This is a genomic window from Streptomyces sp. NPDC043952 (assembly GCF_056435325.1).
In genome coordinates this window covers 18,254-100,280 of record NZ_JBWKES010000021.1, presented here as the reverse complement: position 1 = coordinate 100,280, position 82,027 = coordinate 18,254, and the positions used below count along the sequence as shown (strand labels likewise).

At 73.5% G+C, this 82,027-nt stretch carries 79 protein-coding genes, 2 pseudogenes and 3 riboswitches; of the genes and pseudogenes, 37 read left to right on the top strand and 44 right to left on the bottom strand.

Going from position 1 to position 82,027, the window contains the following annotated elements:
• Positions 1-251 precede the first annotated feature (251 nt).
• Positions 252-995, bottom strand: coding sequence for an SDR family NAD(P)-dependent oxidoreductase (locus AC069R_RS23440; RefSeq protein ID WP_478768757.1), 744 nt, complete (start codon positions 993-995; stop codon positions 252-254).
• Between the two features lie 417 nt (positions 996-1,412).
• Between AC069R_RS23440 and AC069R_RS23435 the strand changes: the two are divergent.
• Positions 1,413-1,787: pseudogene (locus AC069R_RS23435) on the top strand (protein kinase domain-containing protein); the annotation flags it as partial.
• A gap of 183 nt (positions 1,788-1,970) precedes the next feature.
• On the top strand, positions 1,971-2,615 hold the full coding sequence (locus AC069R_RS23430) for an outer membrane protein assembly factor BamB family protein (RefSeq protein WP_478768764.1): 645 nt from the start codon (positions 1,971-1,973) through the stop codon (positions 2,613-2,615).
• A gap of 225 nt (positions 2,616-2,840) precedes the next feature.
• Here AC069R_RS23430 and eno read toward each other — a convergent pair.
• From eno to AC069R_RS23390, 8 genes and pseudogenes are all read right to left on the bottom strand, one after another.
• Positions 2,841-4,101: pseudogene (gene eno, locus AC069R_RS23425) on the bottom strand (phosphopyruvate hydratase).
• 3 nt (positions 4,102-4,104) lie between these two features.
• Positions 4,105-4,593, bottom strand: a complete 489-nt coding sequence (locus tag AC069R_RS23420; protein ID WP_478768756.1) for an inorganic diphosphatase — start codon at positions 4,591-4,593, stop codon at positions 4,105-4,107.
• Between the two features lie 371 nt (positions 4,594-4,964).
• Positions 4,965-6,173 (bottom strand): MFS transporter, encoded by a 1,209-nt coding sequence (locus AC069R_RS23415; protein WP_478768755.1) that lies wholly within the window; start codon positions 6,171-6,173, stop codon positions 4,965-4,967.
• On the bottom strand, positions 6,170-6,577 hold the full coding sequence (locus AC069R_RS23410; protein WP_478768754.1) for a hypothetical protein: 408 nt from the start codon (positions 6,575-6,577) through the stop codon (positions 6,170-6,172). Before AC069R_RS23410 ends, AC069R_RS23415 begins: the two co-directional genes overlap by 4 nt.
• A 23-nt stretch (positions 6,578-6,600) precedes the next feature.
• Positions 6,601-8,268, bottom strand: a complete 1,668-nt coding sequence (gene ettA, locus AC069R_RS23405) for an energy-dependent translational throttle protein EttA (protein WP_478768753.1) — start codon at positions 8,266-8,268, stop codon at positions 6,601-6,603.
• Positions 8,269-8,309: 41 nt separating this feature from the next.
• Positions 8,310-8,373, bottom strand: a riboswitch (Fluoride riboswitch).
• Positions 8,374-8,461: 88 nt separating this feature from the next.
• On the bottom strand, positions 8,462-9,013 hold the full coding sequence (locus AC069R_RS23400; protein WP_478768752.1) for a hypothetical protein: 552 nt from the start codon (positions 9,011-9,013) through the stop codon (positions 8,462-8,464).
• Complete coding sequence (locus tag AC069R_RS23395) at positions 9,010-9,294, bottom strand: DUF211 domain-containing protein (RefSeq protein WP_478768751.1); 285 nt, start codon at positions 9,292-9,294, stop codon at positions 9,010-9,012. Before AC069R_RS23395 ends, AC069R_RS23400 begins: the two co-directional genes overlap by 4 nt.
• Before the next feature lie 142 nt (positions 9,295-9,436).
• Positions 9,437-9,499: riboswitch (Fluoride riboswitch) on the bottom strand.
• Positions 9,500-9,599: 100 nt separating this feature from the next.
• Complete coding sequence (locus AC069R_RS23390) at positions 9,600-9,803, bottom strand: hypothetical protein (RefSeq protein ID WP_478768750.1); 204 nt, start codon at positions 9,801-9,803, stop codon at positions 9,600-9,602.
• Between the two features lie 514 nt (positions 9,804-10,317).
• On the opposite strand from AC069R_RS23390, the gene AC069R_RS23385 reads away from it, so the two are divergent.
• Complete coding sequence (locus AC069R_RS23385; RefSeq protein WP_478768749.1) at positions 10,318-11,619, top strand: PP2C family protein-serine/threonine phosphatase; 1,302 nt, start codon at positions 10,318-10,320, stop codon at positions 11,617-11,619.
• A gap of 9 nt (positions 11,620-11,628) precedes the next feature.
• Here AC069R_RS23385 and AC069R_RS23380 read toward each other — a convergent pair whose 3' ends face one another.
• The 3 genes from AC069R_RS23380 to AC069R_RS23370 form a co-directional block, all read right to left on the bottom strand.
• Complete coding sequence (locus AC069R_RS23380) at positions 11,629-11,781, bottom strand: hypothetical protein (protein ID WP_478768748.1); 153 nt, start codon at positions 11,779-11,781, stop codon at positions 11,629-11,631.
• Positions 11,782-11,808: 27 nt separating this feature from the next.
• The gene (locus AC069R_RS23375) at positions 11,809-12,033 is read right to left on the bottom strand and encodes a hypothetical protein (protein ID WP_478768747.1); all 225 of its coding nucleotides are present in this window, start codon (positions 12,031-12,033) and stop codon (positions 11,809-11,811) included.
• 196 nt (positions 12,034-12,229) lie between these two features.
• Positions 12,230-12,303: riboswitch (Fluoride riboswitch) on the top strand.
• Positions 12,304-12,840: 537 nt separating this feature from the next.
• Positions 12,841-14,817, bottom strand: coding sequence for a heavy metal translocating P-type ATPase (locus AC069R_RS23370; RefSeq protein ID WP_478768746.1), 1,977 nt, complete (start codon positions 14,815-14,817; stop codon positions 12,841-12,843).
• Positions 14,818-14,938: 121 nt separating this feature from the next.
• On the opposite strand from AC069R_RS23370, the gene AC069R_RS23365 reads away from it, so the two are divergent.
• Complete coding sequence (locus AC069R_RS23365; RefSeq protein WP_478768745.1) at positions 14,939-15,367, top strand: ArsR/SmtB family transcription factor; 429 nt, start codon at positions 14,939-14,941, stop codon at positions 15,365-15,367.
• 87 nt (positions 15,368-15,454) lie between these two features.
• Here the strand turns inward: AC069R_RS23365 and AC069R_RS23360 are convergent, their stop codons facing one another.
• Positions 15,455-15,889: a VOC family protein gene (locus tag AC069R_RS23360; protein WP_478768744.1), complete on the bottom strand. Its 435-nt coding sequence runs from the start codon at positions 15,887-15,889 to the stop codon at positions 15,455-15,457.
• Positions 15,890-16,171: 282 nt separating this feature from the next.
• Here AC069R_RS23360 and AC069R_RS23355 point away from each other — a divergent pair, with 282 nt between their 5' ends.
• On the top strand, positions 16,172-17,158 hold the full coding sequence (locus AC069R_RS23355; protein WP_478768743.1) for a TIGR01777 family oxidoreductase: 987 nt from the start codon (positions 16,172-16,174) through the stop codon (positions 17,156-17,158).
• A 349-nt stretch (positions 17,159-17,507) separates the two neighbouring features.
• A complete protein-coding gene (locus AC069R_RS23350; RefSeq protein ID WP_478768742.1) occupies positions 17,508-18,872 on the top strand; it encodes a beta-1,3-glucanase family protein in 1,365 nt (454 codons plus the stop codon).
• 117 nt (positions 18,873-18,989) lie between these two features.
• Here AC069R_RS23350 and AC069R_RS23345 read toward each other — a convergent pair whose 3' ends face one another.
• From AC069R_RS23345 to AC069R_RS23320, 6 genes are all read right to left on the bottom strand, one after another.
• Positions 18,990-19,955: a pirin family protein gene (locus AC069R_RS23345; RefSeq protein WP_478768741.1), complete on the bottom strand. Its 966-nt coding sequence runs from the start codon at positions 19,953-19,955 to the stop codon at positions 18,990-18,992.
• A gap of 145 nt (positions 19,956-20,100) precedes the next feature.
• Positions 20,101-20,454: a hypothetical protein gene (locus AC069R_RS23340; protein ID WP_478768740.1), complete on the bottom strand. Its 354-nt coding sequence runs from the start codon at positions 20,452-20,454 to the stop codon at positions 20,101-20,103.
• A complete protein-coding gene (locus AC069R_RS23335; RefSeq protein ID WP_478768739.1) occupies positions 20,451-21,104 on the bottom strand; it encodes a SigE family RNA polymerase sigma factor in 654 nt (217 codons plus the stop codon). Before AC069R_RS23335 ends, AC069R_RS23340 begins: the two co-directional genes overlap by 4 nt.
• A gap of 62 nt (positions 21,105-21,166) precedes the next feature.
• Positions 21,167-21,523, bottom strand: a complete 357-nt coding sequence (locus tag AC069R_RS23330; RefSeq protein ID WP_478768738.1) for a hypothetical protein — start codon at positions 21,521-21,523, stop codon at positions 21,167-21,169.
• 195 nt (positions 21,524-21,718) lie between these two features.
• Positions 21,719-23,071 (bottom strand): vWA domain-containing protein, encoded by a 1,353-nt coding sequence (locus AC069R_RS23325; protein WP_478768737.1) that lies wholly within the window; start codon positions 23,069-23,071, stop codon positions 21,719-21,721.
• On the bottom strand, positions 23,068-23,925 hold the full coding sequence (locus AC069R_RS23320; RefSeq protein WP_478768736.1) for an AAA family ATPase: 858 nt from the start codon (positions 23,923-23,925) through the stop codon (positions 23,068-23,070). The genes AC069R_RS23325 and AC069R_RS23320 overlap by 4 nt, the downstream gene beginning before the upstream one ends.
• A gap of 184 nt (positions 23,926-24,109) precedes the next feature.
• Here AC069R_RS23320 and AC069R_RS23315 point away from each other — a divergent pair, with 184 nt between their 5' ends.
• From AC069R_RS23315 to AC069R_RS23305, 3 genes are read left to right on the top strand one after another with little or no spacing between them, the layout of a single operon-like run.
• Positions 24,110-24,790 (top strand): ABC transporter permease, encoded by a 681-nt coding sequence (locus tag AC069R_RS23315; RefSeq protein WP_478768735.1) that lies wholly within the window; start codon positions 24,110-24,112, stop codon positions 24,788-24,790.
• A 28-nt stretch (positions 24,791-24,818) separates the two neighbouring features.
• Positions 24,819-25,490: an ABC transporter permease gene (locus AC069R_RS23310; protein WP_478768734.1), complete on the top strand. Its 672-nt coding sequence runs from the start codon at positions 24,819-24,821 to the stop codon at positions 25,488-25,490.
• Entirely contained in the window at positions 25,487-26,422 is a 936-nt protein-coding gene (locus tag AC069R_RS23305) for an ABC transporter substrate-binding protein (RefSeq protein WP_478768733.1), read from the top strand. The genes AC069R_RS23310 and AC069R_RS23305 overlap by 4 nt, the downstream gene beginning before the upstream one ends.
• A 70-nt stretch (positions 26,423-26,492) precedes the next feature.
• Here AC069R_RS23305 and AC069R_RS23300 read toward each other — a convergent pair whose 3' ends face one another.
• From AC069R_RS23300 to AC069R_RS23285, 4 genes are all read right to left on the bottom strand, one after another.
• Complete coding sequence (locus AC069R_RS23300) at positions 26,493-27,647, bottom strand: ATP-binding cassette domain-containing protein (RefSeq protein WP_478768732.1); 1,155 nt, start codon at positions 27,645-27,647, stop codon at positions 26,493-26,495.
• A gap of 63 nt (positions 27,648-27,710) precedes the next feature.
• Positions 27,711-28,355, bottom strand: coding sequence for a LutC/YkgG family protein (locus AC069R_RS23295; RefSeq protein WP_478768731.1), 645 nt, complete (start codon positions 28,353-28,355; stop codon positions 27,711-27,713).
• Entirely contained in the window at positions 28,352-29,827 is a 1,476-nt protein-coding gene (locus AC069R_RS23290) for a LutB/LldF family L-lactate oxidation iron-sulfur protein (RefSeq protein WP_478768730.1), read from the bottom strand. Before AC069R_RS23290 ends, AC069R_RS23295 begins: the two co-directional genes overlap by 4 nt.
• Complete coding sequence (locus AC069R_RS23285) at positions 29,824-30,579, bottom strand: (Fe-S)-binding protein (protein ID WP_478768729.1); 756 nt, start codon at positions 30,577-30,579, stop codon at positions 29,824-29,826. Before AC069R_RS23285 ends, AC069R_RS23290 begins: the two co-directional genes overlap by 4 nt.
• 246 nt (positions 30,580-30,825) lie before the next feature.
• Between AC069R_RS23285 and AC069R_RS23280 the strand changes: the two genes are divergently transcribed.
• Positions 30,826-32,127 (top strand): alpha/beta fold hydrolase, encoded by a 1,302-nt coding sequence (locus tag AC069R_RS23280; protein WP_478768728.1) that lies wholly within the window; start codon positions 30,826-30,828, stop codon positions 32,125-32,127.
• Between the two features lie 46 nt (positions 32,128-32,173).
• Here AC069R_RS23280 and AC069R_RS23275 read toward each other — a convergent pair whose 3' ends face one another.
• A complete protein-coding gene (locus AC069R_RS23275; RefSeq protein ID WP_478768763.1) occupies positions 32,174-33,328 on the bottom strand; it encodes a glutathione-independent formaldehyde dehydrogenase in 1,155 nt (384 codons plus the stop codon).
• 209 nt (positions 33,329-33,537) lie between these two features.
• On the opposite strand from AC069R_RS23275, the gene AC069R_RS23270 reads away from it, so the two are divergent.
• On the top strand, positions 33,538-34,398 hold the full coding sequence (locus AC069R_RS23270; protein WP_478768727.1) for a pentapeptide repeat-containing protein: 861 nt from the start codon (positions 33,538-33,540) through the stop codon (positions 34,396-34,398).
• Between the two features lie 28 nt (positions 34,399-34,426).
• Here AC069R_RS23270 and AC069R_RS23265 read toward each other — a convergent pair whose 3' ends face one another.
• On the bottom strand, positions 34,427-36,085 hold the full coding sequence (locus AC069R_RS23265; RefSeq protein ID WP_478768726.1) for a cytochrome P450: 1,659 nt from the start codon (positions 36,083-36,085) through the stop codon (positions 34,427-34,429).
• Between the two features lie 121 nt (positions 36,086-36,206).
• Here AC069R_RS23265 and AC069R_RS23260 point away from each other — a divergent pair, with 121 nt between their 5' ends.
• The gene (locus tag AC069R_RS23260) at positions 36,207-36,812 is read left to right on the top strand and encodes a TetR/AcrR family transcriptional regulator (RefSeq protein ID WP_478768725.1); all 606 of its coding nucleotides are present in this window, start codon (positions 36,207-36,209) and stop codon (positions 36,810-36,812) included.
• Between the two features lie 137 nt (positions 36,813-36,949).
• A complete protein-coding gene (locus AC069R_RS23255) occupies positions 36,950-37,675 on the top strand; it encodes a DUF2470 domain-containing protein (protein ID WP_478768724.1) in 726 nt (241 codons plus the stop codon).
• Here the strand turns inward: AC069R_RS23255 and AC069R_RS23250 are convergent.
• The 3 genes from AC069R_RS23250 to AC069R_RS23240 form a co-directional block, all read right to left on the bottom strand.
• Complete coding sequence (locus AC069R_RS23250; protein ID WP_478768723.1) at positions 37,643-38,824, bottom strand: lactonase family protein; 1,182 nt, start codon at positions 38,822-38,824, stop codon at positions 37,643-37,645. The genes AC069R_RS23255 and AC069R_RS23250 overlap by 33 nt on opposite strands.
• Before the next feature lie 88 nt (positions 38,825-38,912).
• A complete protein-coding gene (locus tag AC069R_RS23245; RefSeq protein WP_478768722.1) occupies positions 38,913-40,163 on the bottom strand; it encodes an FUSC family protein in 1,251 nt (416 codons plus the stop codon).
• Positions 40,164-40,252: 89 nt separating this feature from the next.
• Positions 40,253-40,747 carry an FBP domain-containing protein gene (locus AC069R_RS23240; protein WP_478768721.1) on the bottom strand — a complete coding sequence of 165 codons (495 nt, stop codon included), beginning with the start codon at positions 40,745-40,747 and terminating at the stop codon, positions 40,253-40,255.
• Positions 40,748-40,830: 83 nt separating this feature from the next.
• Between AC069R_RS23240 and AC069R_RS23235 the strand changes: the two genes are divergently transcribed.
• Both AC069R_RS23235 and AC069R_RS23230 read left to right on the top strand, forming a co-directional pair.
• The gene (locus AC069R_RS23235) at positions 40,831-41,739 is read left to right on the top strand and encodes a DUF3626 domain-containing protein (RefSeq protein ID WP_478768720.1); all 909 of its coding nucleotides are present in this window, start codon (positions 40,831-40,833) and stop codon (positions 41,737-41,739) included.
• A 117-nt stretch (positions 41,740-41,856) separates the two neighbouring features.
• Positions 41,857-43,149, top strand: coding sequence for an ROK family protein (locus tag AC069R_RS23230; protein ID WP_478768719.1), 1,293 nt, complete (start codon positions 41,857-41,859; stop codon positions 43,147-43,149).
• A 28-nt stretch (positions 43,150-43,177) separates the two neighbouring features.
• Here AC069R_RS23230 and AC069R_RS23225 read toward each other — a convergent pair whose 3' ends face one another.
• Complete coding sequence (locus tag AC069R_RS23225; protein WP_478768718.1) at positions 43,178-43,369, bottom strand: dienelactone hydrolase family protein; 192 nt, start codon at positions 43,367-43,369, stop codon at positions 43,178-43,180.
• Positions 43,370-43,599: 230 nt separating this feature from the next.
• Between AC069R_RS23225 and AC069R_RS23220 the strand changes: the two genes are divergently transcribed.
• The gene (locus AC069R_RS23220; RefSeq protein ID WP_478768717.1) at positions 43,600-44,493 is read left to right on the top strand and encodes an alpha/beta fold hydrolase; all 894 of its coding nucleotides are present in this window, start codon (positions 43,600-43,602) and stop codon (positions 44,491-44,493) included.
• A gap of 272 nt (positions 44,494-44,765) precedes the next feature.
• Here the strand turns inward: AC069R_RS23220 and AC069R_RS23215 are convergent, their stop codons facing one another.
• Together AC069R_RS23215 and AC069R_RS23210 are read right to left on the bottom strand one after the other, a co-directional pair.
• On the bottom strand, positions 44,766-45,425 hold the full coding sequence (locus AC069R_RS23215) for an HAD family hydrolase (RefSeq protein ID WP_478768716.1): 660 nt from the start codon (positions 45,423-45,425) through the stop codon (positions 44,766-44,768).
• Positions 45,426-45,469: 44 nt separating this feature from the next.
• Complete coding sequence (locus AC069R_RS23210) at positions 45,470-46,510, bottom strand: PHP domain-containing protein (RefSeq protein WP_478768715.1); 1,041 nt, start codon at positions 46,508-46,510, stop codon at positions 45,470-45,472.
• An 88-nt stretch (positions 46,511-46,598) separates the two neighbouring features.
• Here AC069R_RS23210 and AC069R_RS23205 point away from each other — a divergent pair, with 88 nt between their 5' ends.
• Complete coding sequence (locus AC069R_RS23205; RefSeq protein ID WP_478768714.1) at positions 46,599-46,844, top strand: hypothetical protein; 246 nt, start codon at positions 46,599-46,601, stop codon at positions 46,842-46,844.
• A 9-nt stretch (positions 46,845-46,853) separates the two neighbouring features.
• Here the strand turns inward: AC069R_RS23205 and AC069R_RS23200 are convergent, their stop codons facing one another.
• Positions 46,854-48,095: a ricin-type beta-trefoil lectin domain protein gene (locus AC069R_RS23200; protein WP_478768713.1), complete on the bottom strand. Its 1,242-nt coding sequence runs from the start codon at positions 48,093-48,095 to the stop codon at positions 46,854-46,856.
• A 334-nt stretch (positions 48,096-48,429) separates the two neighbouring features.
• Here AC069R_RS23200 and AC069R_RS23195 point away from each other — a divergent pair, with 334 nt between their 5' ends.
• The 8 genes from AC069R_RS23195 (at position 48,430) to AC069R_RS23160 (ending at position 55,699) form a co-directional block, all read left to right on the top strand.
• The gene (locus tag AC069R_RS23195) at positions 48,430-48,621 is read left to right on the top strand and encodes a hypothetical protein (RefSeq protein WP_478768712.1); all 192 of its coding nucleotides are present in this window, start codon (positions 48,430-48,432) and stop codon (positions 48,619-48,621) included.
• Positions 48,618-49,070: a monovalent cation/H+ antiporter complex subunit F gene (locus tag AC069R_RS23190; protein WP_478768711.1), complete on the top strand. Its 453-nt coding sequence runs from the start codon at positions 48,618-48,620 to the stop codon at positions 49,068-49,070. Before AC069R_RS23195 ends, AC069R_RS23190 begins: the two co-directional genes overlap by 4 nt.
• A 63-nt stretch (positions 49,071-49,133) precedes the next feature.
• Positions 49,134-49,394, top strand: coding sequence for a hydrogenase subunit MbhD domain-containing protein (locus tag AC069R_RS23185; RefSeq protein ID WP_478768710.1), 261 nt, complete (start codon positions 49,134-49,136; stop codon positions 49,392-49,394).
• Positions 49,391-50,131, top strand: a complete 741-nt coding sequence (locus tag AC069R_RS23180) for an MnhB domain-containing protein (RefSeq protein ID WP_478768709.1) — start codon at positions 49,391-49,393, stop codon at positions 50,129-50,131. The genes AC069R_RS23185 and AC069R_RS23180 overlap by 4 nt, the downstream gene beginning before the upstream one ends.
• 8 nt (positions 50,132-50,139) lie before the next feature.
• Complete coding sequence (locus AC069R_RS23175) at positions 50,140-50,487, top strand: sodium:proton antiporter (RefSeq protein ID WP_471057814.1); 348 nt, start codon at positions 50,140-50,142, stop codon at positions 50,485-50,487.
• The gene (locus AC069R_RS23170; RefSeq protein WP_478768708.1) at positions 50,487-52,256 is read left to right on the top strand and encodes a complex I subunit 5 family protein; all 1,770 of its coding nucleotides are present in this window, start codon (positions 50,487-50,489) and stop codon (positions 52,254-52,256) included. The genes AC069R_RS23175 and AC069R_RS23170 overlap by 1 nt, the downstream gene beginning before the upstream one ends.
• A gap of 170 nt (positions 52,257-52,426) precedes the next feature.
• Positions 52,427-54,712: a mannosyltransferase YkcB-related protein gene (locus tag AC069R_RS23165; protein WP_478768707.1), complete on the top strand. Its 2,286-nt coding sequence runs from the start codon at positions 52,427-52,429 to the stop codon at positions 54,710-54,712.
• Between the two features lie 42 nt (positions 54,713-54,754).
• Positions 54,755-55,699 carry a ribose-phosphate diphosphokinase gene (locus tag AC069R_RS23160; protein WP_478768706.1) on the top strand — a complete coding sequence of 315 codons (945 nt, stop codon included), beginning with the start codon at positions 54,755-54,757 and terminating at the stop codon, positions 55,697-55,699.
• 21 nt (positions 55,700-55,720) lie between these two features.
• Here the strand turns inward: AC069R_RS23160 and AC069R_RS23155 are convergent, their stop codons facing one another.
• Both AC069R_RS23155 and AC069R_RS23150 read right to left on the bottom strand, forming a co-directional pair.
• On the bottom strand, positions 55,721-56,101 hold the full coding sequence (locus tag AC069R_RS23155) for an anti-sigma factor antagonist (RefSeq protein WP_478768705.1): 381 nt from the start codon (positions 56,099-56,101) through the stop codon (positions 55,721-55,723).
• Positions 56,102-56,227: 126 nt separating this feature from the next.
• On the bottom strand, positions 56,228-57,160 hold the full coding sequence (locus tag AC069R_RS23150) for an NADP-dependent oxidoreductase (protein ID WP_478768762.1): 933 nt from the start codon (positions 57,158-57,160) through the stop codon (positions 56,228-56,230).
• Positions 57,161-57,382: 222 nt separating this feature from the next.
• Here AC069R_RS23150 and AC069R_RS23145 point away from each other — a divergent pair, with 222 nt between their 5' ends.
• Positions 57,383-57,847 (top strand): pyridoxamine 5'-phosphate oxidase family protein, encoded by a 465-nt coding sequence (locus tag AC069R_RS23145; protein ID WP_478768761.1) that lies wholly within the window; start codon positions 57,383-57,385, stop codon positions 57,845-57,847.
• 16 nt (positions 57,848-57,863) lie between these two features.
• On the opposite strand, the gene AC069R_RS23140 is transcribed toward AC069R_RS23145, so the two are convergent.
• Entirely contained in the window at positions 57,864-58,205 is a 342-nt protein-coding gene (locus AC069R_RS23140; RefSeq protein WP_478768704.1) for a DUF4235 domain-containing protein, read from the bottom strand.
• A 28-nt stretch (positions 58,206-58,233) separates the two neighbouring features.
• Positions 58,234-59,250, bottom strand: coding sequence for a glutathione S-transferase family protein (locus AC069R_RS23135; protein ID WP_478768703.1), 1,017 nt, complete (start codon positions 59,248-59,250; stop codon positions 58,234-58,236).
• Positions 59,251-59,385: 135 nt separating this feature from the next.
• Between AC069R_RS23135 and AC069R_RS23130 the strand changes: the two genes are divergently transcribed.
• Positions 59,386-60,441, top strand: a complete 1,056-nt coding sequence (locus tag AC069R_RS23130; RefSeq protein ID WP_478768702.1) for a cation diffusion facilitator family transporter — start codon at positions 59,386-59,388, stop codon at positions 60,439-60,441.
• Between the two features lie 79 nt (positions 60,442-60,520).
• Here AC069R_RS23130 and AC069R_RS23125 read toward each other — a convergent pair whose 3' ends face one another.
• The gene (locus AC069R_RS23125; protein WP_478768701.1) at positions 60,521-60,970 is read right to left on the bottom strand and encodes a nitroreductase family deazaflavin-dependent oxidoreductase; all 450 of its coding nucleotides are present in this window, start codon (positions 60,968-60,970) and stop codon (positions 60,521-60,523) included.
• 189 nt (positions 60,971-61,159) lie between these two features.
• On the opposite strand from AC069R_RS23125, the gene AC069R_RS23120 reads away from it, so the two are divergent.
• The 3 genes from AC069R_RS23120 to AC069R_RS23110 all read left to right on the top strand — a co-directional run bounded on the left by AC069R_RS23120 (position 61,160) and on the right by AC069R_RS23110 (position 63,240).
• Positions 61,160-61,618: a nuclear transport factor 2 family protein gene (locus AC069R_RS23120; protein ID WP_478768700.1), complete on the top strand. Its 459-nt coding sequence runs from the start codon at positions 61,160-61,162 to the stop codon at positions 61,616-61,618.
• 161 nt (positions 61,619-61,779) lie between these two features.
• Positions 61,780-63,009, top strand: a complete 1,230-nt coding sequence (locus tag AC069R_RS23115; RefSeq protein WP_478768699.1) for a cytochrome P450 — start codon at positions 61,780-61,782, stop codon at positions 63,007-63,009.
• Between the two features lie 12 nt (positions 63,010-63,021).
• Entirely contained in the window at positions 63,022-63,240 is a 219-nt protein-coding gene (locus AC069R_RS23110; protein ID WP_478768698.1) for a ferredoxin, read from the top strand.
• Positions 63,241-63,766: 526 nt separating this feature from the next.
• On the opposite strand, the gene AC069R_RS23105 is transcribed toward AC069R_RS23110, so the two are convergent.
• Together AC069R_RS23105 and AC069R_RS23100 are read right to left on the bottom strand one after the other, a co-directional pair.
• Positions 63,767-64,324, bottom strand: a complete 558-nt coding sequence (locus AC069R_RS23105) for a carboxymuconolactone decarboxylase family protein (protein ID WP_478768697.1) — start codon at positions 64,322-64,324, stop codon at positions 63,767-63,769.
• A 50-nt stretch (positions 64,325-64,374) separates the two neighbouring features.
• Positions 64,375-65,829: a CoA transferase gene (locus AC069R_RS23100; protein WP_478768696.1), complete on the bottom strand. Its 1,455-nt coding sequence runs from the start codon at positions 65,827-65,829 to the stop codon at positions 64,375-64,377.
• Between the two features lie 155 nt (positions 65,830-65,984).
• Between AC069R_RS23100 and AC069R_RS23095 the strand changes: the two genes are divergently transcribed.
• Genes AC069R_RS23095 through AC069R_RS23085 form a run of 3 tightly spaced genes read left to right on the top strand, consistent with a single transcriptional unit; the run spans position 65,985 to position 72,352 of the window.
• Entirely contained in the window at positions 65,985-66,248 is a 264-nt protein-coding gene (locus AC069R_RS23095; RefSeq protein WP_397982547.1) for an acyl carrier protein, read from the top strand.
• Positions 66,249-66,272: 24 nt separating this feature from the next.
• Positions 66,273-70,793, top strand: a complete 4,521-nt coding sequence (locus AC069R_RS23090) for a type I polyketide synthase (RefSeq protein ID WP_478768695.1) — start codon at positions 66,273-66,275, stop codon at positions 70,791-70,793.
• Positions 70,790-72,352 carry a long-chain-fatty-acid--CoA ligase gene (locus AC069R_RS23085; RefSeq protein ID WP_478768694.1) on the top strand — a complete coding sequence of 521 codons (1,563 nt, stop codon included), beginning with the start codon at positions 70,790-70,792 and terminating at the stop codon, positions 72,350-72,352. Before AC069R_RS23090 ends, AC069R_RS23085 begins: the two co-directional genes overlap by 4 nt.
• Before the next feature lie 61 nt (positions 72,353-72,413).
• On the opposite strand, the gene AC069R_RS23080 is transcribed toward AC069R_RS23085, so the two are convergent.
• The 3 genes from AC069R_RS23080 to AC069R_RS23070 form a co-directional block, all read right to left on the bottom strand.
• Positions 72,414-73,379 (bottom strand): alpha/beta hydrolase fold domain-containing protein, encoded by a 966-nt coding sequence (locus AC069R_RS23080; protein ID WP_478768693.1) that lies wholly within the window; start codon positions 73,377-73,379, stop codon positions 72,414-72,416.
• 211 nt (positions 73,380-73,590) lie between these two features.
• Positions 73,591-75,045, bottom strand: coding sequence for a flavin-containing monooxygenase (locus AC069R_RS23075; RefSeq protein WP_478768692.1), 1,455 nt, complete (start codon positions 75,043-75,045; stop codon positions 73,591-73,593).
• Between the two features lie 396 nt (positions 75,046-75,441).
• On the bottom strand, positions 75,442-76,311 hold the full coding sequence (locus AC069R_RS23070) for an AfsR/SARP family transcriptional regulator (RefSeq protein WP_478768691.1): 870 nt from the start codon (positions 76,309-76,311) through the stop codon (positions 75,442-75,444).
• 359 nt (positions 76,312-76,670) lie between these two features.
• On the opposite strand from AC069R_RS23070, the gene AC069R_RS23065 reads away from it, so the two are divergent.
• From AC069R_RS23065 to AC069R_RS23055, 3 genes are all read left to right on the top strand, one after another.
• On the top strand, positions 76,671-77,669 hold the full coding sequence (locus AC069R_RS23065; protein WP_478768690.1) for an LLM class flavin-dependent oxidoreductase: 999 nt from the start codon (positions 76,671-76,673) through the stop codon (positions 77,667-77,669).
• On the top strand, positions 77,666-78,442 hold the full coding sequence (locus AC069R_RS23060) for a thioesterase II family protein (RefSeq protein WP_478768689.1): 777 nt from the start codon (positions 77,666-77,668) through the stop codon (positions 78,440-78,442). The genes AC069R_RS23065 and AC069R_RS23060 overlap by 4 nt, the downstream gene beginning before the upstream one ends.
• A 66-nt stretch (positions 78,443-78,508) precedes the next feature.
• On the top strand, positions 78,509-79,051 hold the full coding sequence (locus AC069R_RS23055; RefSeq protein WP_478768688.1) for a flavoprotein: 543 nt from the start codon (positions 78,509-78,511) through the stop codon (positions 79,049-79,051).
• Here the strand turns inward: AC069R_RS23055 and AC069R_RS23050 are convergent.
• Together AC069R_RS23050 and AC069R_RS23045 are read right to left on the bottom strand one after the other, a co-directional pair.
• Positions 79,048-79,905, bottom strand: coding sequence for a hypothetical protein (locus AC069R_RS23050; protein ID WP_478768687.1), 858 nt, complete (start codon positions 79,903-79,905; stop codon positions 79,048-79,050). The genes AC069R_RS23055 and AC069R_RS23050 overlap by 4 nt on opposite strands.
• Positions 79,906-80,044: 139 nt before the next feature.
• Positions 80,045-80,851, bottom strand: a complete 807-nt coding sequence (locus AC069R_RS23045) for an endo alpha-1,4 polygalactosaminidase (RefSeq protein ID WP_478768686.1) — start codon at positions 80,849-80,851, stop codon at positions 80,045-80,047.
• A gap of 101 nt (positions 80,852-80,952) precedes the next feature.
• Here AC069R_RS23045 and AC069R_RS23040 point away from each other — a divergent pair, with 101 nt between their 5' ends.
• Positions 80,953-81,921: an aldo/keto reductase gene (locus tag AC069R_RS23040; protein WP_478768685.1), complete on the top strand. Its 969-nt coding sequence runs from the start codon at positions 80,953-80,955 to the stop codon at positions 81,919-81,921.
• Positions 81,922-82,027: the final 106 nt, after the last annotated feature.

The window sequence follows — 82,027 nt, the reverse complement described above, 5'->3', positions numbered from 1 at the left end:
TGGGGGGCAGGCGGCGGAGAGAGCAGGAAAACGGGCGCAAACGGGGGGGGGGAGGGAGCCAGGCGGAAACCGCAAAAAACGGAAGGCTTTTCCCCCGGCCGCGCCCCCCCCCCCCCCCGGGGGCCCCCCCCGCCGGGTACGGAGGACGGGCCGGCGCCGTCAGCCGTTCGGCACGCCCACCGGCACCCGTGCCACACTCTCCGACCTGCCGCCCGGCACACCGCCGAGGTCACGGAATGGGCCGGTGCGGCTCAGATCGCGGTCCGGCCGCCGTCGACGGCGATGGTGGTGCCGGTGACGTAACTGGCCTTCGGCGAGGCGAGGAAGGCCACCACCTCGGCGACCTCGGAGGGCTCGGCGGCGCGTTTCATCGCGGTGGTCGCGCCCAGCGCGTCGAACATATCGCGCGCCTCGGGCCGGGTGTAGACCGGTCCGGGAGCCACGTTGTTGAAGCGGACGCCGCGAGCGCTGTACTCGGCCGTCCAGCTCTGGGTCAGCGAGGCCAGGGCCGCCTTCGTGGCACCGTAGGCCGCGGCGCCGGTCAGGCCGATGCTTCCGGCAATGCTGCCGATGCTGATCACACTGCCCGCGCCCTTCGCGGCCATCGCGGGCGCGAAGGCGGCCACCAGGAAGAAGGGCGCGCGCACATTGCCGGCGAACATGGCGTCGTAGTCGGCCGGCGTCATCTCCTCGGTCGGGGCCCAGTGCGCGACCCCGGCGTTGTTGACCAGGACATCGACCTCGCCCACCTCGGCCGCCAGCCGGTCCGCCGCGTCCGGTTCGGTGAGATCGGCCGCGACGAACCGGGCCCGGCCCCCGGCCGCGGCGATCTCCGCCACGACCTCGGCACCGCGCTCGGCATTGCGGCCCACGACCACGACGGACAGCCCGTCCGCGGCCAGCCGCCGGGCGATCGCCCGGCCGATGCCGGAGGTGGCACCGGTGACCAGCGCGGACAGGGGACGGGACGCGGAGGCAGCGCTCTGTGCGGACATGCGGAACACCTTTCGAGGCTTACGAGGCCGAGCCGCCGGGCAGGTCCGTCCGGCGGCCCGAGGACACGTCCGGGAGGACGCCCTCCCCCCAGGGAACGCAGCGCGGCCGCACGGAGGCGGTACGACACCCCGCAGGGGCCCCTGATCGGCGCCTTCGACGGGAGAGTCGCCCGCCGCCACCGGCTCACCGGCCCGGCGGGTACGGTGCGCCTTCCTGCCCGGACTCGGCCCGCTGAGCCGGTGCCACACGGCACCTCCGCCCCCGTACTCCGCCCGGCCGCCGACGAGTTCGGAGTGCGTTCTCCGTGTGTGACGCTTTCGCGAAGGGCTGCCCGGTCCGCCCGCTGCCCGGCCGGCGGTGCCCGCGCGTTCCGTATTCTGGCGGCGGGAACTGCTGGGAGGCCAGGGGAGGGGCGCGTGCCGCTGCACAAGGACGACCCGAGATCCGCCGGCGGCTACAAGCTGACCGACCGGCTCGGCGCCGGCGGCATGGGCAGGGTCTACCGGGGCAGATCGCGCTCCGGGCGCGAGGTCGCCGTCAAGGGCGTGCACGCCGAATACGCCCAGAACCCCGTCTTCCGGGCCCGGTTCCGGCAGGAGATCGAGGCCGCCCGCCGGGTGAGCGGCGCCTTCACTGCGGCCGTGGTGGACGCCGACCCGGAGGCGGAGTCGCCCTGGATGGCCACCAAGTACGTGCCCGGCCAGTCCCTCGCCGCCCGCGTCCGCGACCAAGGCCCCCTGCGCGTCACCGAGTTGCGACCGCTGGCGCTGGGCCTGGTGGAGGCGTTGCGTGCGACGATGACCCTGCGGCTGCCCTCCGCGCGACCCGCTGCTCCGGCCCTCACCGGCGCCAAGACGTCGGAGGCGGGGCCGACCGTACGGGCGTCGGTGAACTGCTCCGGGGACATGAACGGCGGGGTGCCGATCACCTGCCCGGTCTCGGTGAGGGTGTGGCGGCTCTCCACGGCACGGGAGATGCCGAAGTCGACCGCCGCCGACGACCGCCCCTACGTGGAGTGCATCGCCCGCGCGGAGGGCTCGCACACCACGAAATTCCTCGTGGTCGACCCCGCCGACGGCCGGTGCCCTCTACTGCGGCGGCAGCGCCCGCCTGCCGGAACGGATCGACGCCGCCGGCCGACAACCCCGTGCCCGGCAGCCCCGACCTTATCTACACCCGCATCGTGCGGGTCGACCCGCGCACCGGCAGGCGGACTGCTGACACCGCTGCCCGAGCGCTACCGGGGCGGCGTCCCGGCCCTGGCCCGCGGCACGCTCTACTTCGCCACCTCCAGCGGCATGGTCACGGCCGTCTCGCCCGTGACCGGGGCCAGGCTGTGGCAGAGCCACACGACCCTGGAGACGCCGGGCCAGGTCTCGGTGGACCCGAGCGGACGCACCGTGTACCTGGCCGGCGGCAGCGGCCGGGTGGCCGCCCGCGACGCGGCCCGCGGCACCCTGCTGTGGGAGTCCCCGGCCCGCGCGGAGGTACTGGACAGCGGGCTGCTGCCCACCGTGTGGTTCGACAAGGGCGCCCTGGTCCTGGCGGCCTCCGACGGCACCCTCTTCACCCTCGACCCCTCCCGCCCCTCCCGCCCCGCCGTATCCGCCCCCGGCTGACCCGCACCGCGTGCGGGGGCCGGCCCCACCTCGAACTCGGGCGGCAGCTCCATGGAGTGGAGAAGCCGCGACGGGTTGACTGGGACGGGACAGGGGAGTGCCGGACCGTACACAGTGACCGTGCCGGTGGCCTCCCGCACCGCCCTCGCCGACGAGCACCGTCCCGACCGGGCGGCGCAGACCAGCTCTCCCGCCGGTCGTAGCCGTCCTCCGCGGCCCGTCCGGTCAGTCGTCCGCGAGCCCGAACGGCAGAGAGGGGTCGGCGTCGGAGATCTCGATCAGCCGGTTGTACTTGGCGACGCGCTCGCCCCGCGCCGGGGCCCCGGACTTGAGCTGGCCGCAGCCGACGCCCACGGCGAGGTCGGCGATGAAGGTGTCCTCGGTCTCGCCGGAGCGGTGGGAGATCATCTGGGGGTAGCCGGCCGCGCGGCAGATCCGCAGCGCGTCGAGCGTCTCGGCGACGGTGCCGATCTGGTTGACCTTGATCAGGGCGGAGTTGCCGATCTTCTTGCTGATCGCCTCCTGGATGATGGCGGGGTTGGTGACGAAGATGTCGTCGCCCATCACCTGCACCCGGTCGCCGAGGCGTTCGGTCAGGCGGACCCAGCCGGGCCAGTCGTCCTCCGCCAGACCGTCCTCGATCGACCAGACCGGGTAGCGGTCGGTGATCGCCTCGTAGCGGTCGATGAGGTCGTCACTGCTCAGTGCCTCGCCCGCGACCCGGTACCGGCCGTCCGGCAGCCGGAACTCGCCGGCCGCCGGGTCCAGGGCGATCGCGACCCCGTCGCGGCCGGGCGTGTACCCGGCGTCCGCGATCGCCTCGACGAGCAGGCGCAGGACGTCTTCGGGGCGGTCGACGGCGGGAGCGAAGCCGCCCTCGTCACCCAGACCTGTGGCATGGCCGCCGGCGGTCAGCCGGGCCTTGAGCCGGGCGTACACCTCGGCTCCGGCGCGGATGGCTTCGGGCAGGCCCGGCGCGCCGAGCGGCGCCAGCATGAACTCCTGGAAGTCGAGGTCGTTGGCGGCATGGGCGCCGCCGTTGACGACGTTGAAGTGCGGGACCGGCAGCCGCGGAGCGGTGCCTGCCACCGCGGCGAGATGCCGCCACAGCGGCCGCCTCGGCGCGCCAGGCGGCGAGGGAGACCCCGATGACGGCATTGGCGCCGAGCCGGGACTTGGTGTCGGTGCCGTCCAGTTCGATCAGTGCCCGGTCGACGTCGGCGGCGCAGGTGAAACCGCGTCCGGTCAGGGCGTGGACGATCTCGGCGTTGACATGCCCGACCGCCGTCGACACGCCCTGTCCGCCGTAGCGGGCCCGGTCGCCGTCGCGCAGTTCGACCGCCTCGCGGCTGCCGGTGGAGGCGCCGGAGGGGACACCGGCCCGGATGCGGCTGCCGTCGCCCGTGGTGAGGGTGACGGCGAGGGTGGGGCGGGCACGGGAGTCGAGGATCTCGACAGCGTGCAGTCCGGTGATCCGCAAGGACATGGGTCAGGCGCCCCTTCCCGCGGCGCGGGCACGGGAGGCGTCGATCTCCGCGTACGCCTGCTCGCGTCCCTCCCAGTGCGAACCCTCGACGGACTTGCCGGGCTCCAGGTCCTTGTAGACCTCGAAGAAATGGGTGATCTCCAGCCGGTCGAACTCCGAGATGTCGGTGATCTCCTGCACCGGGGCGTACCGCGGGTCGTGGGCGGGCACGCACAGGATCTTCTCGTCCGGGCCGTGCTCGTCCTTCATGACGAACATGCCGACGGCCCGGCACAGGATGGTGCAGCCCGGAAAGGTCGGCTCGCCCACCAGCACCAAGGCGTCCAGCGGGTCCCCGTCGCGGCCCAGGGTGCCCTCGACGTAGCCGTAGTCCGCCGGATACTTCGTGGAGGTGAACAGCAGCCGGTCCAGCCGGATGCGGTGCAGCTCATGGTCCATCTCGTACTTGTTGCGGGACCCCTGGGGAATCTCCACGGTCACGTCGAACTCCACTGTTCCTCCTGCAAAAGGGGAACCGCCGGGGGCGGCTCAGGCGGGCGGGGCCGGGGGCGTCGGGACGGGTGCCGGGTGCGTTCGCCCGGACACGGCGCAGCCGTACCGACAGGGGCGGCGCACGGCGGGAAACGGCCGCGCGGGCGTCCCGGAGGCCACCGGGTGGGGCGGGGGAGTGCGGCGCGGCGGGTGCGGGCATGGCTCCTCCTGGTCGTATCCGTTCGACCAGGGACCGTCAGCGGCATGGTGCCGCGGTTGCGGTGAGCCCCATCACCGGCGCGTTCCCATAGTGTGCCCCGAAGATCGCCGCCGCAAGGCGTCCGCAGTACGCCGAACGGGCTACGCTCGGAAAGTTCCCGCCAGGAAGGGTTTCACCGGGCCCGCCTGACCACGAGGAGCAGGGGGACCGCGGCCGTTTGCAGGGCCACCGAGAAGACCACCAGATCGGTGACCGAGCGGTCGTAGAGCGCCCCCAGGGCGAGGCTGCCGGCGAACCAGCAGACGCCGAAACCGGTGTCGAACAGACCGAAGGCGCCGGCCCGGCGCCGCGGTCCGGCCATGCCGGTCACCGCCGCCTTGACCACCGACTCCTGGACCGCCATGCCCAGCCCCCACAGCAGCACCCCGGCGACCGCCGCGCCCGCGCCGCCGAGAAAGACCAGCGGCGGGAAGCACGCGGTCAGCAGCGTCGCGGCCACGACGGTCCGCACACCCCACCGGTCGAACAACCGGCCGAGCGCGAGCGCGGACAGCGCCTCGGTGGCCATGGCACCCGCGTACAGGACCGGGATCCACGGCGTGGCGATGATGTGCACCGCCCCGAAGTGGTAGGCGATGAGCGGATAGTCGGCGTAGGCGGCGGCGATCAGCCCCATGCCGGCCAGGTAGATCCAGAAGGCCCCCGGCAGGCCGCGGCGGTCCGGGGCGTCCTCACCGATCTCCAGATCGGCGGGCCGGGGGTACTGCCGCCACGCCCCCGCCAGCACGACCAGGGTGAGGACGGCCGGCAGGGTGAGCACCGCGAAGCCGGCCCGGTAGCCGCCGCGCAGCACCAGCACACCGGCCACGATGAGCGGGCCGACCATCGCGCCCGCCGCGTCCAGGGCCTCGCGCACGCCGAAGACCCAGCCGCGGCCCAGCTCGGCGGTGGCATGCGCGAGCATCGCGTCCCGCGCGGGGTTGCGCAGGGCACGGCCGCAGCGCTCGGCGATGATCAGCACGGCGGCCGTCGGCCAGTGCCCGGCCAGCGCCAGCAGCGGCACCGCCACCATCTGCACCAGATAGCCGGCGGCCGTGATCGGCCAGTACGTGCCGGTGCGATCGGCGGCGTAACCGGACACGGAACGCAGCGCGTAGCCGAGCAGTTCACCGGTCCCGGCGACCAGGGCGACGACGAGGCCGCTCGCGCCGAGCGAGCCGAGGAAAGGGCCGGTGATCCCCCGAGCGCCCTCGTGCGTCATGTCCGAGAACATGCTCACGACACCGATGAGCAGCACGAACCGCAAGGCCGCACCCCTGGCCGGGGCGGCCGAGCCGTCCGGCGCCGCCGAGGTCCGCGCACGCCGGCCGGGCGCGGTCATGAGCGCCTCCGTCGGGCCGCCGAGGCGACATGGGCGCGCGGCGGCGTCGGCACCTCGCCGGGGCAGTCGGTCACCCGGTGGTGGCCGTGGCCGAAGTGGCGGGACAGGGCGCGGGCGGCGCCGTGCAGGGTGCGGTAGGCACCGGCTTCGCGTGCGGTGTGCGCGGGTACGGCGATCCAGCGGGCGCGGTGGCCGTCGTGGTGGAGCCGGGCCCGGCCGAGGACCCGTCCGTCGTAGGCGACGACCTGGATGACCGGATGTCCGGGAAAAAGCGGGGTACAGGCCAGGCCCCGTACCCGCGCGAGTCGTCCGATGGCCTGTTCCTCGCGGAGGCGCCACTTGGCGTAGACGACGAGCCGGGCCGCGCGCAGGACCGCCACCGCCTCCTGATCGACGTATGTCATGGCACTGCGCTCCTGTCGGGCGGTCAGCCGCGAACCAGCCGGCGGTGGGTGATCCGGCGCGGGCGGGCCGCCTCCGCGCCCAGCCGGTCGAGCTTGTTGGCCTCGTAGTCGGCGGAGTTGCCCTCGAACCAGAACCAGTCGGCGCCGCCCTCCCAGGACAGGATGTGGGTGGCGACACGGTCCAGGAACCACCGGTCGTGCGCGGTGATGACCGCGCAGCCGGGAAAGCCGAGCAGCGCATTCTCCAGCGACGCCAGCGTCTCCACGTCGAGATCGTTGGTCGGCTCGTCCAGCAGCAGCAGGTTGCCGCCCTGCCTGAGCGTCAGGGCGAGGTTGAGCCGGTTGCGTTCGCCCCCCGACATCACGCCCACCGGCTTCTGCTGGTCGGCGCCCTTGAAAGCGAACGTGGCGACATAGGCGCGCGAGGGCATCTCCACGTCCCCGACGCGGATGTGGTCCATCCCGCCGGACACCGCCTGCCACACCGACAGGTCCGGGTCCAGTCCCGCGCGGTTCTGGTCCACGTAGGAAATCCGCACCGTGTCGCCGAGCCGCAGGGTGCCCGCGTCGGGCCGCTCCTCGCCGGCGATCACCCTGAACAGGGTGGTCTTTCCGACCCCGTTGGGCCCGAGTACCCCGACGAGGCCGCCGCGCGGCAGGGAGAACGACAGCTCCTCCATGAGCAGCCGGTCGCCGAACCCCTTGCTGAGGCGGTCGGCCTCCAGCACCAGGCTGCCCAGCCGCGGACCGGGCGGGATCTGGATCTCCTCGAAGTCCGGCTTCCGCGCCGAAGCCGCCTCGCTCGCCAACTGCTCGTAGCGCTGCACCCGTGCCCTGGACGCCGCCCGGCGCGCCTTGCCGCCGGAGCGCACCCAGGCCAGCTCCTCGGCCAGCCGCTTGCGCCGTTTGGCGTCCTTGCGGCCTTCGACCTGGAGCCGGGCCGCCTTGGTCTGGAGGTAGGTGGAGTAATTGCCCTCGTAGGGGTAGGCGTGGCCCCGGTCGATCTCCAGGATCCACTGGGCGACGTTGTCCAGGAAGTACCGGTCGTGGGTGACGGCGACGACGGTGCCGGGGTAGTCCGCCAGATGCCGCTCCAGCCAGGCCACCGACTCCGCGTCGAGGTGGTTGGTGGGCTCGTCCAGCAGCAGCAGGTCCGGCTGGGACAGCAGCAGCCGGCACAGCGCCACCCGCCGCCGCTCACCGCCCGACAGTTCCACGACCGGTGTGCCGGGCGGCGGGCAGCGCAGCGCGTCCATGGCCTGCTCCAGCCGGGAGTCGAGATCCCAGGCTCCGGCGTCGTCCAACCGCTCCTGGAGCAAGCCGAGTTCGTCCAGAAGCGGCTGTGTCTGCGCGCCGCCGGCCTCCTCGAGACGGGTGGTGACCTCCTCGTACCGGCGCAGCGCGGCACGGGTCTGCGTGACGCCGTCCTCGACGTTGCCGAGGACGGTCGCCGTGTCGTCGAGCCGGGGCTCCTGTTCCAGGATGCCGACGCTGACGCCGGGCGCCGGGGCGGCGTCGCCGGCGGTGGGCCGCTCCCGTCCCGCCATGATCCGCAGGACGGTGGACTTGCCCGTGCCGTTCGGTCCCACGACACCGATCCTGGCGCCGGGCAGGAACGAGAGGGTGACGTCGTCGAGGATCACCTTGCCGCCGCGGGCCATACGGGCCTTGCGCATCGAGTACACGTACATCCGCGATGCCTCCGGAAGCCGGGCGTCGGAATCGGCGGCTGGTGCTCGCAGAGGCCATCAGCACGGAACGTGCGCTCAAGGGCGAGCCTCATCGCCCGTCTCCGTCCATGGTGCGCCCGCCCGGCCGGCCCGCGCCAGCCGGCCAGGCCACCGGGGCCACCGCCCTGAGCACGCGGGCGCCCCGCGCACCCGTTCAGGCGATGTGCAACCACACGCCGATCCATGTCACGGCCACGCCGCCGCAACCGAGCACAGCCGCCCACCGCACGGGACCGCCCGCGAAGAGGCGCCCCAGGACCGCTCCCAGCACGGTGAGGGCGACGACGGCCAGCACCACCACGATCCACGACAGGTGCGGCGCCGCCGCTCCGGCCAGCAGCGGCAGCGTCGCCCCGGTGAAGCTCGCGGTGCAGGCGATCACCGTGGCGGTGAGCGCGCGCGTCAGCGCGAGCCGGCCGAGCCGGGTCGTGGCCAGTTGTCCCCGCCGCGTGAGGTTCAGCTGCCGCGAGGCGCGGATCAGATAGGCGCGGCGGTCCGCGTAGTCGGCCACGAACACCGCGAAGGCCGCCGTCGTCAACGCCACCAGCCCCACCCGCAGCGCCAGCGAGACGCCGACCGGCGCACCCGAACCCACCAGCGACGCGGCGGCGAGCGTCAGCGCGTTGAGCAGGCCGTCCACCAGGCCCAGGACCAGCGGGAGCATGGACCGCGCGGCCAGGACCCGCAGACCGCGGGCCGGGGTCATCGCGAACGCGGCTTGTTGTCCAGCAGGTAGGCGCCGGCCACGACCTCGTCGACGCTGTGGACGACGGCACCGGTGTGCTGGATCGCCTCGGTCAGCGCGCCGACGTCGATGTCGTCGCCCTCCACGGTGACGTTCGTGCCGACGGTCTCGATGTCGATCTCGGTCACCGCGATGTTGACCGCCTTCACTCCGGACACGGCCTCGATCACCGACGCGAGGTGGATCAGATCGGGTTCCTCGACCGTCTTGTCGACGTCCAGGACCAGCCGTCGTACGGGCATGTCCGACTCCTTCCGCCGGAGCCGAGGAGGTGGGCGCGGCGCGATCGCGGACGACCTCGGGCCGGCGCGCTCGGGAGCGGCAAGGCGACGGCACCTCCTGGCTCGTGACCGTCGGCGGGCAGCCGCGGCGGCTGCCCGACCGGGAGAGGTAGAGGCCATCAGCACGGATGTGCGGTCAAGGGCGAGCCTCATCGCCCTCTCCATGGTGCGCCATCCCGCCCGCGTCCCGCCAGGACCGCCGCGCCGACAGCCACTCCGCCGGCCGCACCTGAGGGGCCGTGAGCCGTCGCCGTCGGGGCGCCGGGTCACTCGGACGGGGGTCGTCGGCGCTCCACGACGGGAGCCCTGAAGACCAGGACGGCCCAGCCGCCGTATGCGGGGCGGAAGACGGCGCGCGCCGCCACGCCCCGCGCCCACAGCCGGTCGGCCTCCCCGGCGGCGGCCCGGCGGGCGGCGGGCCCGGTCCCGTAGCGCAGGACCCGGGCGACCGGATCGCCGAGACCGCTCATGGGCCGCCTCCGGACCACCGCGGCGACCGGCCCTCCGGTGTGCCTACGACTACCCCGGCTGACGGACCGTCCTCGCGCCCCCGGCCTTCGCCCATCCGGATCACCACCCTCGTCGGGCAGGGACCGTCGGCGGCGGTGTGCCGCGGTTGGCGGTGGGCCCCTCCACCGTCCGTCTCACCTGCACGGTACGACACGGCCGGCCGGATTGCCGCCTCGCCCGGCGGCCGGTGGCCAGGGCGCGGGGGCGGATTGCGCGCCGCGTCGGCGGGGCATCGGTGCGTAGGGCGGTGACGAGGCGCGCCGTCGGCCCCCGGCCCGCGCCGCGCTGACGGCCCCCACCGTGAGGGGAAGACGCGGTCACGGTGTGCGATCATCCGGCTCAGGGAGCCCTGCCGGGTGCGGACCGGCCCGCACCCGCTCGGACGGGAGCCGCACCCGCACGGACGGGAGCCGAGGTCGCCCGCCCCCTGCCGGCCGGGCGGCCCGCCGCCCCAGGGACGCCGGGAGGAGCGTCATGAGACGAGAGCCGACGCCGGCTGCGGCAGCGTCGTCCGAAGCGCTGCCGCCCGAGGTCGCCGCGGCCCGGCTGCGGCTGCTCGCCGACGTGAGCCGCGCGCTGGCCTCCGGGCTGGACGCGAAGGAGTCGCTGGGCAGACTCGCCCGGCTGGTCGTGCCGCAGCTGGCCGACGCCTGCGTCGTGGACGTCGTCGAGGGCGAAGGCGTACGGCGGCTCACGGTCACCGACCGGGACACCGACCGGGCGCTGCGCGTACTGTCCGGCGGCCTGCTCCCCGGCCCGGACGACTCGGCCTGCGCGCTGGCGAAGGTACTGCGCGGCGCCGGCCCCGTCCTGGTCACCGACTTCGGCGAACCCGACCCGGCCGACCCGCTGCGCGCCGCCCAGTGGGCCCTGTACCGGGCACTCGGCGCCCACAGCGCGCTGATCGTGCCCATGCGCGTACGGCGGCAGGAACTGGGCGCCCTCACCTTCGTCCGCCGCGCCGGGGCCCCGGCGTTCGACGAGCAGGAGCAGGCGCTCGCCGCCGACCTCGGCCACCGCGCGGGCCTCGCCCTGGACAACGCCCGGCTGTACGCCCTCCAGGAGCACACCGCCGAACAGCTCCAGCTCTCCCTCCTGCCCGACCTGACCGGCCTGGACCACCTCCAGCTCGCCACCCGCTACCTGGCCGCCCGCGAACGGGCCGAGGTCGGCGGCGACTGGTACGACGCCTTCCCGCTGCCCGACGGCTCGGTCGTCCTCGCCATCGGGGACGTGGTCGGCCACGACCTGGCCGCCGCCGTCCGCATGGGGCAACTGCGCAACATGCTGCGCGCGCTCGCCTACGACAGCGGCGGCGACGATCCGGCGGGCATCATGTGCCGCCTGGACAAGGTGATGCAGGGACTGACCGTCATCGAGCTGGTGACGGCCGTCATCGCCCGGCTTGAGACACCCGACACCGGTCCGTGGCGACTCACCTGGACCAACGCCGGTCACCTCCCGCCCCTGCTGGCCCAGCCCGACGGCCACACGCTGCTGCTGGAGGAGGGACACGCCCCCATCCTCGGGGTCGATCCCGCGCTCAGCCGGGAGTCGGCGACCATCACCCTGCCTCCCGGCGCCACCCTGCTGCTGTACACCGACGGCCTCGTCGAACGCCCCGGCGAGGACATCGGCCGCGGCCTGACCCGGCTGCGCCAGCACGCGGCGGCGCTCGCCCGCGAGCCACTGGCCGTCTTCCGCGACGAACTCCTCACCCGGATGAGCGACGTCCAGAACGACGACGTCGCCGTACTGGCCCTGCGCGTCCCCTGACCCCCGCGGTCAGGAGGCGGGGGCGGTCCATACGTCGGGACCGGCGCCGTGCCATTCGACCTGGCCGGGGTCGTCGTAACCCATGGTGCCGCCGGCCACGGTGACCCGACGGCCTCGGGGAACCGGTGGGTAGACGACGACGGTGGCGAAGGAAAGGTCCACGACGCGTCCGCTCCGCGCTCCAGCCGGCTACGGCGTGTCGGCGGGCGACGGCCCGTCGTCCGGCGCCGAGCGGCTGCGCACGGCCAGCGGCAGCCACGTACCGACGCCGACGACCAGGACGGCGATGGCGGTGACGGGCAGCGGCAGGCCGAGGAGGAGTCCGGCGGCCCCGGCGAGGACGGCGCCGCCCACCAGGCACAGCACCAGCGTGCCGACGAGCCCGGCGGAGACCTTCATACGACGGTCGGCCATGACAGCGGTCCTCCCTGCCCGAACTCCGAACAGGGACCGTTGGCGGCACGACCGCGGTTGACGGCGAGCCCCACCGCCGTATGCCCTCCCACCGTAGAAGCGCCCGCGGCACCGGACAACCGGTGCGCGGCCGGACGGGCGCCCGTCCACCGCGCGGGGGAGACGCACTTGACCGTTGCCGCGCATCGCCTGTTGACTCGACCCCGGCGATGGATCCCGCCTGGACTCCGGTCCGAACCGCCCCCCTGGGCTGATGGTTCCTGACGACGTCAGGACGCATGCCCTCGGGAGGTACGGATGCCCGCCTCATGTGACACCCACCGCTGTGCACGCGCCGCGCCGGGAAGCGCTGCCGACCCGTGTCCGTGTTCCCGTGCCGCCGCGCGGAACGGAGGGGCCGGACCCGCGAGCGGACGTCCCCCGCTCGCCTGAGAGCGTCCTTCCGGCGCGGGTCCCACCGAGGCACACACCCGCGAGCCTCTGTCGCGCGGAAGGACATGGTCGGGGGTGCGCCACCCGAGGGGGAGGGCGCACCCCCGCACCCCGACACCCACGGGGCACTGAAGGGACGAACACCTCGCCCTCACACATGAGTTGGCGGCGTGCCGTGCCCCCACCGCCGGGTACGGCCGTGCGGTGTCGCCCGCCGGATGTGGCTGGCCGTGCCCGCCCTGGTGTCGCGCCCGGTGGCTCGTACGGCGCCCGCACCGCCATGAGCCGCGCCGTCGACCGCCAACGCCCGCCGCGGGTCGGCCGTTTCGCCCGCATCCGTGGCACGGACCGCCCGGACGGCCGCGGCCCGTGGCCTCAGCTCCCGCTCCCCGTCCGCGCCCGGCGCCACGCGCCGTCCGCCAGCAGGCGCAGGCCGTTGAGGCCGACGATGACGGTGGACCCCTCGTGCCCGGCCACGCCGAGCGGCAGCGGCAGGGTGCCGACCAGGTTCCAGACGACCAGCCCCGTGATGAACACCGCTGCGATGACCAGGTTCTGCACCACCAGGCGCCGGGCCTGGCGGGAGAGCCGTACGACGGCGGGGACGGTGGCGAGTTCGTCGCGGAGGATCACCGCGTCGGCGGTCTCCAGCGCGAGGTCGGACCCGGCCCGGCCCAGGGCGATGCCCGTGTGCGCGGCGGCGAGAGCGGGAGCGTCGTTGACCCCGTCACCGACCACCAGCACCCTCCGTCCGGCCCGCGCCAGATCCTGTACGGCGGCGACCTTGTCCTGCGGGAGGAGACCGGCGCGTACGTCCGTGATGCCGATCTCCCGCACCAGGCGGGCGGCGGCGCGCGGATTGTCCCCGGTGACCAGCAGCGGCGCGGATCCGGTGAGGGCGGTCAGCGCGCCGACGGTGGCGGCCGCGTCCTCGCGCAGCCGGTCCGCGATGCCCAGCACGCCCGCGGGGATTGCGTCGACGGTGACCAGTACGGCCGTACGGCCCTCGTTCTCCCACCGTGCCGCGACCGCGCTCGCCGGGTGCGGCAGGTCGCCGTCGAGGAGCCGGGCGGGGCTGCCGACCGCGACCGGCCTGCCCTCGACGGTGGCCGTCACCCCGGTGCCGGGCGCGGAGCCGAAGTCCTCCGCCGGCGGAATGTCCAGCCCGCGGGCGTGGGCCGCGTCCACGACGGCACGGGCCAGCGGATGCTCACTGGGGTGCTCGGCCGCCGCCGCAAGGCGCAGCACCTGGTCCTCCGTCAGCCCGGAGCCGGCGAGCGCGTGGACGTCCGTCACCCGCGGGGTGCCCTCGGTCAGCGTGCCGGTCTTGTCCAGGGCGACCGCGTCCACCTGGCCGAGCCGCTCCATGACCACGGCCGACTTCACCAGCACGCCATGGCGGCCGGCGTTGGCGATGGCCGAGAGCAGCGGCGGCATGGTGGCCAGCACCACCGCGCAGGGCGAGGCCACGATCATGAACGTCATGGCCCGCAGCAGGGTCGGCCGGAGCTCGGCACCGAAAAGCAGGGGAAGCACGAACAACGCGACGGTGGCGGCCACCATCCCGATCGAGTACCGCTGTTCCACCTTCTCGATGAACAGCTGGGTCGGCGCCTTGGTCCCGGACGCCTCCTCCACCATGGCCACGATCCGGGCGATTACCGAGTCCGCCGGGTCCCGCTCGACCTTCACCCGCAGCGCGCCGGTGCCGTTCAAGGTCCCGGCGAACACCTCGTCGCCGGGGCCCTTCGCCACCGGAAGCGGCTCGCCGGTGATCGTCGCCTGGTCCACCTCGCCGGCGCCGTCCAGGACCCGGCCGTCGGCGCCGACCCGTTCGCCGGGCCGTACGAGGATCACGTCGCCCACCGAGAGCCGATCCGTCGGCACCGTCTCCTCGCCGCCGTCGTCGGTGAGCCGGGTGGCCGTGGCCGGGGCGAGATCGAGCAGACCGCGCACGGAGTCGGCGGTGCGGGCGGTGGCGACCGCCTCCAGCGCGCCGGAGGTCGCGAAGATGACGATCAGCAGCGCGCCGTCCAGCACTTGCCCGATCGCGGCGGCCCCGAGCGCGGCGACCACCATCAGCAGATCCACGTCCAGGGTCTTGTCCCGCAGCGCCTGGAGCCCGGCCCAGCCCGGTTCCCAGCCGCCGGTCGCGTAGACGGCCGCGAACAGCGGGCCCCATGCCCAGGCCGGTGCCCCGGCGAGGTACAGCGGCAGCGCGACGAGGAACAGCACCAGGGCCGCGGCCGCCCAGCGGGCTTCGGGCAGCGCGAGGACGCGGGTACGGCGGCCGGGCGCGACGGTCTCGCGTGCGACGCCGGGCGGCGCCTCGTGGAGGAGAGCGGAAGACATGGGACGCGGGGTCCTTCACGGTGAGCGGGGAGGGGCCGAGGCACTGTCTGACCTCACCACCGTAGCAGGAATGAATGAAGAGACATTCATGTGTTCATTAATGGTGTCGTACGATGGGCCCATGGGTCATGGAGCCGCACCGCAGGCAGATCGCGTCCCGCGCGGCCGCCTGGACGCAACCAGCGCCGCCAAAGTCGCCACCACCCTCCAGGCGCTGGCGACTCCCTCACGGCTGCTGATCCTCGCCCGGCTGCGCGAAGGCCCGCTGCCCGCGACCGAGTTGGCCGCCGAGGTCGGCATGGAACAGTCTGCCTGCTCCCACCAACTGCGCCTGCTGCGCAACCTCGGCCTCGTCGTGGGCACCCGCAAGGGCCGCTCGATCGTGTACTCGCTCTACGACAACCACGTCGCGGAACTGATCGACCAGGCCATCTACCACGTCGAACACCTCCGCCTCGGCCTGATCGACCCCACCGGCCAACTGGCCGAACCGGAACCGGAGTCGGAGCGGCGGCCGGCACCGCAGGCGGCCCCCACCCCCTCGGCCTGACCGCTGGGCCAAGGATGTGGGGCCAAGGTGATGCGCGTGCCGCGTCAGGCCCCTCGTGCCTCGCCCGACGCGGCGCGCACGGCATGCTCAGTCGAGGCAGAACTCGTTGCCCTCGACGTCCTGCATCAGGAGACACGACTCGTTGAAGTCGTCGGCACGCAGCAGCCGCACCCGCACCGCACCGAGCGCGACCAGCCGGGCGCACTCGGCCTCGAGCGCGGCCACCCGCTCCTCGCCCACGAGCCCGGTGGCGACCCGCACATCGATGTGCACCCGGTTCTTGACGACCTTCCCCTCGGGAACGCGCTGGAAGAACAGCCGGGGCCCCACCCCCGAAGGGTCACCGCAGGCGAAGGCCGCGCCCTGCCGTTCGGCCGGCAGCGAACGGTCGAACTCGCCCCACGTGGCGAACCCCTCCGGGGGCGGCGGTACGACGTAGCCCAGCACCTCGCACCAGAAACGAGCGACGCGCTCGGGCTCCGCGCAGTCGAAGGTGATCTGGATCTTCTTGATCGATGACATCGGAGCACCATAGCGGGACCGGTCCGCGATGCAACTCCCTTTATTTCCATGGGACACGGCTGCTCCGGGCCGGCTTGGCCCCCGCTGGCCCGCCGTCCCAGGCTCGGCGGGCCGACGCCGCGTGGGCGTCATCGCGAGGTAAACCGGAACGTACGCCTCCAGCGGCCCGATGGGAAGGCTCGCGAAGGTGTGCTCCAGCTCACACTTGGGTCCGCTTTTGAACGCGTTCAACTCATTGGTCTAGGCTCACCCAGAAACGAGGGAGACGAGGGAGGGGCAGCCGTGAAGATCGTGATTCCCGGTGGCACCGGACAGGTCGGCACCATCCTGAAGCGCGCGCTCGGTGCCGCCGGCCACGAGGTCGTGATACTCACCAGACGCCCCGAGCGCGAGGGTGAGATCCAGTGGGACGGCAAGACTCCGGGGCCGTGGACCGCGGCCGTCGATGGCAGCGATGTCGTCGTCAACCTGGCCGGACGCAGCGTGAGTTGCCGCTACACGGCGGCCAATCTGCGGGAGATGATGGACTCGCGGGTCGACTCCGCCCGCGCCGTGGGCGCCGCGATCGCGCACGCCGCCCGACCGCCCCGCGTCTGGCTCCAGATGAGCACCGCCACGGTGTACGCGCACCGCTTCGACGCCCCCAACGACGAGGCCACCGGCGTGATCGGCGGCAGTGAGACGGCCGTGCCGGACTACTGGGCGTACAGCGTCGAGATCGCCAAGTCCTGGGAGCGGGCCCAGCAGGAGGCCGAGACACCGGCCACCCGCAAAGTCGCGCTGCGCTCGGCCATGGTGATGAGCCCGGACCCCGGCGGGGTCTTCGCCGTCCTGCTGGGCCTGGTCCGGCTGGGCCTCGGCGGACCGGTCGGCGGCGGCGCGCAGTACGTGTCGTGGATCCACGAAAGCGACTTCGTGCGCGCGGTGGAGTTCCTGACGGAGCGTGAGGACATCAGCGGACCGGTGAACCTGGCGGCCCCTCACCCCCTGCCGCAGCGCGCGTTCATGCGTACGCTGCGCTCCGCGTGGGGCGTGCCGGTGGGTCTCCCGGCGACCAGGTGGATGGCCGGGCTCGGCGCGTTCGCCCTGCGCTCGGACACCGAACTCCTGCTGAAGAGTCGCCGCGTCGTCCCCGGCCGGCTGACGCGGGCCGGCTTCGACTTCCGGTACCCCCAATGGCCGGAGGCCGCCGACGAGTTGGTGCACCGTACGCGGGCACGGGCACGGGCACGGGCACGGACCGGAGGCGGAGCCCTGGCGCGCCCCTGACGCACCTCACGGTTCTCCGGCACCCCTCTTGCACGTCGCTCGCCCCCGTCCGGAGCGGCGGCCCGAACCCTCCGCCGCCCACGCCGAACCCACGCCCGACGACGGCCGGGCGCAAGCGGCATCCGCCCGCTCCCGCTCCCCCCGGCCGACCACAGACCGCCGCCCTCCCGGTCGACGCGAACCCGGCGTTCAGAATCCGAACGAACCCCCTGATGCCGCCGTCCATTTGTGAACAACCCATTGACTGGCTCCGAGGAGCTTGCCACCATCACCCTCACCCGAGAGCGCTCTCAGGCTGCGTCACGGTTCGGTCTCCAGCACGGTCCCCACCCGTTCGAGGAGTGCGCCCATGCCAGTCGGCTCCGCCCCACCACGTCTCGCGCCGGAACGGCTCCGCTCCCGGCCCCACCTCGTCCTCGCGCTGCTGATCGCGCTCGTCGCGGCGCTCGGACTCACCGTCACCTCCCCAAGCCCCGCCCGCGCCGCGGGCACCCTGCTCTCCCAGGGCAGACCCGCCACCGCGTCTTCCACCGAGAACGCCTCCTTCGGTGCCGCGCAGGCGGTGGACGGCAACGACCAGACCCGCTGGTCCAGCGCGTTCGCCGACCCGCAGTGGATCATGGTGGACCTCGGCTCGGTCCAGCCCCTCACCCAGGTCACCCTGAAATGGGAGGCCGCCTACGCCAGGGCCTTCACCCTCCAGACGGCCACGGACGCCGGCGGCCCCTGGACCACCGTCTACTCGACCACCGCCGGCACCGGCGGCGTACAGAACCTGAACGTGAGCGGCTCCGGACGGTACGTCCGGATGTACGGCACCCAGCGCGCCACCCCATACGGCTATTCCCTCTGGGAGTTCCAGGTCTACGGCGGCTCCGGCGGCAGCACGCCCCCGGACGACTTCTGGGGCACCACCGACGACATCCCGCCGTCCTCGGCCGTGATGAAGGTGAAGGTGCTCAACCGGACCGGCGGCGCCTACCCGGACAGCCAGGTCTACTGGAGCTACAACGGCCAGGAGCACTCCATCGCCGAGCAGCCCTACGTCGACATCGTCGCCGCCCCCGCCCAGCGCATGTACTTCTATGTCGGCTCCCCGAACGGCCAGTACTACGACTTCATCGAATTCACCACCGGCACGGCCTCGTTCAGCGGCAACACCACACGGGTCGACGCCTGGGGGCTGCCCCTGGCCATCCGGCTGCACTCGCACAGCGGGCAGGACGTTCAACTGGGCGACAGCCAGGACCTGTTCACCATGAGCCGGGACCAGGTGTTCCAGAACTTCCAGAACTCCGTGCCGCAGCAGTTCAAGGTCCTGGCCCAGACCCAGGCGCCGTACCGGATCATCGCCCCCGGCAGTGACCCGAGCTTCAGGGCGGGCGGCGCGAACGCCGACTACTTCACGGCGTACGCCAATTCGGTCGGCGTGAACGAGCCCACCTCGAACATCTTCGGCTGCGCGGGCTCCCTGGCCGCCAACGCCGCCCTGTGCGCCGCGCTCAACCGGCACACCGCGAACCTGCCGGCCGCGCAGCAGCAGGACCCGTCGAAGTTCTACGGCGGCGACCCGGCCAACTGGTACGCCAAGTACTGGCACGACCACGCGATCGACCACCTGGCGTACGGCTTCCCCTACGACGACGTGGCGGGCCAGGCCGCCTACACCTCGATGGACAACCCCCAGTGGATGGAGGTCGCGGTCGGCTACTGACCCCAGCCACACACGCCACACCGCACACCCCCCTCCACCGGCGACCACTCCGACCGGCGGAGGGGTGCGTGCGACGGTTACGCGGCTCGGCCTCGTCCTGACTGAGCGTCAGAAAGTTCAGCGCACCCTTCCGCGTGGCTTCAACGGCACCGGCGGCAGCTCGGGCGCGTGCAGCGGGGCGCCGTCGTAGCCCTTGACCTCGCCGAAGCGAACCCCGCTCGTCCACTCCTCGCGGGCCTGTTCGATCTCGGATTGGGTGCGGGCGACGAAGTTCCACCACATGATGAGCTCCTCGGCGAAGGGCTCGCCGCCCAGCAGCATGAGGCCGGCGTCGGACTCGGCGCGCAGGGGGAGTTCGGAGCGGCCGCAGCCGAGGTAGAGCATCGAGCCGGGCAGCACCGGTACGCCGTCCACATGGACCTCGCCGGACATCGCGAGGACGCCGTACTCGAAGTCGGGGTCCACGGGCAGCCGGACGTCGGCGCCCCGGCCGAGCGTGAGGTCGGCGCCGACGATCGGGGTGTAGGCGGTGCCGGGGGAGACGGCACCGTCGAGGTCCCCGAGGAGCACCGTGGCGGTCAGGCCGGGCGCGGTGACCGTGGGCAGCTCGGCGTGGAACTCGAACCCCGGTTCGGTGTGCCGGTGCGCGTCGGGCAGCGCCACCCACAGCTGGGCGCCGTGCAGGAAGCGGGCGTGCGGACGGGGGCTCTCCTCGGAATGGCTGATCGCGCGCCCCGCGGTCATCAGCCCCAGCTGCCGGGACCGGATCGTCTGGAGGCTGCCGGTGGAGTCGCGGTGCAGCACCTCGCCCTCGTGCAGCCAGCTGACCGTCTGGAGTCCGATGTGCGGATGCGGCGGGACCTGCATGCCGGGCTCGTCGGCGATGTCGTCCGGGCCGTAGTGGTCGACGAAGGCCCACGCGCCGATCATGCGGCGGCCGAGGTTCGGCAGCAGCCTGCGCACCTCGGTCGATTCCCCCAGCCTGACCTGGCGGGGGCTCAGCAGCTCGCGCACCGGTTCGGCGACGACGAATCCACGGCCGCCGCAGACGGCGGGTACGGGCGCGCGGTCAAGGTTGCTCATGCGGCCCAACTTAGCGGTGCGCGTGGCGGACCGGGGAGCGCGGACGGGTGCGATTCGCCACCGGCCCACCCGCTCACCGGCCCACCCGCTCACCGGCCCACCCGCTCACCGGCCCGTCGGCTCACCGGCTCACCCGCTCACCCGCTCACCGGCTCATCGCCCGGCCCGACGCCGACGACAGGCCGGCCACCGGGGTCGGGGACGCGGAGCTCGGCAGCGGTGAGGGCGTGTGCACGGTCGGGCGCGGGGGGCCGGCCGGTTCCGCCGGGCGGGTCCCGGTGCCGTGGACCGCCAAGAGGACGAGGGCCGCCACCGCCGCCAGGGCCAGCAGCCCCCACACGTTCCCGCGTGACAGCAGGGGTGCCTTCAGCGCGTCGGCCGGCGGGCGCAGCGGGCGCAGATCGGCCGGGCCGACGGCGTTCGCGCGGGCGGCCAGGGCGGCGCGCAGCCGTGCCTCGACGGGTTCCCGGACGGATTCCCCGGCGGTGAGGTCGTTCATCGCAGACCCTCCAGACGCCGGCCGAGCGCGTCCAGGGCCCGGCTGGCCGTGGACTTGACGGCCCCTCTCGACAGACCGAGCGTCGCCGCGATCTCGGCCTCCGTCAGATGCGACCAGTAGCGCAGCACCAGGACCTCCCGCTGGCGCCGGGTCAGGGTGCGCAGCGCCGCCAGCACCTCCCGGTGGTCCTCGTGGATGAGGACGTCCTCCTCCGGCGCGGGCGCGTGCCCCTCCGGCGCGGAGGTGTGCGCCCGTACGGTCCTGCGCCGCCGCAGCACCGAGCGGGCCGCGTTGACCACACTGGTCCTCAGGTACGCCTCCGGGTCGTCCAGCGCGGCGAGCCGGCGCCCGTGCCGGCGCAGCAGCGCGGTGAACGCGTCCTGGACGACGTCCTCGGCCGTCGGGAGATCGTCCACCAGCAGCACCGCCAGGCGCACCAGCGGCAGCCGGCGGTGGTGGTACAACTCCTCGATCCCCGGCGGCTGTTCGGGCGCGGCGGTTCCCACGGCCGGGCGGCACGGCCCGGACACGGTGTCCGTGTCCCCGTGGACGCGGGCGAGGAGCCGGGTGAACCTCCGCCGGAGCGAGGGGAGCCGGAACGTGCCGGTCCGCTCCCAGGGCGGAGCCCCCGGTGGTGTGGCTGTCGTCATGGATCTCCCGAGGCCGGGTGCGGGGAACCGCCGTACGACGGCTCCCCGCACCCGGCCCTGCTTCAGTGCCGCGCCGGAACCGGTGCCGGAACGGCCTTGCCGTGGTGCGGCGTGGCGGGCTTCGGGCTCGCCGAACCGTGCGGGACCGACGGCACCGGCTTCGGCGTCGCAACGCCGCCGGTGACCGACGACGAGGTCCTCGGGGACGCGTTGTCGCCGGGGACCGACGGCACCGGCTTCGCCGAAGCGCCGGGGCGGCCCGCGTCATGGGTGTCGGGCCGCGCCGCGGCGTGGTGGGACTGCGCGGCCTGCGCGGTCACGGTGCCGGTCACGGCGAGTGCCGCGCCGAGCGCGGAGACTCCCAGGACGGTGCGCAAGGCGCGGATGCGGCTCGGGCGGGGGACACGATGTGTGGACATGGGTTCCTTCGGGGGCTCAGGTCGGACAACTGGTCGAAGTGGAGGCCTCCACCCGGACAGACGTCCGGCCCCGGTCGAGGTTGCGGGTGTGACCCGAGAAATTTCTTCCGGACGACCGCCACCGACCCTCACCGACGCCCCCCCCGGCCCCGATCCCCCCCCGCCCTCGGTACACCCTCGTCCCCACCCCCGCCCTCACACCGGCAACAGCCGCCCCACCAGCCCCGCGAGCTGCCGTGCCGTACGGCACTCGTGCATCTCCACCAGCTCCGCGTACGCCGGTGCCACCGAGTCCCCGGTGCCCCACTGGCCGGCCGGCTCGGGGTTCAGCCAGTACACGCGCCGGGCCCGCCGGGCGATCTCGCGGACCGCGGGCAGGTTCGGGTCGCTCCGGTTGGTGCGGGCGTCGCCGAGGACGAACACCGTGGTGCGGGGGCCGACCGCGGTGCCGTACCGCTCGGCGAACTCGCCCAGCGCCATGCCGTAGTCGCTGCTGCCGTGCCAGCCGGTGAGCGTGGCTTCCTCGCGGATGCGGGCGCCGAGGCCCTCGGGGTCGGCGCGGCCGTGGTCGAGCAGGCCGGTCACCTCGTCGAGGCGGTTGACGAAGGCGAACACCCGCACCTTGCTGAACTGGTCGTGCAGCGCCTGCACCAGCAGCATCGTGAAGTCCGAGAAGCCCGACACCGAGCCGGACACATCGCACAGCAGGACCAGTTCGGGGCGGACCGGGCGGCGCCGGCGCAGCACCGGGCGCATCGGGACGCCGCCCGTGGACAGCGAGGCGCGCAGGGTGCGGCGCAGATCGATCGTGCCGCGCGCGGCCCGGCGGCGGCGCGCGGCGAGCCGGGTGGCCAGCTTGCGTGCCAGCGGCTGAACCGCCCTGCGCAGCTCGGCCAGTTGGTCCCGGCCGGCGAACAGGAAGTCCACCCGGTCGGCCGTGGGGCGCACCCCGCGCCGCGCGATCTCGTCCCGCCCGCGCCGCTCGGCGACCCGGCGCCGCGCCTCCGCGCCGACCAGCCGCCGGAACTCCTCGATACGGCGCCGGATCTCGTCGTCCAGCAGCCGGTCGGCGAAGTGGCCGCCCTCGCCCGCACCGGTCCGTGCGTCGGCCCGCACCCGTGCCAGCAAGGTCTGCGGGCGCAGCCGTTCGAGGGTCTGGTACGCCGACCAGCCGTCCGATCCCGGTGAACTCCCGTAGCCGCCGAGCCCGTCGACCGCCTGGGCCGCCAACTGGGCCATCAGCGCGCGGTCGTCGGCCGCCAGCGCCCCGGCCAGCCGGTCGCGCAGGCTCTCGCGGTCGCCGGGCCCGGCGTCCGGAGCGCCCACCCCGCGCGGGAAGTAGAGGTCGAAGACCGGGTCGAACACGGCGCGCTGGCCCGCGCCGTGCAGCAGGGTCGCGGCCAGCCCCTCGCGCAGCAGCTCCCGGTCCGCCATCCCCAGCGCCTCCGCCGCGTGGGCCGCGTCCACCGTCTCGCCGGTGCCGATCCGCACCCCGTGCGCCCGCAGCGCCCCGACCAGGCCGGTGATCCGCTCGGCGGGGTCCGTCACAGCGCGTCCAGGTCGAGCTTGGCCGCCGCCTTCTGGATGTCGTCCTGGTGCTTGAGGATCACCCCGAGACTGTCCCGTACGACCGTCTCGTCCAGGGTGTCCGCGCCCAGCGCCAGCAGGGTGCGCGCCCAGTCGACGGTCTCGGCCACGGACGGCGCCTTGCGCAGGTCCATCGCGCGCAGCGCCCCGACCACGCGTACGACCGACTCCGCCAGCGCTTCGGGCAGGCCCGGCACCTTCAGCCGTACGATCCGCCGCTCCAGCTCCTCCTCGGGGAAGCCGATGTGCAGGAACAGGCAGCGGCGGCGCAGCGCCTCGGACAGCTCCCGGCCCGCGTTGGAGGTGAGCACGACGAACGGGCGGCGGGTCGCGGTGACCGTGCCCAGCTCCGGCACCGTGATCTGGAAGTCGCTGAGCACCTCCAGGAGCAGGCCCTCCATCTCGACGTCGGCCTTGTCGGTCTCGTCGATCAGCAGCACCGTCGGTTCCTCGCCGCGGATCGCGGTCAGCAGCGGGCGCGGGAGCAGGAACTCCTCGCTGAAGATGTCGGTCCGGGTCTCGTCCCAGCTCTCGTCCCGGCCCGCGCTGATCCGCAGCAGCTGCTTGGCGTGGTTCCACTCGTACAGGGCGCGGGACTCGTCCACGCCCTCGTAGCACTGGAGCCGGACCAGGCGGGCGCCGGCCACCTGGGCGACGGCCTTGGCCAGCTCGGTCTTGCCGACCCCGGCGGGCCCCTCCACCAGCAGCGGCTTGCCGAGCCGGGCCGCGAGGAACACGGTGGTGGCGACGGCGGGGGAGGCGAGGTAGCCGGTCTCGGCGAGGCGGGCGGAGACGTCGTCGACGGACGTGAACAACGGGGTCCTCCGGCGGGATCGGGAGCAGTGTCCGGAATTCTGCCCAAGCCCTTCTATCTAAGCGCTTGTTCAGCACCGCTGTCACGCATGGATCCCGGCCCGCCCCCGGCCCCGCCCGACGCCTTCTCGCCCGTACGGCTCCCCACCGCGCGCACACCGCCCCGCCCACCGGTCCAATGGACCCGTGACCGCGGCCCCGGACGACTGCCTCGCCCGCAACGAGTGGATCTGCGGCGCCTATCTGAGCAGCCGCCGGGGCATCCTGCTCGACGCGGTCGTCCAGCACCTCCAGCTGACCGCCCTGTCCATCCTGATCGGCCTGGCCATCGCGGTGCCGCTCGCCGTGCTGGCCCGCCGCTGGGGCTGGGCGGCCGGACCGGTGCTCGCCCTCACGACGATCCTCTACACCATCCCGTCCCTCGCGATGTTCTCCCTGCTCCTGCCCCTCTACGGCCTCTCCGCCACCCTCGTCGTCGCCGGTCTGGTGCTGTACTCGCTCACCCTGCTGGTCCGCAATCTCCTCGCGGGCCTGCGCGCGGTCCCGGAGGAGACCCGGCAGGCGGCGCGCGGCCTCGGCTACGGCCCCGTCCGGCTGCTGCTCACCGTCGAACTGCCCCTCGCCCTGCCCGCCGCCATGGCCGGGCTGCGCATCGCCACCGTCTCCGCGGTCTCCCTGGTCACCGTCGGCGCGATCGTCGGCTACGGGGGCCTCGGGAACCTCATCTACGCGGGCATGAACACCTACTTCAAGGCCCAGGTGCTCACCGCGTCCGTGCTCTGCGTGCTGATCGCCATCGCCGCGGACCTGCTGCTGCTGGGCGTGCAGCGGCTGATCACGCCGTGGACGAGGGCGGCGCGGCCATGAGCGCCGCCCGGCCGGGGACGGGCCGCCCATGAGCACCCTCACCGCCACCTGGCACTGGCTCGCCGACCCCGCGCACTGGTCCGGCGACAACGGCGTGTGGCACCGGCTGCTCCAGCACCTCGCCCTCACCGCCGTCTGCCTCGTCCTGAGCTGTCTGATCGCGCTGCCCGTCGCCCTGGTCCTCGGCCACCTCGGCCGGGGCGGCGCGCTCGCCGTGAACATCTCCAACGTCGGCCGGGCCGTGCCCACCTTCGCCGTGCTGGTCCTGCTGCTGCTCACCCCGGTCGGCAACTGGGGCGAGGGCCCCACCGTCGTCGCCCTGGTGCTGTTCGCGGTGCCACCGCTGCTCACCAACGCCTACGTAGGGATGCGCGAGGTCGACCGCGGAGTCATCCAGGCGGCCCGAGGCATGGGCATGACCGGCCGACAGCTGATGTTTCACGTGGAACTGCCCCTTTCGCTCCCCCTGCTGCTCAACGGAGTGCGGATCGCGGCCGTGCAACTCGTCGCCACCGCCACCATCGCGGCACTCGCGGGCGGTGGCGGGCTCGGCCGGATCATCACCGCGGGGTTCAACCTCGCCAGCACCCCCCAGGTGGTCGCGGGCGCCCTGCTGGTCGCCGTGTTCGCGCTCCTCGTGGAGGGCTGCTTCGAGATCGCCGAACGGCTGGGATCCGCGCGGGCCAGGGGCGGCCGATGAGACGCGCCCTCTGCCTGCTCCTGCTCCTCGTCCTCACCGGCTGCGCCACCGGCCCCTCCCTGGAGAACCGCGGCCGGGTCACCGCGCCGCCCGGCGACAGCCACCACCTCACCATCGGCTCGGCCGGCTTCACCGAGAGCGATCTGCTCGCCCAGATGTACGCGCAATTGCTGGACTCGGCCGGATACCAGACCTCGATCCTCACCGTCTCCAACCGGGAGCTGTACGAACCGGCCCTGGAGTCCGGCCAGATCGACGTGGTGCCCGAGTTCGCGGCCACCTTCGCGGACTGGCTGAACGCCAAGGTCCACGGCGCCGACGCGCCACCGGTCGGCTCACCCGACCTCGGCGCCACGATGACCGCGCTGCGCGCGCTCGCCGCCCCCCGCGGACTCACCGTCCTGCCACCGGGCCGCGCCGTCGACCAGAACGCCTTCGCGGTGAGCGCCGACTACGCCCGCGCGCACCATCTCAGAACGCTCAGCGACCTCGGCGCCTCGGGCCTGCGGGTACGGCTCGCGGCGGGCGACGAATGCGTGCAACGGCCGTACTGCGCGCCGGGCCTGCGGAAGGTGTACGGCATCGACGTCACCGGCGTCGACCCCAAGGGCGTCGGCACCACCCCGGCCAAGCGGGCGGTGCAGCAGGGCCGGGACCAGCTGGTGCTGACGACCACCACGGACGCCACCCTCGACCAGTTCGGCCTGGTCCTGCTCACCGACGACCGGCACCTCCAGAACGCCGACTACGTGGTCCCGGTCGTCAACCGCGCCCGCGCGGGCGGCGCCAAGGTCACCAAAGCCCTCGGCCGCCTCAACGACGTGCTCACCACACGGGACCTGGCCGACCTGAACGAACAGGTCGACAGCTGGCGCAGGCTCCCCGCCGACGTGGCCCGCTCCTACCTCAGGGACAAGGGCCTGCTCACGTAGGGGGCGCGGCCGCTCAAGCAGGACGCGGAGACAGGACACGGAGACAGGACGCGGAGACAGGACACCGGCTTCACGCGTCCGAGACGGAGTCGAAGGGCACCTGCCCGCGCGCCACGCCCCGCGCGTCCGCGTCCACCGAGCGGCGCAGCGCCTCGTGCAGCTTGGCCGGGGTCAGCACCCCGAGGAAGCGCGCCCCGTCAAGCACCGCGACCCACCCGGCGTCGTACTGGAGCATCATCCCGAACGCCTGCTTCAGCGGTGCCCCGACCGGCACCCACGCGGTCATCCGATGGGCGTACTGTCCGACCGTGCCGCCCGCCGCGAGGTCCTCGACCCCGACCCAGCCGTGCAGATCGCCCCGCGCGTCCAGCACCACCGCCCAGCGCGCGCCCTGCTCCCGCAGCCGCTCCCGCGCCCGTCCGGCGTGCTCGTCCAGGCGGGCCACGGGCGGCTGCTGAAGATCGTCCGGCTCGATCGCGGTCACCGAGAGCCGCTTCAGCCCCCGGTCCGCGCCCACGAACGAGGCGACGTACGGCGTGGCGGGCGCCCCCAGCACCGCCCCCGGCGTGTCGAACTGTTCGATACGGCCCTGACCGTACACGGCGATCCGGTCGCCGAGCCGGACGGCCTCCTCGATGTCATGGGTGACCAGCAGCACCGTCTTGCGCACCGCCGCCTGCATCCGCAGGAACTCGTCCTGCAACTGCTCGCGCACCACCGGATCGACCGCGCCGAACGGCTCGTCCATCAGCAGCACCGGCGGGTCCGCCGCCAGCGCCCGCGCCACGCCGACCCGCTGGCGCTGCCCGCCGGACAACTGCTCGGGATAGCGCGGCCCGTACGTCTTCGGGTCCAGGCCCACCAGGTCCAGCAGCTCGGCGGCCCTGGCCCGCGCCTTCGCCCGCTTCCAGCCGAGCAGCGCGGGCACGGTCGCGGTGTTGTCCAGCACGGTGCGGTGCGGGAACAGACCCACCTGCTGGATGACGTACCCGATGCGGCGGCGCAGCCGCACCGGATCGACCCCGGAGATGTCCTCGCCGGCGACGCTGATCCGCCCGGAGGTCGGCTCGATCAGCCGGTTCACCATCATCATGGTCGTCGTCTTGCCGCAGCCCGAGGGGCCGACCAACGTCACCAGCTCGCCCTCGGCGACCTCGAAGGAGAGGTCGTCCACGGCCGTCGTACCGTCCGGGTAGCGCTTGGTGACGTGCTCGAACCGGATCATGACCTCCACGCTAGCGGCGCCGCCGGTGCCCCGCGCGGCGATCGGCGGCCGCCGTCTGTGTGTTCAGCCGTCCAGCAGGATCACTTCCAGCGTCCGCGGCCCGTGCACGCCCTCCACCCGGTCCAGCTCGATGTCGCTGGTGGCCGAGGGGCCGGAGATCCAGGTCAACGGGCGGGTGGGAGCGAGGCGTTCGAGGGCCTGGGGCACGGAGGCGACCACCTGCTCGGGGACCTTCACCACGCAGATGTGGTGGTCCGGGACGAGCGAGATGCGGCGGCGGCCCTGGTCGGGGGAGCCGTCGAGGACGAGGGTGCCGGTCTCGGCGATCGCCACGGCACAGCCCGTCACCACGCTGCCGACCCGGTCGAGCCGCCGCGGGGTGTCCCCGGACCGGTCCTCGACCCGCTGCGCGTCCGTGGCGGCCAGCCACTCCTGCGGCAGCCCCGCGGGCACCAGCACCTCCCGCGAGCCGCGCGCGGCGAGCAGCCTGGCGACCAGGACCGGCAAGTCCTGCGCGCCGGTGCGGTGCACGACCGCCCGGTAGTCCGTGAGGTTCTCGGCCAGCAGATCGACCGTCTCCTCGACCGTCCGCCGCCCGTGCTCGCGCAGATAGGGCCGGGGCACGGCCTCCTCGTACGGCCCCTCGTCCGCGGGGACGCCGGCGAGGGCGCGCCGCACCCGGCCCAGGATCCGCTCCCTGCTGTTCACTTGGCGTCCTTTCCGCCGCGCGTGCGCTGCCACCAGTCCCGGAACGGCTCCGCGGGCAGCTTGGGCAGATCACGGGTGCCGGACCAGGCCCGGCCGGGGCCCGGCAGGGTACGGGGGTGCAGCCGGCGGGAGCGGGCGGCGAGCCGCTGGCCGGTGCGCAGGGCGCGCGGGTGCCCGAACGCCCAGGCCGCCGCCCGCATCGCGGCCCGCTCGGTGGCGTGCCCCCTGGCCGGGCGCAGCACCACCCTGTTGCCGTCCCGCACCGCGGGGCCGCCCTCGACGACCCGTTCGCGCAGGTGCACCAGCACCTCGGGGATGTCGATGGCGACCGGGCACACCTCGTAGCAGGCGCCGCACAGGCTCGACGCGTACGGCAGGGAGGCGTCGATCTCGCTCGCGGTGCCCCGGAGCTGGGGGGTGAGGATGGCGCCGATGGGGCCGGGGTAGACGGAGCCGTAGGCGTGTCCGCCGGCCCGCTCGTAGACGGGGCAGACGTTCAGGCAGGCGGAGCAGCGGATGCAGCGCAGGGCCTGGCGGCCGACCCGGTCGGCGAGGGCGTCGGTGCGGCCGTTGTCGAGCAGCACCAGGTGGAAGGCGCGCGGGCCGTCCTCGTCGGTGGTGCCGGTCCACATCGACGTGTACGGGTTCATCCGCTCGGCGGTGGCGGAGCGGGGCAGGGTCTGGAGGAAGACCTCCAGGTCGCGCCAGGTGGGCACGATCTTCTCGATGCCGACGACCGAGATCAGCGTCTCCGGCAGGGTCAGGCACATCCGCCCGTTGCCCTCGGACTCCACCACGACCAGGGTGCCGGTCTCGGCGACCATGAAGTTGGCGCCGGAGATGCCGACCCTGGCCCGCAGGAACTTCTCCCGCAGATGCAGCCGGGCGGCCTCGGCGAGGTCGGCGGGCGCCTCGGTCAGGTCCTCGGGGGCGGGGCGGCCCCAGGCGGCCATCTCGTGCGTGAAGATCTCCCGGATCTCGGCGCGGTTGCGGTGGATGGCCGGGACGAGGATGTGCGAGGGGCGGTCCTTGCCCAGCTGCACGATCAGCTCGGCGAGATCGGTCTCGTAGGCGCGGATTCCCTCCGCCTCCAGCGCCTCGTTGAGCCCGATCTCCTGCGTGGCCATCGACTTGACCTTGACGGCCTCCGACTCGCCGGTCTCCTTGACCAGTGCGGCCACGATCCGGTTGGCCTCCTCGGCGTCGGCGGCCCAGTGCACGGTGCCGCCGGCCGCGGTCACCGACGCCTCCAACTGCTCCAGATAGCGGTCGAGATGGCGCAGCGTGTGGTCTTTGATCCGGCGGCCCGCCTCGCGCAGCTCGGCCCAGTCGGCCAACTCCGCGACCGCACCCGCCCGTTTGGCGCGGATGGTGTGGGTGGCGTGCCGCAGATTCCCGCGCAGGGTCGGGTTGTCCACGGCGGCGCGCGCCGCCTCGGGAAAGGCCGGCATGCCGACGAACGTACCGCTCATAGCGCCGGGTCCTCCTTGGTGCTCGCCAGGATCTCCGCGAGGTGGACGGGCCGGATGCCCGCGCGGAGCCGGGTCATGGTGCCGCCGATGTGCATCAGACAGGAGTTGTCGGCCGCGCACAGCACCTCGGCGCCGGTCGACTCGGCGTTGCGCACCTTGTCCGTGCCCATCGCCGCCGAGACCGCGGCGTTCTTCACCGCGAAGGTCCCGCCGAACCCGCAGCACTCGTCCGCGCCCGGCAGCTCCACCAGGTCCAGCCCCCCGACGGCCTCCAGCAGCCGGCGCGGCCGGTCCCCGAGGCCCAGGCTCCGCAGGCCGTGGCAGGTCGGGTGATAGGTGACCGTGTGCGGATACCAGGCGCCCACGTCCGTCACGCCCAGCACGTCCACGAGGAACTCCGTCAGCTCGTACGTCTTCGGCACCACCGGCGCGAGAGTCCGCGCGAGCGAGTCCCCGCGCCCCTCGGTCCTGGCCCGGTCCGCCATCCGGGGGTACAGCTCCCGCACCATCGCCCCGCACGACCCGGAGGGCGTCACGACCGCCTCGTACGGGCCGAACACCTCCGCGAACCGGCGCGCCAGCGGCTCCGCCTCGTGCCGGTACCCGGTGTTGTAGTGCGCCTGCCCGCAACACGTCTGCCCCATCGGGAAGTCGACCTCGACCCCCAGCCTCGTGAGCAGCTTCACCACGGCCTTCCCGGTCTCCGGATAGAGCGTGTCATTGACACACGTCAGGAACAGGGCGACATGCATCGCGGCTCCTCGGGATCGATCACGGGGGCGTGACGCAGCCTAATCGCGACAGCGGCAGGCGTGGAGACCGGCACTTCGGGGCGTGGCGCGCGCCCCGGCCCGCACGGGAGCCCCGACCGCATCCTTCCCCGGCGCGCGGCGGGCGCCCGCCCTCGCACCTCACGGCCCCGCCCGTCACCCCTTCGCCCGGCTCCCCGCCCATGTGCTGAACTTGGTCCGTCCGCCCCACGCCTTCCGGGAGACCCGTTGAGCAGCAGCTACCGCCAGCCCGGTGTCGTTCTGACCGATCGCCGGTTCACCGTGCCCCTCGACCACGCCGACCCCGGTGGCGAGAGCATCGAGCTGTACGCGCGGGAGGTGGTCGCCGGGAACAAGGCGGACGAGGAGCTGCCCTGGCTGCTGTACCTCCAGGGCGGTCCGGGCTTCGGGGCGCACCGTTTCGTCGAACGGCAGGCATGGCTCGACCGGGCGCTCGACGAGTACCGGGTGCTGCTGCTCGACCAGCGCGGCACGGGCCGTTCCACCCCCGCCACCCGGCAGACGCTCCCGCTGCGCGGCGGCCCGGCCGAACAGGCCGACTACCTCACCCACTTCCGCGCCGACTCCATCGTGCGCGACTGCGAGGCCATCCGCCCCGAGGTCACCGGCGGCGCCCCCTGGACCGTGCTCGGCCAGAGCTTCGGCGGCTTCTGCACGGTGTCGTACCTCTCCCTCGCCCCCGAGGGCCTGGACACCGCCCTGATCACCGGCGGACTGCCCGACCTCGACGCGCACGCCGACGACGTCTACCGCGCCGCCTACCCCCGCGTCGAACGCAAGGTCGCCGCGCACTACGCCCGGTACCCGCAGGACGTCGAGCGGGCCCGCCGCATCGCCGAGCACCTGCTCACCCACGACGTGGTGCTGCCGAACGGCTACCGCCTCACCGTCGAGGCATTCCAGTCCCTCGGCCTGATGCTCGGCAGCGGCGACGGCAGCCACCGCCTGCACCTCCTCCTGGAGGACGCCTTCGTCCGCACCCCGGCCGGAACCGAACTGGCGGACGCCTTCCAGGAGCAGGTGCAGACCCTGCTGTCGTTCGCGGGCCACCCCCTCTACGCCCTCGTCCACGAGTCGATCTACGGCCAGGACGCCCGCCCCACCGCCTGGGCCGCCGAACGCGTCCGCGCCGAGTTCCCCCGGTTCGACGCCGCGAAGACGCTCGCGGGCGACGAGCCGCTGCTGTTCACCGGCGAGACCATCCACCCCTGGATGTTCGACACCGACCCCGCGCTGCGCCCGTTGCGCGAGACCGCCGACCTGCTCGCCGCGCGCACCGACTGGACCCCGCTGTACGACCGCGACCGCCTCGCCGCCAACGAGGTCCCGGTCGCCGCGGCCGTCTACCACGACGACATGTACGTCGACACCGCGCACGCGCTGCGCACGGCCGCCGCCATCCGCGGGCTGCGCACCTGGGTCACCGACGAGTACGAGCACGACGGGCTGCGCAGCGGCGCGCCCAGGGTGCTGGACCGGCTCCTCGCGCTGGTCCGGGACGAGGTGTGACACAGCGGGTCCGGACACCCGGCGAGGGCGCCCGGACCCCAGGGCCTCACGCGGCGAGCGCGTGGCCCGGATGCAGGACGACCTTCGTATAACCCTCGATCCGCTTGTCGAACTTCTCGTACGCCTGCGGTGCCTGGTCCAGCGGCAGTTCATGGGAGACCACGAAGCTGGGCTTGGCCCGCCCGGCGATGATCAGATCGCGCAGCTGGCGGTTGTACCGCTTGACGTTGCACTGGCCGGTGCCCATCTTCTGGCCCTTCTCGAACATCTTGCCGATCGAGACCAGCAGCTGGCCGTGCTTGGCGTGCTCGTCGGGCCCGCCCGGATCGGACGGCACGTACAGCCCCGGCACACCGAGCCTGCCGGTCGCCCGGACCGTCTCCACCAGTGCGTTGAGGACGATGGCGGGCTCCTCGTGGCTGGTGTCGTCGTGCGCCTGGGCCTGGTAGCCGACGGCGTCCACGCCCTTGTCCGTGCCCTCCCCGTTCGTCTGCGCCCTGATCTGCTCGGCCGGGTCGCCCTTGGTGAAGTCGACGGGGATGGCCCCGATCTCCTCGGCCTTGGCCAGCCGCTCGGGCACCCGGTCCACCACGAACACCTTGGACGCGCCGCGCAGCAGCGCCGAGTAGGCGGCCATCAGACCCACCGGACCGGCGCCGTAGACGGCCACGCTCTCACCGGGGGACACCTGGGCCAGCTCACAGCCGTGGTAGCCGGTCGGGAAGATGTCGGCGAGCAGCACGAAGTCGGTCTCGAACTGTTCGCCCGGCGGCAGTTTCAGACAGTTGAAGTCGGCGAACGGCACCCGCAGATGCTCGGCCTGACCGCCCTCGTACGGGCCCATGGCCACGTATCCGTAGGCGCCGCCGGCGAAGCCGGGGTTCACCGTCAGACAGAAGCCGGTCTCGCCGGCGAGGCAGTTCTTGCAGAATCCGCAGGCCACGTTGAACGGCATCACGACGCGGTCGCCCACGGACAGCGAGCTGACGCCGCTGCCGACCTCCTCGATCACCCCGAGGTTCTCGTGGCCGAAGACGATGCCCGGCTCGGCCGCCGTGCGGCCCTCGTACATATGCAGGTCGGAGCCGCAGATCGCGGTCGACGTGACGCGGACGAGCACATCGTTGGGGTGCTCGATCCGCGGATCATCGACGTCTCGCACCGCCACGCTGAACGGCTTTTCGTAGACGACGGCTTTCACCTTGGTCACCTCCGCGTGAAACGCTGGATGACGGCGGCGAAGCCGGGGCCGGGGGAGCGGGCGTCGCCCCTGGGCCCCCGGTATGTGCCGGAGCCCCCATGCGCGCGCTTCACCGCCGGTACTTCCAGGTAACCCCCGTACGGCGGGGGCCGCAACCTCCGGTTCGGCGGGCCGGGATTCCGGCTGGTCGGCGCCGGTAGGCTGTGTGCATGCCAGATCAGACAGCCGGACTTCCCCAGCTGCGCGGGGACTGCGGGAACTGCTTCGGGCTGTGCTGTGTCGCGCTGCCCTTCGCCGCGTCCGCCGACTTCGCGCTCGGCAAGCCCGCGGGCACGCCGTGCCCCAACCTCGCCGCCGACCACCGCTGCGGCATCCACGCCCGGCTGCGGGACAAGGGCTTCACCGGCTGCACGGTCTACGACTGCTTCGGCGCGGGCCAGAAGGTCTCGCGCCACACCTTCGGCGGCCAGGACTGGCGTACGGCGCCGAAGGACCAGGCCCGCCGGATGTTCGAGGCGTTCCCCGTCGTACGACAGCTGCACGAACTGCTCTGGTACCTGACCGAGGCGCTGACCCTGCCCGCCGCCCGGCCTGTCCATCCCGAGCTGCGCGGGGCGCTGGACGAGACCGAGCGCCTCACTCTGCTGCCCGCCGGGGAACTGGCCGCGCTGGACGTGGCCGCGCACCGCGCGGAGATCAACGTCCTCCTGCTGCGCACCAGCGAGCTGGTCCGGGCCGGGGCGGCAGAGGGCAAGGGCGCAAAGGGTGCCAAGGGCGGAAAGGGCGGCAAGGGCAAGGACCGGCGGGGCGCGGACTTGATGGGTGCCCGGCTCCGGGGCGCCGACCTGCGCGGGGCCACCCTCCGCGGCGCGTACCTCATCGCCGCCGACCTCACCGGCGCGGATCTGCGGGACGCCGACATGATCGGCGCCGATCTCCGGGACGCCGATCTCTCCGACGCCGACCTGACCGGCGCCTTCTTCCTCACCCAGCCGCAGGTGAACGCGGCTCGGGGGAGCAGGGGGACGCGGTTGCCGGGGACGCTGAGCCGGCCCGCGCACTGGGAGTGAGGGGCGCGCGGAGCGCGGGCGGACCGCATCAGCTCCGCTCCCGGTCCTCCTCACCTTCCCGGCCCTCACCCGCCTGCGCCGGGCAGCCACCTCCGGGAGCCCCGTCCTCCTCCGGCACCGGGCAACCGTCGCCGTCAGAAACTTTGCCCTCCCCCCGCGCCTGGCAACCGTCGCCGTCGGGAACCGGAACCCCGTCTCCCTCCGGCGCCCGCCCTGTCGTCGCCCGACGCGTCAGCCGCAGCCGGAAGTCCTCCGGCATCAGGGTCAGCCGCTCGGTCACCGTCAGCCGGTACGCCGGGTCGGCGTGCAGGTCGTAGCGGCGGAGCAGGAGCGCGAGGACGAGGGTGGCCTCGTGCAGGGCGAACTGGCGGCCGATGCAGGCGCGCAGCCCGGTGCCGAAGGGCTTGAAGGTGTGCGGGGCGCGGGTGCGGACCGCCTGGGGGGTGAAGCGGTCGGGGTCGAAGTCCTCCGCGTGCTCGCCCCACACCGCGGGGTCGCGGTGCAGCATGGGCGTGAGGACCAGGGCCCATGCGCCCCGGAGCATCGGATGGTCCCCGGCGAGCACCGTATCCCGGCGGGCCTCGCGGGCGAACGCGGGCGCGGTCGGCCACAGCCGCAGCGACTCGTCGAGCACCCGGCGCACATACCGCAGCTTGGCCACCTGCTCGTAGGCGGGTTGCCCGGCGCCGCCCCAGACCCGGTCCACCTCGGCGCGCGCCCTCGCGGCGATCTCCGGGTGCCGGGCGAGGTAGTACAGGGCGAAGGAGAGGGCGCCCGAGGTGGTCTCGTGCCCGGCGACCAGGAAGGTGATGACCTGCCGGCGGACGTTCTGCGCGGACAGCTTCGCACCGGTCGACGGGTGCTCCGTGGCCAGCATCCGGTCCAGCAGGTCGCCCTCACCGCCGCCCGACGCGCGCCGCTCCTCGACCAGGGCGTCGACCGTACGGTTCAGGTACGCGATGTCGGCCGCGTTGCGCCGGGCGGCGGCGCGCAGCAGGAGCGGGGCGAGCGGGCCCGGCACGGAGTTGAGCCGCTGGGCGTAGGTCAGCGTGCCGATCATCGCGGAGACGAAGGGGTGCGGCCGGTCCCGCTCGAAGGAGCCGAAGTCGTGGCCGAACCCCGTCCGCGCGATCGTCTCCAGGGTCAGCTTGGTCATGTCACCGGGCACGTCCACCGCGCGCCCCGCGGCCAGTTCCCGGTCCCAGCGGTCGGTCAGCCGCCCGGCGACCGCGAGCATCATCGAGTGGTAGCCCGCCATCGCGTCCCGGCTGAATCCGGGCGCCAGCACGTCGTGCGCCAGCTGCCAGTTGGGCTCGTGGTTGTACGCGGTGAACAGCCCGTCCCCGCCGACCGACCGGAGGTTGGCCACGCCCAGCCCGACATGCTTGGCGAACCGGGACTCGTCGGCGAGATCGGCCGCCGGACCCGCCCCCCACACGACGACGATCTCCTTGCTGAAGATCCGGCGCCGGAAAACGGGCCCCAGTCCGCGCGCGAACCGCATCGAGTCCTGGATGGGCCTGCGCCGGTCGACGCCCAGCACATCGCCGAGCAGCGGCAGCCGGCGCGGCGGATGCGGGACGCGGTCCAGCTCGGGCCATCCCAGCTCGGCGCTGCGGAAGCCCTTCGGCAGCGGCGCGCCCCCGGTCCCGTCCGTGGCCCGTGCCCGCTCCGTCGTCTGCGCCATGATGCCGATCTCCCTTGACCCGGCGGGCCGTCGACCGCGCGGCGCGCGCCTGTTGTACGTGGATTCAACAACGGCCTCAGTCTGGTCCGCTTGTTGAATCCGCGTCAAGTAAAGTGACGCCATGCCCGCGAACCAGGGGGAACGCGTCCGGCGCCGCCTCAGCACCGGCGAACGCCGTGAGCAGCTGCTGACGGTCGGCGCGCGGCTGTTCTCGGAGAGCCCCTACGACGAGGTGTGGATCGAGCAAGTCGCCGATCTCGCCGGCGTCTCGCGCGGGCTGCTCTACCACTACTTCCCGACCAAGCGGGACTTCTTCGCGGCGGTCGTGGAGCGCGAGAGCGAGCGCATGCTGCGCATGACGGCGGCCGAGCCGGGCGTGCCGGCGCGCGAGCAGCTGACCGCGGGGCTCGACATCTACCTCGGCTATGTGCAGGCCCACGCCCACGGCTTCCGCGCCTTCCACCGCGCGGACGCCGCCGGCGACCAGGCCGTGCGCCGGGTCTACCAACGGGCCCTGGCCGCGCAGGAGAAGCAGATACTCGCCGCTCTCGCGGCCGACCCCGAGTTCGGGCCCGCCTTCGAGCGCGCCCCGCACCTGCGCCTGGCCGTGCGCGGCTGGCTCGCCTTCACCACCGCCGTCTGCCTGGAGTGGCTGCGCGACGGCGAGCCGGGCCGGGAGCAGGTGCGCGACCTGTGCGCACGGGCGCTGCTCGGCGCCATCGCCTGAGGCCACGAAACTTCCCCGGGTGGCTTGCGGTCATGTCCCGCCGTCTCTCCGCCGCCCGATACCTTCCGTGCGCCTGGTTGGCGCGCGCCCCGATCTCCGATAAGTTAGGCAAGGCTTACCTAAGGAGGTCTCGGGACATGGGTGACACGCAGACATGGACGGCCGCCCCCGGCGCGGCGGAACGGGCGCGCTCGGTGCTCGCCGCCGCGTGGTCGTGCGCGGTGACCGCGGGCGGCGCCCGCGAGGAGTACGTCGGCGCGCACACCGTGACCGACGGGGGCGCGGTCCTGCTGACGGTGCCCGAGGACAGCGCGCTCCATGGGGCCGCCCTCTGCGCCCCGCGCCAGGACACCCGCGCGGTGCTGGAGTTCGCCGACGTGGCCCCCGTGGCCGTGCGCGACCGGATCCGCGCCCGCCTCTGGCTGGCCGGCCGGCTCACCCCCGCCGACGGCGCCCTGCGCCTCCACCCCGACCGGGTGGTGCTGCGGCGCTCCTGCGGCGCCGTACTCGTCGACCCGGACGAGTTCGCCGCCGCCCGCCCCGACCCGCTGGCCACCGCCGAGGCCGGGCTGCTCACCCATCTCGCCGAGGCCCACCCGGACGCCGTGGAGCGGCTCACCCGCCTGGTGCGCCCGGAGAGCCTGCACGCCGCGGTCCGGGTGCTGCCCCTCGCCGTCGACCGGCACGGACTGACCCTGCGCATCGAACGCACCCGCGCCCACGGCGACGTACGTCTGCCCTTCCACACGCCCGCCGACGACCTCGGTCAGCTCACCGAGCGGGTGCACGCGCTGCTGGCGCAGGCGAGCGCCGCCAGGTGCCCCCGGACGCTACAGCGGCAGCGCGCAGACGGCGACGGGTGAGGCGAACGGCCCGCCCGCCGGGCGCAGTTCACCGCGGTCGGCGTCGACATGGAAGACGGTGACCGTGCCGGAGCGCTGGTTCGCCGCGAACAGTAGCCGGCCGTCCGGCGAGAAGGCGATCTGCCGCGGGAAGTCCCCGCCCACCGGCACCGTGCCGAGCAGCCGCAGCCGGGCCCCCTCGGCCTCGATCGCGTACCGGGCCAGGCTGTTGTGGCCCCGGTTGGCGAGGAAGGCGTACCGGCCGTCCGCCGTGACCAGCAGTTGGGCCGGGTAGTTGGTGACGTCCCCGGTGGCGCCCGTGGACTGCGGCTCGCCGATCGTCAGCCGCCCGGTGACGGGGTCGTACCCGCAGACGGCGACCGTGTCGTCCACCTCGTTGGCCAGATAGGCGTGCCGCCCGCCCGGATGGAAGGTCAGATGGCGCGGTCCCGCGCCCGGCCGGGTGTGCGCCCGGCCCACCTCGGTGAGCGTGCCCTTCGCGGGGTCGAGCCGGTAGGTGTAGACGGTGTCGGTGCCGAGGTCCACCGCGAGCAGATGGCGGCCGTCCGGACCGGTGCGGAACTGGTGCGCGTGCGGCCCGTCCTGGCCGGGCCCCGGCGCCGGCGAGGTGTGCGTGACCAGGTCGGTGCGCTCGCCCAGGGCGCCCGAGGCGTCGATCGGGTGCACGGCCACACTGCCCGAGCCGTAGTCGGCGCTGAGCAGCCACCGCCCGGACGGGTGCACCGACAGATGGCAGGGCCCCGCGCCCCCGGTGCTCCGCGTGCCGAGGACGCGCCGGTCGGCGAGCCGTACGGCCGTCACCCCGCCGTCCTCGCGCTCGTCGACGGCGTACAGCGTCCGGCCGTCCGGGTGGACGGCGAGGTACGACGGGTCGGGGACCCCGGTGAGCGTCCCGGAGCCGGTGATCCGGCCCGACTCCGGGTCGTACGCGGCGAGTCCGATGCCGGTGCCACCGCCGGGCACGGAGGTGTACGTGCCCAGGTACAGCGGGCGGGGCCCGGCGGAGCGGTCGGCGGGCCGGTGGCCCGGCGCCGGGTCCGGGGGCGGGGCGGCCGGTGCCGGCATGGCCACCGCGGCGGCCGCGCCCGCGCCCATCCCGAGGAACCTGCGCCGGTTCCAGCAGCCGCCCGCCCCTGTCCGCGTGTTCATGCGCCCACCTCGGGTCGTCCCGGTCGTCCACGGCCACCCTCGCCCGCGCCGGGCCCGCGGGGCAAGCCCGGCACCGGACCGCGGCCGCTCACCGCGTGCGGTCACCGAACCCCGTACGGCGCCACAGCTCCTCCTGCACCCCGAGCCGCTCGCGCAGCCGTGTCATGCGGGGCAGCTTGGCGCGCTGCTCGCGCGAGACCCGGTCCAGCTCCTCCAGCAGCCGGTGGGTGCGGTGCTCGGTGTCCAGCTCGTCGATGATCCGGGTGGTCTCGGTCAGTACGGCGCCCAGCAGCTGCCAGTTCGCCCAGTCCGCGCGGATCTCCTCCCGCAGCTGCTCGGCCAGCCGGTCGCGGGTGCCGGCCGCGGTGTGCAGCTCGGCCGTCAGCCGGGACTCCGCCGACTCGGCGTCCGCGCTCAGATGGGCGGTCACCAGCACCGCGAAGCTGACCACCGCGTCGCCGATCTGCGACAGCAGCTCCTCCACGGTCGCCCCGACGCCGGGCGGGAACAGATAGTCGGACTCGCGGGCCTTCGCCAGATCGGTGAAGGAACGGGCCAGCACCCGCAGCACCACCGTGCAGATCTCCAGCGTGTCCAGGCCGGTGCGCAGCACCACCCGGTGCAGCAGACCCTCCTTGACCCGCGGGTTGAGCCGCAGACTGTCCTCGGCCTGCCGCAGCGAGGCGTCCACCTCGGCGATGTACTGGTCCAGCCGGCGCGCCTCGTGCAGCCGCTCGGCCGCCTGCTCCCAGGGGATGCGGTCCGCGGCCTCCTCGCCCATCCGCAGCATCAACTGCCGCACCCGGCGCGCCAGGTCCTCGATCGACTGCCCCGCCTTGTCCACCCAGACGGGCGGCGGCAGCAGCAGATTGCAGGCGGTGCCGACGACCGCCCCGATCAGCGTCTCCACGATCCGCGCCCACGCGGTGAAGCCGACGGTGGTCACCCCGAGCACCAGCATCGCGCTGATCGCCACCTCGGCGACGTACTCGTCCACCCGCACCAGATGGCCGACGGCCAGCGAGGCCACGATCAGCAGCGCGAGGCTCCACCAGGTCAGGCCCACCAGCACGCTGAAGGCGATGGCCACCAGGACGCCGGCCACCACCGCGTTCACCCGGCGGATGCCGTTGGTGAGGGTGGCGAAGAACGTCACCTGGACCACCAGCAGCGCGGTCAGGGGAGCGGTCAGCGGGGCCGGCTCGGGACTGAGCCGGAGCGCGATGACATAGGCGACCGTCGCCGCCGCGGCCGACCGCAGCGTCTGGACGACCACCGGTTCCCGGCGGCGCTTCACCAGCCGCAGCAGTCCCTCGAACCCCTTGCGTACCTCGTGCATCCCTTGGCCTGTTCCCCTTCCCCGGCCGCGTCGAACGTGGCTGTTCGAGCGGGGTGAGAGGTTGGGCCATCCGGCGGGGGACCGGGGACTCAGCCGTACAGCTTGTCGAGGAACGCGGACAGGTTGCCGGTCGTCCGGGCGATCTGCTCCTGGAGGGTCAGGCTCTCCTCGAACCGCATGCCGCTGTCGGGGAGCTTCTTGCCGCGCAGGTACAGCGAGCAGGCCAGGTCCGTGCACATGTACAGGCCGACCGAATTGCCCTCGCGGCCCGCCGTGCCCGCCTTGCGCGCGGTCATCAGGGACACCCCGCCGCCGCGATGGGTGGTCAGGCACAGGGAGCACATGCTGCGGTGCAGGAAGCCGCGCTGGGAGGAGGGGAAGCGCAGGGCGACGCCGACGAGCCGATCCGCCCGCTCGGTGACCAGATAGCTGCGGTCGGGCGCGCCCGGATCGCGCCAGCCGAGGAAGTCCAGGTCCTCCCACGGCCATTCCGCCAGGTCCCGCGGCACGGCGAGCCGCTTGGCCTCACCCTTCGAGCAGTTCACGAAAGAGCCGCGGATGTCCTGCTCGGTAAGCGGTTTCATGGAAAATCCTTCGTCGTGCGGGTACCGGACCGGGGAAGATGAGGCCCCTGACCAGCCTAGGTACCTCCAGGAAGGGCGGGCCAATGGATTTCCCGGACGGGCTCCCGACGCGTGCCCTGCGCGCCCTGCGGCATGTGGCCGCCCACGCCTGCGGCCCCCCGCTCGCCCCCGGCCCGCGCATCACCCTCAACTTCCACCCCGACCGGCTCTCGGGCGGGCTGCCGATCCTCGACTCGCTCGCCCGCGACGGCGCCTACCACTCCCAGTTCGTCACCGGCACCAGCAACGGCGGGCTCACCGCGCACCTGGGCGGCGACCGGTGGCGCTGGGAGAGCCGGATCTTCGGCGGTGCCTACGACGACGCCGGGCCCGCGGAGCGGCCGGTGTACGGCGCGCTGGACTTCCGCCGCCAAGTGGTGGGCGCCGCCCCGCGGTTCGGCTCCTCGCACCTGCGGCTCACCGCGGCGGCCACGGCCCGCGCCACCTTCTGCTACCCGGACAGCGCCGCCGAACCCACCGACTTCGGGGTGGCCGGCGCGATGAACCTGATCGCCCTCGCCGAGGCGGACGAGCGGGACGCGCTGGACGACTACATCGAGAGCCACGTCCACGGGGGAGTGCTGCTCGATGGGGACGTGGAAGCCCTGGTCCTGGACGCGAGCTACCGCGGCACCCCCGTGGAGGCGGCGGCCCGCGGCCTGCCCTTCCCCCTGGAATGGCACCCCGGTTACGTCCTCACCGTCGACCACCTCCGCCGCCACGCCGACTACCGGGGCCCCCGGTACGCCGCCCTCGGCGCCCGCCTCGCCTCCGACGGCATCCTGACCCCCCGCCACCTCGGCGACGCCGCCCGCACCGGCCGTCACGACCTCCAGCACCTGAAGATGATCTGGCACACCCTGGCCCGCTTCGGCGCCCCGGCGGGCGCGGGCACGGCAGCCGTCGACCACGTGTGCGCGGCGGACCGGGCCGCCGATTGCGCCCCGGCGTGACGGGCACACCCGCCTCCTGCTTAGCTCACAGCATGAACTAAGGGTTGGTGGAAAGTCGCGTTCCGGTCGCCCGAAGGAGTATGTTGCAGGTCGGGCATGGTTCGTGAAAGGAGCCGCATGGCGGGGCGGAACGGGCGCACGGTACGTGACCTTCGGCGGGGCAACCGCACCGCCGTGTTGCAGCGGCTGTACTTCGACGGCCCGTTGAGCCGCTTCGAGCTGGGCCCGGCCACCGGTCTCAGCTCCGGCTCGGTCAGCAATGTCGTCGCCGACCTGGTCGCCGACGGACTGGTCGAGGAGGCCGGCAGCGTCGACTCCGACGGCGGGCGCCCCCGCACCCTGCTGCGCGTCGCCCCGGACAGCGGACAGATGATCGGCGTCGACGTCGGCGAAACCCGCGTCCGCGTCGAGCTGTTCGACCTGGCCCTGACCGAACTGGCCCGCACCGAACGCCCGCTGACCCCCCAGCGCTACGACGCCGACGTCATCGCCGGACACATCCGCGAGGGCGTCGCCGAGGTGCTGGAGGCGCAAGGCGCCGTACCCGAACGGCTGCTGGGCATCGGCGTCGGCGTCCCCGGCATCGTCGAGCACACCGCCGACCGGGGCGCCGTCGTACACGGGCAGACCATCGGCTGGGACGCGGTCCCGCTGGAGCGGCTGCTCCGGTCCGCCTCCGAACTGCCGGAGACAGTCCGGTACTTCATCGACAACGGGGCCAAGACACTGGGCCAGGCCGAGATGTGGTTCGGCGCGGGCCGGGGCGCCCGCAACGCCGTCGTCGTGCTGTTCGGCTCCGGTGTCGGCGCCTGCCTGGTGACCCCCGAGGTGGAGCGCGGGCGGGCCGTCGAGTGGGGTCATCTGACGGTACGGGTGCGCGGACGCCGCTGCCGCTGCGGCGCTCCGGGCTGCCTGGAGGCGTACGCGGGCGCCGAGTCGCTGCTCGCCCGCTGGCGCGAGGCGGGCGGCCGGCCACCCGCCGGGGCGGACGAGGAGACCGCGCTCACCGCCATGCTCGCGGCCGCCTATCCGGTGGCGGGCGGCACGGCGGACCCGGTGGCGCTGGCCGTCCTGGAGGAGACCGCCGAGTATCTGGGGGCGGGCCTGTCCGACCTGATCAACCTCTTCCAGCCCGAGCGGATCATCGTCGGCGGCTGGGCCGGGCTCCAGCTCGGCACCCGGTTCCTGCCCGCCGTGCGCCGGCACGCGGCGACGTACGCCCTGCGCCACCCCGCCGACAAGGTCGCCATCGAACTCGGCCGGCTCGGACCGGACGCCGTGACCGTCGGCGCCGCGATCCTCCCGCTGGCCGACTTCTTCACCAGCGGCGGCCACCGCCCCGCCCCGGCCCCCGAGAGCCCGCTCCCCGCCTGGCGGACGGCCCTGCGGGAGCGGACGCCGGGCGCCTGACGGGACGTCAAGCACCAGCGTACGGACGTCAGTTCTGGGGCAGGGTGCGCCCGAGGAGGGGAAGCAGCCGGTCCCAGTGGCGCCGGAAGGCGGCGGGGTCGAAGGCGTCCGTGTCCGCCATGGTGAAGCCGTGGATGGTGCCGGGGTAGACCTCGGTGCTGTGGCCGACCCCGGCGGCCTCGAACGCCTCCTCGATCGTGGCGATGGCCTCGGGCGTCATGTCCTTCTCGGCGAGGCTGGTCTCCTTCCGCCCTCGGGCCGACGGCCCGCGACCGACCGGCCGGGTACCCGGCCGACCGTCCGGCACACGCGGACCGGGCACCCGGACACACGTGCTTGACGTGCCGGGTAATCGACCCCGCGGCCCGCCGCGGGCACGATCGGGATCATCGGCGGAGCACGGCCCCACGCGTCCGCCGCCGCTCGCGCGCCATCTCCGAGGAGGACCCCATGCCGTACTACGAGAGCCCCGTCGACGGCACCCGGCTGCACTACGTCGACCACGGTCCCGCCTCCGGCGCGGTCGCCGTCTTCGTCGCGAGCGCCTACCTGGGCCACGAGATGTGGGAGCACCAGATGCTGCCGCTCGCGGAGGCCGGGTACCGCTGCGTGGGCCTGGACCGGCGCGGCCACGGGCGCTCGGACGACGTCTGGTCGGGGTACGACCTCGACACCCTCGCCGACGACCTCCAGGGGCTGCTCGACCACCTCGACCTGCGCGCGGCCACCCTGATCGGGCACTCCGTCGGCACCGCCGAGGTGGTGCGCTGCCTGACCCGGCACGGCTCCGACCGGGTGGCCCGGATCGCGCTGGTCTGCGGGGTCGCGCCGGGCATCATGCGCTCGCAGGGGCTGCCCGACGGCGTGGACCCGGCCCTCGCCCGCGCCGACGACGAGTTCTTCCGGCGCGACCGGCCGGCCTGGTTCACCCATTTCGCGGACGCGTTCTTCGCCGTCTCCAGCGCGGGCAACGAGGTCTCGGACGCCTACGTCCGCCATCTCGTCGACCGCTGCCTGGTGGCCACGCCCCGCGCCGCCACCGGCGTACGGTCCGTCGTGACCGCCCTCGACCTCACCGCCGAGCTGCCCGCCGTGGACGTGCCCGTGCTCGTCGTGCACGGCACCCACGACACCTCCGCGCCCCTCGCCCATACGGGTGAGCGGCTGGCCCGGCTGGTGCCGGGCGCCGTCCTGAAGGTGTACGAGAACGCCGGTCACGGACTGTTCTTCACCCACGCCCGGCGGCTCACCGCGGACCTGCGGGAGTTCCTCGGCGCGGCCGGGGCGACGGCGACCGCCACCGGGATCTGCCGGATGCTGGCCGCGGCGGGCATCGGCGGATAGGGCCGCCCGTCGGTCGGATTTGGGAGCCCGGCGCGCATGAGGAAGCCCCGGCCGTGACGGGGGGATTCACGGCCGGGGCGGCTTGGACGTGGGCGCGGACGGCGGTCGCCTCTCGGCGAAAGGCTCCACAGGGCTTCAGCCGAACGATCGTCCCTGTGGGCAAAAGGTGAGGCCCGGGGACACTGTCCCGTCCGTACCCACGGCTGGTTCAACGGCCGACCGGCACCCCCTGTTCCGCCCCCCGCCCGTGACCTGCGCCACACCCGGAACGCTCAGCCCAGCGGGGTCTCGCCGAGGCGGGCGAGCAGATCGGCGGGGTCCGCGTAGACGGCCTCCGCGCCGGCCTCCGTCAGATCGGCCCGCGGGATCCCGCCGCACAGCACGCCCAGGCAGCGCACCCCGGCCTTCGCGCCGGCCCGCATGTCCCACACCGTGTCCCCGACGAACACCGCCCGTTCGGCCGGCACCCCGGCCAGCTCCAGCGCGTGCTCCACCGGCTCCGGGGCGGGCTTGCCCTCCTGCACGTCGTCGCTGCTGGCGGTGGCCTTGATCGCGTCGTCCGCGTCGATCGCCCGGCGCAGCGCGCCCAGCTCCGGACCGCTCGCGGAAGTGGCGAGGACCACCGTCCAGCCGTCCCGGTGCAGCCGTCGCAGCAGCTCACCGGCGCCCGGCAGGGCGGGGAGCCGGTCGAAGTACTGCCCGTACAGCGCCTTGTGCGCCGCGCTGAGCTGCGCGTCCTGCTCCCGGTCGCGGTCCTCGCCCAGCAGGTGCGCGATCAGGTCCGGGGAGCCGAGGCCGACGGCCCGGTGCACCGCGTGCATGGGCACGGTGTGACCGGCCTGCCGGAACGCCTCCCACCAGGTGACCACGTGCAGATGATTGGTGTCGACGAGGGTTCCGTCGACGTCGAAGACGGCGGCACGCTGCTCCATCCGGGCCTCTCTCTCGCTCGTGCGCTCCGGCTCCGGGTACCACGTCAGGCGCCCGCCACGCGCGCCGGCACCCGCCCCTCGCGGGTCCAGTCCAGCAACTCGTCCGCGGACCAGGTGGTGACCACACGCCCGGCCGGCACCCCGCACTCCTCGGCACGGGCACAGCCCAGGATCTGCCAGTCCAGCTGGCCGGGCGCGTGCGCGTCGGTGTCGATGGCGAAGAGGGTGCCCGCGGCCACGGCCCGGCGCAGCAGCCGGCGGGGCGGGTCCAGCCGTTCCGGGCGGCTGTTGATCTCCACGGCGGTGCCGGACTCGGTGCAGGCGGCGAACACCTCGTCCGCGTCGAACTGCGACTGAGGGCGGCCCCGGCCGGTGACCAGGCGCCCGGTGCAGTGCCCGAGGACGTCGGCGTGCGGATCGCGTACGGCGGCCACCATGCGGCGGGTCATGGCGCGGGCGTCCATCCGCAGCTTGGAGTGCACGGACACGACGACCAGGTCGAGCCGCTCCAGCAGCTCCGGTTCCTGGTCCAGGGAGCCGTCGTCGAGGATGTCGCACTCGATGCCGGTGAGCAGCCGGAACGGCGCCCAGCGCGCGTTCAGCTCCGCGACCGCGTCCAACTGCTCGCGCAGCCGCTCGGGGGAGAGGCCGCGGGCCACGGTCAGCCGGGGCGAATGGTCGGTGAGGACGGTCCACTCGTGGCCGAGCGCCGCCGCCGCCCGACCCATCTCCTCGATCGGGCTGCCCCCGTCGGACCAGTCCGAGTGGGTGTGGCAGTCCCCCCGCAGCAGCGCCCGGAGCGCGGCTCCGGGCCCCTCACGGGCGGAATCCTCGTGCTCCGCCTCCAGCTTGCGCAGATACCCCGGCACCTCGCCGTCCAGCGCCTCCCGCACCACCTGCGCCGTCTTCGGCCCGACCCCCTTCAGGGTCTCCAGGGTTCCGTCCGCCGCCCGTGCGGCCACCTCGCCGGGCGGGAGCGCGTCCACCGCGCGGGCGGCCGTGCGGAACGCCCGCACCCGGTAACTGGGCGCCAGCGCCCGCTCCAGCAGGAAGGCGATCCGCTCCAGGGCGGCGACGGGTTCCATACGACCAAGGCTCACACCGGCGCCGGGAACGGGCACGGGGAACCGTACGAACGACCACGTGCGGACGTTCCGTCCTAACCTGAATTGCATGACCGAACAAGCAGCGCCCCACATCTCCCAGCCGCGCATCATGGTGCTGGGGGTGTGCCCGGGGAAGCCGGGTGAGCCGCCCTTCCGGATCATGGAGATCGACGGCGAGGTGATCGGCGCGGCCCGGAACGTCACCGACGTGCTGGAGGTCGCCGCCGCCTACGGGATCACCGTCCACGACCTCGACGATCCGGACGTGGTCCGCTGGGTCGGCGGCGACAAGTACACCTGGACGCTGCACTGAGCCGACGGCTCAGCCGACCGTCCACTTCTGGTTGGCGCCGCCCGTGCAGGTCCAGATCTGCAACCGGGTCCCGTCGGCCGAGTTGTTCCCGGTGACGTCGAGGCACTTGTCGGCCTGCGGGTTGACGATGTCGTGCGCACCCGTGACGGTCCACTTCTGGTTGGCGCCGCCGGTGCAGTCCCACAGCTGGACGGTCGAGCCGTCCGCCGTGCCCTGGTCCGTCACGTCGAGGCACTTGCCGAGCGCCCGTATCGTGCCGTCCGAGCCGACCGTCCAGGACTGGGCGGCGGTGCCGTTGCAGTCGTAGAGCTGGACCGGGGTGCCGTTCGCGGAGTTCGCGCCGGCCACGTCCACGCACTTGCCGGCCAGCCCCCGGATCGGCAGCCCCGCCGCGCTGTCGCTGGTCGTGACGGAGACCGAGTCCACCACCAGCTGCGCCGGGAACTGGGTGCTGCTGTCCGGGTCGCCGGGCCAGTAGCCGCCGACCGCGAGGTTCAGGATCAGGAAGAACGGCCGGTCGTTGTAGACCCAGGTCTTGCCGTTCAGGTCGGCCGGCGTGCGCCGCTCGTAGACGGTGCCGTCCACCGACCAGGTGATCGAGTCCGGTGCCCAGTCCACGGCGAAGGTGTGGAAGCCGTCCGCGAAGGCCTGGCCGTTCGGCAGGGTGTAGGCGGCGCCGATGCCGCCCGAGCCGGAGTAGCCGGGCCCGTGGATGGTGCCGTGCACGGTGGACGGCTCAAAGCCGACGTTCTCCATCACGTCGATCTCGCCCGAGTCGGGCCAGTTCACCGGCGTGCCGAGCATCCAGAACGCGGGCCACATGCCCTGCCCCCGCGGGATCTTCATCCGCGCCTCGACATGCCCGTACCGGGCGTTGAACTTCCCGGCCGTGTTCAGCCGCGCCGAGGTGTACTGGCAACTGCCGTACCAGCACTGGTATCCGGCCGGGTTCTCCTTCTTCGCCGTGATCACCAGGTGGCCCTGGCCGTCCAGGGCCGCGTTGTTCGTGCCCGAGGTGTAGTACTCCCGCTCGTGGTTGTTGACGTTGTCGCCCGTCTCATGGGTCCACTTCGAGGAGTCGACCGGCGAGCCCGCGGGCCCGTCGAAGGTGTCCGAGAAGGTGGTCACGGCCGCGGCGGGGGCGATCCGGTCGGCGGGGTGCGCGTGCGCGGGGCCGGTGGCTGCCGCGCCGACCAGCGCGGCGGACAGGGCGGCGAACAGGCATCTGCGGAGCAGACGGGGGGAGGCCATGGCTCTCCGATCGGTGGGGGGAGGCCCCGGAAAGACCTCCGGCAGGCTTTCGGGAGCCAGTCGGAAGGCATTCGGAAGGCTTGCGGATGGAGTGCTGCCTCTTGATTTAAGGAGTGAGATAAGGGGGCGTCAAGAGGCTGGTCCGGACCTGCTGTTGAGGGGACGGCACACCCCGCCGGTTTCCGTTCACGCCTCCGGGGCACTCCGCCCGCGGACCCGCGTGCCGCCGCCCCGCCAGGGCTCCGGCGGTGCTTGGATGCACCGAGCGGCGCGGCGGACACACCGCCGCGAACCGGGAAAAAGCCGTGAACGGGACGGAACGAGGAGGCGGTGGATGCGGCGTACGACACCCCGCGCGGTCCTCCGCGCCCTCGCTGAACTCCTGCTCTGGTGGGGCGCGTTGGCCCTGCTCTGGCTGGTGCTGATCACCACCGTCGACACCCTGGAGCGGATCGTGGGGGCGAGCGTCGCCGCCGCCGGCGCGCTGCTGGCACGGGCCGGCCGGCGGGCGGTGAGCTGGCGGTGAACGGCTGGATCCTCGCGGCGACCGTCGAACTCGGCGGGGGAGGGGCGGCCGCCCTGTGGGGCGTGACCACCGGCCCGACCGCCCGCCGCGTCGTCGCCCAGAACCTCACCGCCGCCGCCCTGTGCCCGGCCCTGCTGCTGCTCGCCCAGGGGTACGGCCGGCCCGCCTACGTGGACCTCGCCCTGCTGCTTGCCCTCCTCGGCCCCGTCGGCACCCTGGTGTTCGCCCGGCTGCTGCACGAGGAACTGGAGGGGCAGCGGCCCAGCGCCTGGGGGCTCACCTACGCGGTGGCCGCCGTGGGCGCCGTGGTGGTGATCGCGGTGTGCGCGGCCACCGGACCCGGCCGGGCCATGGTGAAGCTGCTGGTGATCGGGGCGCTGCTGATCGGCGGCAACCTGATCGCCTCCCGCGCCCTGTCGGGCGCCTTCCGGGGGGTGCGGGGTGGCTGACCCGGCGCGGGACGGCGGCAGCGGGTGCGCGGCGACGCCGCTGCCGCGCACCGGAGGTGCCGTATGACCGATGCCCTGATCCTCGTGGCCCTGCTGCTCGTCGCCGCCGCCGCGACCGCCGCCGTCGCCCAGCGCGACCCCTCCCGGCAGGCGCTGGTGCTGTCCGTGCTCGGGGTGCTCCTCGCCGTGCTGTTCACCGTGCTCCAGGCGCCCGACGTCGGCCTGTCCCAGCTCGCCGTCGGGGCCGCCCTCACCCCGCTGCTGATCATGCTGTCGGTGCGCAAGATCCGGCGCCGCGGCCGGGACCGGGACGGCGCGCGGTGACCCGCCGGCTGCGGCTGTGGCTGCTGGCCGCGGGCGGCGCGGGCCTCGCCGCCCTGCTGACCGCCGCCTGCCTGGACCTGCCCGGATTCGGCGGCCGCTCGCACCCCTACGGCACCCGCGCCGTGCGCGCCTCCCTCGCCCGGCACACCGCCAACACCATCGCCTCCGTCAACTTCGACCAGCGCGCCTACGACACCCTCGGCGAGATGAGCATCCTGTTCGCCGCCGTCCTCGGCTGCGTGGTGCTGCTGCGCCAGGCCCGCGACGAACACCGCGAGCGGCCCGAGCCGGCCGAAGTCGCCCTGCCGGTACGGCGCTACGCCCTCCTCGTCGTCCCCGTCGCCCTGGTCTGCGGCCTGTACGTCATCGCCCACGGCCAGCTCAGCCCCGGCGGCGGCTTCCAGGGCGGCGTGGTCGCCGCGACCGCCCTGCACCTGCTGTACCTGGGCGCCGACTACCGCGCGCTCGAACGCGTCCGCCCGCTCGGCGTCTTCGAGGCCACCGACGCCCTGTCCGTCTGCGCCTACCTGGTGCTGGGCCTCGCCGGGGTGCTGGCCGGGACCGCGTTCCTCGCCAACACGCTGCTGCCGTACGGCACGTTCAACACGCTGTCCTCCGGCGGCAGCGTCCCGCTGCTGAACGCGGCCGTCGGCATGGAGGTGGCGAGCGCGGTCGTCGTCCTGCTCGCCAACTTCCTCGACCAGGCCGTCGAGATCGAGGAGGAGAACGCGGGATGAGCGCCCTCATGCAGGTCCTGCCGTACCTGGTCGCCGCCTACGTCTTCCTGACGGGCTGCTACGGCCTCGCCACCAGCCGCAATCTGATCCACGCCGTCGGCTGCCTCTCGGTGTGCCAGGTGTCCACCTACATCCTGCTGCTGGCCGTCGGCTACCGGTCCGGCGGCACCGCACCCGTCTTCTCGGACATCAAGCCCGGCTCCCGGCCGCTGGTCGACCCGGTGGTGCAGGCCCTCACCCTCACCGACATCGTGGTCGGCGCCACCGTCACCGCGCTGCTGCTCGCCCTGGTGCTCCAGATCGTCAAACGGCACGGCACCCTCGACCCCGACGAACTGCGGGAGCTGCGCGGCTGATGCACCACCTGCTCCCGCTCCTCGTCGCGGTGCCGCTGCTCGGGGCCGCCCTGCTGGCCGCCGCCGGGCGCCGGCTGCCGCGCCCCGCCGCCGAGCTGACCGGCCTGGCCGCCTGCGCCGCGACGGCCGCGCTCGCCCTCGTCCTGCTGCTGGACTCCTCGCCCCCGATGGTCGAATGGGTCGGCGGCTGGCTGCCCGTCGGCGGGGAGAGCGCCGGCATCGAGGTGATCGGGGACGGCCCCTCGCTCGGCATGGCGTTGCTCGTCTCGCTGCTCACCCTCGCCGCGCTCGCCTACTCCTGGCGCTACTTCGACGAGCCGCCGCGCGGCCACGCCGGCTCGTTCCCCGCGCTGATGCTGGTCTTCCAGGGCGCCATGTGCGGCTTCGCCCTCGCCGGCGACCTGTTCAACGCCTTCGTGTTCTTCGAGCTGATGAGCGTGGTGGCGTACGCGCTGACCGGCTTCCGCATCGACGAGGCCAAGGCCGTACAGGGCGCGCTGACCTTCGGCGTCGTCAACTCGCTCGGCGCGTACGCCATGCTGACCGGCATCGGCCTGCTGTACGCCAGGACCGGCGAGCTGTCGATGGCGAAGATCGGCCGGGGCCTGGAGAGCACCGGCGGGCACGGCGGCCCCGACGCGCTGGTCCTCGCCGCGTTCGTGCTGGTGCTGACCGGGCTGCTGGTGAAGGCGGCCACCGTACCCTTCCACTTCTGGCTCCCCGACGCCCACGCGGTCGCGCCCACCCCGGTGTGCATGCTGCTGTCCGGCGTGATGGTCGAACTCGGCGTGTACGGCGTCTGGCGGGTCTACGGCACCGTCTTCGCCGGCCCCGGCGGCATCCCGGCCGCCGACCTGACCCGCGCCCTGGTCACCCTCGGCGTGCTGACGGCCGTGACCGGCGCCGTCATGTGCTGGTACCAGCGGCACATCAAACGGCTGCTCGCCTTCTCCACGATCGCGCACACCGGCCTGTTCCTGGTGGCCGTCGGCGTCCTCACCCCCGAGGGCGACGACGGCGCCGCGCTGTACATCCTCGGGCACGCCGGGGCGAAGGCCGCCCTGTTCGCCTGCGCGGGCGCGCTGCTCGACCGGTTCGGCAGCGTGGACGAGCACGAGCTGCACGGCCGGGCGCGTGAACTGCGGGCGACCGGCATCCTGTTCGCCCTCGGCGGGCTCGCTCTCGCGGGGCTGCCGCCCTTCGGCACCGGGCTCGGCAAGGCGGTCAGCGAGGAGGCGGTCGGCGGGCCGCTGACGGTGGTGTACGTGCTCGTGTCCGCGGTCACGGCGGGCGCGGTGCTGCGGGTCGCCGCGCGGGTGTTCCTCGGCCTGGGACCGCCGCCCGAGGACACCGACGCGTACGAGACCAGCGGCTCGGCGGAGGAGCCCGAGTCGTCCGGGCTGCTCGGCCGGATCCCCGACACGATGACGACGGTCTCGGCCGTGCTCCTCGCGGCGGCGCTCGCCGTGGGCACCGTCCCCGGCTTCGGCGACCTCGTGGCCCGCTCGGTCAACGAGGCGGGCTCGGGCGGCGCCCACGCCTCGGCCGCCTGGACCCCGCACGGCGTGCTGCTCGGCCTGGTCTCCGCCGCCCTCGCCGTGGCCCTCGCCACCGCCGCCGTCACCCGCGGGCACCGCCCGGCCGCCCCCGCGTGGGTGATCCCCCTGCGACGCCTCCAGTCCGGGCACGTCGGCGACTACGTCGCCTGGCTGCTGCTGGGCACGACCCTGCTGGCGGCGCTGGCCCTGCCGGGGGTCCTCGGCGGCTGACGGGCGGTCGGCGGGCGACGGGCGGTCGGCGGGCGCGGGTAATGACTCCGCTTTACCGGAGCAAATTCCGTATCGTGCGATCAAAGAATTGCTCTGTTCGCGATGAGAGTTTCCTTGAAGAGGGCCCGGCACGGCGTGCCGGGCCCGCGGCATGACCAAAAATTCCGGGCATGGCAACGAACGTTCTCGACACGGCCGCCGTCACCGGCGCCGGCCGCCGCGCACCATGGAAAACCCCGGTGGGCGAGCCCCCGTACGCCCGTCCGGCCCTGCTGGTCCTCACCGTGCTCGCCGCCGTGCTCTATTCCTGGGGCATCACGCACAGCCAGTACCACACCTTCTACGCCGACGCGGCCCGCAGCATGACCGGCAGCTGGAAGGCGTTCTTCTACGGCTCTTTCGACCCCGCGAATTCCATCACGCTCGACAAAGCACCGGGATTCCTGTGGCCGCAGGCCCTGTCCGCGCGCCTCCTCGGCTTCCACCCCTGGACCCTGACGCTGCCCCAGGTCCTGGAGGGCGTGGCGAGCCTGCTGGTGCTGTACCGCCTGGTGCACCGCTGGGCCGGGACGCACGCGGCGCTCCTCGCCGCCGCCGCGTTCCTGGTGACCCCGGTCGCCGTCGGCCTGTTCCGCACCTCGGTGGAGGACCCGGCGTTCACCCTGTGCCTGCTGCTGGCCGCCGAGGCCACCCAGCGTGCCGCGCGCGCGGGCCGGCTTTGCCCGCTGCTGCTGGCCGGGTTCTGGGTGGGCGCCGCCTTCCAGGCCAAGATGCTGGAAGCCTGGGCCGTGCTGCCCGCCCTCGCCCTGGTGTACCTGGTCTCCGCCCCGCTCGCGCTGCGCCGCAGGATCGCCCACCTCGGCCTGGCCGCCCTGGTGACGACCGCCGTCTCGGCCTCCTGGATGCTCGCGGTGACCCTCGTACCGGCCAAGGACCGCCCGTACGTCGACGGCACCACCAACAACTCCGCGTTCAGCATGGTCGTCGGCTACAACTTCCTGAACCGCTTCGGCTCGCTCGGCATCAGCGCGGCCTCCACCGGGAGCGTGAGCGCGACGCAGGGCGGCGGCCACCGGGGCGCCGGGGTGCGGGGCGCGGCCGGGCCGGGGGCGGTACGCGGCACGGCGGACACGCACGGGACGTCCGGGTCGCAGGGCGCGGAGGCGCGGGGGTCGTCCGGGCGGCAGGGCGCAAAGGCGCGAGGGTCGTTCGACCGGCCGGGGGCGCCGGGGGCGTCCGGTCGGCGGGGCGCGGGGGCCGGCGCCGGTGCCTCTTCCCTGGCCACGGCGGGCGGCTTCGGCGGCGGGGAGAACGGGTGGGCGAAGATGTTCGGGACCACCCTCGCCGCCCAGACCGGCTGGTTCTACCCGTTCGCCGCCCTGGCCGTCGCCTGCGGTCTGCTCTGGCGGCGGGGGCGGCCGCGCACCGACACCTCGCGCGCCGGGTTCCTGCTGTGGGGCACCTGGCTCGCCACGTACTTCCTGGTGTTCAGCGCCGGCAGCGTCGGCCCGCACACCTACTACATGGGCGTGATCGCGGTGCCGCTCGCCGCGCTCACCGGCGCCGGGACGGTGCTGCTGTGGCGCGCCCACCGCTCCGGGGGCCCGCGCGCCTGGGCCCTGCCGGGCGCGGTGGCGGCGACCACGGTGTGGAGCGCGTGCCTCGCCGACCGGTTCGCCGCTTCCTTCCTGCCGTGGCTGGCGCCCGCCGTCGGCGCGCTCGGCCTCACCGCCGTCGTCCTGCTGGCCCTCACCCGGCCCGAACGGCCGCGCGGCACAGGCCGGTTGGCGCTCGCCGCCCTCGCCGCCTCCCTGGCGGCCGTGCTGCTCGCGCCGAGCGCGTGGGCGGTGCAGGTCTTCAACCCGGCGTACGGCACCTCGGGCATGGGCTCGGTGGGCCCGACCACCCCCAACCGCGAGCGGAGCAAGGGCAGTTCGGGGCCGGGGGCCGCCGGTGCGCCCGCCGCCGGCCGTACGAGCGCCGCCTCCGCCTTCGCCGCGCGGGCCGGCATCGCCTCCGACGGCACCCTCGCCCCCGACGAGCGCCGCCTCCTCGCCTACACCCGCGCCCACCAGGGCGGCGCCCGCTACGTGTTCGCCACCACCAGCTGGAACGCGGCGTCCCCCTACATCCTGGCCGCCGGCGCCGACGTCCTGCCGCTCGGCGGGTTCAGCGGCAAGGTGCCCTTCCCGACCCGCGGCGACTTCCAGCGGCTGGTGGCCACCGGGCAGGTGCGGTACGTGCTCGCGGGCGGCCCCGCCGGTCTCGGCCCCCTCGCGGCCGGTACCGGGAACACCGCCGCCGGGCCGACCACGGCGACCCAGATCACCGACTGGGTGACGGCCACCTGCGCCAAGGTCCCGGCCTCGGCCTACGGCGGCACGGACACCCCCGCCGCGTCCGGGGCGCCCGGACGGACCGCCCGGACGCTCTACCGCTGCGGAACGGGCCAGTAGCATGAGCGCGGCAGCCCGGAATGATCACGCGAGGAGCAGACCGTGCGCGACATCGCCGTCTTCAGCGGCAGTGCCCATCCCGAACTGGCCGAAGAGGTCTGCGCGCATCTCGGGGTGCCGCTGAGCCCGACCCGGATCAGCAGGTTCGCCAACGACTGCCTGGAGGTGCAGCTCCAGGCCAACTGCCGGGAACGGGACGTCTTCCTGATCCAGCCGCTGGTCAAACCGGTGCAGGAACACCTGGTGGAGCTGCTGCTGATGTGCGACGCGGCGCGGGGCGCCTCCGCCTCCCGGATCACCGTCGTCATGCCGCACTATTCCTACGCGCGCTCCGACAAGAAGGACGCGCCCCGCATCTCCATCGGCGGCCGGCTCGTGGCCGACCTGATGGTGGCCGCGGGCGCGAGCCGGGTGCTCGCCATGACCCTGCACTCCCCGCAGGTGCACGGCTTCTTCTCGGTGCCGGTGGACCATCTGCACGCGCTGCGCGAACTGGCCGCGCACTTCGGGCAGTACGACCTGTCGCGCACCACGGTGGTCTCCCCGGACCTCGGCAACGCCAAGGAGGCCGCCGCCTTCGCCCGCCGCATCGGCGCGCAGGTGGCGGCCGGCGCCAAGCAGCGCTACGCGGACGACCGGGTGACCATCAGCTCCGTCATCGGCGAGATCGCCGGGCGGGACGTCATCGTGCTGGACGACGAGATCGCCAAGGGCAGCACCGTGCTCGAACTCCTCGACCGACTGCGCGAGTTGGGGCCCCGCTCGATCCGGGTGGCGTGCACGCACGGGCTGTTCGCGGCCGGTGCGCTCAGGCGGATCGGCGAGCAGCCGGACGTGCTGGAGATCGTCTGCACCAACACCGTGCCGATCCCCGCCGACGAGCAGACCGGCAAACTGCGCGTCCTGTCCATCGCCCCGGCCCTCGCCGAGGCGATGCGGCGCATCCATGACGGGGAGTCCGTCAGCGCCCTGTTCGGGGAGACCTGAGCCGCTCCCGGAAACCTCTCGTCACCGCGAACCGGACGCCGCCCCGGCCGCCGCCAGGGCCGCGTCCGCCGTGGCGTGCGGCGGCAGCAGCCGGGACAGACCCGTCACCCGCAGCACGCGCAGGACCAGCGGGTGGGTGCACACCAGGTGCACCTGCCCGCCGTGCCCGAGGGCGCGGGCCCGCGCCCGGTAGAGCAGGCGCAGCCCCGAGCAGTCGAAGAACTCCACCGGCCGCAGATCGAGCACGATCCGGGCGCCGGGCCGGCCGGTCACCCGGTCCAGGAGCGGGCGGATCTCAGCCGCCGCGACGAGGTCGATCTCGCCCCGGAACTCCAGGACGGTATGCGCCCGGTATGTGTACACGCGCAGATGCCGGGTGAGGGACACGGGTTCCCGTCGCACCTCGGCACCACCTCCCACCCGCGCCCGGACGTCGGATCTCCGACCGTCAAGTTACCCACGATGGAAGGAATTTGAGCATGTTCGATTGACATATGTCTTCGGATTTGGCGCGTGTCCGCGGGCCGTTCAGTCGGCCAGCAGCACCAGCTTCCCCGTGGTGTGCCCGGTCTCCCCCTGTTCGTGCGCCTTCGCGGCATCGGCCAGCGGGTACGTCCCGGCGATCGTCGCCCTGAGCTTCCCCGACTCCACCAGTTCCGCGACCGACCGCATTCCGGCCCGGTCGGCGTCCACCAGCATCCGTACCGCCCGTACGCCGAGCCGCTCGGCCTCGTCGTACAGTTCGCGGGAGCCCACCGGCAGGATCGACACCAGGATGCCGCCGGGCCGCAGCACCCGCAGGGAGCGCAGGGCCGTCTCGCCACCGACGGTGTCCAGGACGACATCCACGTCCCGGATCGTCCGGGCGACATCGGTGGAGCGGTAGTCGACCGGCTCGTCCACCCCGGTCTCGCGCAGGAAGCCGTGCTTGGCCGCGCTCGCCGTGCCGAGCACGTACGCGCCGTGCGCCTTGGCGATCTGCACGGCCACATGGCCGACCCCGCCCGCCGCCGCATGGATCAGCACCCGCTGCCCCTGCCGTACGCCGGCCCGCTCGGTCAGCGCCTGCCAGGCGGTCAGCGACACCAGCGGCAGCGCGCCCGCCTGGGTGTGGTCGACCGAGGCGGGCTTGTGCCACAGGGCGCGGGCGGGGGCGATCACGTACTCGGCGTGCGAGCCGTGCCCGAAGGGGTAGGGCAGCATGCCGAACACCTCGTCGCCGGGCCGGAACTCGGCCACGCCGACCCCGGTTCCGGCGACCTCCCCGGAGACGTCCCAGCCGAGCACGAACGGGGGCTCGCCGAGGAACCCGCCGGTGGCCCGGTGCTTCCAGTCGGTGGGGTTCACACCGGCGGCCCGCACCCGGACCAGCACCTCGTTCGGCCGCGGCTCGGGCCGCTCCAGCCGTACTTCCCGCAGCACCTCGGGACCGCCGAGGACGTCCTGGCCGATGGCTCGCATGGTGGTCACCTGCCCATGATCTCCCAGCCGACCCCGCCGCGCCCGGTGGCGGACGGCGCCCTGCCCGCCGACGGGTACGACACCGGATACAACTGCCTGGGGCGGGCCGCGTCCGGGCGCCGTCCCAAGACGCGCCGCCGAACCTCGTACGCGTGCCCGGTCCCGGCCGCCACACTGGAGCGCATCCGCGTCCCGGAGCGCACGCACAGGAGGCCGAACACGATGACCCCGCCGCCCGCCCGCACCGCCGAGCAGCGCAAGAAGGACACTCTGCACCGGCTGGACCACGACGAGGACGCCTGGGTGGCCACGGCCGGGCCCGACGGCGGTGCCCCCTACCTGGTGCCGCTGTCGTTCGTCTGGGACGGCGCCCTGCTGCTGCTCGCCACCCCGGCCGACAGCCCCACCGGCCGCAACCTGGTCGACAGCGGCCGGGTCCGGCTCGGCATCGGATCGACCCGTGACGTCGTCCTCGTGGACGGCAGTGTGCAGGCGGTGACGCCGGAGGAGCTGCCGGAGGAGGACGCCGAGGTCTTCGCCGGCAAGACCGGCTTCGACCCCCGGCGGCTCGCCGCCCGCTGTCTGTACTTCCGGGTCGTCCCCGAGCGGATCCAGGCGTGGCGCGAGGCGAACGAACTGCCCGGCCGGGACCTGATGCGCGACGGGCGCTGGCTGCTACCGGACTGAGGCCGGGCGGCCGTCCTCAGCGCCGGCCGCGCTTGCCGCCCTTCGCCGCCTTGTCTTCCTTGTCGTCCTTGTCCTCGGCCACCGGCCACACCCCCGTGGAGTGCGCGATGGCCTTGGCACCGGTCCGGTCCACGGCACTGCGCACCACCGCGAAGATCGCGCCCTGGATGGCGGCGGCCAGCAGGATGTCGCGCAGCCGGCGGTCCTCGTCCAGGGCGGTGGGCGCGTCGTCCTCGTGCCGTATCGCCTTCCACGCCTGCTTGAACGCGAGGCTGGCGACCGCGCCGCTCGCCCAGCTGAGCACGAAACCGATCGGCTGGTAGACGAAGGGGAGCTTGTTCTTCTTCGACTTGGACATGGATGACACCTTCCTCGTCAGGGCGTTCTCATACCGGGCGGCCCGCGGGCGCCACCTCTTCGCCCGGCGGCACCGGGCCCGGCGGTGTGCCGTCGCCGAACGGGCGGCCGCCCAGGTCCTCGCGGTGGTGCGGACTCAGCCAGGACGCGAGATCCGGGCCGAGCGGCACGATGCCGGTCGGGTTGATCCCGGTGTGCACCTGGTAGTAGTGCCGCTTGATGTGGTCGAAGTCGACCGTGTCCCCGAATCCCGGCGTCTGGAACAGGTCACGGGCGTACGCCCACAGCACCGGGTCCTCCGCCAGCTTCCAGCGGTTGCACTTGAAGTGGCCGTGGTAGACCGGGTCGAACCGGACCAGCGTGGTGAACAGCCGGATGTCCGCTTCCGTGAGGGTGTCGCCGACCAGATACCGCTGCCCGGCCAGCCGTTGGGCGATCGTTTCCAGCCGCCGGAAGACGCCCGCGCACGCCTCCTCGTACTCCTTCTGGTGGGTGGCGAACCCGGCCCGGTACACGCCGTTGTTGACGTCCTCGTACACCTCGGCCATCACCGTGTCGATCTCGTCCCGCCGGGCCGCCGGATACAGGTCGGGGGCGCCCTCGCGGTGCAGGTCCGTCCACTCGGTGGCGAGGTCCAGGGTGAGCTGCTGGTAGTCGTTGGTGACCAGCTTCCCGCTCGCCACCTCCACCACCGCGGGCACGCTCACCCCGCCCGGATAGCCGGTCTCCCGGCGGTCGTACGCCTCGGCGAGGTAGCGGATGCCGAGCACCGGGTCCCGGCCGTCCGGATCCAGGGTGAACCGCCAGCTGCGGTCGTCCTGGATCGGGTCGGCGACCGCCATCGACAGCGCCTTCTCCAGCCCCAGCAGCCGGCGGGAGATCACCGCTCGGCTCGCCCAGGGACACGCGCGCGACACCACCAGCCGGTAGCGCCCGGCCGCCACCGGCCAGCCGTCCCGCCCGTCCGCCGTGATCCGGTCCCGGAAATGGCTGCGCGACCGGCTGAACCTCCGGTGACCGTAGGCGCGGTTGCCGTCACCGCCCATGACTCCTCCTCGCCGCCGGGGCCCGGACGCTCGCCGCCGCGCCCCGGAGCACCGACTTCTCCGTCGCAGCACCGACTTCCCCGTTTCCGGGCGCCCGCACGGTGTGATTCCCCCTCCTCCGGGCAGTCGGCCTCCGTGAGCGGAACAACACCGAAGCGACAGGAGCACCAGGCCGCCCCGGCGGGCACCGCCCCCGCCGACGGGCCCACCGAACGCCGTCTCAAGGCCCGCGCCCGGCGTACGCGGGCCACCGACCGCCGTACCCGCGTCACCGTCCTCGTCGCCCTCGGCGCCAATCTGCTGATCGCCGCCGCCAAGGCCGCCGGCGGTGCCCTCTCGGGCTCGCCCGCGCTGCTGTCGGAGGCCGCGCACTCGGTCGCCGACGCCTTCAACGAGGTGTTCCTGCTGGCCGCCCTGCGCCGCAGCCGCCGCCCCGCCGACGCGCGGCACCCCTTCGGGTACGGCAAGGAACGCTTCTTCTGGTCCCTGCTCGCCGCCGTCGGGATCTTCGTGATGGGCGGCTGCTTCTCCTTCTTCCAGGGCATCGAGGCGCTGCGCCAGGGCACGCAGGAGACGACCCGCGGCTATGTGGCGGGCCTGATCGTGCTGGGTGTGGCGCTGCTCGCCGAGGGCGGCTCGCTGCTGCGCGCCCTGCACCAGGTGCGCCGCCGGGGCGGCCGGGCGGCGCTGCGCGACCCGGCGCTGCGCACGGTGGTCGCCGAGGACGGCACGGCGGTGCTCGGCGTGCTGCTGGCGATCGCCGGGATGGCCCTGCACCTGGTCACCGGGCAGGTCGCCTGGGAGGCGTCCGCCTCGCTCGCCATCGGCGTGCTGCTGGTCTACGTCGCCTACCGGCTGGGCCGTGAGGCCCGCGACCAGCTCATCGGGCAGTCCGCCGACCCGGAGCTGAGCGGCCGTATCCGCGCGCTGCTGCGGGCGCAGCCGGAGATCGACAGCGTGGAGGCGCTGTTCACCATGAAACTGGGTCTCGACTCCACCTTGGTGGCCGCCCGGATCGACCTCGCGCCGGGACTGGACAGCGAACGCGTCGAGGAGGTCGCCGACCGCATCAAGCGCTCGCTGGCCGCGACGTTCCCGGCCGCCGACCAGATCTTCCTCGACGTCACCGACCGCCCGGACGGCGAGGCACGACAGAGCCCCGCCGCGACGGGGGAACGCGGCGGGGCCTGACGGCACGACTGCCCGCCCTGAAGCCGGTTCACACCTGCCGGGCGAGGAATTCTCCGGCAGGCGCGGGCGCCCGGACCGGTCAGCTGCCCTCGGCCGGCTCCAGCACGAACACCGGGATCTCCCGGTCGGTCTTGCGCTGGTACTCCGCGTACGGCGGGAACGCGGCGACCGCCCGCTCCCACCACTCGGCCTTCTCGGCGCCGGTGACCTCACGCGCCCGCATGTCCTGCTTGACCGGCCCGTCCTGCAGCTCGACGTGCGGATCGGCCTTGATGTTGAAGTACCACACCGGATGCTTCGGCGCGCCGCCCTGCGAGGCGACCACCGCGTACCTGCCGTCGTGCGCCACCCGCATCAGCGGCGTCTTGCGGATCTTCCCGCTTTTCGCGCCGCGGGTCGTCAGGATGATGACCGGCAGCCCCGTGTCGAGCAGGGTGTTGCCTTTGGTCCCACCGGAACTCTCGTACAGCTCCACCTGATCGCGCACCCACTGCTCCGGGCTCGGCTCGTACTCACCCTCGAGAGGCATGGATCCGTCCCCTTCGTCGTTCCCGCGCATGCGCGCGCCGGTTCTCCCACCGGCGGCCGCATGCCTCATCCGTACGGTGCTTCCCCGCACCGCAGCGATCATTACCCCCGAGGTCATCGCGTCACCCCCACCGCTCTTGGCACAGTGGTCGCCGTCCGATACCGGCACCGACCCCAGGGAGCGCCCGCCATGACGTACGACCCCGCCGCCGCCACCCGCGCCACGGTCCGCGAACTGCTCGCCAGGATCGGCGCGGGCGACCCGGAGCGGATCGCCGAGCTGTACGCCGAGGACTGCGACTGGCGGCTGGACTGGCCCGAGGAGGAACACGGCCGCCCGCAGACCCCGTGGATCCGGCACCGCGCCACCCGCGCCGACGCCGCCGACCACTTCCGGGAGCTGGCCGCCCACCACGTCCCGGAGAAGGCGGACACCGCCGTCGAGCACGTCCTGGCCGACGGCGAGGACGCGGTCGTCCTCGGCGTCATACGGCAGACGGCCGCACCGACCGGCCGCTCCTACACCGCCCGGTTCGCCCTGCACCTCACCGTCCGCGACGGCCTCGTCGTACGCCACCACGTGTACGAGGACAGCCTCGCCGTGGCCCGCGCCTTCGCCCCGCACGAGGGGGACGCCGGGACTCGCTGAGCGGCGGTTGCGCCGTCTGGCCGGAAACGGACCCTCGCACCTCCCGATCCGGACGGATCGGGAGGATCCTTGAAGTGGCCGAACTTGTCATCGACCCATAGGTGCCTGAGGCATCTAATGAAGATCGGCACGACGCACCTCTTCGTCTGCGAGGTCTTTCCATGACGGAACTGACGGACATCACCGGCCCGGCGACCCCGGCCGACCCCGTCGCCTTCCCGCAGGACCGTTCCTGTCCCTACCACCCGCCGACCGGATACGCGCCGCTGCGCGAGCAGCGGCCCCTGGCCCGCGTGACCCTGTACGACGGGCGCGAGATCTGGATGGTCACCGGGCACGCCGCCGCCCGCGCCCTGCTCGCCGACCCCCGGCTGTCCAGCGACCGCCGCCGCGCCGAGTTCCCCGCCATCTCCCCCCGCTTCGAGGGGGTCCGCGACCGCCGGGTGGCGCTGCTCGGCCAGGACGACCCCGAGCACCAGCGGCAGCGGCGGATGATGATCCCGTCGTTCACCGTCAAACGCGCCGGCGGGCTGCGGCCCGGCATCCAGCGGATCGTGGACGGACTGCTGGACGCGATGATCGAGCAGGGCCCGCCCGCCGAGCTGGTCTCCGCCTTCGCGCTGCCCGTGCCGTCGATGGTGATCTGCGATCTGCTCGGCGTGCCCTACGCCGACCACGAGTTCTTCGAGGAGCAGTCCCGCCGGCTGCTGCGCGGCCCCACCGCGGCGGACAGCCAGGGCGCCCGCGACCGCCTGGAGGAGTATCTCGGCAATCTCGTCGACGCCAAGGCCCGGCAGTCCGAGCCCGGCGACGGAGTCCTCGACGACCTCGTCCACCAGCAGCTCGCCCAGGGCACCCTGGAGCGCGCCGACCTCGTCTCGCTCGCGGTGATCCTGCTGGTCGCGGGCCATGAGACCACCGCCAACATGATCTCCCTCGGCACCTTCACCCTGCTGCAGAACCCTGGCCGGCTGGCCGAGCTGCGCGCCGATCCGGCGCTGCTGCCCGCGGCCGTCGAGGAGCTGATGCGGGTGCTGTCCATCGTCGACGGGCTGGCGCGGGTGGCGCTGGAGGACATCGAGATCGACGGCACCACCATCCGGGCCGGTGAGGGCGTCTTCTTCTCGACCTCGGTGATCAACCGGGATCCGGGCCAGTACGCGGACCCCGACGTCCTGGACTTCCACCGGCCCACCCGGCACCACGTGGCGTTCGGGTTCGGCATCCACCAGTGCCTGGGCCAGAACCTGGCCCGCGCGGAGCTGGAGATCGCCCTCGGCACGCTGCTCGCCCGGCTGCCGGGACTGAAGCTGGCGGCACCCGCCGAGGAGATCCCGTTCAAACCCGGCGACACGATCCAGGGGATGCTGGAACTCCCCGTGACCTGGTAAGAGGCTCAGCTCATGCACATCGAGATCGACAAGAACGTCTGTATCGGCGCGGGCCAGTGCGCGCTGACCGCGCCGGGCGTGTTCACCCAGGACGACGACGGGTTCAGCATGCTGATCCCCGGCCGCGAGGACGGCGCGGGCGACCCGAACGTCCGCGAGGCGGCCCGCGCGTGCCCGGTGGGCGCGATCACCGTGACGGACTCCGCCCCGGCGCAGGCACAGGCGGACTGACCGGGCCGGCGGCACGCGCGTCGGGCGGCCGGTGAGCCGCGTCGGCGGGGCGGCTCGCGTTGGCGGGGCGACTCGCGTTCGCGGGGTGACTCGCGTTCGCGGGGCGGCGGCGCCCGGACCGGCCATCGTACCGACCGGGCGCGTCGCCTCGTACCGGCGGCTGTCCTGCCGACCGGGTGCCGCGCGTTGGGCTGGCCGTCGTACCGACCGGGCGCGTCGCCTCGTATCGGCCGTTGTGCCGTCCGGGGTGCCGCGTTGGGTCGGCCGTTGTGCCGACCGGGGTGCCGTGCGTTGGGCCGGCCGTCGTGCCGACCAGGCGCGTCACCTCGTACCGGCCGTTGTACTGACCGGAGCGCGTCGTCTCGGGCCGGCCGGCGTGCCGACGACCGGGCGCCGCGACCCGGACCGGCCGGCGTGAGCCACCGGTGGTCCGGGGCGCGCCGGCCCGGTCGTGTGGCTGCCGCCCCGGTCGGGCGGGACGGCGTGCCGGGCCCCCGCCGCAACCGGCCCGACCCGGACCGTCGGCTCACTCGGCGTGCATGCTCTGCGCCATCCGTACCAGTTCGTCGCTCTCCGCCGCGTCGATCTCGACGTCCAGGACGGTGCAGACGCGCGCCAGCAGGAAGTAGAAGCCCGCGAGGACGAGGGTCTCGACGATCTGTTCCTCGGTGTAGTGGGCGCTGACGGCCGCGTACCGGGCGTCGTCCACGACCGGCGAGGCGGCCGCGGCGGCGGCGAAGCTCACCAGGGCCCGCTGGGCCGGGGTGAAGACGTCGGCGTCGTACCGCCGGGCGCGCAGGGCCGCGCGCTGGTCGTCCGTGACACCCGCGGCCCGTGAGATGGGCACGTGCTGCGCCCACTCGTACTCGGCCTCGAAAACGGTGCCGTAGGTGAGGATGAGCAGCTCGCGGTCGATCGCGTCGAGGCTGGCGTCGGCGAACAGCGCGGCGCCCAGCCGGGCGATCTGCGTGACCGACCGGGGCACGTGCCCGAGCATCCGGTACACGTTGATGACGCGCCCCTGGCTGAGCGAGCGCAGCGATTCGGGCAGGGCCTCGGTGTCGAGGCAGGGGATCCGGGACATGGGGTCTCTCCTTGGGGCGGGAAGGGTCGGGGTGGGCCGCGCGGTGGGCGTCAGGACGTGCGGTCGTCGAGCCAGCGGGGCTGCGAGGAGCCGCGGGGGACCAGCAGCGGGCCGCGCCAGGCGGGCGGCGTCTCGCTCAGCGTCACCGGCGGTGCCACCAGGGAGAGTTCGCCGAGCGGGGTCGTCCGGGTGAGGCGCCGGGGCCCGGGCAGCGGCGCCACGGGCAGCAGCCGCTCGGTCTGCTCGCGCGTGAACGTGCCCAGCTCGTAAGCCCAGTTGGAGACGCCGGCCAGGGAGACCCGGACCCGGTAGCTGCCGCCCTCCTGCGCGCGGCGCAGGACCGCGCTCATGACACCGGCGGCGACGAGATAGGCGGCCAGGTAGTCGTTGAGCATGCGGCCGGGCGGCAACTGCGGGCGCCCGCCCTGCCGTTCACTCCAGTTGACCCCGGTCAGAGCCTGGGCGTGCTGGTCGAAGCCGCCCCGCTCCTGCCAGGGGCCGCTGTGGCCGTAGGCGCGCACGGAGACTTGGATGAGGCCGGGGGAGAGCTCGGCGCACTCCTCGGGCCCGAGCCCCAGCCGGGCCATCTTGGCGGCCCGGTGGTTGTGCACGAACACGTCCGCGGTGCGCAGCAGTTCCTCGAAGGCGCGCCGGCCGTCGGCGTCGGAGGCCAGGGCGAGCCGGGCCGAGCGCAGGCCGACGCCGGTCTCGTTCCAGCACAGGTCGTGGTCGAAGGCGTTCGGTTCGCACACGTGCAGCACGTCGGCGCCCTGCTCGGCGAGGACCCGGCCGGCCGCGGTGCCCGCGAAGACGTGGGTGAACTGGAGGGAGCGCAGATTGGACAGCGGCTGTGCGCCGGCCGGCAGCGGACGCGGCGGGGCGTCGCCCACGCGCTCGACGGCCACCAGCGGCTCGTCCAGCACGGCCCGGCCCTGCGGATGGGCGAGGAACTCCTCCCGGCTGCGCACGATCGCGAGGGGTACGCCACGGGCGGCCGCCTCCTCCTCCAGGTCCCAGGAGACGCGGTTCGCGACGGCGGCGCCGATGTGCTCGCGGGTGTGCGCCGTGCCGAGCATGTCGAGGAAGGCGTCGCGGGTGCTCGGATAGCAGGCGATCGGGATGGCCCAGCGGTCGTCCGCCGTGCGGTACAGGTCCCACAGCGCGGGGGCGAGACCGCCGCCGAGCCCGAGCACGCTGCCCATGTTGGAGCCGTAGCCGTTCAGCGTGTTGCCGCCGCCGAGGTAGGGCGTGAGCTGGTGCATCGCCTGGGCGAGGTCCAGCCCGAGGCGCTGCGGGCGGCCCGTCGCGCGCTGCCAGATCTGTGCCGCGCCGACGGCGGCGGACAGCAGGGCGATGCCCATGGCCGAGCCCAGCCGGATGGTCGACGGCACCAGCGGATCCCGTCCGCGCACGACGAGTTCGCTGACCGCGTCGTCACGCGACAGGCCGAGCGACTTCAGGGTCCTGTCTAATTCACCGATCAGATCGAATTCGTTTTCTTCCATGCCCGGAAACATAGCACCGACAGGATGGCCGTAAACCGGTCGGACGCTATCATCAGCCGGCTATCAGTTCACTATCAGGAAGGGCTGGTTCGGTTGTTCTGAAGCAGTCGATTCGTAGAGAGGCGGTGACGTGGATGTCGCATGATTTTCCCGCTGTGGAGGAGCTCGACCACCTGCCGGAGCACGAGCGCCGGGAACTCATCGAAGACCTGGTGGTGGCGGAGTTCAAGAGCGCCCTTTTCATGACCGACCGCGAGGAGTTCGCCCTGGACGTGGGCTTCTTCGACCTGGGACTCACCTCGCTGCGGCTGAGCGAGGTGAAGCTTTCCCTGGAACGGAAACTGGGACGGGAGATTTCGACGGCCGCCCTTTTCGGCCATCCGACCGCCGGTCAGTTGATCGACCATCTTTGCGCCTGATCTTTTTCTGACCGGAGGGAATAAATGTCGGATACATCGAATCCCGCGGCGGCCGAGCTGGCCGCCGTGCGCGCCGAACTGCGGCGCAAAGAGGAAGCGCTCGCCGCCCATGCGGAAGCGCTCGCCGCGCTGGAACGCGAGAAATACGAACCCATCGCCATCGTGGGCATGGGGCTGCGTATTCCGGGCGGAAACGACGACGTCGACACGTTCGCCGAGTTCCTGCGCGAGGGCCGCTCGGGTATCGGGCCGCTGCCGGCCGGCGAGCGCCGCCAGATGGCCCCGGACGACACGGCGGACGGCGATGTGCCGCGTGGCGGTTTCGTCCGCGACGTCGACCGCTTCGACGCCGCCTTCTTCTCCATCTCCCCCAAGGAAGCCCCCTACATCGACCCCCAGCAGCGGCTGGCCCTCCAGACCGCCTGGGAGGCGCTGGAGCACGCGGGCATCGACCCCACCTCGCTGCGGCACGGCGACGCCGGCGTGTTCATGGGCGTCACCACCCTCGACTACATCTTCGAGTCCACCGACCTCGCCCCCGCCGACCTCGACGGCTACCTCGCGCCCGGACTGAGCCACAGCGCCGTCTCGGGCCGGATGTCGTTCTTCCTCGGGCTGCGCGGACCGTGCATGACCGTCGACACCACCTGCTCCTCCTCGCTGACGGCGACCCACCTCGCCGTGCAGGCCCTGCGCGGCGGCGAGTGCTCGATCGCGCTCAGCGGCGGCGTCAACGTCATCCACAACGCGCAGAACCACACCATCCTGAAGCTGGGCGGGGTGCTGTCCGCCGACGCGCAGTGCAAGACCTTCGACGAACGGGCCGACGGCTACGCCCGCGCCGAGGGCTGCGGCGTGCTGGTCCTCAAGCGGCTCTCCGACGCGCTGCGCGACGGCGACACCGTGCACGCCCTGATCCGGGGCTCCGCGGTCGGCCAGGACGGCGAGAGCGCGGGTTTGGTGGCCCCCAACGGCGCCGCCCAGGAACAGGTCATGCGCTCCGCGCTGGCCCGCTGCCGCCTCACCCCCGGCGACATCCACTACGTCGAGGCCCACGGCACCGGCACCGCGCTCGGCGACCCCACCGAGATGGACGCCATCAGCGATGTGTTCGCGAAGTCCCACAACAAGGAACGGCCGTTGCTGGTGGGCTCGTTGAAGACCAACATCGGGCACATGGAGGGCGCCGCCGGGGCCGGCTCGCTCATCAAGGCGGTGCTCCAGCTGCGGGAGCGCACGGTCTTCCCGCACCTGAACCTCGTCACCCCCTCCCGGCGCATCGCCTGGGACGAGGCCCCCGTCACCGTGCCGACCGAGTGCCGCCCCTGGCCCGGCACCGGCCCCGGCCGCGCGATGGTCAACGGGTTCGGGGTGACCGGCACCATCGCCTCCGTCATCCTGGAGGAGGCGCCGCCCGCGCCCGCCGGCGAGGCCCCTGCCGACGCCCGCCCGAGCGCGGTGCTCACCCTCTCCGCCAAGAGCCGCACCTCGCTGCGCCGGCTCGCCGAACGCTACCTCGACCACCTGGAGCGCCACCCCGAAACTTCGCTCGCGGACCTGTGCCGCACCTCCAACACCGGGCGCGCGCACTTCCGTTACCGGATCGCCGAGGTGGTGGGCGAGCGGGCCGACGCCGTACGGGACCTGGGCCGGCGGGCGGAGTCGCTGGCCGCGGGCAGCACCCGCGGCGGCGGCTCGGCGAGCGCCCCGAAGGTGGCGTTCCTCTTCTCCGGCACCGGCACCCAGTACCCCGGCATGGGCGCCGCGCTCTACCGGCAGTACCCGGTCTTCCGCGCCGCGCTGGACGAGTGCGACGCCATCCTCACCCCGCTGCTCGGCGTCCCCCTCGGCGCGTTGATCCGCGGCGAGTGCGCGCGGCCCGAACGCATCCACGAACCCCGTTACCTCCAGCCCGCGTTGTTCAGCCTCGAATACGCCATGGCCCGGCTCTGGCTGTCCTGGGGCGTGCGCCCCTCCGTGCTGATGGGCCACAGCCTCGGCGAGTTCGCCGCCGCCGCCGTCGCCCAACTGTTCTCCCTGGAGGACGGCGCCCGCCTGGTGGCCGCCCGCGGTCGGCTGAGCGAGGCGGTGCGCAGCGAGGGCGGCATGGCGGCGGTCGGCGCGCCCGCCGCCGAGATCGCCCCGCTGGTCGAGGACTACCCGGACCTCACCATCGGCGCCGTCAACGGCCCCGGCCAGTGCCTGCTCACCGGCGGCCACGATGCGCTCGCCGACGCGGGCCGCAGGCTGGCCGAACGCGGAGTGAAATTCACCCCGTTGAAGGGCGCCGTGCCGTACCACTCGCCGCTGATGGCCCGGATCGTGGACGAGTTCCGCGCGGTGCTCGCGGGCGTCGAGTTCCGCACGCCCGGCATGGCCCTGGTGTCCAACGTGACCGGACGCGTGGCCCGCGGCCGGCAGATGGCGGACCCCGAGTACTGGATCAGGCACCTGCTCGAACCGGTGCAGTTCGAGGCCGGGGTACAGGCGGTCGACCAGCGCGGACGGCACGTCTTCGTGGAGATCGGCCCGTCCGGCGCGCTCACCGCGCTGGCCAGGACCTCGGCCGCCGACACCGACCACGTCTGGCTGAGCAGCACCTTCCGCGACGACCGCGACGGCGACATGATCCGCCGGTCCCTGGCCAAGGCGTACGAGGCGGGCGTGCCCGTCTCCTGGACCGGCTACCACGAGGGCGCCCCGAGCCGCCGGATCCCCCTGCCGTCGTACCCCTTCGACGGCAAGCGGTACTGGCTGCCCACCCCGCAGCGCCGCGCCGCCGAGGCCGCCTGGCAGGCCGAACGGACCGGCGAGGACCAGGGCGCGAACGGCGGCCTGTTCTACGAGCAGCACTGGATCCCCCAGACCCTGCCGGACACCCGCAGGGAAGGCAGGCGGGTCCTCGTCGCCGGGGGCACGGACCGGCTGCCGCGCGGGCTCGCCGAGGCCGCCGCCGCGCAGGGCGTCACCCTCGACGTCGTACCCGGCCACGCGGACCTCGCCGGGGCGCTGGCGGGCGAGCCGCCCACCGACGTGTGCTGGCTGTGGCGCGCCCACACCGGCGCGGAGCCGGGCGCGGCGCGGCTGCGCGCCGAGTCCGAGGCCAACTACCGAGATTTGCTCGCGGTGTTGGACACCCTGGCCGCCTCGGGCTTCGGCCGGGGTCAGCGGCTGTGGCTGGTCACCGAGGGCGCGCAGCACCTGCCCGGCGACAAGAGCACCGAACCGGCCGCCGGGGCCACCCTGTGGGGCTTCGGCCGCGCCCTGGGCGCGGAGTTCCCCGGCTACCGGGTGACCCTGGTCGACCTGGCGCCCGGAAGCGACGGCGGCGCCGGTCTGGTGGGGGAGTGGTCGGCCGCCGGGGAGAGCGAACTGGAGATCGTCCACCGCGACGGCGGACGCTGGGTACGACGGCTGCGCACGGCCGACCCCGTGCCCGCCGACTCCCGCCCCCTCACCGTCCGCTCCGACCGCACGTATGTGGTGGCCGGTGCCACGGGCATGGTCGGACGGGCCCTCGCCCGCCGCCTCGTCGCCCTCGGCGCCCGCCATCTGGCCCTGCTGAGCCGTACCGGCGGCCCCGCCCCGGACCTCGGCGACGGCGTCACGGTCCAGGTCCACGCCTGCGACCTCGGCTCCGCGCCGGACCTGACCCGCGTCCTGGCCGAACTCGCCGCGACCGCGCCCCCGGTGGGCGGTGTCGTGCACGCCGCGCAGGAGGCCGCGCGGGACCTGCCGCTCGCCCAGCAGACCTGGGAGAACCTGGACGCCGTCTTCCAGGCGAAGGTCTACGGCGCCTGGCTGTTGCACGAGGCCACCGCCGGCCTGCCCGAGCTGGACTTCTTCCTCGGCTGCTCCACGGCCGGCGCCCTGTTCGGCGCCGCCACCCAGACCGGCGCCGGCGCGGGCGCCGCCTTCCTCGACCATCTGATGGCCCAGCGCGCCGGTGCCGGACTGCCCGCCACCGCCGTCAACTGGGGCCCGTGGGCGCCGCGGGAGCCGGGCCGGCAGCTCAGCTCCTCCCTGGTGCGCAGCTGGGAGGGCCAGGGCATCGCGCTCCTGGAGGAGGACGAGGCCACCGACGCGCTGCCCGCGCTGCTGGACGCCGGGCGCGCCCAGGTCCTCATGGGCCGCTGCGACTGGAAGCGGTTCGTGGCCCGCAGGGCGCCGAGCGCGCTGTTCGCGGAGCTGGTCCCGGACCGTGCCGCGGGCGGCGTGCCGACGGGTGTCGACGCGCTGAGCGAGGCGCCGGGGGCCGCCCGCTCGGCCGGGATCAACGCGATCGTGCGGGCCCGGCTCGCGGACGTCCTGCGCTTCGAGTCGGCCGACGACATCGAACCCGACGCCGAACTGGCCGCCCTGGGCATGGACTCGCTCAACGCGGTCGAGATCCGCAACGCGCTGGAGGCGGCCTTCCGGATCACCCTGCCCGCGTCGGTCACCTTCGACCGGCCCGGCGTGGACCTGCTCAGCGCATACATCGACGAACTGCTGTCCGGTGCCCAGGCGCCGGCGCACGAGGCGGGAACGGGAGCACACCGATGACCACAGCGACGCGACCGCGCACCCTGGGGGAAGTGATCGCCCTCCAGGCCGACCTCCGGCCCGATCAGCCGGCCGTCCTGTGCGCCGGACGGGCCCTCACCTACCGGGAGCTGGACCGGGAGAGCGCGCGCACGGCCGAGGTGCTGCGCGCGGCCGGGGTCGTACCCGGCTCGCGGGTGGGCTACCTCGGCAAGGAGGCCGTCGAGTACTGGGAGCTGGCCTTCGCCTGCGCGCGCACGGGCGCGGTCCTGGTCCCCGTCAACTGGCGGCTGACCCCGCAGGAGGTGGACCACATCCTGCGGGACTCCACCACCGAGGTGCTGCTGGTGGACGAGGAGCACCTGCCGGTGGCCGCCGAGGTGCGCGAGGGGCTGCCCACGCTGCGCACCCTGCTGTGCCTGGACGCCGACGCGGCGGGCGCCGAGTCCCTGGCCGCTCGCAAGGACGCGGTGTCCGCCACCGGGGAGCCGGCTCCGGCCGACGGCGAGACCCCCGTCGTACAGATCTACACCAGCGGCACCAGCGGGCTGCCCAAGGGCGTCGTCCTGCCGCACCGCAGCTTCTTCAACGTCGCCGAGGCGATGGACGACAACGGCCTCGACTGGCTCGACTGGAAGCCCGGCGACCGCAGCCTGATCGGCCTGCCCGGCTTCCACATCGGGGGCCTGTCCTACGCGATGCAGGCGTTCAACGCCGGTGCCACCGTGGTCTCGCTGCCCGCCTTCATCAGCTCCGACGCGGTGCGCGTGATCGAGGAGGAGAAGGTCACCACCGGCATCGTGGCGCCCGCCATGCTGGAGCTGATGCTCCTCGAACCGGCCGCCGCCAGGGGCGCCCTCGGCTCGCTGCGCAAGCTCGTCTACGGCGGCTCGCCGATCGGCGAGGACCTGCTGAGCCGGGCGATCGACGTCATGGACTGCGACTTCCTCCAGATCTACGGCAGCAGCGAGACCGGCAACTTCGCCGTCTGCCTGCCGCCCGCCGACCATGTCCCCGGCGGTCCGCGGCTGCGCGCGGCGGGCCGCCCCTATCCGGGGATCGAGGTGCGCATCGAAAACCCCGAGGGCCGGGTGCTGCCCACCGGGAAGGTCGGCGAGGTCTGTGTCCGCACCCCCGCCCGGATGCTCGGCTACTGGCGGCTGCCCGAGGCCACCGAGCGCACCGTGGTGGACGGCTGGGTGCACATGGGGGACGCCGGCTACCTCGACGAGGACGGCTACCTCTACGTCCGTGACCGCGTCAACGACATGATCATCGTGGCGGGCGAGAACGTGTACCCGAAGGAGATCGAGGACGCCCTCGCCCAGCACCCCGCGGTGGCCGGGGCCGCCGTGGTGGGCCTGCCGCACGAGCGCTGGGGCGAGTCCGTGCACGCACGGGTGGTCCTGGAACCGGGCGGGCAGGCGGGAGCCAGGGACCTGCACCTCTTCCTGCGCGGCCGGCTGGCCGACTTCAAGATGCCCACGTCGTACGACTTCGCCGACGCCCTGCCCCGCAACCCCAGCGGCAAGGTCCTGCGCCGGGCGGTACGCGACGAACTCCGCGCCGCCCGGGGCTGATCGGCACCTTTCCCGTACGACACCGGCCCGCCCCCTGACCGAGGGGGCGGGCCGGTGCGGTTCAGCCGTGGAGGTGGCGGCGCAGGTAGGTGTGCCAGGTCTGTTCGAAGGTCCGGGTGAGGGCCGACTGGGGGGCGAACACGTCCCAGGAGTGGTAGGCGTGAGCGTAGACGTGCAGGTCGACGGGGACGCCGGCGGCGATCAGCCGCTGCGCGAAGGCGATGTCCTCGTCCCGGAAGACGTCGAACTGGGCGACGGCGATGAAGGTGTCCGGCAGACCGGCGACATCCGTGGCGCGACCGGGCGCGCAGTACGGGTGCACGTCCGGCGCTCCCGCCCGCTCACCCAGCACCGCGGCCCAGGCGTACAGGTTCTCCCGGCGGTCCCACACGCCGAGGTCCACGATCTCGTGGCTGGACCGGGTCTCGTTGCGGTCGTCCAGCATCGGGTAGTTGAGCGACAGCAGCCGCGGACGGCGCTCACCGCGGTCGCGGACCATGAGCGCGGCGGCCGTGGCGACCGCCCCGCCGCCGCTCGCCCCCGCGAGCCCGATCCGGTCGGGGTCGATCCCGTGCCGGTCGGCGTGCGCGGCGAGGTACGTGTACGCCAGGTGGCCGTCCTCGGCCGCGCCCGGCGCCGGGGTGGCCGGCGCCAGCCGGTAGTCGACCGCGGCCAGTACGACGTCGAGCCGCAGCGCCAGGTCCGCGGCGTACGCGCGGGCCGTGCGGTCGTGGGCGCTGCCGAGCACCTGCCCGCCGGCGTGGAAGTACACCAGGGCCGGCCGGACCCGGCCGGTGTCGCCGGGGTGGAACAGCAGCACGTCTAGCAGGCTCCCGTCCGCGCGGGCGAGCCGCAGCGTCCCGGTCTTGACGCGCGGGTCCGCGTCGGGCGCGGGAAGCCACTCCTCGGCCGCCGCCACCCGCGCGCGGCACGCGGGGATGTCGGAGAGGTCCAGCAGGGCGCCGTTCGGGGCCTTGGGCAGAGCGGCCAGCGCGGCGGCGAGTTCGGGGTCGATGTCGTAGGCCATGGTCTGTTTCCTTCCCGGAGGCGGAACGAGGGACGACGCCCGAGGCGGGGACCGCGGCCGGACCGGCTACACCGGCGACACCGGCGTGCGCCGGCCGTGAACGCGCGGGCGGCACCGGGGCGTTGCCGCCGCTCGGGAACACCGAGCGCGACGCGGCCGCGGTGCCGCCCGGAGCCCTGCCCGGCCCCGCCGGGCGCGGAACGGGAAGCGCCTAGCGGGTGTAGTCCCGCGGCTCGAAGACGGCGGTGCGCTCCCGGTACGCCTCGATGCTGGCGGGCCAGTTGTTGACCACACGGCCGTCGCCCGTCTTGTACCAGCTCCCGCAGCCGGCGGCGAAGGCGGTGCCCGCGAGGTCCCGCTGAAGCTGCTCGTTGTAACGCCGCTGCACCTCGGGGACGACGTCCAGGACGCGGGCCGGGTCGCCGTCGAGGGAGCCGAGTGCCTTGAGCACGTAGTCGATCTGGCACTCCACCATGAACAGGATCGAGTGGTGGCCCAGGTTGGTGTTCGGGCCGTAGAGCATGAACATGTTGGGGAAGCCGCTGACCGACACCCCGAGATACGCCTCGGGTCCGTCCTTCCACGCCTCGCGCAGGGTCAGCAGGTTCCGTCCGACGATCTCCGCCCCGCCGGTGCGGTCGAGCGGCTGGAAGCCGGTGGCGTGCACGATCACGTCGACCTCGTGCAGCCGTCCGTCCGCGGTCCTGATGCCCTCCGGCTCGATCCGCGTGATCGGCTCGCAGACCAGCTCGACGTTCTCGCGGGAGACCGCCGGGTAGTAGTCGTCGCTGATCAGCACCCGCTTGCAGCCGAACGCGTAGTCGGGGGTGAGCCGGTCGCGCAGCCGCTCGTCGGCGACCTGAGCGGCCAGGTGCTCCCGCGCCACCCGCAGGAACTCGTCGCGCACCGGGTTGCCGTCGTCGCGCAGGCCGACGGCCCAGCCGTCGCGCTCGCGGTACAGGCCCTCGCGCAGCGCGGCGTAGCGCTCCGGCCGGGCGAGCAGTCCGGCACGCTCGTCGTCGCTCAGCGCCTGGTCCTGGCGCGGCAGCAGGTAGTTGGCGGACCGCTGGAACACCGTCAGCCGCTCGGTGTCCGGCGCGATGGCGGGCACCAGCTGGACGGCGCTGGCCGCGCTGCCGATGCAGGCGACCCGCTTGCCCGTCAGCTCCAGGTCTCCGGGCCAGCGGGCCGTGTGCACCTGGGTGCCGGCGAAGCGCTCCGCGCCCTCGATGCCCGCCCAGGCCGGCAGGTTGAGCTGGCCCCACGCGGTGATCAGCACACGGGCCCGCACCTGTTCGCCGCGGGCGGTGCGCAGCAGCCAGCGGCCGTCCTCGTCGGACCAGGTGGCATGGGTGACCTCGGTGCCGCAGCGGATGTGCTCCGTCAGGCCCTGGCTCTCGGCGAACCGTTCGAGGTTGTGCAGGATCTCCGGCTGCCCGGCGTAGGTGCGGCTCCAGTCGGGCTGCTCGCCGAAGGAGTACCAGTACAGGTGGGACTGCACGTCGCAGGCCGCGCCGGGGTACGTGTTGTCGCGCCAGGTCCCGCCGATGGAGGCGGCCTTCTCCAGCACCGTGAACGTCTGCCGGCCGGCCTCCTTGAGACGGGCGGCCATGCCGAGGCCCGACATCCCGGCGCCGATGATGACGATCTCGAAGTCCTCGTCCATAGTCATCCCCTTCGTAGTGCCTCTTCCGCGCTCCACCCTGACCAGGGGCGCTGATCGACGACTGAAGAACGACTGATGGACCGGTAGGAGAATTTGTTCAGATGAATTGCAATGGAAAAGGATATGGAAAGTGAACCCTCGCCGATACGGAAAAGAAAGATGCCGGAGACGCTTTGACAGCGCTCTCTCCGACCTTCTGTCGGCTTTCTGCGCGGGGTATGCGCGGGGAATAGTCTGGCGCGGTGCGCTGACACGGAGCTGACGCGGCGCCGACTCGTCGGATCCGGCCCGGAAGGGGAATGCGGAACGAGGCTGCGGCAGCACGCCCCCGGCGGTTTTCCGGGCGTACTGCCGCAGCCTCGTCGCAGCGGTGGGCGCGGCGTGCGGACGGCGCCGTCAGGCGGGCACGGCGGCGTCCAGCGAGGGTGCCTGGTTGAGGATCTGCTGGAGCCGCTGGCGCAGCTTGAGCGAGGGCTCCATGCCCAGCTCGCTGGCCAGCCGGTGCCGCGTGCTGTTGTAGGTCTCCACCGCCTCGGCCTGCCGCCCGGTCCGGTACAGGGCCAGCATGAGCATCTCCGTCAGCCGCTCCCGCCAGGGGTGGATGGTGCGCATGCGCTTGAGCTCACTGATGCTGTGCACCGGGTCCGCCAGCTGTATCTCCAGCCACAGCTTGTCCTCGACCGCGCACAGCTGCTCCTCCTCCAGCGCCAGCGCCACGCTCTGTGACATGGGGCCCTGGGCGACGTCCTGGAAGGGTGCGCCGCGCCACAGCGCCAGCGCCTCGCCGAGCAGCCGGTGTGCCTGGCCGGGGGCGTGCCGGGCGCAGGTGCGGGCCTGGCCGACCAGCCGCCGGAAGGCCGCCGCGTCCGTCTCCTCGCCGCCCAGCTCCAGCACGTACCCCGACGAGCGCGTGAGCAGCTCGGGCGCCCGCCCGTCCGGGCCCGCCAGTTGCTGGAGGGTCCGGCGTAACCGGTAGACGTGGGCCTGGAGCGAGTTCTCGAAGGTGGGCGGGGGGTTCTCGCCCCACAGCTCGGTGTACAGCTGCTCGGCGGCCAGCGGCCGGCCGGGGCTCACCAGCAGCGCCGCCAGCAGGGTGCGCTGCCGGTTGCCGCCCACGGTGTGCGTACGGCCGCCGGTGCGCACCTCCAGGGGGCCCAGGAACGCGCACACCGGACGGGTCTGGACTTCGCTGTGCGCCGAAGGCCCGGAAGGCAGTCTCCGGTCGTTGTTCGGGTGGGCGTCCTCGAACTGCGAATAGCTGATCACTTTGTCCTCCTACCGTGCCGTACGCGGTTCCTTTAATTGACTCCAGTAATCTTCGCAACCGCAAGTATCGACAAGGGGGTGCCGTCACTTCCAGGCCAGTGCGTGTCCATTGCAACAATGCCGATTTCTGCCGGTGATGTAGGGGCGAACGGGCTCATACCGGACATCCGGATTGCGCGTTCCTTGCGTCCGGCTGCCGATTATCGAGCCCAGCCACGGCCGGTTAAGGCGCCGGGCCGGCGGATTTCCCCTTACCGCGCTTTCTTTCATCACGCGATCAGGAACCTGTCAGGTGCGGTTGCTTGGATCGCGGGTACCGCCGACCGCGACCGGAGAACGACCGGAGAAAGAGGTGCCTGATGGGGGCCGTCCGTGAGCCGCTGCGCGTGGGGGTCCTGTTGCCGACCCGCGAGCAGGCGATCCTCGGCGAGCACAGCGCCTCCTCCCTGCTGGACTTCGCGCGGCGCGCCGAACAGCTCGGCTTCGACTCCCTGTGGACGGGCGACTCGCTCACCGCCCGCCCGCGGCTCGACCCCCTGGTGGTGCTGTCCGCGGTGGGCGCGGTGACCCGCCGGGTGCTGCTGGGCACCGCGGCCATGGCGCCGGCGCTGCGGCACCCGCTCACGGCCGCGAGCATGGTCAGCAGCCTGGACCATGTCAGCTCCGGCCGGCTCGTCCTCGGGGTCGGATCCGGCTTCCCGGTGCCGGACACCGATGGGGAGCCGGCCGCCGCGGGCGACCCGCCGGCCGTCCGGGCCGGCACCCTCGACGAGGTCACCGCGCTGTGGCGGACGGCCTGGAGCAGCACCCGGCCCGGCGCGCCCAACCACTTCGCGGGCCGGCACTGGCAGGCGGAGGGCCTGGACCGGCTGATCTGCCCGGCCGCGCCCGACGGGCCCCCGCTGTGGCTCGCCACCGGCGCCGACAACGCCCGCGCGCTCGAACGGGCGGCCCGGCTCTACGACGGCTGGCTGTCCTCCCGTACCTCGGCCGAGTCCTACGCCGGCGCCCGGCGCCGCCTGGAGGACCTCTGCCGGCGCGCGGGACGCCGGGCCGGCGCGGTGACCCCGGCCCTGTACCTGACGGTCACGGTCGGCCCGGACGAGCAACGCGCCAGGGTCGAGCTGGACGACTACCTCGAACACTGCTATGGGCGCGCCCTGGAGCAGATGTCGGCCCTGCGCGCCTACGCCTGGGGCCCCAGCGAGCACTGCGCCCAGCGCCTCGCCGACTATGTGCGGGCGGGCGCCCGGCACATCCTGCTGCGCATCGGATCGCTGCGGCCGGAGACACACCTGCGGGAGATCGCGGACGTCCTCGTGTCCACGGCCCGCCAGACAGATCAGGAGAGCACATGAGCGCCACCGGCAGCACCCGGCGTGCCCGCTGGTTCACCACCGCCGGGGCCGATCCCCACGCCGACCACCAGGTGTTCCTGTTCCCGCACGCCGGCGGCACCGCCCCCGCCTACCAGGCATGGGCCGCCACCCTGCCCTCCACCATGGACGTGCGCACCCTGCAACTGCCCGGCCGGCAGGAGAGGTTGGGCGAGGCGCCGTTCACCGATCTGGCCCCGCTGCTGGACGCGCTCCTGGAGGTCTTCGAGGCCGAACTGGACGGCCGGCCCTATCTTCTGTTCGGCCACAGCTTCGGCGCGCTGCTCGCCTACCGGCTGGCCGTGGCCGCCGCGGACAACGGACTGCCCACCCCCGCGCTCCTCGCCGCCTCGGCCTGGGCCCCGGCCCTGGAACCGGCCGCCGAACTGGACCGGGTCGCCACCATGTCGGACGCCGAACTCCTTGACCGGGTCGGCCAGTTGGGTCTGATGCCGGAGGGTACGACGCTCGACCCGGCCACCCTCGCCTCGATCATGCCCGCGCTGCGCGCCGACTTCCTGGCCGCGGGCAGCCTGCGCGAGGACGGCGAACCGGCCCCCTGCCCGGTCGCGGCCTACTGCGGCACCACCGACCCCATCGTGGCACCCGGCGCCATGGCCGCCTGGGCGGACCACTCGGCCGACTTCCTCGGCGCGACCGAGTTCCCCGGCGGGCACTTCTACCTCTTCGACCACACCGTGGCCCTCCAGCACAGCCTGGAGCGCCATCTGCGCCGCCTGTCCGCGCGGATCTGACGACCGGCACGACAAGGCCCCCGCAACCGCGAGCCGTGCGCGGCCTCCGGTCGATACGCTCTCCGGGTGACCGAACACGCCGGGGCAGCCGGGAAGCCGTTCCTGTACGTCGTCGTCTGCGCGGCCGGTATCGCCGCCGGCGTCGAGGAGTTGATCGCCGCCGCGCAGGAGCGGGGCTGGGAGGTCGGGGTCATCGCCACGCCGGTCGCGATGGGCGGCTTCTTCGACGCCGGGGCGGTTCGGGCCCTCACCGGCAGGACCGTACGGTCCGCGTGGCGGTCCCCGGCGGACCCGCGGCCGTTCCCGGCGGCGGACGCCGTGGTGGTCGCGCCCGCCACCTTCAACACCGTCAACAAGTGGGCGGCGGGCATCGCCGACACCCTCGCCGTCAGCACCCTGTGTGAGGCCGCGGGCCTCGGCGTGCCCATCGCCGTACTGCCCTGTGTGGCCGACGCGCTGGCCGCCCATCCCGCCTACCGGGACAGCCTGGTACGACTGCGCGGGATGGGGGTGCGCTTCGGGGACCGGTACACCGGCGAGCCGGGCCCCGACGGGCGCCGCCCGGCGTTCTGCTGGACGAGCGCCCTGGACCTGCTGGAACGCGCCTAGGCGCAGGCCAGCTTGGGCCCCTCCAGCATGCCGCCGGTGTACAGCGCCTGGCCGTCCGGCATCCAGTAGCCCAGCTTGGAGACCACCGTGGAGCAGGTGGCGCCGACGGTGACACGGACCCGCACCCGCTCCGGGTGACCGGGCTGGAGCTCGGTCAGCGCGCAGTCCAGGGAGTAGGGCAGCCGGGTCTTCGCCGGGTACTTTCCGACCAGCGGGTTGACGCAGCGGGCGTCGGAGGTGGCGATCCGCACGCCGCTGCCCGCCTCGCCGATCAGCCCGAACCGGGCGCTGCCGTCGCCCTCCGCGCTGTCCCGGCGCACCGTGTAGGTCAGCGTGGTCGTGGTGCCGCGGCGCAGCGTGGTCCGGTCGACGGTGATGGCGTGCGTGGGCGGCGCCTTGGGCGCGGTCAGCGTCAGGGTGGCCCGCACCTGGCCCGTGAGGTCCACCCCGGCGGGCGCGGACCGTACCCGCACGGTGGCCGTGATGTCGTACGTACCGGGCCCCGGATAGTCGCCCGAACCGGGCAGCGCGCCGCCGGCCAGGGTCTTCCCGGAGCGCTTGGCGGTCCAGCTGCCGTTGGTGCGGCAGCTGTAGCGGACGCGGGTGCCGGCGCGGCCGCAGGAGGCCGGGGCGGAGACGGCGAACTGCGGGGTGCCGCTGCCCGCGCACAGGTTGACCAGCGCGTACTCCCCGTGGTCGCCGCGCAGCGTCCCGGCGACCGCGCACAGGGTGGCCGGGTCCTCGTCCTTCGGGGCGGGTGCCTCGGCCGGGTTTCCCCAGGCCGGGGTGACGAGGGCAAGGGGCAGCAGCGCCGCCCCGGCCAGTGCTCTCAGGGTGGTCGGACGAGTCGGCACCGCGTTCCTCCCAGGGGGCGGTCGTGACCGGCCGGTCGCCGGTCGCCTGCCCATGAGGATCGTCCGACGGTACGACTTTTCATCGCCTCCCACGCCGAACGGTCACCTGAGGGCAGCAACCCTCCCCTCCCGGCGGCCCCTAGCGCACCGCCCGTACGTACCCGGCGGTGCCCGGTGTGGAGACGTCGCGGTCCCGGCGGACGATGCTCAGCCGCTTGCCCCAGCCGGCCAGGGCCTTGCGCAGGCCGGACGCCGTGTACTCGATGTCCACCACCCGGTCCCCGAACGCCTTCGCGTACACCCCGCACTCGTCGTACTGCCCGCACTCCTCCGCCACCGCGAAGTCCAGCCCGGCGCGGCGCCGCTGCCCGGCGAGTTCGGAGGTGTTCTTCTGCGCGATGGCCAGGTGCCGGGCGTGCGCGTGCCGGGAGAGCAGGGCGATGAACGCGGTCGCGTCCGAGGCGGTGAGCAGTCCGTGGGAACGGGTGTAGCTGTCGTAGTTGTCCGGCTCCACGGCGTCGAAGCCCTTGCGCGCGCAGCCGTCGATCCAGCTGTTCACCCGCCGCGCCACCCGCTCGCGCTTGGCCGGGGTGCCGATGTCGAGCAGCGCCTCGTTCCAGTCCGTGTCCATGACGACCTTGCCGCGCTTGTCCCGCAGCAGCAGGTCGCCGGGCCAGGAGGCGCGTTCGGCGGGCTGGGCCTGGAAGGCGTTGACGTAGCAGATGTTGTACAGGCCCGGCGCGGGGGAGTCGGACCGGTCGCGGCTGACGATGCGGACGCCGGCCGGCGGGGGGTAGGCGCCGCCGATCTGGTAGTCGAACCCGGCGTGCCGGGGCGGCAGCCGCACCGAGGGCGGCTTCGCGCCGTCGCCCCCTCCGGTGGCGGCACAGCCCGTCAGCAGGGAGACGGCGACGGCCAGGACGACGAGTGGTGCGGCGCGGAACATGCCAGGATCAAAGCGTTGCCGCGCCGGGGCGGTCAAGCCGGTGCCCGGCCAGGTCGTAGGCTCGGCGGTGATCATCCGTCCCGAAGGCAGGAGCAGCAACGATGCAGTATGTGAAGCTCGGTTCGACGGGCCTGGACGTGTCGCGGGTCTGTCTGGGCTGCATGACCTACGGGGTGCCGGAGCGCGGCAACCACGCGTGGACCCTGGACGAGGAGGCCGCCCGTCCGCTGATCCGGCAGGCGCTGGAGGCGGGCATCACCTTCTTCGACACCGCCAACGTCTACTCCGACGGCACCAGCGAGGAGATCGTCGGCCGGGCGCTCAAGGATCTCGCGCACCGCGACGACATCGTGCTCGCCACCAAGGTGCACGGCCGGATGCGGCCCGGCCCCAACGGTGCCGGGCTGTCCCGCAAGGCGATCATGACCGAGATCGACCACAGCCTGCGCCGCCTGGGCACCGACTACGTCGACCTCTACCAGATCCACCGCTACGACCACACAACGCCCATCGAGGAGACGATGGAGGCGCTGCACGACGTGGTCAAGGCGGGCAAGGCCCGCTACATCGGGGCGAGTTCGATGTACGCGTGGGAGTTCGCCAAGGCCCAGTACACCGCGGAGCGGCACGGCTGGACGAAGTTCGTCTCCATGCAGGACCACTACAACCTGCTCTACCGCGAGGAGGAGCGGGAGATGCTGCCGCTCTGCGCCGACCAGGGCGTGGGCGTGCTGCCGTGGAGCCCGCTCGCGCGGGGCCGGCTCACCCGCGACTGGGGCACGGTCACCGAGCGCAGCGAGCACGACGCCTTCGGCAGCAAGCTGTACCAGGAGGGCGACCGCGAGATCGTGGAAGCCGTCACCCGGATCGCCGGTGCACGCGGGGTGCCGCGCGCTCAGGTGGCCCTCGCCTGGCTGCTGCACCAGAGCACCGTGACCGCCCCGATCGTCGGCGCCGGAAAGCCCCGGCACATCGAGGACGCCGTCGCCGCCGTCGAACTCACCCTCAGCGACGAGGAGATCGAGGAGCTGGAGCGGCCGTACACACCGCGGGCGATCAGCGGTCACTGAGCGCGTCGCGGGAACCGGCGCGGTGGGCCGGGCGGCGCGAACCCGTGCCGCCCGGCGCCCAGACCCCGGAACTTCTCGGGGGGAAAGGAGTGTGGCAGAGGGGGTG

Excerpts from the sequence above, each read along its gene's own strand:
- AC069R_RS23110 (WP_478768698.1), top strand. The coding sequence starts at position 63,022 with ATGCACATCGAGATCGACAAGAACGTCTGTATCGGCGCGGGCCAGTGC.
- AC069R_RS23385 (WP_478768749.1), top strand. The coding sequence starts at position 10,318 with ATGAGACGAGAGCCGACGCCGGCTGCGGCAGCGTCGTCCGAAGCGCTG.
- AC069R_RS23045 (WP_478768686.1), bottom strand. The coding sequence starts at position 80,851 with ATGTTCCGCGCCGCACCACTCGTCGTCCTGGCCGTCGCCGTCTCCCTG.
- AC069R_RS23060 (WP_478768689.1), top strand. The coding sequence starts at position 77,666 with ATGAGCGCCACCGGCAGCACCCGGCGTGCCCGCTGGTTCACCACCGCC.
- AC069R_RS23225 (WP_478768718.1), bottom strand. The coding sequence starts at position 43,369 with ATGACGCCCGAGGCCATCGCCACGATCGAGGAGGCGTTCGAGGCCGCC.
- AC069R_RS23340 (WP_478768740.1), bottom strand. The coding sequence starts at position 20,454 with ATGAACGACCTCACCGCCGGGGAATCCGTCCGGGAACCCGTCGAGGCA.
- AC069R_RS23120 (WP_478768700.1), top strand. The coding sequence starts at position 61,160 with ATGACGTACGACCCCGCCGCCGCCACCCGCGCCACGGTCCGCGAACTG.
- AC069R_RS23150 (WP_478768762.1), bottom strand. The coding sequence starts at position 57,160 with ATGCGAGCCATCGGCCAGGACGTCCTCGGCGGTCCCGAGGTGCTGCGG.
- AC069R_RS23300 (WP_478768732.1), bottom strand. The coding sequence starts at position 27,647 with ATGATCCGGTTCGAGCACGTCACCAAGCGCTACCCGGACGGTACGACG.
- AC069R_RS23205 (WP_478768714.1), top strand. The coding sequence starts at position 46,599 with ATGACCGAACAAGCAGCGCCCCACATCTCCCAGCCGCGCATCATGGTG.
- AC069R_RS23255 (WP_478768724.1), top strand. The coding sequence starts at position 36,950 with ATGGGTGACACGCAGACATGGACGGCCGCCCCCGGCGCGGCGGAACGG.
- AC069R_RS23415 (WP_478768755.1), bottom strand. The coding sequence starts at position 6,173 with ATGACCGCGCCCGGCCGGCGTGCGCGGACCTCGGCGGCGCCGGACGGC.
- AC069R_RS23440 (WP_478768757.1), bottom strand. The coding sequence starts at position 995 with ATGTCCGCACAGAGCGCTGCCTCCGCGTCCCGTCCCCTGTCCGCGCTG.
- AC069R_RS23345 (WP_478768741.1), bottom strand. The coding sequence starts at position 19,955 with ATGAGCAACCTTGACCGCGCGCCCGTACCCGCCGTCTGCGGCGGCCGT.
- AC069R_RS23175 (WP_471057814.1), top strand. The coding sequence starts at position 50,140 with ATGCAGGTCCTGCCGTACCTGGTCGCCGCCTACGTCTTCCTGACGGGC.
- AC069R_RS23370 (WP_478768746.1), bottom strand. The coding sequence starts at position 14,817 with ATGTCTTCCGCTCTCCTCCACGAGGCGCCGCCCGGCGTCGCACGCGAG.
- AC069R_RS23100 (WP_478768696.1), bottom strand. The coding sequence starts at position 65,829 with ATGGAAGAAAACGAATTCGATCTGATCGGTGAATTAGACAGGACCCTG.
- AC069R_RS23230 (WP_478768719.1), top strand. The coding sequence starts at position 41,857 with ATGGCGGGGCGGAACGGGCGCACGGTACGTGACCTTCGGCGGGGCAAC.
- AC069R_RS23330 (WP_478768738.1), bottom strand. The coding sequence starts at position 21,523 with ATGTCCACACATCGTGTCCCCCGCCCGAGCCGCATCCGCGCCTTGCGC.
- AC069R_RS23170 (WP_478768708.1), top strand. The coding sequence starts at position 50,487 with ATGCACCACCTGCTCCCGCTCCTCGTCGCGGTGCCGCTGCTCGGGGCC.
- AC069R_RS23235 (WP_478768720.1), top strand. The coding sequence starts at position 40,831 with ATGGATTTCCCGGACGGGCTCCCGACGCGTGCCCTGCGCGCCCTGCGG.
- AC069R_RS23360 (WP_478768744.1), bottom strand. The coding sequence starts at position 15,889 with ATGTCATCGATCAAGAAGATCCAGATCACCTTCGACTGCGCGGAGCCC.
- AC069R_RS23375 (WP_478768747.1), bottom strand. The coding sequence starts at position 12,033 with ATGGCCGACCGTCGTATGAAGGTCTCCGCCGGGCTCGTCGGCACGCTG.
- AC069R_RS23185 (WP_478768710.1), top strand. The coding sequence starts at position 49,134 with ATGACCGATGCCCTGATCCTCGTGGCCCTGCTGCTCGTCGCCGCCGCC.
- AC069R_RS23080 (WP_478768693.1), bottom strand. The coding sequence starts at position 73,379 with ATGGCCTACGACATCGACCCCGAACTCGCCGCCGCGCTGGCCGCTCTG.
- AC069R_RS23200 (WP_478768713.1), bottom strand. The coding sequence starts at position 48,095 with ATGGCCTCCCCCCGTCTGCTCCGCAGATGCCTGTTCGCCGCCCTGTCC.
- AC069R_RS23350 (WP_478768742.1), top strand. The coding sequence starts at position 17,508 with ATGCCAGTCGGCTCCGCCCCACCACGTCTCGCGCCGGAACGGCTCCGC.
- AC069R_RS23240 (WP_478768721.1), bottom strand. The coding sequence starts at position 40,747 with ATGAAACCGCTTACCGAGCAGGACATCCGCGGCTCTTTCGTGAACTGC.
- AC069R_RS23305 (WP_478768733.1), top strand. The coding sequence starts at position 25,487 with ATGAGACGCGCCCTCTGCCTGCTCCTGCTCCTCGTCCTCACCGGCTGC.
- AC069R_RS23395 (WP_478768751.1), bottom strand. The coding sequence starts at position 9,294 with ATGCCCGTACGACGGCTGGTCCTGGACGTCGACAAGACGGTCGAGGAA.
- AC069R_RS23410 (WP_478768754.1), bottom strand. The coding sequence starts at position 6,577 with ATGACATACGTCGATCAGGAGGCGGTGGCGGTCCTGCGCGCGGCCCGG.
- AC069R_RS23210 (WP_478768715.1), bottom strand. The coding sequence starts at position 46,510 with ATGGAACCCGTCGCCGCCCTGGAGCGGATCGCCTTCCTGCTGGAGCGG.
- AC069R_RS23365 (WP_478768745.1), top strand. The coding sequence starts at position 14,939 with ATGGGTCATGGAGCCGCACCGCAGGCAGATCGCGTCCCGCGCGGCCGC.
- AC069R_RS23285 (WP_478768729.1), bottom strand. The coding sequence starts at position 30,579 with ATGCATGTCGCCCTGTTCCTGACGTGTGTCAATGACACGCTCTATCCG.
- AC069R_RS23115 (WP_478768699.1), top strand. The coding sequence starts at position 61,780 with ATGACGGAACTGACGGACATCACCGGCCCGGCGACCCCGGCCGACCCC.
- AC069R_RS23245 (WP_478768722.1), bottom strand. The coding sequence starts at position 40,163 with ATGCACGAGGTACGCAAGGGGTTCGAGGGACTGCTGCGGCTGGTGAAG.
- AC069R_RS23400 (WP_478768752.1), bottom strand. The coding sequence starts at position 9,013 with ATGACCCCGGCCCGCGGTCTGCGGGTCCTGGCCGCGCGGTCCATGCTC.
- AC069R_RS23105 (WP_478768697.1), bottom strand. The coding sequence starts at position 64,324 with ATGTCCCGGATCCCCTGCCTCGACACCGAGGCCCTGCCCGAATCGCTG.
- AC069R_RS23090 (WP_478768695.1), top strand. The coding sequence starts at position 66,273 with ATGTCGGATACATCGAATCCCGCGGCGGCCGAGCTGGCCGCCGTGCGC.
- AC069R_RS23430 (WP_478768764.1), top strand. The coding sequence starts at position 1,971 with ATGCCGAAGTCGACCGCCGCCGACGACCGCCCCTACGTGGAGTGCATC.
- ettA (WP_478768753.1), bottom strand. The coding sequence starts at position 8,268 with ATGTACGTGTACTCGATGCGCAAGGCCCGTATGGCCCGCGGCGGCAAG.
- AC069R_RS23125 (WP_478768701.1), bottom strand. The coding sequence starts at position 60,970 with ATGCCTCTCGAGGGTGAGTACGAGCCGAGCCCGGAGCAGTGGGTGCGC.
- AC069R_RS23145 (WP_478768761.1), top strand. The coding sequence starts at position 57,383 with ATGACCCCGCCGCCCGCCCGCACCGCCGAGCAGCGCAAGAAGGACACT.
- AC069R_RS23335 (WP_478768739.1), bottom strand. The coding sequence starts at position 21,104 with ATGACGACAGCCACACCACCGGGGGCTCCGCCCTGGGAGCGGACCGGC.
- AC069R_RS23140 (WP_478768704.1), bottom strand. The coding sequence starts at position 58,205 with ATGTCCAAGTCGAAGAAGAACAAGCTCCCCTTCGTCTACCAGCCGATC.
- AC069R_RS23310 (WP_478768734.1), top strand. The coding sequence starts at position 24,819 with ATGAGCACCCTCACCGCCACCTGGCACTGGCTCGCCGACCCCGCGCAC.
- AC069R_RS23135 (WP_478768703.1), bottom strand. The coding sequence starts at position 59,250 with ATGGGCGGTGACGGCAACCGCGCCTACGGTCACCGGAGGTTCAGCCGG.
- AC069R_RS23195 (WP_478768712.1), top strand. The coding sequence starts at position 48,430 with ATGCGGCGTACGACACCCCGCGCGGTCCTCCGCGCCCTCGCTGAACTC.
- AC069R_RS23220 (WP_478768717.1), top strand. The coding sequence starts at position 43,600 with ATGCCGTACTACGAGAGCCCCGTCGACGGCACCCGGCTGCACTACGTC.
- AC069R_RS23085 (WP_478768694.1), top strand. The coding sequence starts at position 70,790 with ATGACCACAGCGACGCGACCGCGCACCCTGGGGGAAGTGATCGCCCTC.
- AC069R_RS23390 (WP_478768750.1), bottom strand. The coding sequence starts at position 9,803 with ATGAGCGGTCTCGGCGATCCGGTCGCCCGGGTCCTGCGCTACGGGACC.
- AC069R_RS23260 (WP_478768725.1), top strand. The coding sequence starts at position 36,207 with ATGCCCGCGAACCAGGGGGAACGCGTCCGGCGCCGCCTCAGCACCGGC.
- AC069R_RS23270 (WP_478768727.1), top strand. The coding sequence starts at position 33,538 with ATGCCAGATCAGACAGCCGGACTTCCCCAGCTGCGCGGGGACTGCGGG.
- AC069R_RS23165 (WP_478768707.1), top strand. The coding sequence starts at position 52,427 with ATGGCAACGAACGTTCTCGACACGGCCGCCGTCACCGGCGCCGGCCGC.
- AC069R_RS23040 (WP_478768685.1), top strand. The coding sequence starts at position 80,953 with ATGCAGTATGTGAAGCTCGGTTCGACGGGCCTGGACGTGTCGCGGGTC.
- AC069R_RS23215 (WP_478768716.1), bottom strand. The coding sequence starts at position 45,425 with ATGGAGCAGCGTGCCGCCGTCTTCGACGTCGACGGAACCCTCGTCGAC.
- AC069R_RS23075 (WP_478768692.1), bottom strand. The coding sequence starts at position 75,045 with ATGGACGAGGACTTCGAGATCGTCATCATCGGCGCCGGGATGTCGGGC.
- AC069R_RS23265 (WP_478768726.1), bottom strand. The coding sequence starts at position 36,085 with ATGGCGCAGACGACGGAGCGGGCACGGGCCACGGACGGGACCGGGGGC.
- AC069R_RS23250 (WP_478768723.1), bottom strand. The coding sequence starts at position 38,824 with ATGAACACGCGGACAGGGGCGGGCGGCTGCTGGAACCGGCGCAGGTTC.
- AC069R_RS23290 (WP_478768730.1), bottom strand. The coding sequence starts at position 29,827 with ATGAGCGGTACGTTCGTCGGCATGCCGGCCTTTCCCGAGGCGGCGCGC.
- AC069R_RS23065 (WP_478768690.1), top strand. The coding sequence starts at position 76,671 with ATGGGGGCCGTCCGTGAGCCGCTGCGCGTGGGGGTCCTGTTGCCGACC.